This is a genomic window from Streptomyces sp. MH60, from assembly GCF_002939385.1.
Taxonomy (GTDB): Bacteria; Actinomycetota; Actinomycetes; order Streptomycetales; family Streptomycetaceae; genus Streptomyces.
In genome coordinates this window covers 1-85,554 of the sequence record NZ_MULI01000026.1, presented here as the reverse complement: position 1 = coordinate 85,554, position 85,554 = coordinate 1, and the positions used below count along the sequence as shown (strand labels likewise).

At 72.1% G+C, this 85,554-nt stretch carries 76 protein-coding genes and 2 riboswitches; of the genes, 26 read left to right on the top strand and 50 right to left on the bottom strand.

The genetic code is table 11. From position 1 onward, the window contains the following. Positions 1-367 precede the first annotated feature (367 nt). Entirely contained in the window at positions 368-1,309 is a 942-nt protein-coding gene (locus tag BZZ08_RS18505; protein WP_104633363.1) for a 2-hydroxyacid dehydrogenase, read from the bottom strand. A gap of 74 nt (positions 1,310-1,383) precedes the next feature. On the opposite strand from BZZ08_RS18505, the gene BZZ08_RS18500 reads away from it, so the two are divergent. Then, positions 1,384-2,382 carry an aldo/keto reductase gene (locus BZZ08_RS18500; RefSeq protein WP_104633362.1) on the top strand — a complete coding sequence of 333 codons (999 nt, stop codon included), beginning with the start codon at positions 1,384-1,386 and terminating at the stop codon, positions 2,380-2,382. A 100-nt stretch (positions 2,383-2,482) separates the two neighbouring features. Next, positions 2,483-3,691 (top strand): PQQ-dependent sugar dehydrogenase, encoded by a 1,209-nt coding sequence (locus BZZ08_RS18495; RefSeq protein WP_104633361.1) that lies wholly within the window; start codon positions 2,483-2,485, stop codon positions 3,689-3,691. A gap of 8 nt (positions 3,692-3,699) precedes the next feature. On the opposite strand, the gene BZZ08_RS18490 is transcribed toward BZZ08_RS18495, so the two are convergent. From BZZ08_RS18490 to BZZ08_RS18435, 12 genes are all read right to left on the bottom strand, one after another. Continuing rightward, a complete protein-coding gene (locus tag BZZ08_RS18490; RefSeq protein WP_104633360.1) occupies positions 3,700-3,909 on the bottom strand; it encodes a DUF6191 domain-containing protein in 210 nt (69 codons plus the stop codon). A gap of 37 nt (positions 3,910-3,946) precedes the next feature. Next, positions 3,947-7,048, bottom strand: a complete 3,102-nt coding sequence (locus BZZ08_RS18485; protein WP_198601559.1) for a helix-turn-helix transcriptional regulator — start codon at positions 7,046-7,048, stop codon at positions 3,947-3,949. Between the two features lie 104 nt (positions 7,049-7,152). Beyond that, positions 7,153-7,338, bottom strand: coding sequence for a hypothetical protein (locus BZZ08_RS18480; RefSeq protein ID WP_104633358.1), 186 nt, complete (start codon positions 7,336-7,338; stop codon positions 7,153-7,155). A 196-nt stretch (positions 7,339-7,534) separates the two neighbouring features. Next, on the bottom strand, positions 7,535-8,134 hold the full coding sequence (locus tag BZZ08_RS18475) for a hypothetical protein (RefSeq protein WP_104633357.1): 600 nt from the start codon (positions 8,132-8,134) through the stop codon (positions 7,535-7,537). Positions 8,135-8,169: 35 nt separating this feature from the next. Next, positions 8,170-8,751 carry a GNAT family N-acetyltransferase gene (locus tag BZZ08_RS18470; protein WP_104633356.1) on the bottom strand — a complete coding sequence of 194 codons (582 nt, stop codon included), beginning with the start codon at positions 8,749-8,751 and terminating at the stop codon, positions 8,170-8,172. Next, positions 8,729-10,975: an MMPL family transporter gene (locus tag BZZ08_RS18465; protein WP_104633355.1), complete on the bottom strand. Its 2,247-nt coding sequence runs from the start codon at positions 10,973-10,975 to the stop codon at positions 8,729-8,731. Before BZZ08_RS18465 ends, BZZ08_RS18470 begins: the two co-directional genes overlap by 23 nt. 241 nt (positions 10,976-11,216) lie before the next feature. After that, on the bottom strand, positions 11,217-12,731 hold the full coding sequence (gene gatB, locus BZZ08_RS18460) for an Asp-tRNA(Asn)/Glu-tRNA(Gln) amidotransferase subunit GatB (RefSeq protein ID WP_104633354.1): 1,515 nt from the start codon (positions 12,729-12,731) through the stop codon (positions 11,217-11,219). 15 nt (positions 12,732-12,746) lie between these two features. Further along, positions 12,747-12,986 (bottom strand): hypothetical protein, encoded by a 240-nt coding sequence (locus BZZ08_RS18455; RefSeq protein ID WP_104633353.1) that lies wholly within the window; start codon positions 12,984-12,986, stop codon positions 12,747-12,749. Then, positions 12,983-14,476, bottom strand: a complete 1,494-nt coding sequence (gatA, locus tag BZZ08_RS18450; protein WP_104633352.1) for an Asp-tRNA(Asn)/Glu-tRNA(Gln) amidotransferase subunit GatA — start codon at positions 14,474-14,476, stop codon at positions 12,983-12,985. The genes BZZ08_RS18455 and gatA overlap by 4 nt, the downstream gene beginning before the upstream one ends. A gap of 3 nt (positions 14,477-14,479) precedes the next feature. Next, entirely contained in the window at positions 14,480-14,776 is a 297-nt protein-coding gene (gene gatC, locus BZZ08_RS18445; RefSeq protein ID WP_104633351.1) for an Asp-tRNA(Asn)/Glu-tRNA(Gln) amidotransferase subunit GatC, read from the bottom strand. Positions 14,777-14,893: 117 nt separating this feature from the next. After that, complete coding sequence (locus tag BZZ08_RS18440) at positions 14,894-15,412, bottom strand: cupin domain-containing protein (RefSeq protein WP_104633350.1); 519 nt, start codon at positions 15,410-15,412, stop codon at positions 14,894-14,896. 36 nt (positions 15,413-15,448) lie between these two features. After that, positions 15,449-15,820, bottom strand: coding sequence for a DUF4267 domain-containing protein (locus BZZ08_RS18435; RefSeq protein ID WP_104633349.1), 372 nt, complete (start codon positions 15,818-15,820; stop codon positions 15,449-15,451). An 85-nt stretch (positions 15,821-15,905) separates the two neighbouring features. Here BZZ08_RS18435 and BZZ08_RS18430 point away from each other — a divergent pair, with 85 nt between their 5' ends. Next, complete coding sequence (locus tag BZZ08_RS18430) at positions 15,906-16,499, top strand: TetR/AcrR family transcriptional regulator (RefSeq protein ID WP_104633348.1); 594 nt, start codon at positions 15,906-15,908, stop codon at positions 16,497-16,499. Positions 16,500-16,637: 138 nt separating this feature from the next. On the opposite strand, the gene rmdB is transcribed toward BZZ08_RS18430, so the two are convergent. The 5 genes from rmdB to BZZ08_RS18405 all read right to left on the bottom strand — a co-directional run bounded on the left by rmdB (position 16,638) and on the right by BZZ08_RS18405 (position 23,631). Continuing rightward, the gene (gene rmdB, locus BZZ08_RS18425; protein ID WP_104633347.1) at positions 16,638-18,866 is read right to left on the bottom strand and encodes a cyclic Di-GMP phosphodiesterase RmdB; all 2,229 of its coding nucleotides are present in this window, start codon (positions 18,864-18,866) and stop codon (positions 16,638-16,640) included. A gap of 257 nt (positions 18,867-19,123) precedes the next feature. Further along, entirely contained in the window at positions 19,124-21,331 is a 2,208-nt protein-coding gene (gene ligA / locus BZZ08_RS18420) for an NAD-dependent DNA ligase LigA (protein WP_104633346.1), read from the bottom strand. Between the two features lie 15 nt (positions 21,332-21,346). After that, on the bottom strand, positions 21,347-22,342 hold the full coding sequence (locus BZZ08_RS18415; RefSeq protein WP_104633345.1) for a methionine synthase: 996 nt from the start codon (positions 22,340-22,342) through the stop codon (positions 21,347-21,349). 32 nt (positions 22,343-22,374) lie between these two features. Then, positions 22,375-23,064, bottom strand: a complete 690-nt coding sequence (locus BZZ08_RS18410; protein WP_198601558.1) for an SDR family oxidoreductase — start codon at positions 23,062-23,064, stop codon at positions 22,375-22,377. Between the two features lie 27 nt (positions 23,065-23,091). Next, positions 23,092-23,631 carry an LOG family protein gene (locus tag BZZ08_RS18405; RefSeq protein ID WP_198601557.1) on the bottom strand — a complete coding sequence of 180 codons (540 nt, stop codon included), beginning with the start codon at positions 23,629-23,631 and terminating at the stop codon, positions 23,092-23,094. 96 nt (positions 23,632-23,727) lie between these two features. On the opposite strand from BZZ08_RS18405, the gene BZZ08_RS18400 reads away from it, so the two are divergent. Together BZZ08_RS18400 and BZZ08_RS18395 are read left to right on the top strand one after the other, a co-directional pair. Next, a complete protein-coding gene (locus BZZ08_RS18400; protein WP_104633342.1) occupies positions 23,728-24,060 on the top strand; it encodes a DUF427 domain-containing protein in 333 nt (110 codons plus the stop codon). 37 nt (positions 24,061-24,097) lie between these two features. Continuing rightward, positions 24,098-24,877 carry an alpha/beta fold hydrolase gene (locus tag BZZ08_RS18395; protein ID WP_104633341.1) on the top strand — a complete coding sequence of 260 codons (780 nt, stop codon included), beginning with the start codon at positions 24,098-24,100 and terminating at the stop codon, positions 24,875-24,877. Between the two features lie 43 nt (positions 24,878-24,920). On the opposite strand, the gene mnmA is transcribed toward BZZ08_RS18395, so the two are convergent. Then, positions 24,921-26,051 carry a tRNA 2-thiouridine(34) synthase MnmA gene (gene mnmA / locus BZZ08_RS18390; protein WP_104633340.1) on the bottom strand — a complete coding sequence of 377 codons (1,131 nt, stop codon included), beginning with the start codon at positions 26,049-26,051 and terminating at the stop codon, positions 24,921-24,923. 60 nt (positions 26,052-26,111) lie between these two features. Between mnmA and BZZ08_RS18385 the strand changes: the two genes are divergently transcribed. Then, positions 26,112-26,825 (top strand): N-acetylmuramoyl-L-alanine amidase, encoded by a 714-nt coding sequence (locus tag BZZ08_RS18385; protein ID WP_104633339.1) that lies wholly within the window; start codon positions 26,112-26,114, stop codon positions 26,823-26,825. A gap of 60 nt (positions 26,826-26,885) precedes the next feature. On the opposite strand, the gene BZZ08_RS18380 is transcribed toward BZZ08_RS18385, so the two are convergent. The 3 genes from BZZ08_RS18380 to BZZ08_RS18370 form a co-directional block, all read right to left on the bottom strand. Continuing rightward, positions 26,886-28,055 (bottom strand): cysteine desulfurase family protein, encoded by a 1,170-nt coding sequence (locus BZZ08_RS18380; RefSeq protein WP_104633338.1) that lies wholly within the window; start codon positions 28,053-28,055, stop codon positions 26,886-26,888. 90 nt (positions 28,056-28,145) lie between these two features. Then, on the bottom strand, positions 28,146-28,439 hold the full coding sequence (locus BZZ08_RS18375; RefSeq protein WP_104633337.1) for a DUF4190 domain-containing protein: 294 nt from the start codon (positions 28,437-28,439) through the stop codon (positions 28,146-28,148). A 49-nt stretch (positions 28,440-28,488) separates the two neighbouring features. Further along, positions 28,489-28,656 (bottom strand): hypothetical protein, encoded by a 168-nt coding sequence (locus tag BZZ08_RS18370; protein WP_087807106.1) that lies wholly within the window; start codon positions 28,654-28,656, stop codon positions 28,489-28,491. 115 nt (positions 28,657-28,771) lie between these two features. Between BZZ08_RS18370 and BZZ08_RS18365 the strand changes: the two genes are divergently transcribed. Beyond that, entirely contained in the window at positions 28,772-29,398 is a 627-nt protein-coding gene (locus BZZ08_RS18365) for a TetR family transcriptional regulator (protein ID WP_104633336.1), read from the top strand. Positions 29,399-29,410: 12 nt separating this feature from the next. Here BZZ08_RS18365 and BZZ08_RS18360 read toward each other — a convergent pair whose 3' ends face one another. Together BZZ08_RS18360 and BZZ08_RS18355 are read right to left on the bottom strand one after the other, a co-directional pair. Next, positions 29,411-30,271: a thioesterase family protein gene (locus tag BZZ08_RS18360; RefSeq protein WP_104633335.1), complete on the bottom strand. Its 861-nt coding sequence runs from the start codon at positions 30,269-30,271 to the stop codon at positions 29,411-29,413. A 25-nt stretch (positions 30,272-30,296) separates the two neighbouring features. Continuing rightward, on the bottom strand, positions 30,297-31,040 hold the full coding sequence (locus BZZ08_RS18355) for a TioE family transcriptional regulator (RefSeq protein WP_104633364.1): 744 nt from the start codon (positions 31,038-31,040) through the stop codon (positions 30,297-30,299). Positions 31,041-31,099: 59 nt separating this feature from the next. Between BZZ08_RS18355 and BZZ08_RS18350 the strand changes: the two genes are divergently transcribed. Next, the gene (locus BZZ08_RS18350) at positions 31,100-32,302 is read left to right on the top strand and encodes an erythromycin esterase family protein (protein ID WP_104633334.1); all 1,203 of its coding nucleotides are present in this window, start codon (positions 31,100-31,102) and stop codon (positions 32,300-32,302) included. A gap of 13 nt (positions 32,303-32,315) precedes the next feature. Here BZZ08_RS18350 and BZZ08_RS18345 read toward each other — a convergent pair whose 3' ends face one another. The 9 genes from BZZ08_RS18345 to BZZ08_RS18305 all read right to left on the bottom strand — a co-directional run bounded on the left by BZZ08_RS18345 (position 32,316) and on the right by BZZ08_RS18305 (position 42,313). Beyond that, positions 32,316-32,975 (bottom strand): trimeric intracellular cation channel family protein, encoded by a 660-nt coding sequence (locus tag BZZ08_RS18345; protein ID WP_104633333.1) that lies wholly within the window; start codon positions 32,973-32,975, stop codon positions 32,316-32,318. Between the two features lie 78 nt (positions 32,976-33,053). Beyond that, a complete protein-coding gene (locus BZZ08_RS18340) occupies positions 33,054-34,406 on the bottom strand; it encodes a dipeptide ABC transporter ATP-binding protein (RefSeq protein WP_241965506.1) in 1,353 nt (450 codons plus the stop codon). 23 nt (positions 34,407-34,429) lie between these two features. Next, positions 34,430-35,527 carry an ABC transporter ATP-binding protein gene (locus BZZ08_RS18335; RefSeq protein ID WP_104633331.1) on the bottom strand — a complete coding sequence of 366 codons (1,098 nt, stop codon included), beginning with the start codon at positions 35,525-35,527 and terminating at the stop codon, positions 34,430-34,432. Beyond that, positions 35,524-36,522, bottom strand: a complete 999-nt coding sequence (locus BZZ08_RS18330; protein ID WP_104633330.1) for an ABC transporter permease — start codon at positions 36,520-36,522, stop codon at positions 35,524-35,526. Before BZZ08_RS18330 ends, BZZ08_RS18335 begins: the two co-directional genes overlap by 4 nt. Positions 36,523-36,630: 108 nt before the next feature. Further along, a complete protein-coding gene (locus BZZ08_RS18325) occupies positions 36,631-38,430 on the bottom strand; it encodes an ABC transporter substrate-binding protein (protein WP_104633329.1) in 1,800 nt (599 codons plus the stop codon). Between the two features lie 70 nt (positions 38,431-38,500). Continuing rightward, entirely contained in the window at positions 38,501-39,508 is a 1,008-nt protein-coding gene (locus BZZ08_RS18320; RefSeq protein WP_104633328.1) for an ABC transporter permease, read from the bottom strand. A gap of 324 nt (positions 39,509-39,832) precedes the next feature. Beyond that, complete coding sequence (locus BZZ08_RS18315; RefSeq protein ID WP_104633327.1) at positions 39,833-40,630, bottom strand: enhanced serine sensitivity protein SseB C-terminal domain-containing protein; 798 nt, start codon at positions 40,628-40,630, stop codon at positions 39,833-39,835. A gap of 167 nt (positions 40,631-40,797) precedes the next feature. Then, a complete protein-coding gene (locus BZZ08_RS18310; RefSeq protein WP_104633326.1) occupies positions 40,798-41,565 on the bottom strand; it encodes an enhanced serine sensitivity protein SseB in 768 nt (255 codons plus the stop codon). Between the two features lie 79 nt (positions 41,566-41,644). After that, a complete protein-coding gene (locus tag BZZ08_RS18305) occupies positions 41,645-42,313 on the bottom strand; it encodes an AAA family ATPase (RefSeq protein WP_104633325.1) in 669 nt (222 codons plus the stop codon). Positions 42,314-42,490: 177 nt separating this feature from the next. Beyond that, a riboswitch (glycine riboswitch) is annotated at positions 42,491-42,584 on the top strand. Further along, positions 42,585-42,700: riboswitch (glycine riboswitch) on the top strand. Between the two features lie 39 nt (positions 42,701-42,739). Between BZZ08_RS18305 and gcvT the strand changes: the two genes are divergently transcribed. The 6 genes from gcvT (at position 42,740) to BZZ08_RS18275 (ending at position 49,582) form a co-directional block, all read left to right on the top strand. Next, on the top strand, positions 42,740-43,873 hold the full coding sequence (gene gcvT, locus BZZ08_RS18300; RefSeq protein WP_104633324.1) for a glycine cleavage system aminomethyltransferase GcvT: 1,134 nt from the start codon (positions 42,740-42,742) through the stop codon (positions 43,871-43,873). 111 nt (positions 43,874-43,984) lie between these two features. Continuing rightward, on the top strand, positions 43,985-44,362 hold the full coding sequence (gene gcvH / locus BZZ08_RS18295) for a glycine cleavage system protein GcvH (RefSeq protein WP_104633323.1): 378 nt from the start codon (positions 43,985-43,987) through the stop codon (positions 44,360-44,362). A 14-nt stretch (positions 44,363-44,376) separates the two neighbouring features. Next, entirely contained in the window at positions 44,377-45,639 is a 1,263-nt protein-coding gene (gene glyA, locus BZZ08_RS18290; RefSeq protein WP_104633322.1) for a serine hydroxymethyltransferase, read from the top strand. A 99-nt stretch (positions 45,640-45,738) separates the two neighbouring features. Further along, the gene (locus tag BZZ08_RS18285; RefSeq protein WP_104633321.1) at positions 45,739-47,106 is read left to right on the top strand and encodes an L-serine ammonia-lyase; all 1,368 of its coding nucleotides are present in this window, start codon (positions 45,739-45,741) and stop codon (positions 47,104-47,106) included. Between the two features lie 77 nt (positions 47,107-47,183). Further along, positions 47,184-48,845, top strand: a complete 1,662-nt coding sequence (locus BZZ08_RS18280; RefSeq protein WP_104633320.1) for a sensor histidine kinase — start codon at positions 47,184-47,186, stop codon at positions 48,843-48,845. A gap of 95 nt (positions 48,846-48,940) precedes the next feature. Next, a complete protein-coding gene (locus tag BZZ08_RS18275; RefSeq protein WP_104633319.1) occupies positions 48,941-49,582 on the top strand; it encodes a response regulator in 642 nt (213 codons plus the stop codon). A 48-nt stretch (positions 49,583-49,630) separates the two neighbouring features. On the opposite strand, the gene BZZ08_RS18270 is transcribed toward BZZ08_RS18275, so the two are convergent. From BZZ08_RS18270 to BZZ08_RS18260, 3 genes are read right to left on the bottom strand one after another with little or no spacing between them, the layout of a single operon-like run. Next, positions 49,631-50,428 carry an ABC transporter permease gene (locus BZZ08_RS18270; protein WP_107491003.1) on the bottom strand — a complete coding sequence of 266 codons (798 nt, stop codon included), beginning with the start codon at positions 50,426-50,428 and terminating at the stop codon, positions 49,631-49,633. Between the two features lie 19 nt (positions 50,429-50,447). After that, positions 50,448-51,131, bottom strand: a complete 684-nt coding sequence (locus tag BZZ08_RS18265) for a phosphatase PAP2 family protein (protein WP_157953350.1) — start codon at positions 51,129-51,131, stop codon at positions 50,448-50,450. Positions 51,132-51,139: 8 nt separating this feature from the next. Further along, entirely contained in the window at positions 51,140-52,084 is a 945-nt protein-coding gene (locus BZZ08_RS18260; RefSeq protein ID WP_104633316.1) for an ABC transporter ATP-binding protein, read from the bottom strand. A 716-nt stretch (positions 52,085-52,800) separates the two neighbouring features. Between BZZ08_RS18260 and BZZ08_RS18255 the strand changes: the two genes are divergently transcribed. After that, a complete protein-coding gene (locus tag BZZ08_RS18255) occupies positions 52,801-54,210 on the top strand; it encodes an MFS transporter (protein WP_104633315.1) in 1,410 nt (469 codons plus the stop codon). Positions 54,211-54,280: 70 nt separating this feature from the next. Here the strand turns inward: BZZ08_RS18255 and BZZ08_RS18250 are convergent, their stop codons facing one another. Next, positions 54,281-55,015, bottom strand: coding sequence for a D-Ala-D-Ala carboxypeptidase family metallohydrolase (locus BZZ08_RS18250; protein ID WP_104633314.1), 735 nt, complete (start codon positions 55,013-55,015; stop codon positions 54,281-54,283). Positions 55,016-55,194: 179 nt separating this feature from the next. Between BZZ08_RS18250 and BZZ08_RS18245 the strand changes: the two genes are divergently transcribed. Beyond that, positions 55,195-55,752, top strand: coding sequence for a glycoside hydrolase family 25 protein (locus BZZ08_RS18245; RefSeq protein ID WP_104633313.1), 558 nt, complete (start codon positions 55,195-55,197; stop codon positions 55,750-55,752). An 8-nt stretch (positions 55,753-55,760) separates the two neighbouring features. Here BZZ08_RS18245 and BZZ08_RS18240 read toward each other — a convergent pair whose 3' ends face one another. The 3 genes from BZZ08_RS18240 to BZZ08_RS18230 all read right to left on the bottom strand — a co-directional run bounded on the left by BZZ08_RS18240 (position 55,761) and on the right by BZZ08_RS18230 (position 57,770). Continuing rightward, complete coding sequence (locus tag BZZ08_RS18240) at positions 55,761-56,459, bottom strand: NADPH-dependent F420 reductase (RefSeq protein ID WP_274543275.1); 699 nt, start codon at positions 56,457-56,459, stop codon at positions 55,761-55,763. Positions 56,460-56,594: 135 nt separating this feature from the next. Beyond that, complete coding sequence (locus BZZ08_RS18235; protein WP_003973534.1) at positions 56,595-56,807, bottom strand: EF-hand domain-containing protein; 213 nt, start codon at positions 56,805-56,807, stop codon at positions 56,595-56,597. A 48-nt stretch (positions 56,808-56,855) separates the two neighbouring features. Beyond that, the gene (locus BZZ08_RS18230) at positions 56,856-57,770 is read right to left on the bottom strand and encodes a helix-turn-helix domain-containing protein (protein ID WP_104633311.1); all 915 of its coding nucleotides are present in this window, start codon (positions 57,768-57,770) and stop codon (positions 56,856-56,858) included. 48 nt (positions 57,771-57,818) lie between these two features. Between BZZ08_RS18230 and BZZ08_RS18225 the strand changes: the two genes are divergently transcribed. Further along, positions 57,819-58,457, top strand: coding sequence for a GNAT family N-acetyltransferase (locus BZZ08_RS18225; protein ID WP_104633310.1), 639 nt, complete (start codon positions 57,819-57,821; stop codon positions 58,455-58,457). Between the two features lie 16 nt (positions 58,458-58,473). Here BZZ08_RS18225 and BZZ08_RS18220 read toward each other — a convergent pair whose 3' ends face one another. The 5 genes from BZZ08_RS18220 to BZZ08_RS18200 all read right to left on the bottom strand — a co-directional run bounded on the left by BZZ08_RS18220 (position 58,474) and on the right by BZZ08_RS18200 (position 63,406). After that, positions 58,474-59,088, bottom strand: a complete 615-nt coding sequence (locus tag BZZ08_RS18220; RefSeq protein WP_104633309.1) for an ADP-ribosyltransferase — start codon at positions 59,086-59,088, stop codon at positions 58,474-58,476. 97 nt (positions 59,089-59,185) lie between these two features. Continuing rightward, positions 59,186-59,689: an ATP-binding protein gene (locus BZZ08_RS18215; protein ID WP_198601556.1), complete on the bottom strand. Its 504-nt coding sequence runs from the start codon at positions 59,687-59,689 to the stop codon at positions 59,186-59,188. 303 nt (positions 59,690-59,992) lie between these two features. Continuing rightward, on the bottom strand, positions 59,993-60,760 hold the full coding sequence (locus BZZ08_RS18210) for an enoyl-CoA hydratase/isomerase family protein (RefSeq protein ID WP_104633307.1): 768 nt from the start codon (positions 60,758-60,760) through the stop codon (positions 59,993-59,995). 44 nt (positions 60,761-60,804) lie between these two features. After that, positions 60,805-62,001, bottom strand: a complete 1,197-nt coding sequence (locus BZZ08_RS18205; protein ID WP_104633306.1) for a L,D-transpeptidase family protein — start codon at positions 61,999-62,001, stop codon at positions 60,805-60,807. A 154-nt stretch (positions 62,002-62,155) separates the two neighbouring features. Continuing rightward, positions 62,156-63,406, bottom strand: coding sequence for a L,D-transpeptidase (locus BZZ08_RS18200; RefSeq protein WP_104633305.1), 1,251 nt, complete (start codon positions 63,404-63,406; stop codon positions 62,156-62,158). Positions 63,407-63,561: 155 nt separating this feature from the next. Here BZZ08_RS18200 and glgX point away from each other — a divergent pair, with 155 nt between their 5' ends. After that, positions 63,562-65,820 carry a glycogen debranching protein GlgX gene (gene glgX / locus BZZ08_RS18195; RefSeq protein ID WP_104633304.1) on the top strand — a complete coding sequence of 753 codons (2,259 nt, stop codon included), beginning with the start codon at positions 63,562-63,564 and terminating at the stop codon, positions 65,818-65,820. 31 nt (positions 65,821-65,851) lie between these two features. Here glgX and BZZ08_RS18190 read toward each other — a convergent pair whose 3' ends face one another. Genes BZZ08_RS18190 through BZZ08_RS18175 form a run of 4 tightly spaced genes read right to left on the bottom strand, consistent with a single transcriptional unit; the run spans position 65,852 to position 69,473 of the window. Next, complete coding sequence (locus tag BZZ08_RS18190; RefSeq protein WP_104633303.1) at positions 65,852-66,526, bottom strand: response regulator; 675 nt, start codon at positions 66,524-66,526, stop codon at positions 65,852-65,854. Beyond that, a complete protein-coding gene (locus tag BZZ08_RS18185) occupies positions 66,516-67,769 on the bottom strand; it encodes a sensor histidine kinase (protein ID WP_198601555.1) in 1,254 nt (417 codons plus the stop codon). Before BZZ08_RS18185 ends, BZZ08_RS18190 begins: the two co-directional genes overlap by 11 nt. 55 nt (positions 67,770-67,824) lie before the next feature. Next, positions 67,825-68,574 (bottom strand): ABC transporter permease, encoded by a 750-nt coding sequence (locus BZZ08_RS18180; protein ID WP_104633301.1) that lies wholly within the window; start codon positions 68,572-68,574, stop codon positions 67,825-67,827. Beyond that, positions 68,571-69,473, bottom strand: coding sequence for an ABC transporter ATP-binding protein (locus tag BZZ08_RS18175; RefSeq protein ID WP_198601554.1), 903 nt, complete (start codon positions 69,471-69,473; stop codon positions 68,571-68,573). Before BZZ08_RS18175 ends, BZZ08_RS18180 begins: the two co-directional genes overlap by 4 nt. A 149-nt stretch (positions 69,474-69,622) precedes the next feature. On the opposite strand from BZZ08_RS18175, the gene BZZ08_RS18170 reads away from it, so the two are divergent. The 7 genes from BZZ08_RS18170 to BZZ08_RS18140 all read left to right on the top strand — a co-directional run bounded on the left by BZZ08_RS18170 (position 69,623) and on the right by BZZ08_RS18140 (position 81,942). Then, positions 69,623-71,575 carry an ABC transporter ATP-binding protein gene (locus tag BZZ08_RS18170; RefSeq protein ID WP_104633299.1) on the top strand — a complete coding sequence of 651 codons (1,953 nt, stop codon included), beginning with the start codon at positions 69,623-69,625 and terminating at the stop codon, positions 71,573-71,575. Next, positions 71,572-73,452 (top strand): ABC transporter ATP-binding protein, encoded by a 1,881-nt coding sequence (locus tag BZZ08_RS18165; RefSeq protein ID WP_104633298.1) that lies wholly within the window; start codon positions 71,572-71,574, stop codon positions 73,450-73,452. Before BZZ08_RS18170 ends, BZZ08_RS18165 begins: the two co-directional genes overlap by 4 nt. Continuing rightward, positions 73,449-75,269 (top strand): ABC transporter transmembrane domain-containing protein, encoded by a 1,821-nt coding sequence (locus BZZ08_RS18160; protein ID WP_104633297.1) that lies wholly within the window; start codon positions 73,449-73,451, stop codon positions 75,267-75,269. Before BZZ08_RS18165 ends, BZZ08_RS18160 begins: the two co-directional genes overlap by 4 nt. Next, positions 75,266-77,023 carry an ABC transporter ATP-binding protein gene (locus BZZ08_RS18155; protein ID WP_104633296.1) on the top strand — a complete coding sequence of 586 codons (1,758 nt, stop codon included), beginning with the start codon at positions 75,266-75,268 and terminating at the stop codon, positions 77,021-77,023. The genes BZZ08_RS18160 and BZZ08_RS18155 overlap by 4 nt, the downstream gene beginning before the upstream one ends. Positions 77,024-77,323: 300 nt before the next feature. Then, complete coding sequence (locus BZZ08_RS18150; protein ID WP_198601553.1) at positions 77,324-79,378, top strand: M4 family metallopeptidase; 2,055 nt, start codon at positions 77,324-77,326, stop codon at positions 79,376-79,378. Positions 79,379-79,702: 324 nt separating this feature from the next. Then, positions 79,703-81,352 (top strand): M4 family metallopeptidase, encoded by a 1,650-nt coding sequence (locus tag BZZ08_RS18145; RefSeq protein ID WP_104633294.1) that lies wholly within the window; start codon positions 79,703-79,705, stop codon positions 81,350-81,352. A gap of 80 nt (positions 81,353-81,432) precedes the next feature. After that, positions 81,433-81,942 carry a DUF1990 family protein gene (locus tag BZZ08_RS18140; protein WP_007444697.1) on the top strand — a complete coding sequence of 170 codons (510 nt, stop codon included), beginning with the start codon at positions 81,433-81,435 and terminating at the stop codon, positions 81,940-81,942. 37 nt (positions 81,943-81,979) lie between these two features. On the opposite strand, the gene BZZ08_RS18135 is transcribed toward BZZ08_RS18140, so the two are convergent. Beyond that, entirely contained in the window at positions 81,980-84,598 is a 2,619-nt protein-coding gene (locus BZZ08_RS18135) for a glycosyltransferase family 1 protein (protein WP_104633293.1), read from the bottom strand. 368 nt (positions 84,599-84,966) lie between these two features. On the opposite strand from BZZ08_RS18135, the gene BZZ08_RS18130 reads away from it, so the two are divergent. Next, positions 84,967-85,554: maltotransferase domain-containing protein (locus BZZ08_RS18130; RefSeq protein ID WP_133169210.1), on the top strand; the 588-nt coding region annotated here is incomplete at its 3' end.

Genomic DNA, 85,554 nt, shown 5'->3' with positions numbered 1-85,554 from the left:
GCGTACACCGGTGGGCCGGCCGGCCCTGCCTGCCACGGTCGCCCGGCCGCCGCGGGTGGGGGCAGCGCTGTGCGGGCCGACCGCCGTGGGGGCCGTGCCGTCCCCGTCGGTGCGCGGTCGTGCGCCAGGGTCGCCGGCGGCGGCTCCGCCGCGTCGGATCGTTGGTCCATAGGCCGTGCATCGCCCGTCGCCCCCCTCACAGTCTGAGATGTCCATCCCCGGCGCCGTACGGTGCGCGGCGCGTCCCCTGTCGGACGATACACCAGTCTCGTCACTCAGGGACATAGGTTCTCTACGCTCCGTGACGACCAGCGGATATGCGCGCACCCACCGCATCCGGGGGGTCGCGGAGGGTGCCCGAAACCGATTACGCGCCCGTCGTCAGGATCACGTTGCGCAGCGGCTCCCGGTTCACGAACCGGCTCAACTGGCCCACCAGCAGCCGCTTGGCGCGCGGCAGGAAGGCGGAGGTCGGACCGCCCGCGTGCGGGCTGACGACTATGCCGGGAGCATGCCACAGGGGGTGGCCCGGCGGCAGCGGTTCGGGGTCGGTCACGTCGAGGGCGGCGGTGAGGCGCCCGCTCTCCAGTTCGGCGAGCAACGCCTTCGTGTCCACGACCGGTCCGCGCGCCACGTTGACGAGCAGGGCACCGTCCTTCATCCGGGCCAGGAACTCGGCGTCGACCAGTCCCCGGGTGGCCTCGGTGAGCGGGGTGGACAGGATGACGACGTCCGCCCGCGGGAGCAGGGCGGGGAGTTCGGTGAGCGGGTGCACGGGGCCGCGCTCCGTGGTGCGGGCGGAGCGCGCGACGCGCACCACCGGCGCGACCTCGAACGGCACGAGCCGGTCCTCGATCGCGGCGCCGATCGACCCGTACCCGACGATGAGGACCGTCCGGTCCGCGAGCGCGGGCCGGAAGCCGCCGAGCCACTCGCCGCGGTCCTGCGCCCGCACGAAGTCCGGGATGCCGCGCAGCGACGCCAGGATCAGGGCCAGGGTCAGCTCCGCGGTGCTGGCCTCGTGCACGCCGCGCGCGTTGCACAGCCGTACGCCCGCGGGCAGGTGCTTCAGACCGGGCTCGACGTGGTCGATGCCCGCCGAGAGGGTCTGGACGACCTGGACGGAGCGCATCTCGGGCAGCGGGCGTACGCCGATCCCGCTGGGCTTCATGTAGGGGACGACGTAGAACGCACAGTCGGCCGGGTCGGCGGGATAGGTCTCCTGGCCGTCCCAGTGGCGGTAGGCGGGACCTTCGGGAAGGCCCTCGATCTCGTCCGGCGGGATGGGCAGCCACACGTCAGCAGTCATGGTCAGGAGGCTATGTCAGGGGGCGGAGAGGCAAAGGTTAGGTTGGGTGGTCCGACAAGGGAGGGTCACGACCGGTGGAGCGCAGGACGATCGGCGCGACGGCACTCGCGGTGGGGGCCGTCGGACTGGGGTGCATGCCGATGAACTGGGCGTACAGCGCCTCGCGGCAGCGCGGTGACGAGTCGCTCAGGGCGGTGCACCGGGCCCTCGATCTCGGGTCCTCCCTGCTGGACACGGCGGACATGTACGGCCCGTTCACCAACGAGCTGCTGCTGGGCCGGGTGTTGAAGGAGCGGCGGTCCGAGGCCTTCGTGTCGACCAAGGTCGGGCTGCTGGTGGGGGAACAGCACATCGTGGCCAACGGCCGCCCCGGCTATGTGAGACGTGCCTGCGACGCGTCGCTGCGGCGGCTGCAGACGGACGTCATCGACCTGTACCAACTGCACCGTGCGGACCCCGAGATACCCGTCGAGGAGACCTGGGGCGCGATGGCGGAGCTGGTGCGGGCCGGGAAGGTGCGGGCGCTCGGCCTGTGCGCGGTCGGGGCGCGCTCGGCCCGGCGGCCGGGGGCGCGGCTGCACGACGCGACGATCCGCCAACTGGAGCGGGTGCAGCAGGTCTTCCCGGTGAGCGCGGTCGAGGCCGAGCTGTCGGTGTGGTCGCCGGAGGCGCTGCGGACCCTGCTGCCGTGGTGCGTCTCGCGCGGCGTCGGCTTCCTGGCCGCGATGCCGCTGGGCAACGGCTATCTGACCGGCACGCTGACGCCCGGCCAGGGCTTCGAGCCGGAGGACCTGCGGGCCCGGCACCCGCGCTTCACCGCCGAGATGATGGCCGCCAACCAGCCGATCGTGGCCGCGCTGCGCCGGATCGCGGCCCGGCACGGCGACGGGGTCACCGCGGCGCAGGTGGCGCTGGCCTGGGTGCTGGCGCAGGGGCGGCACGTGGTGCCGGTGCCGGGCACCAAGCAGGAGCGCTGGGTGACGCAGAACGCGGGGGCGGCCCGGCTGCGGCTGACCGAGCGGGACCTGGCGGAGGTGCGGGCGCTGCCGCCGGCACAGGGTTCCTGGGAGTGACGCGGGCGGTCGCCCCGGCCGGCCGCCGCCGGACCCGGTCACGGCCCCGGTCCCGGGTTCGGGATGCGCCGATCGGGAACTCGGACGGCCCGTGCGGTGTATGACAAGGAGAACCCGCCGCGTCGAAGGGACCAAGATCGTGCAACGTCGAGCCGTGCCGGCCGTGCTGGCCGCCGCTCTCCTGCTGACGGCCGGCTGCTCCTCCGGCTCCTCCGGCGGCGCGGACCCGTCCGGAGCGGACGGCAGCTCCTCCCCGGCCAGTACGGCGGCGCCGTCCTCGTCCGCCGGGTCGCCGGCCGAGGAGACACCCCCCGCGAAGGGCTCGGTCAAGGTGCTCCGTACGGTCGCCACGGGGCTGGACAGCCCCTGGGGTCTGGCCCCGCTGCCGGGCGGCGACCTGCTGGTCTCCTCCCGCGACGAGGCCACGATCACGCGGGTCGACACCGAGTCGGGCAAGAAGACCGAGCTGGGCGAGGTGCCCGGGGTGTCCCCGTCCGGCGAGGGCGGTCTCCTGGGCATCGCGCTCTCCCCCGACTTCGCCTCCGACCACCTGGTCTACGCGTACTTCACCTCGGCCTCGGACAACCGCGTCGTACGCATGCTGTACGACGAGAAGAAGCCGGCCGGCCAGCAGCTGGGCGCCCCGGACACCGTCTTCCGGGGCATCCCGAAGGGCGTGATCCACAACGGCGGCCGGATCGCGTTCGGCCCCGACAAGATGCTCTACGCGGGCACGGGCGAGAGCGGTGACACGGGCCTGGCGCAGGACAAGAAGTCCCTCGGCGGCAAGATCCTGCGGATGACCCCGGACGGCGCACCGGCGCCCGGCAACCCCTTCCCCGACTCCCCCGTGTACTCGTACGGCCACCGGAACGTGCAGGGGCTGGCCTGGGACGGCAAGCAGCGGCTGTTCGCCTCGGAGTTCGGCCAGGACACCTGGGACGAGCTGAACGCGATCAAGCCGGGTGACAACTACGGCTGGCCCGAGGCCGAGGGCAAGGGCGGCGGCTCCGGGTTCCACGACCCCGTCGCGCAGTGGAGGACCGACGACGCCTCCCCCAGCGGCATCGCCTACGCCGAGGGCTCCGTGTGGATGGCGGGGCTGCGCGGTGAGCGGCTGTGGCGGATCCCGCTGAAGGGGACGGAGGCCGCGGCCGACCCGCAGTCCTTCCTGGAGGGCGAGTACGGCCGACTGCGCACGGTGGCCCCGGCGGGCGGCGACAAGCTGTGGCTGGTGACCAGCAACACGGACGGCCGCGGCGACCCGAAGGGCGACGACGACCGGATCCTGGAGCTGCAGGTGAGGTAGGCGACCGGCTACGCGTCCTCCGGGGACGGGGTCCCCGGGTCCTCCGCCTCCTCGTCGGAACGCGGCCGGTGGACGACGACCTTGCCCGACGTGAGGTCTATGGGGCCGTGACCGGGGTCGCCGTCCCCCACGTCCTCGCGGGTCAGTTCGAGGCGGTTCTGCTCGTCCTGGGTGTGTTTGCGGCCGGGGGAGAACAGTTCCTCGAATGCGTTGAACATCGTGCCTCCGTCGGTCGGCGTCCTTACAGCGTAAGCCTCACTCCGCCGAGCGGGACGTGAGCGGTTCGGCGGGGAACAGCGCCAGCCGGTGGGCCACCGCCGCCGCCTCGCCCCGGCCGGAGACGCCGAGCTTGGCCAGGATGTTGGAGACGTGGACGCTGGCCGTCTTGGGGGAGATGAAGAGTTCCTCCGCTATCTGCCGGTTGGTGCGGCCGTCGGAGACCAGCCGCAGGACGTCGCGCTCCCGGCCGGTCAGGCCGAGGGCCTCGACGGGGTCGGCGGGCGGGGACGCGGGGTCCGGTGCGGCGGCGCGGCCGAGGGTGAGGCGGGCGCGCCGGCCGAGTTCGGCCACGGCGTCGGCCAGCGGACGGGCGCCGAGGTGGTCGGCGACGGTGCCGGCCAGGCGCAGCAGCTCCGTGGCCCGGGCACGCTCGTCCTCGCCGCCGGTCGCCAGGAGGGCGCCGGCCAGCCGGTGCCGGACGCGGGCGAGGTCGTAGGGCCGCTCCAGGCATTCGAGGGCGGTGACCGCCTCCGACCAGAGCCGCGGGGTGTCGCGGCCCCGGGCGCGGTGGAGTTCGGCGCGGACCCACCGCTCGTGGGCGACCCAGACCGGGGCGCCCGTCGTCAGGTGCTTCGCGGCCCCGGCGAGGCGTTCGAGGATGTCGGCGCGTCCCGCTTCGGCCTCCGGCAGGGTGCGCGCGTCGGCCTCCGCCGCGGCGGCGGACAGCAGCAGCGGCCAGCCGTAGCGCTGGGTGCCGGGCGGGAAGCCCGTGTCCAGGACGCGGGCGAGTTCGGCGCGGGCGTCCTGGAGGCGGCCCTCGGCCGCGGCGACGCCGACGGTGAGGGCCGCCAGCGGCAGACGGTGCTGCGGCATGGGGTCGTGGGAGCCGTAGGCGGCGCGGGCCTCGGCGAGCAGCCGGGCGGCCTCGGCCCGCTCGCCGCGGGCGAGGGCGACGGCGGCGCGCTTGAGTGCGGCGCCACCGCGCGGTGCGGGGCTGCGGCCCGGTGCTCCGGCCCGGTCCGCCGCTTCCAGGGCCTCGTCCCAGCGGCCCAGGGAGATCAGCGACTCGGCGAGGTTGCCCCAGACCCAGGCCTCGGACTCCAGCAGGCCCGTCCGCCGGGTGAGTTCGATGCCCTCGCGCAGGATGCCGAGCGCGTCCCGCGAGCGGCCGACGCTCTCCAGGGCCGAGGGCAGGTTGACATGGCTGCGGGCCACCACGACGGACCGGTCCTTGGCCACCACCAGATCCCTGACCTGGAACATCTCGGCGAGCCCGGCGTCGATCTGCCCCGCGTCGACCATCAGGCCGCCCAGGGTGAGCCGGGCGTTGAGCTCGATCTCGTCGGCGCCCACCATGCGCGCGTACTCGACGGCCCGTTCGGCTGCCGTCATGGCGTCGGGGCCGGGGCAGTGGAGCATCGACCAGTTGGCGGACATGGCCAGCACCTCGGCGTGCACCTGGGAGGGTGGCAGGCCGCGCACCAGCTCCTGGGCGATGCCCAGTTCCCGCCAGCCGTCGCCGCGGCCCTGGGCCTGGACCAGCAGGGAGCGCTGGGTCCAGAACCAGGCGGCGCGCTGCGGGTCCCGGCCACCCGCGCCCGCGCCCGCGCCGGTGTCCTGTTCGTCCAGCAGGCGCAGCGCCCGCTTGGTGATCTTCATGGCGCGCTCGCGCTCGCCGCACAGCCGCCCGGCGACAGCCGCCTCGGCCATCAGGTCCAGGTAGCGCAGGGGTGTGGTGGCGGGGTCGCAGCCGCAGGGCGGGTAGACCTCGGTGTAGTCCACGGGGCGCAGGGTGGCCCGTACGTCGTCGGGCACGGAGTCCCACAGCTCCATCGCGCGCTCCAGCAGCCGCAGCTGCTCGGAGTAGGCGTGCCGGCGGCGGGCCTCGACGGAGGCGTCCAGGACGGCGGGCAGGGCCTTGGCCGGGGCGTGGGCGTGGTACCAGTAGCTGGCCAGGCGCATCACGCGCTCGGCGGCGGGCACCAGTGTGGGATCGGCGTCCAGCGCCTCCGCGTAGCGCCGGTTGAGGCGGGAGCGTTCGCCGGGCAGCAGGTCGTCGCCGACGGCCTCGCGGACCAGGGAGTGGCGGAAGCGGTAGCCGTCGCCGTCGGGCGCGGGGAGCAGGATGTTGGCGTTCACCGCGGAGCGCAGCGCCTCGATGAGGTCGTCCTCGGCGAGCCGGGCGACGGCGGCGAGCAGCCGGTACTCGACGGTGGAGCCGCCCTCGGCGACGATCCGGGCCACCCGCTGGGCGCTCTCGGGCAGGGCTTCGACGCGGACCAGGAGCAGGTCGCGCAGGGAGTCGGTGAGGCCGGTGCAGCTGCCTTCGTGGGCGGCGACGGCGAGTTCCTCGACGAAGAAGGCGTTGCCGTCGGAGCGTTCGAAGATCGCGTCGACCTGGAGCGGGTCGGGCTCGTGGGCGAGGATCCCGGCGATCTGGCGGCCCACCTCGTCGCGGGTGAAGCGGCCGAGTTCGAGGCGGCGGACGGTGCGCAGCCGGTCCAGCTCGGCGAGCAGGGGGCGCAGCGGGTGGCGGCGGTGGATGTCGTCGGAGCGGTAGGTGGCCAGGACGACGAGGCGGCCGGTGCGCAGGGTGCGGAAGAGGTAGGCGATCAGATGGCGGGTGGAGGCGTCGGCCCAGTGCAGGTCCTCCAGGACGAGGACGACGGTGTGGTGGGCGGCGACGCGCTCCAGCAGGCGGGCGGTGAGTTCGAAGAGCCGGGCCATGCTCTCCTCGTCGTGCCGGCCGGTGCCGGGTCCGGTGGCGGCGCCCTCGCCCAGTTCGGGCAGCAGCCGGGCCAGCTCCTCCTCCTGCCCGGCGGCCGCGGCGGCCAGTTCCTCGGGCAGTTGGCGGCGCAGGGCGCGCAGCGCGGTGGAGAAGGGCGCGAAGGGCAGCCCGTCGGCGCCGATCTCCACGCAGCCGCCCAGCGCGACGACGGCGCCACGCCGGTCCGCCGCGGCGGCGAACTCCTCGACGAGGCGGGTCTTGCCGACGCCGGCCTCGCCGCCGAGCAGCAGGGCCTGGGGCTCTCCCCCGGTGGCGGACGCGCGGGCGAGCGCCTCGTTCAACGTGTCCAGTTCGCCGGTGCGGCCGACGAACACGGGACTGACGGACCTGGTCTCCACGGACCCGAGCATCGCACGGGGGTACGACAGCGGGTCACCGGTTTTCGGCAGGTGGACGGCGACGGGAACGACGGCGGGGAGGGAGGCCGTGCGGCCTCCCTCCCCGGCTCCCCCGTTCACGCGGCCCGGGGGAACCGGTGCCGGTGCTGTCGCGGCGTATGGCTCTCCGCCTCGGCGGCGCCGTGGCGGGCCGCCCGGCGGGCGGCGCGCCGGGCCCGGACCGCCTCGCGGGCCAGCCGGGCCTCGTCGGCGCGGCGGATCAGCTCGGCGGAGCGATACCGCTGGATCTCGTACTCGTACATGGTGTGCCCCTCGGTTCCTCTTCGGTTTCGGCTTCGCTCGTTTGCGATGCCTCAACCTTCGTCTCCCAGGGGGGTGGGCCACATCGGGTAAGTTCCGCATCTTCGGCGCCGCGGGGGGCCTTAGACATCCGTGAGGGGTCTTAGGACGCGCGCCACAGGCGTGCGATGGCCCTAAGACCCCTCAGAAGGTGCCTGGTCAGCCGGCGGAGGGCAGCCCCAGCAGGACGTCCGTGTACTTCAGGACGGCCAGGAGCAGGCCGATGACGCCGAGGGCGACGCCCGCCCAGGCGACCGACTTGATCCACGGGGCCTGCGGGCGGCCCGGCGCGCCGAACGCGGGGCGGGCCAGCACGACGACGCCGACGATCAGCGCGACCAGGGCGAAGATGCCGCCCCACATCGCGGTGGCCTGCCAGGCGTTGCCGTAGCCCTTCTCGATCAGCGTGCCGACGTTCGACGACGAGGAGGTCTGCAGCTGGCCCATCAGCGACTCGCGCGCGGAGGCCACGGTGCCGACCCAGCTGCCGGTCAGGGAGACGATGCCGAGACCGGCGGAGACGACGGCGCCCGCGCCCTGCCCGACGCCGGTGGGGCCCGCCCCGGTCCCTTCGGTGCCGTCCGTGTCCTCGTCCGCCGCCGCGTCGGCGCCCTCCGGGGTGTCGGTCTCGGCCGCCTCGGGGGCCTCGGCCGCCTTGGTGACCTCGGTGGACCCGGCGGCGTCGGTCGCCTCGGTCGCCTCGTCCGTCTTGTGCTCGTCGGTCTTCACGCCGGTCTCGTCCACTGTCTTCGTTCCCATGCCTCGCACCGTACGGACGCTGTCTGAGAGGTCCCTTAATGATCCTTGTGAGCGGCACGCGCGCGTGCCTCGCGTGCCGCACGCCACTCGGGTGCGAGCACCGCCCACACCTCCATGTCCTGGCGCGTGCCCCGGTGGGGGAAGCTCTCGCGCAGCACGCCCTCTCGCATCATGCCGAGTCGCCGCGCGGCGTTGACACTCGGGGTGTTCGCCGAGGAGGCGTACCACTCCACGCGGTGCATGCCGCGCTCGTCGAAGGCCCAGTCGATCAGCACGCGGGCGCCGCGGGTGACCAGGCCGCGGCCCGTTGCCGCGGGCTCCAGCCAGCAGCCGATCTCGCAGACGCCGGTGGCGGCGTCGAAGACCCGGTAGAGCAGGCCGCCGACCAGCGTGCCGTCCAGCCACAGCCCGTGCAGGAAGCCGCTGTCGGCGGCGTGCCGGTCGGCGTAGGCCTGGAGCACCTCGCGCGCCGAGTCGACGTCGGTGGCCTTCGCCCCGAACGGGATGTGCTCGGTGATGAAGTCCCGGCCGCGGTCCAGGTGGGCCAGGAACTCCTCGGCGTGCCAGGTCTCCAGGGGGCGCAGCTCGGCTCCGTCACCCAGTGGTATCGCGTACATCCCGCTGTCGTTCCTCCTTTGCGAGGACGTCCGCCACCTCGGCGTCCGTCACCGCGGCCAGCCTTTCATGGGCGGCCCGGCACTCGGGCGGCTCGATGCTGATGCGGGGCAGGAGGGCGTCCAGGCGGCGCGGCAGCCACCAGTTGGCGCGGCCGAGCAGGTGCATCAGGGCGGGCACCAGGAGGGTGCGCAGCACGAAGGCGTCCAGGGCGACGGCGGCGGCGAGCGCGATGCCGAACATGGCGATCACCCGGTCGCCGCTGAGGACGAAGGCGAGGAAGACCGAGATCATGATGACGGCGGCGGAGTTGATCACGCGGCCGGTCTCGGCGAGTCCGACCCGGACGGCGCGGCGGTTGTCGCCGGTCTCCAGCCACTCCTCGTACATCCGGCTGACGAGGAAGACCTGGTAGTCCATGGAGAGCCCGAAGAGCACCGAGACCATGATCACGGGCAGGAAGGGTTCGATCGGCCCGGCGCTGCCGAGGCCGAGCAGTTCGCTCCCCCAGCCCCACTGGAAGATCGCCACCACCACGCCGAAGGCGGCGGCCACCGCGGCCACGTTCATGGCGGCGGCCTTGAGGGGGATGCCGACGGAGCGGAAGGCCAGCAGGAGCAGCAGGCAGCCGAGCCCGATGACGACGCCGACGAAGAGGGGCAGCTTGCCGATGATGACGTCGGCGAAGTCGTCGTAGCCGGCCGTCACGCCGCCCACGTGCACGTCGAGCGCCGTACCGGCCTCGGCGCGCGGCAGCACCTCGTCGCGCAGCCGTTCGACCAGGTCGCTGGTCTGCTGCGACTGCGGCGCCGACTCGGGTACGACGGTGAGGTACGCCGCGTCGCCGCCGGAGTTGTACATCACCGGTGTCACCGAGGAGACGCCCTCGGTGGTGCGCAGGGTGGCGTCGAGGTTGTCCAGGGCGAGGCGGTCCTCGGCGCCGCGGACCTCGGTGACCAGGGTGAGCGGACCGTTGACGCCGGGGCCGAAGCCGTCGGCGAGGAGGTCGTAGGCCTGGCGGGTGGTGGTGCCCTTGGGGTCGTTGCCCTGGTCGGAGGTGCCGAGGCGCAGGCCGAGGGTGGGCAGGGCGATGACGGTGATGACGACGAGGGCGAGCACGCCGAGCAGTTTCGGGTGACGCTCGACGAAGGCCGACCAGCGGGCGGCGAACCCGGTCGGCACCTCGGGCTCGGGACCGTGCTCGGCGAGCCGGCGCCGCTCGCGCCGGCTCAGGGCGCGCGGGCCGATGTACGCCAGCAGGGCCGGCAGCAGCGTCACGGAGGCCGCGACGGTGAGGAGCACGGTCAGCGAGGCGGCGAGGGCGACGCCGTTGAGGAAGCTGAGCCGGAGGATCAGCATCCCCAGCAGGGCGATGCACACGGTGGCACCCGCGAAGACGACGGCTCGTCCGGTGGTCGCCACGGCGTCGGCGGCGGCCTCCGCGACCGACAGCCCCCGTTTCAGTCCGCGCCGGTGTCGGGTGACGATGAACAGGGCGTAGTCGATGCCCACGCCGAGTCCGATGAGGGTGCCCAGCATGGGAGCGAAGTCGGCGACGGTCATGGCGTGGCCGAGGAGCGTGATGCCGGCGTAGGCGGTGCCGACGGAGACCAGCGCGGTGGCGATGGGCAGCAGCGCCGCGGCGACGGAGCCGAAGGCCAGGAACAGGACGACCGCGGCCACGGCCACGCCGACGGCCTCGGCGAGGTGGCTGCCGCCGGACTCGGTGAGCGCTATGGCGCTGCCGCCCAGTTCGATCCGGAGTCCGTCGGTCTCGGCCGACTCGGCGGTGTCGACCACGGCCCGCGCCTGGCCCGCGTCGATGTCCTGGGAGGCGGCCCCGAAGGTGACGGTGGCGTACGCGGTGTCGGCGTTCTCGCTGATGAGAGGCGAGTCGGGGTCGTGGTACGGGTTGGTGACCGCGGCCACCCCGGGCAGGTCCGCGATGCGGTCCAGGGTGCGGGTCATGGCCTGTTCGACGTCGGCGGCGCGGACGGTGCCGGTCGTGGTGTGCCAGACGATCGTGTCGCTGTCGCCGCCGAGGTCGGGGAAGCGGGATTCGAGCAGCCGGGAGGCGCGGTCGGAGCCGGTGCCGGGGATCCCGTAGTCGTTGGAGTACGCGGAGCCGGTGACCGTGGCGGCCGCGGCCACGCCGCCGAGGGCGAGCAGCCAGAGCAGGACGGCTACCAGGCGACGTCGAACACACCAGCGTGCGAGGGCTGCCACGAACGTGCTCCCGGGGGTGTCTGATTGTGGATCTTTGACCGGGAACACCCGGAAAGCCGGGAACACCGGGAACAGACGTCCACGGTGTGAATCGCCCGCAAAGAACGCATGAGCAATGCGGAATCACTCTTGCAGGCAGAAGTGATCCTTTGCGGACTTAGTGGCCTTATTCACAACAACGGCCCTGGGGGGACACGCCGCGGTCGGCGTGTCCCCCCAGGGCTCGTGGTGTGACCGGATGTCAGCCCTCGGTGACGCCCAGCTTCTCCAGGATCAGCTCCTTGACGCGGGCCGCGTCCGCCTGGCCCCGGGTCGCCTTCATGACCGCGCCGACCAGGGCGCCGGCCGCGGCCACCTTGCCGCCGCGGATCTTGTCCGCGACGCCCGGGTTGCCGGCGATGGCCTCGTCGACGGCGGCGGTCAGCGCGCCCTCGTCGGAGACGACCTTCAGACCGCGCCGGTCGACGACCTCGTCCGGCGTGCCCTCACCGGCGAGGACGCCCAGGATGACCTGGCGGGCCAGCTTGTCGTTCAGCTCGCCCTTCGTGACCAGTTCGGCGACGCGGGCGACCTGGACCGGCGTGATCGCCAGCTCGTCGAGCGTCTTGCCCGACTCGTTGGCGCTGCGGGCCAGCTCGCCCATCCACCACTTGCGGGCGGAGGCCGCGTCGGCACCGGCGTCGATCGTGGCGACGATCGGGTCCAGGGCTCCGGCGTTGAGGATGGACTGCATGTCGTTGCCGGAGATGCCCCACTCCTCGCGGAGCCGGTTGCGGCGCACCAGCGGCAGCTCGGGCAGGGCGGACCGGATCTCCTCGACCCACTCGCGGGACGGGGCGACGGGCACCAGGTCGGGCTCCGGGAAGTACCGGTAGTCCTCCGCCTCCTCCTTCACGCGGCCGGAGGTCGTGGACCCCGTGTCCTCGTGGAAGTGGCGGGTCTCCTGGATGATCGTGCCGCCGTCGTTGAGCACGGCGGCGTGCCGCTGGATCTCGAAGCGGGCGGCACGCTCGACGGAGCGCAGCGAGTTGACGTTCTTGGTCTCGCTGCGGGTGCCGAACTTCTCCCGGCCGTGCGGGCGCAGCGACAGGTTCACGTCGCAGCGCATCTGGCCCATCTCCATGCGGGCATCGGACACGCCGAGGGCACGGATGAGTTCGCGCAGCTCGCGGACGTAGGCCCGCGCGACCTCCGGCGCCCGCTCGCCCGCGCCCTCGATCGGCTTGGTGACGATCTCGATGAGCGGGATGCCGGCGCGGTTGTAGTCGAGGAGGGAGTGCGAGGCCCCGTGGATACGGCCCGTGGCGCCGCCGACGTGCAGCGACTTGCCGGTGTCCTCCTCCATGTGGGCGCGCTCGATCTGGACGCGGAAGGTCTCCCCGTCCTCCAGCTGCACGTCGAGGTAGCCGTCGAAGGCGATGGGCTCGTCGTACTGGGAGGTCTGGAAGTTCTTCGGCATGTCCGGATAGAAGTAGTTCTTCCGGGCGAAGCGGCACCACTCGGCGATCTCGCAGTTCAGCGCGAGACCGATCTTGATCGCCGACTCCACGCCGGTCGCGTTGACGACCGGGAGCGCGCCGGGCATGCCGAGGCAGACGGGGCAGGTCTGGGTGTTCGGGTCGGCACCCAGTGCGGTCGAACAGCCGCAGAACATCTTGGTGTGGGTGCCGAGTTCGACATGGACCTCAAGGCCCATGACGGGGTCGTACGACGCGAGTGCGTCCTCGTACGACACCAGGTCGGTCGTGGTGGTCACGGTGAAACTTCCCTCTCAGCCCAGCAGGACGTCGTCGTCGCCGAGACGCTTCAGCTCGCGGTACAGGATGGCGAGGTTGGTGACGACGGCGGCTCCGGTGACGACGGCGTCGAGCAGTCGCAGCGTGTCGCTCTCGCCACGGGCCTTCTTGATCTGCTTGTAGACCCCGACGGCGCCGAACGCCGACGTGGCCATCGAGACGTACAGACCGGACTTGGACTTCTTGAAGCCCTTGGCCTTGGACAGTGCGTTCACAGCGACGGTGCCTCCTCGATCAGCGGGTGGCCCCACTTTTCCACGAAGGCGGCCTCGACGGCGGCGCCGACCTTGTAGAGCCGGTCGTCCTTCATGGCGGGGGCGATGATCTGCAGACCCACCGGCAGGTTGTCCTCGGGCGCGAGGCCGCAGGGCAGCGACATGGCCGCGTTGCCCGCCAGGTTGGTGGGGATGGTGCACAGGTCGGCCAGGTACATCGCCATCGGGTCGTCGGCGCGCTCGCCGATCGCGAAGGCGGTGGTCGGGGTCGTCGGGGAGACGATCACGTCGACCTGCTCGAAGGCCCGCTCGAACTCCTGCTTGATGAGGGTGCGGACCTTCTGGGCGCTGCCGTAGTACGCGTCGTAGTACCCGCTCGACAGGGCGTACGTGCCGAGCATGATGCGGCGCTTGACCTCGGGGCCGAACCCGGCCTCGCGGGTCAGGGAGGTGACCTCCTCGGCCGAGTGCGTGCCGTCGTCGCCGACGCGCGCGCCGTAGCGCAGGCCGTCGAAGCGGGCGAGGTTGGAGGAGCACTCGGAGGGCGCGATCAGGTAGTACGCGGAGAGCGCGAGGTCGAAGGACGGGCAGTCCAGCTCGACGATCTCGGCACCCAGCGACTTCAGCAGCTCGACGGACTCGTCGAAGCGCTGGACGACACCGGCCTGGTAGCCCTCGCCGCGGAACTGCTTGACGACGCCGACGCGCATGCCGTCCACGCTGCCGTTGCGGGCCGCCTCGACGACGGCGGGGACCGGCGCGTCGATGGAGGTGGAGTCCATCGGGTCGTGCCCGGCGATCACCTCGTGCAGCAGGGCCGCGTCCAGGACCGTGCGGGCGCAGGGGCCGCCCTGGTCGAGGGAGGAGGAGAAGGCCACCATGCCGTAGCGGGAGACGCCGCCGTACGTCGGCTTGACGCCGACCGTGCCGGTGACGGACGCGGGCTGACGGATGGAGCCGCCGGTGTCGGTGCCGATGGCGAGCGGGGCCTGGAAGGCGGCGAGCGCGGCGGACGAACCGCCGCCGGAGCCGCCGGGGATCTTGGTGAGGTCCCAGGGGTTGCCGGTCGGGCCGTAGGCGCTGTTCTCGGTGGAGGACCCCATGGCGAACTCGTCCATGTTGGTCTTGCCGAGGATGACGACGTCGGCGGCCTTGAGGCGCTTGGTGACGGTCGCGTCGTACGGCGGGATCCAGCCCTCGAGGATCTTCGAGCCGACGGTGGTGGGGATGCCCTCGGTGGTGAAGATGTCCTTGAGCGCGAGCGGGACACCGGCCAGCGGGCCGAGCTTCTCGCCGCGCTCGCGCTTCTCGTCGACGGCGCGGGCCTGGGCCAGCGCGCCCTCGCGGTCCACGTGCAGGAAGGCGTGCACCTTCTCGTCGACGGCCTCGATGCGGGCCAGGTGGGCCTCGGTGACCTGGACGGCGGTCAGCTCGCCGGACGCGATCCTCGCGGCGATCTCGGCCGCGGTGAGCTTGATGATGTCGCTCATGGCTTACTCCTCCCCCAGGATCTGCGGCACCTTGAAACGCTGCTGCTCCTGGGCCGGGGCGCCGGAGAGCGCCTGCTCGGGCGTGAGCGACGGACGGACCTCGTCCAGCCGCATGACGTTCGTCAGCGGGAGCGGGTGCGAGGTCGGCGGTACGTCTTGGTCGGCGACCTCGCTGACGCGGGCGACCGCGCCGATGATGTCGTCCAGCTGTCCCGCGAAGTGCTCGAGCTCTTCGGGCTTCAGCTCCAGACGCGCCAGCCGGGCGAGGTGGGCGACCTCCTCGCGCGTGATGCCAGGCATGCAGCGTTCCTCTGGGTGAGTGTTGGTCGGGGCACACCGGCCGGGGCGAGCTGCTCGTCCCGGTCGATTCGGCCCAATGGGTTTGGCCCAATCCTATGGGGCGGGGCCCCGTGGCCGTTAAACGGTTTCCCCCGGGGCGGCCGCGCGGCGCCGCGCGTCCCAGGCGCTGCTGCGCAGGAAGTGGTTGTCGTAGAGCTCCTGGACCTCCAGCAGGCTCTCCCTGGTGGCCTCGCCGAGGGCGATGCGCTGGAGGTGGCGGAAGTACTCGAAGCGCTCGACGCCCGGGGTGAGGACGATGAGCAGGTCGGCGTCGGTGCCCGGCACGGCGGCGAAGGCGTGCGGCTTGCCGGGCGGGACGACGACGAGGTCGCCGGGGCCCGCGGTGAGGACCTCGTCGCCGGAGAGGATGTCGGCGGCGCCGTCGAGCAGGAAGAACATCTCGGCGGAGTTGTCGTGCCAGTGCGGCGCGGCGCCGTCGGCGCCCGCGGTGAGGGTGACGCGCTGGGTGGACAGGGCGCCGCCGGTGGCGCTGCTGTCGGCCAGCAGGCGCACGGTGGTGGGCGCGCGGCCGACCACTTCGGCCTCGGCCTCGCGGACGACCACGGACTCGTCGAACTTCGGAACGAACAGCGACATTCTCGAACCCCCTGAGACGGTACGGCGGACGGGCGCTCAGACCGCGAAGAGCAGTCCGGCACTGATCAGGACAACGACCGCGGTGGCGAAGTGGATCCCGAAGGCCACCGCTTTCGTACCCCCGTGGCGCAGCACTATGAGCGTGTCGGCAAGCGGCACGAGGGCGACGCAGAGCATGAACCACGCCTCGGGGCGGGCGCCGGCGAAGGACAGCAGCGCCAGTCCCACCACGCCCAGCGTGCCGTCCCTGACGCCCTTGATCGTCAGATAGGTGCCGGCGTCGCCGCCGGGGTCGGCCGGGACGCCGTAGCCCGTGGCGGCCGCGCCGGGCTGGAACAGGAAGCGGTATCCGAGGAAGAGGCAGAACAGGTTGAGCACGATGGCCAGGGTGTACGCGGTGACGGTCACGACGACTCCTTGCTAGCAGCGCTAGGGACAGGAGTGACGCTAGCAGAGCAGCGACAGCATGGCTAGCGCTGCTAGCATCGCGGTCATGACGATTCAGGCGCGCCGGGAGCGCGAACGAGCGGAACGCGAGCGGCTGATCGTGACGGCCGCGGGGGACCTGGCCGAGGCGGAGGGCTGGGACGCGGTCACCACCCGCCGGCTGGCCGCGGAGATCGAGTACAGCCAGCCGGTCCTGTACAGCCACTTCAAGGGCAAGGGCGCGATCATGGCGGCGGTCGCGGTACGGGGCTGCGAGGAGCTGACGGCCGACCTGCGGGCGTCCACCGCGGCGGCCGAGGGCGCGCACCGGAGGCTGGCGGCGGTCGGCCGGGCGTACACGGACTTCGGACGGCGGCGGCCCGCGCTCTATGACGCGATGTGCACGCACTTGGTGGACCTGCCGTTCGCCACGCCCGAGGCCCCGGCACCCCTCCAGGAGGCGTTCGGCGAGCTGCTGCGCGCCGTCGAGCCGGTCGCGCGCGAGGGTGACGACCTGGCACTGCTCACGGAGACGTTCTGGGCGGGACTGCACGGCCTGGTGACCCTGATGCGCAGCGGCCGACTCCCTCAGGAGTCCCACGACCACCGACTCGCCCTGTCGATCGAGCGGTTCGCCCCGCAGGACGACGGGACGCGCTGAACGCAACGACCCGAGCTGCGCCGAGCCGCCCGGCCCGCGTGAGACCGGCCGACCCGGGCGGGGCGGGGCCAGGTGCGCCGGGCAGACGGGCGGTGCGCCGACGGCAGGGGGCGCGTGCCGCGGTCGGCCGGGGTCAGGTCACTCGTCGGTCGCCGCCGCGGGCAGTGCGGCGGCGGCCCGGACCCAGCCGCGGGAGCCGCGGGCGAGCAGCCAGGCGGTGGTCTCCTCCGGGGGCATCGCGGCCGCGACCAGCCAGCCCTGTACGGCGTCGCAGCCGAGGTCCCGCAGGCGCTCCCAGGTCTCGTCGTCCTCCACGCCCTCGGCGACGACGAGCAGGCCGAGCGAGTGGGCGAGGTCGACGGTGCAGCGCACGATCTCGGCGTCCTCGGTGTCGATGGCCAGCCGGGCCACGAAGGAGCGGTCGATCTTCAGCTCGCTGACGGGGAGCCTGCGCAGGTGGACGAGGGAGGAGTAGCCGGTGCCGAAGTCGTCCAGGGACATCTTGACGCCGTGTCCGGTCAGCGCGTTGAGGGTGTCGGCCGCCCGCTGCGGGTCCTCCAGGAGGACGTGCTCGGTGATCTCGAGTTGGAGCGCTCCCGCGGGGACTCCGTGCCGGGCGAGCCGGGCGGCCACCGAGCCCGCGAAGCCGGGGGTGTGGACGTCGCGCGGGGAGACGTTGACCGCGACCGGCACGAACAGGCCCTGGGCGCGCCACCGGGCGACCTGGGCGAGCGCCGTCTCCAGGACGTACTCGGTGAGGTGGGGCATCAGCCCGGAGGACTCGGCGATGGCTATGAACTCGTCCGGCGGCACCTTGCCGCGCTCGGGGTGCACCCAGCGCACCAGGGCCTCCAGGCCCGCGACCTGACCGTCGAAGCGGACCTTGGGCTGGTAGTGCAGCTGGACCTCGTGGGCGTCCAGGGCCCGGCGCAGGTCGCCGAGGAGGCCGAGCCGGTCCGGGGTGTTGGAGTCCCGCTTGGACTCGTAGACCTCCACACCGGTGCGGTCCCGCTTCGCCTGGTACATCGCCACGTCGGCGCGGCGCAGCAGCCCCTCGGCGTCCAGCGCGTGGTCGGGGAAGACGGCGACGCCGGCGCTGGCCTCCAGGACGAGGGTGAGCCCGTCCAGGTCCATCGGGGAACTCAGTTCGGCCACCAGCCCCCGGGCGATCCGGGTCGCCGACGTGGTGGAGTCGGCGACGGGAAGTAAGACGGCGAACTCGTCACCGCCGAGCCGCGCGGCCTCCGCCCCGCGCGGCAGGGCCTGCCGCAGCCGGTCGGCGGTCTGCAGCAGCAGCCGGTCGCCGGCGAGGTGTCCGAGGGTGTCGTTGACCGACCGGAAACGGTCGAGGTCGATCAGCATCAGGGCGGCGCGGGCGCCGATGCGCTCGGCGTCGTCCAGCGCGGTCCAGGTGCGCTCCAGGAGCCACTGCCGGTTGGGCAGGCCGGTGAGCGGGTCGCGCAGCTGCTCCTCGGCGCGGGCGCGGGCGATCCACAGCGTGGAGTCGAGGGCGACGAGCGGGATGGCGAACAGCGGCAGCAGCAGCGGCTTGGCGACGGCGACGACGCAGATCAGCGGGGCGATGCCGAGCAGGGCCACCGCGACCAGGCCGTGCCTGACCAGGGCGGTGCGGGCGGCGGTGGGCAGACCGGGGCGCGGGGTCTGGATGTACCACAGCAGGGCGCGGGTGACGGCGAGGTAGGCGACGGCGACGAGCACCACCTTGGGCGCCGCGTACACCCCCCAGGTCTCGGGGTCCCAGGGGTGCTCCACGGACGGTACGGAGCCGCAGACGCCGAGGAGCACGGCGCCCGCGGCGATGCCGAGGATGTCCACCGCGCCGTGCAGGACGCCCTGCCGCCAGTGGCCCCGGCGGGCTATGCCGACCAGGACGACGACGGTGAGGCTGACCATGCCGGCCGGAATCCAGCCGTACAGCAGCAGGACGGCGAGGGTGAGGGCGGCGCCCGAACCGGTGCCGCCCCACCAGCGGGAGCGGCCGAGCATGACCAGGTGGCCGACGACGATGCCGGCCAGCACGGCCAGGGACCAGCCGACGGTGCCGGCCGGGAAGAGGGCGTGTCCGTCGCTGAACGCCCGGTAGAACCCGGCGCCCAGGACGAAGGCGGCCGTCGCCACGATCGCCGCGGGCAACGCGGGCCAGGACAGGTGCCGTTCGCCGTCCGGGTCGGCCGGCCCGTGGAGGTGTCCGGGGGCGCGGCCGGCGGCCGGCGGCAGCCGGGTGCCCGTCGCGGGATGCGGGACGCCACCATCGCGTTGCCCGAGCCACCGGCTCACGTGCCACGCGTCCACCATGCGACGCAGGCTCAGCCGTGAGCCCGCGGCGGCGCTCTCGGTCGGTTCCATTCCCGTCCCTCTCACAGCCGGCGGTGCCCACGCCACGCGGCCCCCGCCTCGACCACCTTCAACGGCTCCGCGTGGGAGACCCCTTCCCCTGTCACTCGGGGCAGGGGGGTGCCCCGACCGCAGCTGGGCACGGCGGGCGCACACCTCAACAGTAGGCCGCGGAAGGCTTCCAGGGGCACTGGTCGTCGACGGTTGCCCGAATGCCACCCGGCCACCCGTATGCATCTGATATGCGCCGATCGGGTGGCCTTCAACCGCTATTCCTCAGCCGAAAGCGCGACGTCCGCCGCCGCTTCGGGTCCTTGTTCGAGCAGAACGGCGAAACCGTCCTCGTTCAGAACCGGCACTTTCAGTTGCATCGCCTTGTCGTACTTCGAACCGGGGTTGTCACCGACCACGACGAACGATGTCTTCTTGGACACCGATCCGGTCACTTTGGCGCCCCGGCTCTGCAGGGCGTCCTTGGCGCCGTCCCGGGTGAAGTTCTCCAGGGTGCCGGTGACGACGACGGTGAGTCCTTCGAGCGGGCGCGGTCCTTCGTCCTCCCCCGTCGACCGGTCCTCCAGGGGAACCCCGGCCGCCCTCCACTTGCGGACGATCTCGCGGTGCCAGTCCACGGCGAACCACTCCTTGACGGCGGTGGCGATGGTGCCGCCGACGCCGTCCGTGCTCGCCAGCTCCTCCTCGGTGGCCTGCTCGATGCGGTCGATGGAGCGGAACTCCCGGGCGAGGGCCTGGGCGGCGACCGGTCCGACGTACCGGATGGAGAGGCCGTTGATGAAGCGGGCCAGCGGGCGGGTCTTGGCCTCCTCGATGTGCTGGAGCAGCGCGAGGGTGTTCTTCTTCGGCTCGCCCTCCTTGTTGGCGAAGACCGTGGCGATCTTCTCCTCGCCGGTCTTCGGGTCGCGCTTGGGCAGCCCGCTGTCCGGGTCGAGGACGTACGCCCTGATGGGCAGCAGCTTCTCGACGGTGAGGTCGAAGAGGTCGCCCTCGTCCACCAGCGGTGGCTCGGACGGCTCCAGGGGCCCGGTCAGCGCGGCCGCCACGACCCCGCCGAAGTGCTCGATGTCCAGGCACTCCCGGCCCGCGAGGTAGGCGACCCGCTCGCGCAACTGGGCCGGGCAGGCGCGGGCGTTGGGGCAGCGGAGGTCGATGTCGCCCTCCTTCAACGCCTTCAGCGGCGTCCCGCACTCGGGGCACTCGGCCGGCATCACGAACTCCCGCTCGCTGCCGTCCCTCAGGTCGGCCACCGGCCCGAGGATCTCCGGGATCACGTCACCGGCCTTGCGCAGCACCACGGTGTCGCCGATGAGCACGCCCTTGGCCTTGACGACCTCCTGGTTGTGCAGCGTGGCGAACTCCACCTCGCTGCCGGCCACCGTCACCGGCTCGACCTGCGCGTACGGCGTGACCCGGCCGGTGCGGCCGACGCCCACCTTGATGTCGACGAGCTTGGTGTTGACCTCCTCCGGCGCGTACTTGTAGGCGATGGCCCAGCGGGGCGCGCGGGCCGTGGAGCCGAGCCGGCCCTGGAGGCGGATCTCGTCGAGCTTGACGACGACTCCGTCGATCTCGTGCGCGACGGAGTGCCGGTTCTCGCCGTAGTACGCGATGAACTCCCGTACACCGTCCAGGCCGTCGACCACCCGGTTGTGCGGGGAGGTGGGCAGGCCCCAGGTCTTCAGCAGGTCGTACGCCTGGGAGAGGCGGGTCAGGCCCGAGTAGCCCTCCAGGGTGCCGATGCCGTGGACCACCATGTGCAGCGGGCGGGAGGCGGTGACGCGCGGGTCCTTCTGGCGCAGCGAACCGGCCGCGGCGTTGCGCGCGTTGGCGAAGGGCTTGTCCCCCGCCTCGTTCAACCGGGCGTTGAGTTCCTGGAACTTCTCCATCGGGAAGTAGACCTCGCCGCGGATCTCCACGAGGTCGGGGACCTTGTCGCCCGCCAGGCGCTCGGGGATCTCGGCGATGGTGCGGACGTTGGGCGTGATGTCCTCACCGGTGCGGCCGTCGCCGCGGGTGGCGGCACGGACGAGGCGGCCGCGCTCGTAGGTCAGGTTGACGGCGAGTCCGTCGACCTTCAGCTCGCACAGGAAGTGGTACTCCTGCTCGCCCAGCTCCCGGGCGATGCGCTCGAACCAGGCGGCCAGTTCGTCGTCGTTGAAGGTGTTGTCCAGGGAGAGCATCCGGGTGGGGTGCTCCACGGCCGTGAACTCGGTCGCGTAGGAACCGGCGACCTTCTGGGTCGGGGACTCGGGGGTGCGCAGCTCCGGATGCCGCTCCTCCAGCTCCTCCAGGGTGCGCAGCAGCCGGTCGAACTCCGCGTCGCTGACGACGGGCGCGTCGTTCACGTAGTACCGGAAGCGGTGCTCCTCGATCTGCTCGGCGAGCTGCGCGTGCTGCTCCCGTGCCTCGGCGGGCACGCTCGTCGTCTCCGCCTGCTTGTCGCCCTGCTTGTCGCCGGCCACCGTATGGTCCTCCCGTTACTCTGGGTTGTCCGCGAGAGATCTTGCCGCCCGGGCACAGTGGGCGAGCGCGCGCCGGGCGTAGTCCGGGGAGGCACCCGCGAGTCCGCACGCCGGAGTGACGGTGACCGCCTCCGCGAGCAGCTCCGGACGCAGCCCCAGCCTGCGCCACAGCGTTCTGACACCCATGACGCTACCGGCAGGGTCCGACAATGCCGTGTCCGTGCCCGGCACGACACCGGTGAAGAGCCGGGTGCCGCCCTCGACGGCCTCGCCGATCGCGTCGTCGTCACGCTCGGTGAGAAGCGAGAAGTCGAAGGAGACGCCCGCGACGCCCGCCCGCCGCAGCAGGGCGAACGGCACGTCCGGCGCGCAGGAGTGGACCACGACGGGCCCGCCGTCGTGCACCCCGGCGACCTCGCGGAGGGTCGCCTCCACGACCTGGCGGTCGACGGCGCGGTGGGTGCGGTAGCCGCTGGCGGTACGCACCTGGCCGCGCAGGACGGCGGTGAGGGAGGGTTCGTCGAGCTGGAGCACGGGCCGGGCGCCGGGCACCCGGCGGCGCAGCTCGGCCAGGTGCAGGCGCAGGCCCTCGGCGAGCGAGGCGGCGAGGTCGCGGCAGGCGCCGGGGTCGGACAGGACCGCCTCGCCGCCTCGCAGTTCCAGGGCGGCGGCGAGGGTCCACGGGCCGACGGCCTGGACCTTGAGCGGGCCCTCGTAGCCCTGGGTGAACTCCTCCAGGGCGTCGAGGTCCTGCCCGAGCCAGGCCCGGGCCCGTTTGGTGTCCCGCCCCGGCCGGTCGCCGAGCCGCCAGCCACTGGGCTCCACGCGCGCGTACAGCTCGACGAGCATGCCGGCGGTGCGGCCGATCATGTCGGCGCCGGGGCCGCGGGCGGGCAGCTCGGGGAGGAAGGGGAAGTCCTCGAAGCTGCCGGTGGCGGTCTTGGCGGCCTCGCGGGCGTCGTGGCCCGGGAGGCTGCCGACGCCGGTGGCGGGGGCGAAGTTGTCGTTCACGGGGCAAGCCTACGCAGGGGCGCGTGGCTGGATCACCGCCCCGGGCGCACCGTCAGGTCGTTGACCTCCGCGTCCCTCGGGAGGTCCAGGGCCATCAGGATCGTGGTGGCGACGGACTCGGGGTCGATCCACTGGGCGGGGTCGTACTCCTTGCCCTCCTGCTGGTGGACCTTGGCCTGCATGGGGCTGGCGGTGCGGCCGGGGTAGACCGAGGTGACGCGGACGCCGTTCGCGTGCTCCTCCTGGCGCAGGGCGTCGGCCAGGGCCTTCAGACCGTGCTTGGAGGCGCCGTACGCGGCCCAGCCGGCGTGGGCGCTGAGGCCGGAGCCGGAGTTGACGAAGAGCACCTGGCCCTGGGCGACGCGGAGCTGGGGCAGCAGCAGGCGGGTCAGCTCGGCGGGGGCGACCAGGTTGACGTTCAGCTGGTTGAGCCAGGTCTTCGGGGTGAGGTCGCCGACCGCACCGAGGTCGACGACCCCGGCGATGTGCAGCAGCGAGTCCACCCGGTCGGGCAGGCTCTGGTGGGAGAGGGCCCAGGACAGCTTGCCCGGGTCGGCGAGGTCCCCGACCAGGGTCTTCGCGCCGGGGAGCGCGGCGGCCAGTTCCTTGGCGCGGCCCGCGTTGCGCGCGTGCAGCACGATCTCGTCGCCGCGTTCGTGCAGGCGGCGGGCGACGGCCGCGCCGATGCCGGAGCCCGCTCCGGTGATCACATGTGTAGCCATGCCCGCCATGCTCGCACCACCGGTGTCCTACTCGATGCCCTGGCTCTCCTCCAGGTAGGCGAGCGCGCCGACCGGCTCCTCGGCGAAGAACACCAGCTCGGTCAGGGGGCGGGGCAGGAAGCCCTCGTCCTCCATGCGGCGGAACTGCTCCCTGAGGCCGTCGTAGAAGCCGGCGGTGTTGAGCAGGACGACCGGCTTGTCGGTGTGCCCGTGCTTCTTCAGCTCCAGGATCTCGGTGGCCTCGTCGAGCGTGCCGGTGCCGCCCACCATGATGACCACGGCGTCGGCCTTCTCCAGCAGCAGCCGCTTGCGCTCGGCCAGGTCCTTCGCGATCACCATCTCGTCGGCGCCCTCGCGCGCCCTGTCCGCCAGGAAGTCCACCGAGACCCCGAGCAGCCGTCCGCCGGCCTCCTGCACGCCGTCGGCGACCACCTTCATCAGGCCGACGTCGGAGCCGCCCCAGACGAGGGTGTGCCCGCCCTTCCCGAGCAGTTCGGCGAACTCCTTGGCGGGGCCCGTGTAGCGCTCGTCGAGGTCGGCGGCGGAGAGGAAGACGCAGATTCTCATGGCCTCCACCGTACGGCCCGGTCCGGAGGGGAAGAACCCGGCCGCCGGGGACGCTGTAGTGACGTGACGGAGACCACTGCCACCAGGAGGACGACCGTGACCAAGGGACTCAAGGGACACATCATCACCGTCGAACCAAGCGGCCGGCACGTGCGCGTGGTGCACGGCGGGCAGGTGCTGGCGGAGAGCGACGGGGCGTTGGTGCTGCACGAGACGGGCTTGCCGGACCGGTACTACATCCCGCCCCGGGACGTACGCCTCGACCTGCTGACGCCGTCCGACACGCAGACCCACTGCCCCTTCAAGGGCGACGCGTCCTACTGGTCGCTGCCGGACGCGGCGGACCTGGTCTGGGCGTACCCGGACCCGAAGCCGGAGGTCGCGGAGATCAAGGACCACCTCTGCTTCTACGACGTCGAGGTGTCCTGAGCGATGAATTCCGTGCCGTGGTGCAGTCTGCACAGGCATGGAGAAGACGACTGTTTCGCGTGACGGCACCCGCATCGCCCATGAACGCTCCGGACGGGGACCGGCGGTCGTGCTCGTCAGCGGCGCGATGTCGACGGGTGCCACGACGGCGCCGCTGGCCGCCGCGCTGTCGGGGCGTTTCGACGTCACCGTGTACGACCGCCGGGGGCGCGGCGAGAGCGGCGACACCGCGCCCTACGCGGTGGAACGCGAGATCGAGGACCTGGCGGCGCTGATCGAGGCGGTGGGCGGCGAGGCGTCGCTGTACGGCATGTCCTCGGGCGGCGCGCTGGTGCTCCGGGCGGCGGCGAGCGGCCTGCCGGTGCGCCGCGTCGCCGTGTACGAGGTGCCGTACGCCATGGACGACGCCGCCGCGCGGGCCGCGGCCGAGTACACCGAGCGGCTGACCGAGGTGCTGGGGCAGGGCCGGCGCGGGGACGCGGTGGAGCTGTTCCTGCGGCACACCGGGCTGGGCGAGGAGATGATCCGGGGTGCCCGGCAGTCCCCCATGTGGGCCGGGATGGAGTCGGTGGCGCCGAGTCTGGCGTACGACGACGCCGTGCTGGGCGACAGCCGGGTGCCCACGTCCGTGATCGCCTCGATCAGCGCTCCCCTGCTGGTCCTCGCGGGCGGCGCGAGCGACGCGTGGTGGCACGAGGCGGCCCGCGCGATCGCGGAGGCGGCCCCGGAGGGCACCTACGGCACCGTGCCCGGACAGACCCACATGGTGGAGCCGGGCGTACTGGCGCCGGTGCTGGCGGAGTTCCTCGCCGGGTGAGCCGACGCCTGGGCGGTCGCCGCCGTGCGCCCCGGCCGACGGCTCAGGCCGCGCCGGCCGTCGCGCGCGTGGTGGACGCGATCGTCGCCGAGCCCACCACGCGGGTGCCGTCGTACAGCACGATCGCCTGGCCGGGGGCGACGCCGCGCACCGGCTCGGTGAACGTCACCTCCAGGGTGCCGTCGACCAGTTCGGCCCGTACCCCGGTCTCGCCGCCGTGGGCGCGGAGCTGGGCGGTGTAGGTGCCGGGGCCGGTGGGGGCGGCGCCGCACCAGCGGGGCTTGATCGCGCGCAGGGCGTCGACGTCGAGCGCCTCGGCCGGGCCGACCGTCACGGTGTTGTCGACCGGGGAGATGTCCAGGACGTAGCGCGGCTTGCCGTCGGGGGCCGGGGTGCCGATCCTGAGGCCCTTGCGCTGGCCGATGGTGTAGCCGTACGCGCCCTCGTGGGAGCCGAGCCGGTTGCCCGCCTCGTCGACGATGTCGCCCTCCGCCTTGCCGAGACGGTCCGCCAGGAAGCCCTGGGTGTCGCCGTCGGCGATGAAGCAGATGTCGTGCGAGTCGGGCTTCTTGGCCACCGCGAGGCCCCTGCGCTCGGCCTCCGCGCGGATCTCGTCCTTGGTGGTGACCGTGTCGCCGAGCGGGAACATCGCGTGGGCGAGCTGCCGGTCGTCGAGGACCCCGAGGACGTAGCTCTGGTCCTTGGCCATGTCGGAGGCGCGGTGCAGCTCGCGGACGCCGTCCTCGCGCAGGATCACCTGCGCGTAGTGGCCGGTGCAGACGGCGTCGAAGCCGAGGGCCAGCGCCTTGTCCAGCAGCGCGGCGAACTTGATCTTCTCGTTGCAGCGCAGGCACGGGTTGGGGGTGCGGCCGGCCTCGTACTCGGCGACGAAGTCCTCGACCACGTCCTCCCGGAAGCGGTCGGCGAGGTCCCACACGTAGAACGGGATGCCGATGACGTCCGCGGCACGGCGGGCGTCGCGCGAGTCCTCGATGGTGCAACAGCCCCGGGCGCCCGTGCGGAAGGACTGGGGGTTCGCGGAGAGCGCGAGGTGGACGCCGGTCACGTCGTGCCCCGCCTCGGCCGCGCGGGCGGCGGCGACGGCGGAGTCGACTCCGCCCGACATGGCGGCGAGGACGCGGAGGGGACGGGTGCGCTGCGGAGTGTCAGTCATAGCCCCTCCAGAGTACGGGGAGGCGGGAACCGGAGCGCGCGCGTAGGCGTTGAAGATCGTATGGGGGCGAAGCAGGGATCCACGAGCGGGTCCACACCGGGCGGGTCCGGGGACGCGGACCGGCGCATCGGCCGCCGCGCGCTGATCGTCGGCGGTGCGGCGGCGGCCGTGGGCACCGGCGTGCTGGCCCGTGACGAGCTGTCCCGGCTGTGGTGGCGCGTGCCGGGCGTCGAGCGACCCCGCGAGGAGGGGGCGGTCGACTTCGCGGGCGCGCGCTGGGTGGCGGCGTCGGACGCGAACTGGCGGCGGGCGGACCGGCCGGACGACTTCGGCATCGACATGGTGATCGTCCATGTCACGCAGGGCAGTTTCGACAGTGCGGTGCGGGCCTTCCAGGACCCGGGGCACAAGGCGGCCGCGCACTACATCGTGGGGCAGGACGGGCGCGTCACCCAGATGATCCGCGAGCTGGACGTGGCGTACCACGCGGGCAACCGCGACTACAACGAACGCAGTGTCGGCATCGAGCACGAGGGCTTCGTGGACCGCCCGCGGGACTTCACCGCCGCGATGTACGCCGCCTCCGCGCGGCTGACGGCGGGGATCTGCGCGCGGTACGACATACCCGTGGACCGGAAGCACATCCTCGGCCACGTGGAGGTGCCGGGCACCGACCACACCGACCCGGGGCCGCACTGGGACTGGGACCGGTACCTGAAGCTGGTGCGGCGGGCGGCCACGAGCACCCCGTCGAAGCCGCCGACCAAGGCGTGACCCCGCCGATCGAGGTCTGACCCCGCCACCCGGGCCTGACGCCGACCAGGGCCTGCACCCTTACGACAGCCCCGCCGCCCGGGCGCGTTCCACCGCGGGGCCGATCGCCTTGGCGAGCGCCTCCACGTCGGCCTCGGTCGAGGTGTGGCCCAGGGAGAAGCGCAGGGTGCCGCGGGCCAGGTCGGGGTCGGTTCCGGCGGCCAGCAGGACGTGGCTGGGCTGGGCGACGCCCGCGGTGCAGGCGGAGCCGGTGGAGCACTCGATGCCCTGGGCGTCGAGCAGGAGGAGGAGCGAGTCGCCCTCGCAGCCCGGGAAGGTGAAGTGGGCGTTGGCCGGCAGGCGGCCCCCGGGCGACGGGTCGCCGCCGAGGATCGCGTCCGGGACGGCCGTACGGACGGCGTCGACCAGGTCGTCGCGCAGGGCGCCGATCTCGCGGGCGAACCACTCGTGCTGCTCGGCGGCGAGGCGGCCGGCGACCGCGAAGGAGGCGACGGCGGGGACGTCGAGGGTGCCGGAGCGCACGTGGCGTTCCTGGCCGCCGCCGTGCAGGACGGGGACCGGGGTGTACTCCCGGCCCAGCAGCAGCGCGCCGATGCCGTAGGGGCCGCCGATCTTGTGGCCGGAAACGGTCATGGCGGCGAGCCCGGAGGCGGCGAAGTCGACCGGGAGCTGGCCGACGGCCTGGACCGCGTCGGCGTGCAGCGGCACGTCGAACTCGGCGGCCACGTCGGCGAGTTCCCGCACCGGCATGATCGTGCCGATCTCGTTGTTGGCCCACATGACGGTGGCGAGCGCGACGTCGCCGGGGTCGCGGGCGATGGCCTCGCGCAGCGTCTCCGGGTGCACCCGGCCGTATGGGTCGACCGGCAGGTACTCGACGGTGGCGCCCTCGTGCTCGCCGAGCCAGTGGACGGCGTCGAGGACCGCGTGGTGCTCGACGGGGCTGGCCAGGACCCGGGTGCGGGCCGGGTCGGCGTCGTGGCGGGCCCAGTACAGGCCCTTGACGGCGAGGTTGTCGGCCTCGGTGCCGCCGGAGGTGAGGACCACCTCGCTGGGGCGGGCGCCGAGCGCCTCGGCGAGGGTCTCGCGGGCCTCCTCGACGGTGCGCCGCGCCCGGCGGCCGGACGCGTGGAGGGAAGAGGCGTTGCCGGTGACGCTCAGGTGCGCGGTGAGTGCCTCGACTGCCTCGGGAAGCATCGGGGTCGTCGCGGCGTGGTCGAGGTAAGCCATGGTGCGGCCGATTCTACGGGGCGGTTCCGCCCCGTCTCAGACCAAGGCCGGTCTCTTCGCCCGACGGCCGGGACCGAAGGGCGCGGTGGCTCACAGACTCCACGACATGGTGTTGTCGGCGGACATGAACGCCACCAGGACCAGCAGGTCGGCGATGCCCAGGCCGAGGCCGAGGAGGGCCCGGCCGCGGCGGGCGGTGCCGCGCCACAGGGCGATGCCCGCCAGGGCGATGGCGATCGGGCCGAGGAAGACGTTGAGGACGAGCAGGCCGAGCAGACCGAGGACGAACGAGGCGACGGCCATGCCGTCGGTGTCGTGGATACCGACCCGACGGGTGGTGCGGGTGGTGTCGGTGCCGCGGTGGGCCGGTGCGGTGAGCTGCATGGTGTTCTCCCTGCCGTGCGTCGGTGGACCGTGCGCCGGTGGGCGCGCGTCAGTGGGCGGAGGTGCTCCGTCGGCGGCCGTGCCGCTCGCGGACCGCGAAGATGCCGAGCCAGACGGCGATGACCAGACCGGCCGCGACGGAGAAGGTGAGCGGTGCGTGGGCGACGGCGCCCAGGACCACACCGAGGAGCAGGAGTGCGACGACGAGAAACAGCATGGAGCGGATCCCCCAATCTTCGGTGAACGGTTGTGGTTACAGTTGTTCACTGACTTTCTAGTCTAGCGCGCCGCACGGCTTTTCAATTCCGGAGAACAGTTGTTAACTGCATGGCATGAGTCACACTCCCGGCGTTCGGCAGGCGCAGAAGCAAAAGACCCGGCAGGCGCTCCTCGACGCGGCGCTCGGCCTGCTGGAGGAGCAGAGCCTGAGCAGCCTGGGACTGCGTGAGGTCACCCGCGCCGTGGGCGTCGCCCCGACCGCCTTCTACCGGCACTTCCACTCCACGGCGGATCTCGGTGTGGCGCTGGTCGAGGAGGCGCTGGGCAGCCTGCACCCGATGATCCGGACCACGATGTCACCGGGCGAGGACGACGACGAACGCATCGCCCGCGCGGTCGAGTTGATCGCCGGTCATGTGGCCGCGCACCCGGCCCACGTCCGCTTCGTCGCACGGGAGCGGCACGGCGGGGTGCAGCCGGTGCGCCGGGCCATACGGGAGCAGCTGGCGCGGTTCGCCGAGGAGGTGCGGGCCGAGCTGGCCACGGACGCGTCGGCGGCGGGCTGGAGCGAGACCGATCTGCGCATGCTGGCGGGCCTCTACGTCGACCAGATGCTGATCACGGCGTCCCTGTTCCTGGAGACCCTGGACGCCCCGGAAGACGAACGCCGCCGGGCCGTCGAGACGGCCCGGCGGCAACTGCGGCTGATCAGCGTCGGCCGCAGGCACTGGCTGGACTGAGGAACTCCCGGGTCAGCCGAGCCGGACCCGGGCCAGCTGGCGGGACTGGGCGACCAGGCGGTCGGCGCTGTCCCAGACCTCGGCGTCCTCCTCCAGGAAGCCGCCGGCGAGGTTGCGGGTGGTGATGGAGACCCGCAGCGGGCCCGGCGCCGGGCGGCACCGCACGTGCGCGGTCAGCTCGACCGTCGGCACCCAGCCCTTGAGCCCCAGCTCGAAGGCGGTCGGAGGCAGCGCGTCCACCGCGAGCAGCAGCGAGATCGGGTCCGCGTCGCGGCCGTCGGCGAGGCCGAACCAGGCCCGCATCTCGCCCCGGCCCGAGGGCTGCCCCAGCGCCCAGCCCAGCGTGGCCGGGTCGAGCTTGAGCATCAGCCGGTCGGCGATGGCCGAGCTGCCCTCGACGGGGGCGGGTCCGTCCTCCGGGCCGAAGCACTGGTCGAGCGGCGGGATCGCGGGCGGCTTCGCCGAGGTGCGGACGTCGTCGGGCAGCGTGCCGAGGTCGCCGTAGGACGCGAGGACCCGGATGCGCTCGACCTCGTCGCCCTCGTCGTCGTACTGGAAGAGGGAGGCCTGGCCCGTGGAGAGGGTGCGCCCGGTGCGGACGGTCTCGGTGCGCACGACCGCCGGGCCCGGCCGGGAGGCGGTGAGGTAGTGCGCCGAGATGGTGAAGGGGTCGGGGTGCGGGAGCGCGTCGCCGAGGGCCCGGCCCAGGACGGCCAGCAGATAGCCGCCGTTGACGGCGTTGATGATCGTCCAGCCGGCCGACAGGACGAGGTCGTAGACGCCGGGGGCGCGCGGGGTGACGGCGGTGTCGCGGTCGAACTCGCTGTCGCCGATGGTGGCCCGGGTGGCCGCTGCGGAGGCTGCTTCTGGCATGCCTGCACGGTACAACAGGAAACTACTAAGCGGTAGCTTTCTCTTCTCGCTCGCGCGTGCGCAGATACGTCTCCAGCTCCGCCGCCCCGGTCACCATCGCCCGGCCCCGGGCGGAGACCCGGTCGTGCCACTCGCGCAGGGCGGCCTCCAGCGGCTCCAGCCCTCCGGCCGACCGCACCCGGGCGAGCACGGACGCGATCCGCTCCAGCGGATAGCCGCCCCGCCTGAGCTGGTGGGCGAGGCGGGCGTCCCGGACGTCGGCCGCGTCGTAGCGGCGGTATCCGGTCGCCGGGTCGCGACGTGGGCGCACCAGGCCGGCGCGCTCCCACTTGCGCAGGGTCGCGGGCCGGATGCCCAGCTCCCCCGCGAGCGCCCCGATGAATCCGCCCGTCGGCCCCGGCGCACCCCCGTCGGACTCGGGCACCAGGTCCCGTAGCGCGCCCTCCACGGCCTCCAGTGTCCGCCGGTCGTCGAGCAACTGGGCGTGGCTCTCGTCGATCAGCCGAAACGCCTCGTCGAGCGCGCCCTCGTTCACGCCCCGCATCACCGCGGCCGCCGTCCCGTGGCCGTGGCCCGCCACCAGGGCGAGGAACGCGGCCAGGGCCCTGGCGTGCAGCGTGGTGTAGCGGCGGTATCCGTGGGCCGTGCGAGCGGCGGCCGGGAGGATGCCGGCCGCCTCGTAGTTCCTGACCGCCTGCGCCGACAGACCGTGCGCGCGGGCCAGATCGACGGGCCTGAGGCTTACCCCTGTTTGAAGGTTGGCGGCCACCAATCCCACGCTCCCAAGCACAAAGTCTCAACCGAAGGTTCAACGATACCGTTGAAGCCATGGCTGAACGCATCCAGGACATCGCCCGTCCCCTCGACGCCGCCGCCGTCATGCGGTTGCGGCCGGCCCCGCCCCGGCTGCTCGCCCTCGGCGAGCCCACCCACGGCGAGGACACCCTGCTCGACGTGCGCAACGACGTCTTCGGGCAACTCGTCGAGCGGCACGGCTACCGGACGATCGCGATCGAGAGCGACTGCCTGCGGGGGCTGGTCGTGGACGACTACGTCACCTGGGGCACCGGCACCCTCGACGAGGTCGTGGCGCACGGGTTCAGCCACCCCTGGGGCCCGAGCGCACCCAACCGGGAGCTGGTGCGCCGGATGCGCGCCTACAACGAGGACCGGCCCGCGCACGAGCGGCTCCGCTTCGCCGGTTTCGACGGCCCGCTGGAGATCACCGGCGCCGCGAGCCCCCGGCAGGCGCTCACCGCGCTGCACGGGTACCTCTCGGCACGGGTGGACGCGGACCTGCTCCCCTGCACCGGTCGGACACTGGACCGCCTGCTCGGGGCCGACGACCGGTGGACCGAGCCCGAGGCGATGACGGACCCGGCACGGTCCGTGGGGCGGTCGGCCGAGGCCGGGGAGCTGCGGACGCTCGCCGCCGACCTGGTGTCGCTGCTCGACGAGCAGACGCCGCACCTGCTCGCGACGGCCTCGCGCGACGCCTGGGACCGGGCGCGTCTGCACGGACGTACCGCCACCGGGCTGCTGACGTACCACTACTGGATGGCCGACACCTCCCCGGCCCGCATGGCCCGGCTGCTGGGCGTGCGGGACCGGATGATGGCCGACAACCTCCTCGCGCTCGCCGACCGGGGGCCGACGCTGGTCCACGCCCACAACGCCCACCTCCAGCGCGAGAAGAGTTCGATGCGGATGTGGCAGGGGCCGGTGGAATGGTGGAGCGCCGGTGCCCTCGTCGGCGCCCGGCTCGGCGGGGAGTACGCCTTCGTCGCCACGGCGCTCGGCACGATCCGGCACCAGGGGGTGGACACCCCGCCGCCGGACACCGTCGAGGGGCTCCTGTACGCGCTTCCGCGGGACCCTTGCGTCGTCGACGCCGGACGACTGGCCGAGGCCCTCGGCGACCCGCGGCCCGCACCCCGGGTGTCCCCCTGGTTCGGCTACGCCCCGCTCGATCCCGCCCACCTGGACTCGGTCGACGGCGTCGTCTTCGTCAAGGACATGCCGCGGCCCTGAAGCGAGCCGGGGGTCAGTCCCGCTCCACCACCGTCGACCGGCGGTTCCAGGCGCGCGGTGCCCGCCAGTGGAAGCGCAGCGCGAGCAGCCGCAGGACGAAGGCCGTGACGACCGCGAGCCCGCTGGTGAACGGGGTGAGCGCCTCGTAGCGGATGCACAGCGCGACCATCGCGGAGCCGACGATCGCCGGGACGGCGTACAGGTCGCGGTCCCAGCGCAGCAGTGAGGGCACCTCGTTGGCGAGCACGTCGCGCAGGACGCCGCCGCCGACCGCGGTGGTCAGGCCCAGGCAGGCGGAGGCGGTCAGGCCGAGGCCGTAGTCGTACGCCTTGGTGGTGCCGGCGACGCAGAACAGGCCGAGCCCGGCCGCGTCGAAGATGTTCACGCCGGTCTGGAGGCGCTCCACGTGGGGGTGGAGGAAGAAGACCAGCAGGGTGGCCAGCAACGGGGTGAGGAAGTACCCGAGGTCGGTGAAGGCGGCGGGCGGCACCGCGCCGATCACCAGGTCCCGGAACAGCCCGCCGCCGAGCGCGGTGACCTCGGCGAGGACGGCGATGCCGAAGACGTCGAAGTTCTTGCGTACGGCCAGCAGCGCGCCGGAGATGGCGAAGACGAAGATGCCGACCAGGTCGAGCGTGTGCTGGACGGTGGGGCTGAAGAGTTGCTCGTACACCCTTCTATTCTTACTCGACAGCGAGCCCCTGCCTTACAAACGAAGGCAGGGGCTCGCTGTCGGGCGAGGTGGACGAGGTCACTTCTCCTTGGCGGGAGGCTCCTCGGTGGGAGACCCCTCGGCGGCCGGCTCGTCACCGTCCGACACGGCGCCCTCGGACGCCTCGGCCCCGGACGCCTCGGTCTTCGCGGCCTCGGTCCCGGAAGCCTCGGTCTCCGACGCCTCAGTCTTCGCGGCCTCGGTCCCGGTCGCCTCGGTCTTCGCGGCCTCGGACGCCTCGACCTCCGCGGCCACCGCCGCCGAGGTCGCCGCCGACTCGGCCAGCGCCTCCTCGGACACCAGCTCTGCGGCCTCCTTGGCGGCGCTGAGGAGGACGACGTCCTGCGGGGCCTGGTCCTCGAAGTTCTCCGGGTGGTGGCAGGCCACCTGCTGGCCCGGCCGCAGTTCCTTGAGCGGCGGCTCGGTGGTCGTGCAGATCTGCGTCGCCTTCCAGCACCGGGTGTGGAAGCGGCAGCCGCTCGGCGGCGAGATCGGCGAGGGCACGTCGCCCTTGAGCAGGATGCGCTCGCTCTTGGCCGACTTGCGGGCCGGGTCCGGGATCGGGACGGCCGACATCAGCGCCTTGGTGTACGGGTGCATCGGCGCCTTGTAGAGCAGGTCGCGGTCGGCCAGCTCCATGATCTTGCCGAGGTACATCACCGCGATGCGGTCCGAGACGTGCCGCACGACGGACAGGTCGTGCGCGATGATCACGTACGTCAGACCCAGCTCGGTCTGGAGGTCGTCGAGCAGGTTGACGACCTGGGCCTGGATCGACACGTCGAGCGCCGAGACCGGCTCGTCGGCCACGACCAGCTTCGGGTTGAGCGCGAGCGCGCGGGCGATGCCGATGCGCTGGCGCTGGCCGCCGGAGAACTCGTGCGGGTAGCGGTTGTAGTGCTCGGGGTTGAGGCCGACCACCGACAGCAGCCGCTGCACCTCCTTCTTGACCCCGCCCTCGGGCTGGACGCCCTGGAGCTTGAAGGGGGCGCTGACGATCGTGCCGATGGTGTGGCGCGGGTTCAGCGAGGAGTACGGGTCCTGGAAGATCATCTGCACGTCGCGGCGCAGCGGACGCATGCCGCCGACCCCGAGGTGGGTGATGTCCTTGCCCTGGAACTCGACCTTGCCCGCGGTCGGCTCCAGCAGCCGGGTGATCAGCCGGCCCATGGTCGACTTGCCGCAGCCGGACTCGCCCACGACGCCCAGCGTCTCGCCGGCCTTGACCTCGAAGTCGATGCCGTCGACGGCGCGGACCGCGCCGACCTGGCGCTGCAGCAGGCCCTTCTTGATCGGGAAGTACTTCTGCAGCCCGGTCACCTTCAGCAGGGTCTCGCCGGGACCGGCGTCCTTGGTGAGGGTGGTGCCGCTGGTCTGTGCGGGGATGGTCACCGCTTTGTCCTCTGCCTGGTCGCTCACAGCTTCGGCGCAATCTCTTCGGTCCAGATACGCTCCCGCTGCTCCTGCGACATGTGGCAGGCGGCCCAGTGCTTGCTGCCGACCTCGGTCAGCTCGGGGCGGACCGTGCGGGTGACGTCGTCCTTGGGCACGTCGGCGTACGGGCAGCGCGGGTTGAAGGCGCAGCCGGACGGGAGGTTGATGAGGGAGGGCGGCGAGCCCTTGACCGGGATGAGGCGTTCCTGCTGGTCGCGGTCGAGCCGCGGCATCGAGCCGAGCAGGCCCCAGGTGTAGGGGTGCCGGGGCTCGTAGAACACCTTCTCCGCCGGACCGCGCTCCACGCACCGGCCGCCGTACATCACCAGGAGGTCGTCGGCCAGTTCGGCGACGACGCCCAGGTCGTGGGTGATGACGATGACCGCGGAGCCGAACTCCTTCTGCAGGTCCCGGATGAGGTCGAGGATCTGCGCCTGGACGGTCACGTCCAGGGCGGTGGTCGGCTCGTCCGCGATCAGCAGCTCGGGGTTGTTGACCAGCGACATCGCGATCATCGCGCGCTGGCGCATACCGCCGGAGAACTCGTGCGGGTAGCTGTCCACCCGCTTGTCCGGCTGCGGGATGCCGACGCGGTCGAGCATCTCCACGGCGCGGCGCTTGGCGGTCTTCTTGTCCACCTTGTGGTGAATGCGGTACGCCTCCACGATCTGCTGCCCGATCGTGAAGTACGGGTGCAGCGCGGACAGCGGGTCCTGGAAGATCATCGCCATCTCGCGACCGCGCAGCTTGCGCACGTGGTCGGGGTCGGCGGACAGCAGCTCGGTGCCGTCCAGCCAGATCTCGCCGGATATCCGCGCCTTGCGCTTGCCGTACTGGCCGGCGGTGTGCAGGCCCATGATGCCGAGCGAGGTCACCGACTTGCCGGAGCCGGACTCGCCCACGATGCCGAGGGTCTTGCCCTTCTCCAGCTGGAAGGAGAGCCCGTCGACGGACTTGACCAGGCCGTCGTCGGTCGGGAAGTGGACCTTGAGGTCGCGTACTTCCAGGAAGGCGGTCGGCGCGGGCGAGGCACCGGTGGGCTCGCCCACCGCTGCCCCGCTCTTGCTCAGTTCGGTCATGCGAGCCTCACTCGGGGGTCGATCACGGCGTACAGGACGTCCACCACGAGGTTGGCGATCAGCACCGCGAGAGAAGTGATCAGGACGACGCCCAGGATAAAGGGCAGGTCGTGGTTCTGGATCGCGTCCAGCACCTTCTGGCCGAGGCCGGGGAGGCTGAACGTGGTCTCGGTCAGGATCGCGCCGCCCATCAGGGCGCCGAGGTCCATGCCGAGCATGGTGAGCAGGGGCGTCAGGGTCGAGCGCATCGCGTGCTTGCTGATGACGACCTGTTCCTTGAGGCCCTTGGCCCGCGCGGTGCGGATGTAGTCCTCGCCGAGGATCTCCAGCATGGTGGCGCGGGTGATCCGGGCGTACATCGCGGCGTACAGGAAGGCCAGCGTGATCCAGGGCAGGATCATGCCGCCGATCCAGCCGCCGAAGCTCTCCTCGAGCGGCACGAACTCACCGTCGATCCAGCCCAGTCCGTAGGAGAAGATCGCCAGGCTGAGCAGGCCGGTGAAGTAGATGGGGAGGGAGACACCCGCCAGGGCGACGACCATCGCGCCGCGGTCCCACAGCGTGCCGCGCTTGAGGGCGGAGAGCACACCGGCGGCCACACCGAAGATCAGCCACAGCACGGCAGCGCCGAGCGCGAGGGCCAGGGTCACCGGGAAGCGCTCGGTCAGGACCGGCCAGACGGACTGCTCGGTCTTGAAGGAGTAGCCGAAGCAGGGCGCGGCGCAGTGGGTCACGTCGCCGCCGGCCGCGTAGGTGCGACCCGCGAAGATGCCCTTGAAGAACTCCCAGGCCTGGACGAAGACCGGGTCGCCCAGACCCAGCTTCTCCCGCACACCCTCGACGGCGGCGGGGTCCGCCTGCTTGCCGACGAAGTTCAGGGCGATGTCGACCCCGGCCCACTTGGGGACGAGGAAGAAGATGCAGAAGACCACCAGGATGATGACCACGAGCATCACTGCGGCGGCGAACAGCCGCCTGATGAGGTAAGCGAGCACGGGTTGCGGCCCGCTGCGTCCCGCGGGCCGCCGGAGGTCTTCCGACGGCCCGCGGTCACGCCGCGCCGGCCTTCACCTGCCTTTCGTGCCGTACGGCGGGTGTACCGGTTACTTCTTGGGGTTCTTCAGGCCGATGTTCACGAAGTCGTACATACCGCTGTAGGCGTCGGTGGTGTACACGTTCGCGATGTTGCTGGAGCGCCAGTTGATGAACTTCTCGAAGACGAAGGGGAGGTAGTACCCGCCCTCCATCACCTTGTGGTTGATCTCCGTGGCGATCTTCTCCTTGCCCGCGTCGTCCTTCGCGGTCAGGTAGTCGGCGAAGAGACCGTCGATCTTCGGGTCGTCGATCATCGCGAAGTTGTTGTTCGCGCTGTCGAGGATGTAGTCGCTGTGCCACAGCGGCAGACCGTAGCCCTGCACGGACGGGAAGTCCGGGCCCCAGCCCATGATGATGATGCCGTAGCCCTTCTTCTTCACGTTCGTGGGGCTACCGATGACGCTGGCGTACTGCGAGCCGTCGTACTGGTCGATCTCGACGTTGATGCCGACCTTCTTCAGCGAGGCCTGGAGGGACTCGGCGGTGGCGACCTCGACCGGCTTGTTGTTGCGGACCGCGATGGTGGTCTTGAAGCCGTTCGGCTGGCCGCAGGCCTTCAGCTCTTCCTTGGCCTTCTCGATGTTGCCCTTCTTGTTGGCACCGGCCATCTCGTACGGGTCGTACTTCTGGCCCTCGGAGCCCGGGACGGCGGGCGGCAGCATGTTGGTGCCGATGTCGCCGCCGGCGACCGGGCCACCGCGCGCGGTCTGCAGGGAGACGTGGTCGGCCCCGTAGAGCACGGCCTTGCGGCAGTGGATGTTGTCGAACGGCTTCACGTTCTGCGGGAAGGCCGCGTACCGGATGTAACCCGAGACCGGGTTGTCCAGGTTCTCCTTGTGCTCGTTCAGCGCCGTGGTGCGACCCTGCGGGGACAGACCGGTCTGGGCCAGGTCGATGTCGTAGTCACCGGCGATCAGACGGGCGTCCAGGTCGTTGGCGTTGGTGAAGAACTTGATCGTGACCTTGTCCGGGTACGCCTTGCGGACCGGGTCCGAGCTCTGCTTCCACTCGGCGTTGCGGACCAGGGTCAGGTCCTTGCCCGGGTTGTAGGACTCGAACTTGTACGGGCCCGAGGAGAACGGGTGCAGGCCGTACTTGGACTTGGTGTCCTTGTCCTGGCGGACCGGGGACGCCGAGGTCAGCGCGAGCATCTCCTCGAAGTCCGAGTTGGCCTGCGGCAGGTGGAAGACGATCGTCTTGTCGTCCGGCGTCTCGATCGCCTTCAGACCCAGCTTGTCCTTGGACTTGTCCTTGTACGGGCCCTGGTACTCGTCCTTGGGGTCGAGCACCTCCTTGAGGTACGTCGGACCGCCGGACAGCACGTCCTGCGCCCACACGCGCTCGATGCCGTACTTGACGTCCTTGGAGGTGATCGGCTTGCCGTCCTCCCAGGTGATGCCGTCACGCAGGGTGTACGTGTAGGTCTTGCCGTCTGCCGAGACCTTGGCGACGTCGGTGGCGAGGTCGGGGGTGACCTCGGCGCCGGTCTTGCCCGGCTCCGTCTTGTTCGTGACGAGCTGGCGGCTGTAGTAGCGGGAGAAGTTCCACATGAAGCCGTAGTAGCCGCGCGTGGTGTCCCACGAGTCGGCGTCCTGCGTGCTGGCGTACTTCAGCGTGCCGCCCTTCTTGGCCTCGGAGGCCTGGGCGACCTTGTTGTTGGCTGCGTCGAAGCCGGCCGCGCCGTTCTTCGAACCGCTGCCGCCGTCGTCGCCGCCGCCGCCGCACGCCGCCGTGGTCAGCAGCGCGGCGACCACTGCGGCAGCGGCCAAAGCCTGCTTGCGCCGCCCTGAGGTGCGTTGGGTAGTCACGATCTCGGATCCTCCGGATTAGATGAGAGACCCCGTGCAGGTGCCACGGGTCGCTTTGCGGTACGGCAGGTCAGCGGGAACCCTTCGGGTCCAACGCGTCGCGCACGCCGTCACCGAAGAGGTTGAAGGCAAGAACGGTGATGAAGATCGCCACACCGGGGACCACCATGTACATGGGGTCCGACTTGTAGTAGTCGATCGCGCTCGAGAGCATCTGCCCCCAGGACGACGTGGGCGGCTTGACGCCTACGCCCAGGAAGCTGAGCGCCGCCTCGGTGAGGATGTTGGTCGGGATCATCATCGTGGTGTAGACGATGATCGGCGCCACCAGGTTGGGCAGCAGTTCCTTGAACAGGATGTAGAACCGTCCGGCCCCCAGCGACCTGGCCGCCTCGACGTACTCCCGTTCACGCATCGAGAGGGTCTGACCGCGGACCACGCGACCGATGTAGGGCCAGCCGAAGAAGCCGATGACCACGATCATCATCAGCAGACGCACGCCCGTGCCGCTCAGCCCCAGCATGGAGTCCGGCATCACGGAGACCAGGGCGATGATGAACAGGAGCTGCGGGAAGGCCAGCAGGCCGTCCATGATCCGGCTGATGAGGGAGTCGACCCAGCCGCCGAAGAAGCCGGCGAGGACACCCAGAACGGTGCCGATGACCACGGCGACCATGGCGGACAGGAAGCCGACGAGCAGCGAGATCCGGGCGCCGTGGACGATACGGGCGAAGATGTCACGGCCGTTGACCGGCTCCACGCCGAGCCAGTGGTCGCCGCCGACACCGCCCAGGGAGCCCCTGGGCGTGCCGAACAGCGGGTCGATCATGTCCTCGTTGTACGCGTTGGGCTCCTGCCCGTACAGGGAGGTGATCAGGGGCGCGAAGACGGCGACCAGGATGAGGAGCAGTACCACGATGCCGCCGGCGAGGGCCAGCCTGTCCTTCTTCAGGCGCTCCCAGGCGATCCGGCCCAGGGAGCGCCCTTGTACCGACTTGGCTTCGGCGCCGGCGACCGCCGCTTCCTCTGCCGCACTCGGGGCCGCTTCCGCGGTCGGCTCGTGCAATGGTGCCGTCATCTGGCAGGGACCCCTCTCAACCGGCGGTAGCCGGCCCGCACTTGCCGCTGTAGCGGCGTGATCAGTCCGTCGTACAAAGAGGCGAGCATCCACCCCTTGTTGCGGGAGTCTTCAACGCTTTGGCGATCTGTAGCCAGACTTGACGGGGAATGGATGCGCAACCGTGATGCTGTTTGAGGTGTTCCGTTATCCGGACAGTGGGTAACGGGGGCCGGACAGGGGCGAGTTGGGACATCGGGGACAAGCAGGCGCTTTACGCCCTCATCTACGCGCGAAGATCGCCTCTTCCGGCGGTATCCATCGGGCCTGCGGATCCCGCGGCCGTCAGTACCGGCTACCGGCCGGAGGGTATCCGTACCCGCCCGCCGGCGCCTGGGCGGGGGCCGCCGCGTGGGCCTCGCGGTCGTAGAACGGGCGCGCGTTGGCGCGCAGCCACAGGGCGACCGGGTCGTGGGCGTCGGTCATCGCCACCGTCGACACCGGCAGCCCGTCCGGCACCGCGCCGACGGACTGCTGCATCATCGCGCGCACCGCGTCGACGGCGGGCGGGGAGGTGTCGTACACGTCCAGGCCGATGGCGAGGTACGGCGCCCCCAGCGCCGGCTGCACCCAGGCGCGGCGCAGCGCGCGGACCGCCGGGGTGCGGTGGGCGTTCTGCGCGAGCAGGGCGTAGAACTGGGGGATCTCGATGGCCGGTTCGGACAGCCGCAGGGGCCCGGCGGGCTGCCGGTCCAGGCCGGAGGCGATGCGGCGCAGGTCGAGCCAGGGGATGCCGACACCGCCGCCGGGGGCGTGCGGGTTGAGCCACAGGCCGTAGTGGTCCGGGTAGAGGGCGCGGGCGACCTCCAGGCCGTCGACCACTTCGTACGACCGGTTCCAGCCACTGGCCGAGAGCTCCTGGGCGGAGGTCACGCAGGGGGCGTAGCCGTAGCCCTCGACCTCCATGTTCCCGTACTGGGCGTCCGGGGAGCCGGCCTGGCCGTGCCACAGCAGCATCCAGACCTGACCGGAGGTGGGGCTGGCGAGGGCGCGCAGCAGGGCCTCGTAGGCGTCGTAGCGCCCGGGCGTCACCTGGCGCAGCATGTGCTCGACCTGTCCGGTCGTGGTGCCGCTGGCGCTCACGCGTATCGCCCCTTCGAGAAGTTCCCCCGGTGTTGGAACCAGCTTAAGGCTCCGCCGGGTGCGGGGGGCCTTCCAGCTCGGGGTGTGCTGTCGTCTTGCGGGTGCGGGTGCGTCGTGGCCTGTCGCGCAGTTCCCGGCGCCCCTGGGCAGGTGTTCCCACCCGGTGTTTACAAGTCACCGTTGTAGAAGGGGCGGACCTTTTCCCGCATCCAGTCGCAGACCGGGTCCTGGGCCGCTTCCAGGAGGATCAGGTTGACCTGCCACTTCAGGGGGGACGTGGCGAGGGCGCGGCCGAGGGCGTCCAGGGGGAGGGCGCGGGCGTCGCCCTCCCAGTGGGTGAGTTCGACGCCGACGAACAGGACCGGGTCGGCGGTCTCGACGGCGGCCAGGCAGCGGCGCGCGCTGCGGACGACGCCGATGGCGGCGAACTCGGCGGAGGCCGCGGCCAGGAAGTCCACCGGGTCGTCCTGCCAGTCCGGCTCGAAGAGGCGGACCCGGCCGCCGGAGGAGGGCCCGTCCAGCGGGGTGTGTCCGGCCCGGCACAGCTCGGCCACGGCGGGCGGCGGCAGCGGGATGCCGACCACGCCCTCCGGGTTCACCGCGATGCCGACCTGCGGGGGCAGGCCGCGGGCGAACTCCGCGGCGGGGGCGATGGTGTACGCCATGTGCGCCCCGGCGACCTGGCGGAGCTGCTCCTCCGAGCTGAACACCGGCACATAGGCCTGCCCGTCGATCTCCAGCGAGGGCAGGTCGAGGGGGCCGCTGTGCGGGCCGCCGCCGTTCGGCAGGGGTATCCACAGGAAGCTGCGGCCGAGGACCTCCACGATCCGGCCACCGGCCGACGGGATGCCGAGGGAGGCGGACAGCACCTCCTCCAGCTCGTTGCCTGGCCATCCGCCGTGCGGGTGGGGGTGCGTCTGTGCCGGGAAGTCCATCTGCCTACCTACCGCCTGCCTGGTACCGCCGTTCGTGGCTGAAAGGCTAACCCGTTCGATCCCGGGGCCCTACCCTGCGTCACCCCGTGAAGGCGATGCGGCGGAGGGTGTCGGCCGCCGCCCGGTCGAGGACCACCGCGGAGGCGCAGCCGGCGGGCAGGGTGCCCTCGGTCACCGCGCGCAGCAGGCGGGAGTTGGCCGTGCGGTGCCGCAGGAACGCGTACCGCGAGACGCCCCGGCCGCGCTCGCGCTGGCCGGCCAGGGCTTCGCCGGGAGCGACGTCGAGGAGCAGCAGGTGCAGGGTGCCGTCCCGGCGGCGGGCCTCGCGGGCCAGCCAGCCGCGCACCCAGGCCTGGGTGCCGCAGTCGTGCACGACGACGCCCTCGCCGGAGCGCAGCGCGCGGCGCAGCCCCGCGTAGTGGGCAAGCCGGACGAGGGGGCGGTAGAGCGCGTACGGCAGGAGGCGCGGCATGCGGCGCTCCCAGCGGTCGCGGGTGTCCTGGGAGTCGATGCGGCCGCCGCGCACGGTGCGCCGCATCAGCGTGGACTTGCCGCTGCCGGGCAGGCCGGTGATCACCACCAGGTCCCGGGGTCCGAAGAGCAGGGCGTGCGGGCTGCGGCCGTCGCGGTCCCTCAGGTCGCGGACGACGGGTGCGGTCAGTGGGGCACATGCCTCGGGGGCCGGAGCGGCGGGCTGCTTGGGCAGCGCGAGTCCGGAGGTCGTGGCGTACGCCGTGGTCCTGTTCACCGTGATCGTCCTCCCCTGGGGCGGTACACGAGTACCTCCCCGTCGAGTGTAAAGAGAAGGTAATGCGCGGGTCTCGCGTTTTCGTTCGCTTACTGCCACAAGCCGGTTACAGATCACGGTCTGCCACGGATGGGCCAGGCGTGCAATGATGGCGGCGCCAACTGCATACCGGCCGTTTGAATCCGCGCGGGAGAGTCCCCGGCCGCGCCGGGGCGCCGAAGGAGCAAGTCCCTCCCTTGAATCTCTCAGGCCCCGTTACCGCGCGGGCGAGGCACATCTGAAAAGCGGACCGCCCCCGACGGCGGTCCCACCCAAGGTGCAAGCCCTGATCGCCGTACTCCGGTGGCCGTGGCGAACCTCTCAGGTTCCGATGACAGATGGGGAGGACCGACCTCGCCACGTCCTGTCCTGGGAGACGACCGACCGATGAGCAGTACCGAACCGCGCCGTACCGCGCTCGATGCCACGCATCGCGCCCTGGGCGCGACGATGACCGACTTCGCCGGCTGGGACATGCCCCTGCGCTACGGCTCCGAGCGCGAGGAGCACGTCGCGGTGCGCACCCGCGCCGGTCTCTTCGACCTCTCGCACATGGGTGAGATCACCGTCACCGGGCCGCAGGCGGCCGAGCTGCTGAACTACGCGCTGGTCGGCAACATCGGCAGCGTGAAGCCGGGCCGGGCCCGCTACACCATGATCTGCCGCGAGGACGGCGGCATCCTGGACGACCTGATCGTCTACCGCCTCGGTGAGACCGAGGCCGGGTCTTCTCACTACATGGTCGTCGCCAACGCCTCCAACGCCCAGGTCGTGCTGGACGCGCTGACCGAGCGGGCGGCGGGCTTCGACGCCGAGGTGCGCGACGACCGCGACGCCTACGCGCTGCTCGCCGTGCAGGGCCCGGAGTCCCCCGGGATCCTGGGCAGCCTCACCGACGCCGACCTGGACGGCCTGAAGTACTACGCCGGGCTGCCCGGCACGGTCGCCGGGGTCCCGGCGCTGATCGCGCGCACCGGCTACACCGGCGAGGACGGCTTCGAGCTGTTCGTGAAGCCGGAGCACGCCGTCGAGCTGTGGCAGGCGCTGACCCGGGCGGGCGAGGGCGCCGGACTGGTCCCCTGCGGTCTGTCCTGCCGGGACACGCTGCGCCTGGAGGCCGGCATGCCGCTGTACGGCAACGAGCTGTCCACCGCGCTGACGCCCTTCGACGCCGGTCTGGGCCGGGTGGTGAAGTTCGAGAAGGAGGGCGACTTCGTCGGGCGCGCGGCGCTGACCGGGGCCGCCGAGCGCGCCGCCTCCGAGCCGCCCCGCGTCCTGGTCGGCCTGGTCGCCGAGGGCCGCCGGGTCCCGCGCGCCGGGTACCCGGTCGTCGCCGGCGGCGAGGTGATCGGCGAGGTCACCTCCGGCGCCCCGTCGCCGACGCTGGGCAAGCCGATCGCCATGGCGTACGTCGACGCCGCGCACGCGGCCCCGGGCACGGAGGGTGTCGGTGTGGACATCCGGGGCAGCCACGAGCCGTACGAGGTCGTGGCGCTGCCGTTCTACAAGCGCCAGAAGTAGACACTGGGCGGCACCGGCCCCCTGTGTCCCGGGCGCCGTCGCCCCCGTGTGACGTACCGCCCCACCACCCCCTTCACCAGCCACTTCCTCGCGTACAGGAGAATTCAGGCCATGAGCAACCCCCAGCAGCTGCGCTACAGCAAGGAGCACGAGTGGCTGTCGGGCGCCGAGGACGGCGCCTCGACGGTCGGCATCACGGAGCACGCGGCCAACGCGCTCGGTGACGTCGTCTTCGTCCAGCTCCCCGAGGTCGGCGACTCGGTGACCGCGGGCGAGACCTGCGGCGAACTGGAGTCGACCAAGTCCGTCTCCGACCTGTACTCCCCCGTCTCCGGTGAGGTCACCGAGGTCAACGAGGACGTCGTCAACGACCCGTCGCTGGTGAACAGCGCGCCCTTCGAGGGCGGCTGGCTGTTCAAGGTGCGGATCACGGACGAGCCGGCCGACCTGCTCTCCGCCGACGAGTACACCGCCTTCACCGCCGGCTGAGGAGTCCCGACCGCATGTCGCTTCTGAACACACCCCTGCACGAGCTGGACCCCGACGTCGCCGCCGCCGTCGACGCCGAGCTGGACCGCCAGCAGTCCACCCTCGAGATGATCGCCTCGGAGAACTTCGCCCCGGTCGCGGTCATGGAGGCCCAGGGCTCGGTCCTCACCAACAAGTACGCCGAGGGCTACCCCGGCCGCCGCTACTACGGCGGCTGCGAGCACGTCGACGTGGTCGAGCAGATCGCCATCGACCGGGTCAAGGCGCTGTTCGGCGCCGAGCACGCCAACGTGCAGCCGCACTCGGGCGCCCAGGCCAACGCGGCCGCGATGTTCGCGCTGCTCAAGCCCGGCGACACGATCATGGGTCTGAACCTCGCCCACGGCGGGCACCTGACCCACGGCATGAAGATCAACTTCTCCGGCAAGCTCTACAACGTCGTCCCCTACCACGTCGGCGACGACGGCCAGGTCGACATGGCCGAGGTGGAGCGCCTCGCCAAGGAGAGCAAGCCGAAGCTGATCGTGGCCGGCTGGTCGGCCTACCCGCGTCAGCTGGACTTCGCCGCGTTCCGCAAGGTCGCGGACGAGGTCGGCGCGTACCTGATGGTCGACATGGCGCACTTCGCCGGTCTGGTCGCGGCGGGCCTGCACCCGAACCCGGTGCCGCACGCCCACGTGGTCACCACCACCACGCACAAGACCCTGGGCGGCCCGCGCGGCGGTGTGATCCTCTCCACGGCCGAGCTGGCCAAGAAGATCAACTCCGCCGTCTTCCCCGGTCAGCAGGGTGGCCCGCTGGAGCACGTGGTGGCCGCCAAGGCTGTCGCCTTCAAGGTCGCCGCGAGCGAGGACTTCAAGGAGCGCCAGGGCCGTACGCTGGAGGGTGCCCGCATCCTGGCCGAGCGCCTGGTGCGGGACGACGCGAAGGCGGCGGGCGTCTCCGTCCTGACCGGCGGCACGGACGTCCACCTGGTCCTGGTGGACCTGCGCGACTCCGAGCTGGACGGGCAGCAGGCCGAGGACCGCCTCCACGAGGTCGGCATCACGGTCAACCGCAACGCCGTCCCGAACGACCCGCGTCCGCCGATGGTGACCTCCGGTCTGCGCATCGGTACGCCGGCCCTGGCGACCCGCGGCTTCACCGCCGAGGACTTCGCCGAGGTCGCGGACGTGATCGCCGAGGCGCTGAAGGCGTCCTACGACGCTGAGGCCCTCAAGGCCCGGGTGAAGGCCCTGGCCGACAAGCACCCGCTGTACCCGGGTCTGAACAAGTAGACACCGCGCCCGAGGGGTGGGGCGCCGCATCCGCCACAAGCGGCCGGGCGCACCACCCCTCGGCACCCCTCCGCACCACCCCCGTTCTGAGGAGTCCCCGTGGCCATCTCGGTCTTCGACCTGTTCTCGATCGGCATCGGCCCGTCGAGCTCGCACACGGTCGGCCCGATGCGCGCGGCCCGCATGTTCGCCCGCCGCCTGCGCAACGAGGAGCTGCTGGACTCCGTCGCCTCGGTCCGCGCCGAGCTGTACGGCTCGCTCGGCGCCACCGGCCACGGCCACGGCACCCCCAAGGCGGTGCTGCTCGGCCTGGAGGGCGACTCACCGCGCACGGTCGACGTGGAGACGGCCGACGACCGCGTCGAGACGATCAAAACGTCCGGCCGCCTCAGTCTCCTCGGCGACCACGAGATCGCCTTCTCCTACGACGACGACCTGGTCCTGCACCGCCGCAAGGCACTCCCCTACCACGCCAACGGCATGACCCTGTGGGCGTACGACGCGCAGGGTGCCGAGGTGCTGACCAAGACCTACTACTCGGTCGGCGGCGGTTTCGTCGTCGACGAGGACGCGGTGGGCGCGGACCGCATCGTGCTCGACGACACGGTGCTCAAGTACCCCTTCCGCACCGGCGACGAGCTGCTGCGGCTGGCCCGGGAGACGGGCCTGTCCATCTCCGCCCTGATGCTGGAGAACGAGCGGGCCTGGCGCGACGAGGACGAGATCCGCGAGGGCCTCCTGGAGATCTGGCGGGTGATGCAGGCGTGCGTGGAGCGCGGCATGACCCGCGAGGGCATCCTGCCGGGCGGCCTGAAGGTCCGCCGCCGCGCCGCGAACACCGCGCGCAAGCTGCGCTCCGAGGGCGACCCGCAGGCCCTGGCGATGGAGTGGATCACCCTCTACGCGATGGCCGTGAACGAGGAGAACGCGGCCGGCGGCCGGGTCGTCACCGCCCCGACCAACGGCGCGGCCGGCATCATCCCGGCGGTCCTGCACTACTACATGAACTTCGTGCCCGGCGCGGACGAGGAGGGCGTGGTCCGCTTCCTGCTCGCCGCGGGCGCCATCGGCATGCTCTTCAAGGAGAACGCCTCCATCTCCGGCGCCGAGGTCGGCTGCCAGGGCGAGGTCGGCTCCGCCTGCTCGATGGCGGCCGGCGCCCTCGCCGAGGTCCTCGGCGGCTCCCCGGAGCAGGTGGAGAACGCCGCCGAGATCGGCATGGAGCACAACCTCGGCCTCACCTGCGACCCGGTCGGCGGCCTGGTCCAGATCCCCTGCATCGAGCGCAACGGCATGGCCGCGGTGAAGGCGGTCACGGCGGCCCGGATGGCGATGCGCGGCGACGGCTCCCACAAGGTGTCCCTCGACAAGGTCATCAAGACCATGAAGGACACCGGCGCCGACATGTCGGTCAAGTACAAGGAGACGGCGCGGGGCGGGCTCGCGGTGAACATCATCGAGTGCTAGAGAAATAGGCCGCAGCGTCGGCGCCTCCTGACCTTCGTCAGTACCAACGGCTTCCGGAAATAACTAGCCTTGCCGTCGTGAAAGGCTCAGCCAGCGCTCCCTCTCCGGACCGGCCCGGTGTTCCCGCCGCCGAGCCGCGGCGGCACGCGAGACGCCCGCTGGTCACCTCACTGCTCGTCTGGGCCGCCCTCAACGTACCGGCGACGCTGCTGGTCTCGGGTTTCCCGGAGGGCCTGAGCCCGTGGTGGCAGATCCTGATCGGCGCCGTCGTCACGGGTGCCGCCGTCGTTGTGCTCCGGTCGCGGCCCCTGGTCTCGTTCGTGCTGTGCCTGGCCCTGTGGTGGACCGTCGGCACGCTGGACAACGACCTCGGGTCCACGGTGCTCTCCCCGTACCTGCCTGCCGTCTTCATCATGAGCTTCGCGGTGGGACGGCTCCCGGTGGCTGCCCCACCGGTGCTGCTGGCCATCGGCGGCACGATGGTCGTCGGCTCCGCGCTCGCCGTCGCGGTCCACCTGTCCCTGCCGATGTGGTTCCTGCTGCTGACCGTCCTGATCTTCGCCTGTCTGCTGCCGTGGCTGACGGGCCGCTACTGGCAGCAGCGGCACGAATTGCAGCTCGCGGGCTGGGAGCACGCCCGCCAGACGCAACTGCAGCAGCGCATCCTGATCGACCAGGCCAGGTTGCGGGAGCGGACCCGGATCGCCGAGGACATGCACGACTCCCTGGGCCACGAGCTGAGCCTGATCGCGCTGCGCGCCGGGGCGCTCCAGGTGGCTCCCGGCGTGGACGAGAGCTTCCGGAAGGCGGCCGGTGAGCTGCGGGAGAACACCGGAAGGGCGATGGGACACCTGCGGGAGATCATCGGCGTCCTGCGCGAGGACGACACGGAGACACCGCTGGATCCCTCGCAGTCGGGCATCGGCACGCTGATCGACCGTACGCGGGTGTCCGGCGTGCAGGTGAGTCTGGAGCACGTGGGCGAGCCGGAGATCCTGCCCGCGATGACCGACAAGGCGTTGTACCGCGTGGTGCAGGAGTCGCTGACCAACGCGATCAAGCATGCCCCCGGTGCGGCCGTGACCGTGCGTCTGGAGTACCGGCCGAGCGAGGTCGTGGTGTCGGTCCGCAACGCTCCGCCGCGGGAGGAGCCGGCGGCCGACCGGCCGAGCGGGCGGCGCGGGCTGATCGGGCTCCAGGAGCGGGCCCGTCTCGCGGGCGGACGGCTGCACGCCGCCGCGCTGCCGGACGGCGGTTTCCAGGTGACGGCCCGGCTGCCCCGGGTGCCCGAGGCGATCAGGGCCGACGAGGATCCCGCGTGGCCGGCACCGGACGGCGGGGCGACGGAGGGAGGCCTCGCCGACGCGACCACGCACGTGCGTCGGCGCTTCATCACCGCGGTGGCGCTGCCCTTCGGCCTGTTCGTCCTGCTCGTCGTCGGGATGATCGGCTATTACGCGTATCTGTCGGCGTCCACCACATTGTCCCCCGGGGATTTCGACGGGCTCCGGGTCGGCCAGCGCACGGCCGAGGTCGACCGCGTCCTTCCGGACAACGACATGAACGACCCGCCCTCCGAGGAGTTGCCGGTCCCGTCGGGCGCGTCCTGCAGCTACTACCGTTCCAGCGATGCGCTGTTCGTCCAGGTCGACGTGTACCGGCTCTGTTTCGCCCAGGGCCGTCTGCTGACCAAGGACGTCATCACCGCCGAGTCCCGGGCTCCCGTGGACCACGGCTGACCGCCTCACCACCCGCACAGTGCCGTGAAGACTGGCAAGAGCACGAGGAGACGACCATCACTCCCATCAACCTTGTCCTGGCCGACGACGAAGCGATGATTCGTGCCGGGGTGAAGGCCATCCTGGCCAGCGATCCCGAGATCAACGTGGTCGCGGAGGCGGCCAACGGGCGAGAGGCGATCGCCTTGACGCTGGAGCACCGGCCCGACGTGGTGCTCATGGACATCCGTATGCCCGTCATGGACGGACTCGCCGCCACGGCCGAGATCAAGCGGCAGGTGCCCCAGACCTCGGTGCTCGTGCTGACCACCTTCTCCGAGGACGCCTACGTGGCTCGTGCGCTGGGCGACGGCGCCAGCGGCTTCATGCTCAAGTCCGGCGACCCGCGGGAACTGCTGACCGGCGTGCACGCCGCGGCGGCCGGCGCCTCCTACCTGTCGGCCAAGGTCGCCGAGGGGGTCATCGCCGAGCTGAACCGCGGTTCGGGCCGGCAGGCCGAGTCGCGCGGCGTCGCGGCGCAGAAGCGGGTGACCGCGCTCACCGAGCGGGAACAGGAGGTTCTCGCGCTGGTGGGCAGGGGTCTGTCCAACGCGGACATCGGCAAGCGGCTCCATGTGGTCGAGGGCACGGTCAAGAGCTATGTCAGCGCCATCTTCACCGCGCTGGGCGTGCGCAACCGGGTGCAGGCCGCGATCATCGCGTACGAGGCCGGGCTCGTGACCGACCGGGAGGCATGACACACGTCCGGGCCGGCCGGGGGAAACACAGGCGGGGATGCCGCGAGGTCATGCGTCGCGCTTGCGGAAGGCCAGGAAGCCGAGGGCCAGCGCGCCGAAGGCCCACAGCACGAGCAGCAGGAACCCGGTTCCGGCTCCGTACGGCGTGGTGTCCGCGTTCATGAAGACGGTGCCCGCCGAGTTCGGCATCCGCTCGGCGAGCTTCACCAGCGGATCGATGTCGGAAGCCTGGAGGACCACCGGCAGGACGGTGAGCCCGACGAAGACGATGGTGAGCGTGCCGGCGGCGCTGCGCACGGCCACGGCGACGGCGATCGTGAGCACCGAGACCAGCGCGAGGTAGACCCCGATCCGCAGGGCGCTGCCCAGCGCGTCGCCGCCGGCCGCTTCCGCCTTGTCGCCCAGGGACATCGCGGAGACCCCGACGCCGATCAGGCCGAACACGATGCCGGCGAGCAGGCTCACCGTGCCGGCCACCGCGGTCTTGGCCGCCAGAAGCCGGCCACGCCTCGGCACGGACTGCAGCGTCGTGTGCATGCTGCCGGAGGCGTACTCGGCCGTGATCATCAGCATCGCCAGGGCGATCAGGGCGAACTGGGCGACGTACACGGTCGACACGGCGACGTCGCCGACCGGGGCCGTGGTGCCCTTCTCCTTGTTGTTCGCCATGGTGGCGCCGATGATCGGGGTGGTGACCAGCATCAGTCCCGCGCCGCCGAGCAGGCACCACCAGGTGGACTTGACGGACCAGAGCTTGATCCATTCCGCTACCACGTCGCCGGGCAGTCCGCCGCCGGAAGCACGCACCGGCTGACCGGCAGTCGGCGAGGGCATTGAAGTCGTCATGACCAAATCCTTGTGCTTGTCAACGGTTCGACGCGGACGCGTGGGCTTCTTCCGCCACGAAGCGGGGTTCTGACGGGGGCGCGGTGCCGAGCGCCGCGGTGAGCGGCCGGTGCTGCCTCAGCCGTGTGACGGCCGCGGTGCCCGGCACCCTCATGATCAGCAGGAGCAGCGGGGCCAGGAGCACGCCGAGCAGGGCGCCGGCGGCGACGTCGTGCAGGTAGTGCACGCCGACGTAGACACGCGACAGCGCGACGAGCACGGCGAGCGGGAGGGCGAAGGCGGCCACGAGACGCCAGGTGATGAGGAACGTGGCCGCGGACGCGGCGGCGATCACGGAGTGGTTGCTCGGGAAAGCCCAGTCTCCCGACGCCGGGCATTCGGCGATGGTCCGGACGTCCGGGATGGCGCGGCAGGGACGTTCCTCGTGCAGCCACACCTTGGTGATCTCGCTCAGCACGTACACCGCCGCGACGGCCACCGGAGCGAGCAGCGCCAGCGCCATCGACCTGTCGTCACGGCCGCGCGCTCGCCACCACTGGACGACGAAGAGGGCGACGAAGACGAGGATGCCGAGTTCCGTTCCGACGTCGCCCGCGGTCTGCATCCATCCCGGCGTCGTGGCCGCCCATTGCGTGATCTCCCGGTAGACCCCGACGCCGTACTCGGGTCCGGCCTTCGCGAGCTGCACGGCGGGGCTCGTCATGTCCGACATCACGCCCCCGCACCCGGCTGCCGCTGGTGCCCGGAGGCGGCGCCGAACTCGACGCTGTCCGCGGTGAGTTCCATGTAGGCCTGCTCGAGAGAGGCCTCGATGCTGCGGACCTCGTGCAGCCGGACGCCCATCTCGAAGGCGAGGTCCGACACCCGGTCGACGGTGAGCCCCGTGATGTACAGCTCGTTGTGGCTCTCCCAGCGGGCGGGCACCGCCCACTCGTGCAGCTGGTCCATGAGCTTCTGGAGCCCGGCCTGTTCGGGGCCGCGTACGCGCACCGCGTTGAGCGAGCTGCTCTCGATGAGCTGCTGGACGGACGTCTCGGTGATCAGCTGCCCCTTGCCGATGATCACCAGATGGTCGGCGGTGAGCTGCATCTCGCTCATCAGGTGACTGGAGACGAAGATGGTGCGGCCCTCTGCGGCGAGCCCGCGGATCAGGCCGCGGATCCAGCGCACGCCGTCGGGGTCGAGCCCGTTGACCGGTTCGTCGAACATGACGACGCCCGGATTGCCCAACAGCGCGCCCGCGATGCCCAGGCGCTGGCCCATGCCGAGCGAGAACGAGCCGGCCCGCCGGTCGGCCACCTTGGTCAGACCCACGGTCTCCAGGACCTCGTCGACCCTGCGGACGGAGATGCCGTTGCTGCGGGCCAGCGAACGAAGGTGGGCGCGCGCGCTGCGGCCGGGGTGCACGGCCTTGGCGTCCAGCAGCGCGCCGATCTCCCGCAGGGGGTAGGCGAGTTCGGCGTAGGAACGACCGCCGATGAGCGCCTGGCCGGCCGTGGGGTGGTCAAGCCCCATGATCATCCGCATCGTGGTGGACTTGCCCGCGCCGTTGGGTCCGAGGAATCCGGTGACCTTGCCCGCCCCGATGGTGAGGGACAGGTTGTCCACGGCGGTCTGGCTGCCGTATCTCTTCGTCAGACCCTGAAGGGTGATCATGGATGCCTACTCCCAGCCGTTCCAGCTTCTCCGTCTCACTCCGAACGTAGGCTCCGGCCAGGCACGATCGCATCAGTCCATAGGAAGGCATCGACCCTTACTTTAGTCAGGCACAAAGGCGGTTCCAGCGAGCAGGAAACAGCCACCCTCGGCTCACTTCTCCGTCTCTCATCGAAAGGTCTTCCGCGCCGCCCGGAAACGTCTTGCACACCACCTGCGGGGCTCAGCGGTCGCGCGAAGCTGGAGCGCTTCTGTCGCGGGGAGCGCGTCATCACCGACGGAACGCACCGCCTGTCCAAAATCGCGAGTCAGGGCCGCGAGGTCGCGGTACACGGCACCTGCGAAGGGCTTCTGCGCGACGGGACGAATACTTCCGTGCGATGCGCCGATTTCTTCCGTGTGCATTCTGCGGGCGCCTTCTCCTTGCGCGAGACGTTTTTCTACGCACCGCTCTTCCGAGCCGGGCCCGAAAGAAACCCAAGGGATTTCTTCCGCCATGCGTGAATGCGATGCAACCGACGCCGAGCCCGACCGAACACCCTTCCCGTGAAGGTCTGGGTCAGCCGCGACTGCACGGCCCGGGCGGCACCGGCGGCGTGAGGTTCGCCGGGGAGGCGGGGACGTCTGGGCGTCTCACATCGTGACATCCGCTTTCCGAAAAACAAGACGGCTGAGATCGTTGCAGGGCCCATGTTTCGCGCGTGAAAGACCGAGCCATGCCCGCACCGGCCTCCGGCCCAGCACCTCAGACACCCGTCAACCCCCGGTCGCGAGTCCTCATCGCCAGCCTCATGGGCACGACGATCGAGTTCTACGACTTCTACATCTACGCGACCGCCGCCGTCCTCGTCTTCCCGAAGCTCTTCTTCCCGAGCAGCGACCCCACCACGGCACTGCTGTCGTCGTTCGCGGTCTTCGGCGCCGCGATGGTCGCCCGGCCGATCGGCGCCGTCTTCTTCGGGCACCTCGGTGACCGGCTCGGCCGCAAGAAGACGCTGGTCGTCTCGCTCCTCACCATGGGCATCGCCACCTTCCTCATCGGCGCGCTGCCGACCTACGCGCAGGCCGGCTGGGTCGCCACCGCGCTGCTCGTGCTGATGCGGCTCGCGCAGGGCTTCGCGCTCGGCGGCGAGTGGAGCGGGGCCGCGCTGGTCGCGACGGAGAACGCGCCCCGGGGCAAACGCGCCCTGTACGGGACCTTCCCGCAACTGGGCGCCCCGCTCGGCTTCATCATCGGCAACGGCCTGTTCCTGCTCATCGGGGCGCTGCTGCCCTCCACCGCCGGCGCCGACCCCACGCAGCCGTCCGCGGCCTTCGCGAGCTGGGGCTGGCGCATCCCGTTCCTGTTCTCCGCCGTGATGGTCGCGATCGGCCTGTGGGTGCGCTCGCGGCTCGTGGAGTCGACGGTGTTCGCCAGGACCCGCGAGGCCGGGAAGGTGCGAAAGCTGCCGCTGGCCACGGTCGTCCAGGGCCACTGGAGGCAGCTGGTCCTCGGCACCTTCATCATGCTGGCCACGTACGTGCTCTTCTACCTGATGACCACGTTCTCGCTGAGCTACGGCCGCGCCGCGAAGGACGCCGACGTGCCGGGGCTCGGCTACAGCTACACCACGTTCGTCCTGATGATGATCTTCGGCGTGCTGTTCTTCGCCGTCTTCACCCTGGTCTCCGGCCCGCTCGCCGACAAGTACGGGCGCCGCACCACCCTGGTCTGGGTCACCGCCGCCATCGTGGTCTTCGGCCTGGTCTGGGTGCCGTTGATCGGCCTGGGCACGCTCGGCGTGGTGCTGTGGCTGGTGCTCGGCTTCACGCTGATGGGCATGACATTCGGCCCGATGGGCGCGCTGCTGCCGGAGCTGTTCCCGACGAGTGTGCGCTACACCGGGTCCGGCATCGCGTACAACGTCAGCTCGATCCTCGGCGCGGCCGTCGCCCCGTTCATAGCGGTGGCGCTGTGGGAGGCCGGGGACGGATCGCCGTGGCTGGTCGGCGTCTACCTCTCCGCGATGGCCGTGCTGACCCTGACCGCCCTGCTGCTCGGCAAGGAGACCAAGGACGTCTCCCTGGACGAGGGCGGGCCCGACTCCGCCGAGGAGAGCCCACGGGCGGCCGCGGTCGCCTCCTGAGCCCCCTCGATCGGCGTTCACCATCGCCGTACGCCGAGCGCGTCCTGCCCGGCGTACGGTCACCGGTGGCTCAGAAGCCGCAGTTCGGGGCCGACCAGTAGGGCGACGGGTCGAGGGCCACGTGGGTGTGGTCGTTGTGGTCGGGGTAGCCCGGGCCGAGGATCTCCGAGAAGCCGTGGGTCCTGGCCTGCTGGGCGAGCCGGCAGAAGCTGGGCGAGCCGGTGAGGTCCGCGGCGTCGCCGTAGAGGTGGCGGCTGGTGGACGAGCCGCCCACCGCACTGTTGCAGGCCCGGGAGCGGAAGCCGCTGGAGATGGTGAGCGGCACGTCGCCGAGGGCGTGCCGCATCGCCTCCAGCTTCCACATGGTCTTCAGCGCGTTCGACTTGGCGGTGGCGGCGGAGACCGCGCCGCCGGACCAGTCCGAGTTGCACTTGTTGAGCTCCGCGTAGGTGAAGTGGACGGGCGTGCAGTCCGCGTCCTGGAGTGCGTAGATCTTGCTGAAGGTCGCGGGGCCCGCGACGCCGTCCGCGCCGAGGCCGTAGGCGGCCTGGAACTTCTTGACGGCGGCGGCGGTCCGGGCGCCGTACTGGCCGTCGTAGGAGAGCCGTTCGCCGGAGGTGACCCAGCCGGCGACGCGGATCTGGAGCTGCGTCACGTCGCTGCCGGAGGAGCCCTGGGAGAGGGTGCGGTTCCAGGTGTAGCAGGAGTCGGCGTGGGCGGCGCCGGCGGTGGCGCCCACCCCGACCGCCGCTCCAGCCATGAGCATGACAAATGAGAGAAGGAGACGTGACACGCGTCTGAACATCCCGGCCTCCCGACCGTCGAGTCGTCCGTGCACCGGAGCCCAGCGTGCGGTACCGCGCTACGCGCGTCAATGGCGCCCGGGCGAAGCCAAGTCGACGTTTCGGTCTCCGGCGGGGATCGCCCGTGCCATCGTGGGGAATAACCAACTCCCGTCCCCCCACTGCTCCTCAGGGAGGCTCCATGCTGCGTGGCATCGATGTCAGCGCCTACCAGTCCTCCAGCTACGGCACGGACGGCCTCTCCTTCGTCTTCGTGAAGGCGACGGAGGGCCGTTCGTACGTCAACCCCAAGCTCTCGGCCCAGACGAAGCGGGCCCGTGACGCCGGACTCGTCGTCGGCTTCTACCACTTCCTCTGGCCGGGCAACCTCACCGCCCAGGCCGAGTACTTCGTCTCCAAGGCCCCGGACCGCAAGGGCGACATCCTCGCCGTCGACTGGGAGACGAACGGCGAGGGCACCCATCCGAGCAACGCGGAGAAGGACAGCTTCATCCGGAAGCTGAAGGCGCTGCGGCCGGACAACAGGATCGTCCTCTACTGCAACCGGCACTTCTGGCTGAACGTCGACACCACCTCGTACGCCGGTGACGGCCTCTGGATCGCCGACTACGTCTCGGCGGGCAAGCCGCGCATCCAGGCCAAGTGGCGCTTCCACCAGTACACCGACGACCCGGTCGACACCAACGTGGCCGACTTCGCGAGCAAGGCCGCGCTGAAGGAGTGGGCCCAGAGCGCCTGAGGGCGGGGTCAGCCCCGGAAGGCCGCGGGCCGCTCCGGGGACGCCTGTGCCAGTGCCTGCGTGACGCCGTCGACGCCCTCACGCAGGCCGTAGACCGGGGTGTCCGGCTGCTGGCGCCAGGAGTCGTCGATGCCGCCGGCGTCGACGGTGTCGAAGCCCAGCCCGTCGATGAGGGCGCGTACCTTCGCCTTGGCCGCCTCGTCGTCGCCGGCCACCGGCAGCGCCATGCGGTCGGGGGCGCCGGCCGGACGGGGGCGGTCGAGGATGTCCTGGGCGTAGGTGCCGTTGAAGGCCTTGACCACCGGGTGGCCGAGGTGGCGTTCGGTCCAGCGGCTCTCGGTGAGGCCCTCGTCCTCGATGCCCGCGATCCTGCCGTCCCGCTGCTGCGGGTAGTAGTTGCCGGTGTCGATGACCGCGACGCCGTCGGCCGCCCCGTCCAGGACGCCGGACGGCAGGTCCGGGACCCGCTTCAGCGGGACCGTGACGACGACGATCTCGGCGCCGCGCGCGGCCTCCTCCACCGGTACCGGGGTGGCGCCGGTCTCCTCGGCCAGCGCGGTGAGCGTGTGCGGCCCGCGCGAGTTGGCGACGGAGACGTCGTGTCCGAGGGCGGTGAGCCGGCGGGTGAGGTTGCCGCCGATGTTGCCCGCGCCGATGATGCCGATCTTCATGATGCTGACTCGCCTGGCCCTTCGGAGGTCGTGTATTGCCGGTGAGCACCAGCAACCTCCGAGCCGGGCGGCCTATTCCGCCGCCGTCCGGCTTTCACTCCCCCGCAGCAACGTGCCCGGACGTCGAAGGGGCGCCCGCCGGGTGACCGCCGGGCGCCCCTCACCGTGTCGTCACTTGTTCAGGTGGGCCCAGAACTCGTCGAACGACAGCTGCTTGTCGCCGTCGAGGTCGCGGCCGGCGATGATCGCCTCGGCCACCGACTCGGTGACGTTCCAGTCGCCGCCCTGGGCGAGCGCGGTCTTGAACTCGGCCGCGGTGATGAGGCCGTCACCGTCCGTGTCGATCCGCTCGAACTGCTTGCGTGCTTCCTCGATGTCGGCCACCGGTCCGCCCCTCGTTCCGTGCATTGGGTCCATCTGACGCAGGTCAGATTAACCGGCCACCCGGGCACCCAGTGCGGCGACCACCCACCTGAACTGCTCCTCGTGGGCGGACGGCGGCTCCAGGCCGTTCACGATCGCCGACAGTTCCCGGTAGCGGGCGAGCCGGACGTTGGTCACCGCGGTGAGGCGTTCGAGTACGACGGCCGGGTCGGCGTCGCCGATCAGCGCGCGCACGATGTCGGCGGCCCGCGGCGAGTCCGGTGCGACGCCCTCGCGCAGCGCGTCGCCCGCGAGCCGCACCAGGCGGCTCATGAACCAGAGCGAGGAGCCCGCGGGGACGTCCGAACCCCGGTCCGCCGCGTTGAACTCGATCATCCGGCGCATCGTCGCCCGGAACTCCGGGTCCTGGATCAGTTCGGCCAGTTCCACCCAGGCGTCCACCTGCTCCGGCGTGGGGTCGTCGGGCAGGTCGGCCGCGGCGAAGCGCAGGCGGGTGCGGATGTCGGGGTCCGCGGTGTCGATGCCCGCGAAGACCTCCGCCATGAAGTCCTCGATGATGCGGCGCCGTTCGGCGGTGGACAGTCGGGCCAGCTTGTTCATCAGCGTCATCTCCTCGGCGGTCGAGCCGCGTCGCGCCACGGTGGACAGCACCGCGCGGGTCACCCTCAGCGAGCTGATCTGCGCGTCGAGCGCGCTCACGTGTGCCTCCGCGACCTCCGCGACCGTGGTCTCGCCGGCCAGGACGCGGCGTACGGCGTCCAGGCCGAGGCCCAGTTCGCGCAGGGTGCGGATCAGCTCGAGGCGGGCGACGGACTCGGCGTCGTAGAGCCGGTAGCCGCCCGCGGAACGGGTGACCGGGGGCAGGGCGCCCTCGTCGGACCAGTAGCGGATGGTGCGCACCGTGAGTCCGGTGGTGCGGGCCAGTTCGCCGATGGTCATGAGGTCGGTGCCGTCGTCGGTCATGTCTGGGAGTGTGTGCCTTCCAGTAGGTGGAGACTCAAGGAGCGCGGTGTGGCGGAGAGCCTGCGGGAGATTCTGGACGCGGCGGCGCGGGGCGTGTTCCCCGCGGCGGACGGCGGCACGAGCGTCGTGCCGCAGCTCGGCGGCCGGGACGCGGGGGTCGTCGCCTTCACGGCGCACTCGGTGGTCTTCACCGACGAGGACGAGGGGTGGGTGCGCAAGACGCTGGCGTCGCTGGGCTGCGACGCCCTGGCCGCGACGATGAACGCCCGGTTCCTGGCGGCCTTCGCGGAGCGCACGGGACGGACGACGGACACGATCGACGTGCTGCTGACCGGTGCGCCGCTGCCCGGGCACCCGGAAGTGGCGCTGAAGGAGGTCGCCGATCCCGGGCATCCCCGCGTGGTCGCGGCCCGGCGGCGGCGCGACGACGTGCGGGTGTGGGCGGCGGACGGCGGGGTGCTGGTGCTGGGCCACGGGGTGGCCGGGCGGCTGGAGGTGGCCGTGGAGGTGGCGGAGGGCGCGCGGCACGTGGGGCTCGGGCGGCGGCTGGTGACGGCGGCACGGCAGCTGGCCGGGGGTGAGGTGGTCTGGGCGCAGGTTTCGGCGGGGAACGCCCGCAGTCTGCGGGCGTTCCAGGCGGCGGGTTACCGGCCGGTGGGCTCGGAGGCGCTGTTCCTGCGTCCCTGAGCCAGGGCGGTCGGTGTCAGTGCCAGGGCTGGTAGTGCGGGTTGCTCTCGCAGTCGCTCATGATCTCGGTCTTGGTCTGCCGGTCGACCGGGCAGACACCGATGATGTACTTCCGCTGGACGCCGCCGGGGAAGGCGACCTCGACCTGGTCGGCCCACTTGTGGGTGTCGCCGATGGTCTTGTTGACGTCGATGCCGCCGGGGGCGTCGATGTAGTAGTTGTAGCCGGACTTGTACCAGGTCTTGTAGAGGTCGTGGTCGTAGCTGGTCGAGACGTACGGCGAGGGCTGGTTGACCAGGACGTACTTCTCGACGTCGTACTGACCGTTCACGACGTCCTTGGCGTGGAAGCCCTCTTCGAAGACGACCTGCGGGCCGCGGCTGTCGCTGCGGTAGAGGGTGCCGCAGGTGGTGCGCCAGACCGGCTCGGGGGTGATGCGGTCGACGTCGACGCCGCGGTCGGCGGCGGCCTTGGTCCTGTCGTCGAACTGGGGGCAGGCCGGGGCGGCCTTGGCGGGGGCGGCCGACGGGGCCGGGGCGGCCGTGGGGGCGGTGGCGGCGGTGGTGGCGAGGACCGCGGAGAGCGACAGGACGGCGGCGGCGGTCCGTCGGCGCAGGCGAGTGGTGATCATGCGGATACGATCCCGGCCCCGGAGGGGTGCGTTCCGGATTCTCACCCGTAGGTGGCGTGTCCGGCGAACCGGCTTGCCTTCGGCGGCAGATGGACTCTCAGCGGTCCACGACCCGCATCTCGAACCAGGTGGTCTTCCCGCGCGGCAGCAGGTCCACGCCCCAGCGGTCGGAGAGCTTGTCGACGAGGAAGAGGCCGCGCCCGCTGATGTCCGTCTCCTGCACCGGCATCAGACAGGGCAGTCCCCGGGAGGGATCACGGACCTCGACGCGGATCCAGCCGGGGCGGCGGCGCATGTGCAGGCCGAAGATCCGGGCGCCGGTGTGGCGTACGGCGTTGCCGACCAGCTCGGAGACGAGCAGGACGGCGTCCTCCGTGACCTTGGGGCCGAGCTGCCACTGGCGCAGGGCGACGACCTGGGCCAGCCGGCGGGCGGTGGCGGCGGACTCGGGGCGGGAGGGCAACGGAACCTCGCGCTCCGTCGGGTTGCCGAACAGTTCCAGCACCTTGAGCGCGCGTTCGTCCTCGACCGCCGGCGACCAGCGCGCCGCGGTCGCACGTCCGGCTCCCCGCGGCAGTTCCGTACCATCCAGCCCCGCCATGCCCCCATCATGGCCGCCCACGGCGGGCTCCGGGGCCGTTCCCGGGGAATACGCCCCTGCGGGAGCCGGGCCGGGCGACGGTCGGTCGGCATATGCCGCAGGCAGTTCGGGGCTGGAAACGGCCCCACTGACCTGCGTGAACGGCTCGGCCGGAGACAAGCGACGGACTCCCTCGACAAGGCGCGCTTAATGGTGCGTTAAGGCTGCCATAAACCGCCCCATCGAGGGAGCCGGATCAGACACCGCGTCAATTGCAAGGGTTACGAGGCGACTTCGGACGAGGCGACCTCGTCCGAGACACCGTCAGAGGAACTTGGCCTTGCCGGGCCCCTCCTCCACGAAGCTGCGCATCCCGCGCTCGCGGTCCTCCGTGGCGAACAGGCCCGCGAACCAGTTGCGCTCGACGGCGAGGCCGGTCTCGATGTCCGTCTCCAGACCCGTGTCGATCGCCTCCTTCGCCGCGCGCAGCGCGATGGCGGGGCCCTTGGCGAGCCGCGCGGCCCAGGCGTGCGCCTGCTCGTAGACCTCGGCGGCCGGGACCACCCGGTCCACCAGGCCGAGCGCCAGCGCCTCGTCGGCCTTCACCTGGCGGCCGGTGAAGATGAGGTCCTTGGCCTTGGAGGGGCCGATCAGCCGGGACAGCCGCTGGGTGCCGCCCGCGCCCGGGATCAGGCCGAGCAGGATCTCGGGCTGGCCCAGCTTGGCGTTCTCCCCCGCGATGCGGAAGTCGGCGCAGAGGGCGAGTTCACAGCCGCCGCCCAGCGCGTAGCCGGTCACGGCGGCGACCACCGGCTTGGGGATGCGGGCCACCGCCGTGAAGGAGTCCTGGAGGGCGCGGGACCGCGCGATCATCGCCGCGTGGTCCATCACCTGCATCTCCTTGATGTCCGCACCCGCCGCGAACACCTTCTCGCCGCCGTGGATCACCACGGCGCGTACGTCCTCGCGCCGGGTGACCTCCTCGGCCAGCTCCTTCAGCCGGTCCTGGGTGGCGACGTCCAGTGCGTTCATGGGCGGGCGGTCCAGGCGCAGCGTTCCGACGCCGTCCGCGACTTCGAGATGTACGGTCATGCTCCGCAGGTTAGCGGGCGTTCACGGGCGGTGGCAGTCGCCCCTTACGCCTTCCACTTCTCCCAGGACATGTTCCAGCCGTTGAGGCCGTTGTCGGGGGCGATGGTGGCGTCCTCGGAGTTCTTGACCACGACCACGTCGCCGACGATCGAGTTCTCGAAGAACCAGCGGGCCGGCGCCTTCTCGTCCCAGCCGCCGCGCACGTCGCGCAGGCCGATGCAGCCGTGGCTGGCGTTGCTGTTGCCGAAGACGTCGCCGCCCCAGTAGTTGCCGTGGATGAAGGTGCCGGAGGTGGACAGGCGCATGGCGTGCGGGACGTCCTTGATGTCGTACTCGCCGCCGTAGCCGACGGTCTCGCCGTTCATCCGGGTCACCGCGAGCCGCTCGGTGATGACCATCTGGCCGTTCCAGGTCTCGTAGCCGGGCGCTCCGGTGGTGACGGGGATCGTCTTGACGGTCTTGCCGTCCCGCACGACCTTCATCGTGTGCTTCTTGGCGTCCACGACGGAGACCTGGCTGCGGCCCACGGTGAAGGAGACGGTCTTGGCCTGCTCGCCGTAGACGTCCTCGCGGCCCTCGACGCCGTCGAGGTTCAGGTCGACGGTGACCTTCGTGCCGGCCTTCCAGTACTTCTCGGGGCGGAAGTCGAGGCGGTCGTTGCCGAACCAGTGGCCCTCGACCTCGACGGCCGGCTCGGTCTTGACGGTGATGGCCTTCTCGACGTCCTCCGGGTTGGTGATGCCCCGGGTGAAGCGGATCGAGAACGGCATGCCGACGCCGACCTTCGAGCCGTCCTCCGGCGTGAAGGCGCCGACGAAGGTGTTCTTCGGCGTCAGGGTGGTGAAGCGGGAGTCCTCGGCGGCGGTGCGGCCCTCGGAGTCCTTGGCCACCGCGTGCACGCTGTACGTGGTGGCGGCGGCCAGGTGGGTGGACGGCGTCCAGGCGGCGCCGTCCCCGGATATCTTCCCGTCGACCTTCGTGCCCTTGCCGTCCTTGACGACGACCTCGGTGAGCCTGCCCTTCGCGGCGCCGACCTTCAGGGCACCGCTGGTGTCGACGGCCTTGGCCCCGTTCGCGGGAGCGACGGTGACGACGGCCTCGGACTGCTTGCTCTGTGCCGCGGTGGAGTCCTTGCCCTTCTCCCCCTTGCCGTCCCCGGCCCCCGAGCCGCTCCCACCGCACGCGGTGGCGGTCAGCATCAGCAGCCCGAGTACCGCCCCCGCTATCGGACGCACGTTCACCTTGATCTCCCCTCGCCGGGCCTGGTCGGGCCCGCACCCCAGTGCGCCCGCGCGCACCGGCGCATCGTAACCGCAGGCCAGGGGGTCGAGGGACAGGGCAATTGTCACTGTTCCGTACCGAGTTGCGGGAGGGTGCCGCGCGGCGCGGCCGGTGTCAGTTCACCGCGCTGCCCGCCTTCCACTGCTTCCACTTCATGTTCCAGCCACCCAGCCCGTTGTCGGGGGCCACGGTTGTGTCCTTGCTGTGGACGACCTCGACGACGTCGCCGATGAGGCTGCGGTCGAAGAACCAGCCCGCCGGGGTGTCGGAACCGCCGCCCCTGTCGTCGCGCAGCCCGACGCAGCCGTGGCTGACGTTGGCCCGGCCGAAGGTGTCGGCGGGCGCCCAGTAGTTGCCGTGCAGGAAGGTGCCCGAGCTGGTCAGGCGGATGGCGTGCGGGACGTCGGGGATGTCGTACTCGCCGCCGAAGCCGACCGTGCGGCTGTTCATGCGGGTGACCTCCAGCATCTCGGTGATCACCATCCGGCCGTTGTAGGTGGGCGTCGTCGGGGCTCCCGCGGTGATCGGCACGGTGGCCAGCAGGGTGCCGTCCCGGCGCACCTCCATGGTCCGCTCGACCGCGTCGACCCGGGAGACCTGGCTGCGGCCGACGGTGAAGGAGACCTCCTTGTGCTGGAGCCCGTAGACGCCCTTGGCGCCCTCGACGTCCCGCAGGTCCAGGTCGACGGTGACCTCGGTGCCGGGCTTCCAGTACTCCTTGGGGCGGAAGTCGAGGCGGTCCTTGCCGAACCAGTGGGGGCGGACCTCGGTGGCGGGTTTCGCGGTGACCGTGACGGCGCGTTCGACGGCGGCGCGGTCGGTGATCTCCCGGTTGAACTCCAGGGAGACGATCATGCCGGTGCCGACGACCGAGCGGTTCTCGGGGGCGACGTAGGCGATGAAGCGTTCCTCGGGGACCTCGGTGGTGAACGTGGTGTGCCGGGCCGAGCGGTGTCCGCCGCCGTCCAGGGCGACGGCGTCGACCGTGTACTTGGCGGCGAGGGCGAGCCGGTCGTCGTCGGGCCGCCAGCTGAGGCCGTCCTCGGAGATCCGGCCGGGCACCGGGGTCTCCTGCGCGTCCTGCGACCGGACGACCTTCACCGACTCCAGGCGCCCGTCGGGCACCCGCACCGACAGCTTCTTCTCCGGCCGCACGGCCTTGCTCCCGTCGTCCGGGGTGACGCGGATGACGTCCTCGGCGGCGGGTTGTTTGCCGAACATCTCGCCGATGCCCGAGCCGATCCCGGACCCGGCGCCGCCGCCGTCCGAGGTGCATCCGGCGGCCCCGGCCAGCAGTCCTGCCCATGTCAGTAGGGCGGCCAGAGCGGCGCCCGCGCGCCGTGCGCGCCCGTGTACGTTCCTCACATCCACCCGTAACGACCGGTCGGCCCTGGGGAAACGTGAGTGCGAGCCACCCGGTGGGCAGAACTGTGGGGAGGACGACGCGACGGGGAGCAGCGGCCGGGACGCCGCACGCCCTCCTGCCGGACGTCGTTCCACGAGCCGTGGGAGGCTGACAGGTGTCCAGCGCAGCCGAGCAGGAGGCGGTGCCCGGGAAGCGGGCCGCCGCGGACGGCCACCCCGCCGTCGTGGTCAATGGCGCGCGGCGCGCCGTGCCGCCGCCCGCCGTGCCGGCCCGGCCGGGCACCCCGGTGCCGCTGGGCGCCCGGTTCCGGACCGGGCCCGACCAGGTGGCGGGGACCAACTTCGCCCTGTGGGCGGGCGGGGCGGAGGCCGTGGAGCTGTGCCTGTTCGACGGGCCGGGCCCCGGTGCCAGGGAGAGCCGGGTGCGGCTGACCGAGCTGACCCACGAGATCTGGCACGGCTTCGTGCCGGGCGTGCGGCCCGGGCAGCGCTACGGCTACCGGGTGCACGGCCGCTGGGACCCGTGGACCGGCGCCCGCTGGAACCCGGCGAAGCTGCTCCTCGACCCGTACGCCCGCGCCGTGGACGGCGACTTCGGCCTGCCGCCCGAGGTGTACGGCCATGTGCGGGACTGGCCCGAGCAGCGGGTGGCGGACACCGTGCGCGACGACCGGGACTCGGCGCCGTACGTCCCCAAGGGCGTCGTGGTGCACGACGACGACGACTGGTCGGACGACCGCAGGCCCAAGACGCCGTGGGCGGACTCGGTCATCTACGAGCTGCACGTGCGCGGTTTCACCAAGCTCCACCCCGGCATCCCGCCCGAGGAGCGCGGCACGTACGCGGGCCTCGCGCACCCCGCGGCGATCGAGCACCTGACGCGGCTGGGCGTGACGGCGGTGGAGCTGCTGCCGGTGCACCAGTTCGCGCACGAGAGCCACCTGCTGGACCGCGGCCTGAAGAACTACTGGGGCTACAACTCGGTCGGCTACTTCGCCCCGCACGCCGCCTACGCCGCCTCCGGCACCACCGGTGAGCAGGTCGGCGAGTTCAAGCGGATGGTGCGCGCGCTGCACGCGGCCGGCATCGAGGTGATCCTGGACGTGGTCTACAACCACACGGCGGAGGCGGGCGAGCTGGGCCCGACGCTCTCGCTGAAGGGCATCGACAACCGCGGCTACTACCGCCTCCAGCCCGACGCCCGCCGGTACGCCGACTACACCGGCTGCGGCAACACCCTGCACGTCGTCCAGCCGCACGTGCTGCGCCTGATCACCGACTCGCTGCGCTACTGGGTCACCGAGATGGGCGTGGACGGCTTCCGCTTCGACCTGGCGGCGGCGCTGGCCCGCTCGATGCACGACGTCGACATGCTCTCCCCGTTCCTCGCGGTGATCGCGCAGGACCCGGTGCTGCGCCGGGTGAAGCTGATCGCCGAGCCGTGGGACGTCGGCTCGGGCGGCTACCAGGTGGGGGCCTTCCCGCCGCTGTGGACGGAGTGGAACGACCGCTACCGCAACGCGGTGCGGGACTTCTGGCGGCACGCGCTGCCGGACGTGCGGGAGATGGGGTACCGCCTGTCGGGCTCCAGCGACCTGTACGCGTGGGGCGGCCGGCGGCCGTACGCCTCGGTCAACTTCGTCACCGCGCACGACGGTTTCACGCTGCGGGACCTCGTGTCGTACGAGCGCAAGCACAACGAGGCCAACGGTGAGGGCAACCGGGACGGCACCGACGACAACCGGTCCTGGAACTGCGGCGCGGAGGGCGAGACGGACGACGCGGAGGTGCGTGCGCTGCGCCGCCGCCAGCTGCGCAACCTGCTGACCACGCTGCTGCTGTCGACCGGGGTGCCGATGCTGGTCGCGGGCGACGAGATGGGCCGCACCCAGCGCGGGAGCAACAACGCCTACTGCCAGGACAACGAGACCGGCTGGGTGGACTGGAGCCTGCTGGACGACCCGGAGTGGCGCCCCCTGTTCGCGCTGGTCTCGCGGCTGATCGCCCTGCGCCACCGGCACCCGGTGCTGCGCCGCCGGGCCTTCTTCTCCGGCCGCGCGCACTCCGCGGACGGCCTGCGCGACCTGGCCTGGTTCACCGCGGGCGGCACGGAGATGACGGAGCGGGACTGGTACGCCCCCGCCGCCACCCTCGGCATGTACCTGTCCGGGCGGGACATCCCGGGCCGGGATGAGCACGGCGACCCGATCACCGACGACAGCTTCCTGGCCGTCCTGCACGCGGGCGAGGAGCCGGCCGGCCTCGTCCTGCCGGGCGCCCCGTGGGCGGAGCGGTACGAGGTGGTCGTCGACACCGGCCGGGAGGAGCAGGGCGAGGCGCCGGGCACCGTGCATCCGGCGGGCGCGGAGATCACGGTGCCGGGGCGGACGGTGCTGCTGCTGCGGGCAGGGTGAGGGCCTTCCCCGGGGGAGCGGCGCGGTCCGGTCAGCCGAGGATGCCCCGGTCGTACGCCGTCGCGACGGCCGCAGCGCGGTCGTTCACGCCGAGCTTGGCGTACAGGTGGGTGAGGTGGGTCTTCACGGTCGCCTCGCTGATGAACAGCTCCCGGGCGATCTCCTTGTTGGAGGTGCCGCGCGCCACCAGGGCGAGCACCTCGCGCTCGCGGGCGGAGAGGGGCTCGCCGCCGGGGGCCTTAGGGGCGCGGACGGCGGAGACCAGCCGGGAGGCGACCGCCGGGGAGAGGACCGTACGCCCCTGGGCCGCCGCGCGGACCGCGGTGAACAGCTCGTCGCGGGGCGCGTCCTTGAGGAGGTAACCGGTCGCTCCGGCCTCGATCGCGGGCAGGGTGTCGGAGTCGGTGTCGTACGTGGTGAGCACGAGCACCCTCGCGCGGGCGCCGCGCCGGGCCAGCTCCCGGATGGCGTCCACGCCCGAACCGCCCGGCATCCGCAGGTCCATGAGGATCACGTCGGGGTCGAGCACCGCCGCGTGTTCCAGCGCCTCCGTGCCGCCCGCCGCCTCGCCGAGGACACGGAAGCCGGGCGCGGACTCGAACATGCCGCGCAGGCCGTCGCGGACCACGGGGTGGTCGTCGACGATGAGGAGGGAGATCGCGGCGTGGGCGGTCGCGGTGTCGTGGGGCGGGGCGTCATCGGTCATGGCGGACCAACGGTACGCGAGCGGAGACGGCCGTGCCGTGCCCCGGTTCCGCCTCCACGGTGAGCGAACCGGCGATGCGCTCGGCGCGGGCCCGCATGCCGTCGAGGCCGAAGCCGCCACCGGGGGTGCGCTCCCGCGCGGTCAGCGGGTCGAAGCCCCGGCCGTCGTCGCGGACGTCGAGGGTGACCTCGTCGCCCATGTAGGAGAGGGTGACGCCGACCCGGTCGGCGGCGGCGTGCCGGGCCGTGTTGGACAGGGCCTCCTGGGCGATGCGCAGGAGCGTGGCGGCGACCTCGTCGTGGAGGTGCTCGGCGGTGCCGGTGACGGTGAACCGGGCCTGGACGCCGGTGCGTGCGCCCCACTCCGTCACCGTCTTCTTCAGCGCGTCCGGCAGTCCGTCCTCGGCCAGCGCGACCGGCGAGAGGTTGTGCACGGAGCGGCGGGCCTCGCCGAGGCTATGCCGGGCCAGGGCGACGGCCCGGTCCAGGTGTTCCCGGCCGAGCGCGGGGTCCGGGGCGGCCGCCACGACCTGGAGCTGGGCGATGATGCCGGTCAGGCCCTGGGCGAGGGTGTCGTGGATCTCGGCGGCCAGCCGCCTGCGCTCGTCGGCGACCCCCGCCTCCCGCGCCTGGACGAGGAGCTGTGCGTGGAGGGCGGCGTTCTCGTCGAGCGCCTGCTGCAGGGCGTTGTTGGTGCGCTCCAGTTCGGCGATGGTCTCGACGCGGGCGCGGCTGCGGGCCTCCTCCAGCGCGGCGAAGTGCGCGAAGAGGGCCACCAGCATGCTGTTGACGGTGAGGATCGCGCCGAAGAGCACCCAGCCCATGACCCCGTTCGGCGGCAGCCCGCCGGACTGCGAGCCCGCGAGGGTGACGGCGGTGGCGAACAGTCCGGCCCGGCACAGCCTGCGGGGCAGCAGGTACTGGGCGCCGAAGTAGCCGACGACCGCGTAGAAGGCGAACAGCGGGTTCAGCCAGGTGAGGGCGAAGCCGATGGCCCAGCGGACGGCGTAGTAGCAGGTGCCGGCCGGGGACGGTCCGGGGCGGGTGCGCGCCGCCCGGTTCCAGCACAGCTGCAGCGCGACGGCCGCGCCGATCAGTGCGCCGCTCGCCCGGCGTTCGCCGGTCGTCATGCCGATGGCGTCGGCGGCCGACCAGGCGACCAGGGTCCCGACGGCCAGCAGCGCGTACGGGCCCCAGCGGTGGAACGCCGCCCACCGCTCGTCGACCGCCGTCGTCTGCGTCATGGCGTCATTGTCGGACACGCCGCCGCCCCTCCCGTTCGCTCCCGGTCACCCCCGGTCACTCCCAGCGGAACCAGCGTGCGGCCGCCGCCGTGAGCAGCACCGTCCAGCCCACCAGCACCGCCAGGTGGGACCAGCCCGGCCAGTCGCCCGCCGCCGCCTCGTTGAGGGCCTGCGCGGCCGCGCCGAACGGGGTCCAGCCGACGATCCGGGCCAGCAGGTCCGGCATGGCCTGCACCGGCAGCCACACGCCCGCGCAGAACATCGCCGGGAAGAGCGCGGCCGACCCGATCGCACCGGCGATCTTCGTGGTGCGGGAGAGCGCGGAGAGCACGGCGCCCAGCGAGAGCGCGGCGAGCACGGCAAGGAGCAGTGCCAGGAGGTAGCCGAGGGGCTGCTCGGGCAGGCCCACGTCGAAGGCGAGCCGCCCGGCCGCGAGCGCGAGCAGCGCCGAGACCAGGGCGGCCGCGCCGCACACCACCATCTGCGCGGACAGCAGCGCCGCCGGGCGCACCGGCGTGGCGGACATCCGGCGCAGGATGCCCCGCTCGCGGTAGCCGGTGAGCACCTGCGGCATGCCCTGAAGGCCGCCGACGGTCAGGCCGAGCAGGACCGCCACCGGCACGTAGGCGTCGACCGGGCGCAGTCCGCCGAAGGAGGGGTCGGCCTCGCGGAAGGACGGGATGGACCCGAGGATCGCCAGCAGCAGGGTCGGGAACACCAGCATCCAGAACAGGGCGCCGGGTTCCCGGCGGAACAGCCGCAGCTCGGTCCTCAGTACGGCGGTGTCGAAGACGTCGGTGGTCATGCGGTGGCCTCCGTCAGGTCCAGGAAGGCGTCGTCCAGCGTGGTGTCGGTGACCCGGAGCTGGTGGGCGGTGACGCGGGTGCGGGCGAGCAGGGTGATGACGGCGTTGACCGTCTCGTCCGTGCCGGACAGGGTGACGCGGCCGTCCTTGAACTCGGCGGAGGCGAGTTCGGGCAGTGCGCGCAGGTCCGCCTCGTCCAGCGGCGCGGACGGGGTGAAGCTGATGACGGTGGCGCCCGCCGAGCGCCGGATCAGTCCGGCCGGGGTGTCCAGCGCGGCGACGCGGCCCCGGTCGATCACCGCGATCCGGTCGCACAGCCGCTGGGCCTCCTCCATGAAATGGGTGACCAGCAGGACGGTGACCCCGCCCGCGCGGATGTCCTCGATCAGCTGCCAGGTCTCCCGGCGGGCGCGCGGGTCGAGGCCGGTGGTCAGCTCGTCCAGGACGACGACGCGGGGGTCGCCGACCAGCGCGAGCGCGATGAACAGGCGCTGCTTCTGACCGCCGGAGAGCTTGCCGAACCGGGTGTCCAGCATCGGGGCGAGATCGAGCCGTTCGGCGAGCGGGCGCCAGTCGGCCGGCTTCGGGTAGAAGGCCGCGTACAGCTCCAGGGCCTCGCGGACGGTGAGCTTGGGCTGGAGTTCGCTCTGCTGGAGCTGGGCGCCGAGGACCTCGGCGACCCGCCGGTGCTCGGCGACGGGGTCGAGCCCGGTGACCCGGACCCGGCCGGCGTCGGGGACGCGCAGTCCCTCGACGCACTCGACGGTGGTGGTCTTGCCGGCGCCGTTGGGGCCGAGGACGCCGAAGATCTCACCCTCCTCGACGGCGAAGGACACACCGTCGACGACGGGGCGGCCGCCGTAGGACTTGCGCAGGTCGGTGACTTCGATGACGGGCATGGCACCAGCGTCCCGCCGGGCGGGCGTCCGGCACATCGGCCGACGCGCTCGAAGGCGCATCAGCCGATCGGTCGATGCGCCCGTACGACCCCGGTGGGCCCCCGAAACTCGGTGGGCAGTGTCAGTGGTGAACCGTAGGCTCGCTCCTGATGCCCACGAAACCTGCCCCCGCCACGGATCTCGCCCCCGACGCCGCTCCGGACGCCGCTCCGGACCCCGCTCCGGACGTCGAGGAGAAGCGTTCCACCGTACGTGCCCTGCTGCGGCTGTGGCCCTATGTACGGCCGGTGCGCGTGCGGTTGGGGACGGCCGCGGTGACAGCGATCCTCGCCTCCTGCGTGGGGCTGGTGATCCCGCTCGTCCTGAAGTGGATGGTGGACGGCCCGGTCGCCGACCGCGATCCGGCGGGCGTGTGGCTCGGGGCGCTGTATCTGCTGCTCCTCGGGCTGGCGGAGGCGCTGCTGTTCGGGTTGCGGCGGTGGCTGGTGGCCCGGCCGCTGGCGGGGGTCGAGGCGGGCATGCGCGCGGATCTGTACCGGCACCTGCAGCGTCTGCCGGTGGCCTTCCACGACCGCTGGGCCTCGGGGCAGTTGCTCTCGCGCGGGACGACGGATCTGATGCTGCTCCGCATGTTCCTCGCCTTCCCGCTGACGTTCCTGCTGGTCAACGGCGTGACGATTCTGGTCGGCGTGGGCATCATGCTGGTCCAGGACTGGACGCTGGGGCTGGTCATCCTCGTCCCCGCCATCCCGGTGATGATCACCTGCGGGATCTTCGAGAAGAAGTACTCGGCGGTGGCGCGGCGCGCGCAGGACCAGGTCGGGGACCTGACGACCGTGGTCGAGGAGAGCGTGCTCGGCATCCGCATCATCAAGGGGTTCGGACGGCACCGCAGCCAGGCCCGTGCCTTCCACGAGCTGTCGCACACACTGCGGGGCACGGAGCTGCGCAAGGCGCGGCTGCTGGCGGCCATCTGGGCGGTCATCGTGACGCTGCCCGAGGTGGCGATCGGGGCGGCACTGGTGGTCGGGGCGGTGCAGGTGGCGGACGGGGCGCTGTCGGCGGGGACGCTGGTGGCGTTCCTGTCGACGGCGCTGGCGCTGCGGTGGCCGGTGGAGTCCATCGGCTTCCTGCTGGCGATGAGCCAGGAGGCGGCGACCGCCACGGACCGGTATTTCGAGGTGATGGACGCGGAGGTCGAGTCGCCGGGGGGTGCTGGTGCGCCTTCGTCGGTGCCGGGGGGTGGAGAGCGCGGCCCGGCGTCGCGGGGTGCCGCCGCGCCCACCCGTGCCGCCCCAGCGGCCCGACTGCCCGCGGCGGCGGGGGCCGACGGCCTGCGGTTCGAGCACGTGCGGTTCCGTTACCCCGACGCCGCCCCCGACTCCACGCCGCTCCTGACGGACGTCGACCTGCACATCCGCTCCGGCGAGTCCATGGCCCTGGTCGGTGCCACCGGCAGTGGGAAGACGACGCTGACCGCGCTCGTGCCGCGCCTGCACGAGGTGACCGAGGGCCGGATCACGCTGGACGGGGAGGACATCACCGCCCTGTCCCGCGAGGAACTGCGCTCGATGGTCGCCGTGGCCTTCGAGGAGCCGACCCTCTTCTCGGCCACCGTCGGCCAGAACGTGCTGATGGGGGCCGCCGAGGGCGCCGGCGACGCGGAGCTGGGGCGTGCACTCGCCGTCGCCCAGGCCGACTTCGCGCACGCGCTCCCCCAGGGCACCGGCACCCAGGTCGGCGAGCAGGGCCTCAGCCTCTCCGGCGGCCAGCGCCAGCGCCTCGCGCTCGCGCGGGCGGTGGTGGGCAGACCGAGGTTCCTGGTCCTGGACGACCCGCTGTCCGCGCTGGACGTGCACACGGAGGCCGCGGTGGAGGCCGCCCTGCGGCAGGTCCTCGCGGACACCACCGCGCTGATCGTGGCCCACCGCCCCTCCACCGTCCTGCTCGCCGACCGCGTCGCGCTGCTCTCCGGGGGCCGTATCACCGCCGTCGGCACCCATCACGAACTGCTGCGCACCAGCGCCGAGTACGCCCATCTGATGTCCGGGCTCGACGGGCACGAGAACGACGAGGGATCCCAGGGAGGGGACGGCCGATGACCGCGCCCACGGCCACCGCGCCGAAGAAGGAGCAGCCGCAGGACCCGCGGCACGGGGATCCGGCCGAGGCGGCGGACCACGCCGCCGACGGCGGCTTCGACCAGGACGTCCTGCCCAGCCCGCCGGGCGCGACCGGTGCCCTGTTGCGCTCCCTGCTGGCGCCCATGAGGGCCCGGGTCGCCCTCACCGTCCTCCTTCTGCTGCTCCAGCAGGCAGCCGTGCAGGCGGGCCCGCTGCTGGTGGCGTACGCCATCGACCACGCCGTGCCGGCCCTGCGGGACGACGACCACGGTCCGCTGGTCGCGGTGGGCGCCGGCTATCTGCTGTGCTCGCTGACGGCGGGCGGACTCCAGTACGCCTTCATCGCCGCCGCGGCCCGGGTCAGCCAGGACGTGCTGCTCGACCTGCGCGGCCGCATCTTCCGGCACGCGCAGGCGCTGAGCGTCGACTTCCACGAGCGCTACACCTCGGGCCGTCTGATCTCCCGTTCCACCACGGACGTGGAGTCCCTGCGCGAGCTGCTCGACGAGGGGTTGCAGGAGCTGGTGACGGTCATCCTGTCCTTCGTCTACATCGCCGCGCTGCTGCTCTGGCTGGACTGGGGTCTGGGCGCCGTGGCGGTGGCGTCGTTCGTGCCGCTGTACGCGCTGGTGCGGCTCTACCAGCGGCGCGCGGGGCGGGTGTACCGGCAGCGGTCCACGGCGATCGCGGCGGTGATCGTGAAGTTCGTGGAGACGATGAACGGCATCCGGCCGGTGCGCGCCTTCCGCCGGGAGGCCGCCAACGACGCCGACTTCGCGGTGCTGAACCGCCGGCACGAGCGGACCAACGGCAACGCGCTGCTGGAGATGGCCCGTTACGTGGTCGGCTCCCGCCTGATCGCCAACACGGCCGTCGCGGGCATCGTGCTGTGGGGCGCCTACCGGGTCGCGGACGGCACGCTGGCGCTCGGTGTGCTGGCGGCGGCGGTGCTGTACCTGCGCCGGCTGTACGACCCGATCGACCGGCTGGGCATGTTCCTGAACTCGTACCAGTCGGCGGCGGCCTCGCTGGAGAAGATCGCCGGACTGCTGGCCCAGACGCCGTCGGTGCCCGAGCCGACCGCGCCGAAGGAGCTGCCGCCGCTGGAGTCGGAGCACCCCGGCCGCGAGGTCGTCTTCGACGCGGTGAGCTTCGGCTACCGCACCGGCGGCGAGGTGCTGCCGCGCTTCGAACTGACGCTCCCGGCCGGGCAGACGGTGGCCGTCGTGGGCTCGACCGGCGCGGGCAAGTCGACGCTGGCCAAGCTGCTCGCCCGGTTCTACGACCCCTCCGCCGGGCGGGTCCTGCTGGACGGCACCGACCTGCGCGACCTGGCCGTGCCCGAACTGCGGCGCGGGGTGGTGATGGTGACGCAGGAGGCGTTCCTGTTCTCCGGCACGGTCGCCGACAACATCGCCATCGGCCGTCCGGAGGCGACGCGGGAGGAGATCGAGCGGGCGGCGAAGGCGATCGGCGCCCATGACTTCATCGCCGCGCTGCCGGACGGCTACGACACCGACGTACGCAAGCGGGGCGGCCGTATCTCCGCCGGTCAGCGGCAGCTCGTGGCGTTCGCGCGGGCCCTGCTCGCGGACCCGGCGGTGCTGATCCTGGACGAGGCGACCAGTTCGCTGGACATCCCCGGCGAGCGGGCGGTGCAGCGGGCGATGACGACGGTGCTGAAGGGCCGTACGGCGGTCGTCATCGCGCACCGGCTGTCCACCGTGGAGATCGCCGACCGGGTGCTGGTGATGGAGCACGGCCGGATCGTCGAGGACGGCACCCCGGACGAACTGATCGCCGGTACGGGCCGGTTCGCGGATCTGCACCGGGCGTGGCGGGACAGTCTGGCGTGAGGATCGACGCGTACGAGGACCCCGGCACACCGGACCACCGGGGCGGCTGGCGGTACCTGGCCTGGCTGGTCCGGCGGCAGTGGCCCCGGTGTCTGGCGGGGGCGGTCCTCGCCAGCGCCTGGATGGTGCTGCTGGCGGCGACGCCGTACCTGATGGCCCGGGCGGTCGACCACGGCCTGGCGCCCGGCGACCTGGGCGCGCTGACGGGCTGGACGGGCGCCATGGTGGCCGTGGGCGGGGTCAACGCCTGGCTGGGTATGTTGCGGCACCGCACGATGACGAAGGTGCGCATGGACGCCAACTTCCGCACGGTGAAGGTGGTCGTCGGGCACGCCACCCGGCTCGGGGCGGCGCTGCGCGGGCAGGTGGGGGCCGGTGAGGTCGTCACCATCGGGGTGGGCGACGTGCAGACCATCAGCACGTCCCTGACGGCCGTGGGGCCGGGCGTCGGCGCGGTCGTCGCCTACGCGGCGGTCGGCGGGCTGATGCTGTCCGTGTCGCCCCGGCTCGCGCTGGTGGTGCTGCTCGGGGTGCCGGTGCTCGGGGTGCTGCTCGGCCCGCTCATGGGACGGTTGCAGGGCCGGGAGGCCGAGTACCGCGAGCGGCAGTCCGTGCTGACCGCGCGGATCGGCGACCTCGCGGGCGGACTGCGGGTGCTGAACGGGCTGGGCGGCAAGGGCCTGGTCGCGGACGCCTTCCGCCGGGACTCGGGCCTGCTGCGCGAGCAGGGCTACCGGGTCGGCGCGGTGACCAGCTGGATCCAGGCCCTCGGGGTGGGGCTGCCGGTGCTGTTCCTGGCCCTGGTGACCTGGCTGGGCGCCCGGCTGGCGGCGCAGGGGCACATCAGCGTGGGCGAGCTGGTGTCGGTGTACGGCTATGTCGTCGCGCTGGGCTGGCCGGTGGCGTTCCTCATCGAGATGGGCCACCAGCTCAGCCGCGGCGTGGTGGCCGCCCGCCGTGTCGTCGCCTTCCTGCGCCTGGAACCGGAGCCGGACACGGGCACCCGGAACGCCCCGGCGGAACCCTCGGTGCTCTACGACCCCGCCTCGGGCGTACGGATCACCCCCGGCCGCCTGACCGCCCTGGTCACCTCCCGCCCGTCCGACGCCAGCGACATCCTGGACCGCCTGGGCCGCTACACCCCGTCGGACGCGACCTGGGGTGACATCCCCCTGACCGACATCCCGCTGACACAGGTACGGGCGCGCATCCTGGTCGCGCACCCGGAAGCCGACCTCTTCGCAGGCTCCCTGAGCGAGGTAGTAGGCGCTCCGGACACTGACCTCGGGGGCGCGGGCAGTGTCGATGCGCGGCTCCGCCGCGTGGGCGCTGCCGGCCCCAACGCGCCCGCGGACGCACGACAACAGCTCGGGGCAGACGAGAAGGCGCACCTCACCGCAGCCCTCCACACCGCCGCCGCCGAAGACATCGTCCGCGCCCTCCCGGACGGCCTGAGAACCCGGGTCGCGGCGCAAGGCCGTGACCTGTCCGGCGGGCAACGCCAACGCATCCGCCTCGCAAGGGCCCTCCTGACCGACCCCGAGATCCTCCTCGCCGCCGAGCCCACCTCCGCCCTGGACGCCCACACGGAGGCCACCGTGGCCGACCGCCTCACACACGCCCGCCGGGGCCGCACCACCGTGCTGGCCGCCACCTCACCGCTCCTCCTCGACCGCGCGGACGTCGTACACCACCTGGTCGACGGCAAGGTCGCCGCCACCGGCACACACCGCGAACTCCTGGACACCGAACCGGGGTACCGCGCCCTGGTCGCGCGGGACGACGAGGACGCCGAAGAAGGGGAACCGGCCCGATGACGCAGTTGCCCGTCGCCGAGCGCACCGACGTCCGCCGCGCGGCGGCCGGCCTCGTGCGGGCCGACCGGAGGTCCTTCGCGGTCGTCCTGGGTCTCAACGGGCTGGCCGCGCTGGCCGGTCTCGCGGGTCCTTGGCTGCTGGGGCGGATCGTCGACGAGGTGCGCGGCGGGGGCGGGGTGGCCGCCGTGGACCGGATGGCCCTCGCCATCCTGCTGTGCTCGCTGGCGCAGTTGCTGCTGGCCCGCTGGGCGCGGTACGTGGGGCACCGGTTCGGGGAACGGACGCTCGCGCGGGTGCGGGAGCGGTACGTGGAGCGGGCGCTCGCGCTGCCCGCGTCCGTGGTGGAGCGGGCGGGGACCGGGGACCTGACGACGCGCGGCACCGCCGACGTGACCACCGTCGGCACGACACTGCGCGACGCCGGTCCCGAGCTGCTGGTCAACGCGGTGCAGGCGCTGTTCCTCATGGCCGCGGTGTGCGTGCTGGACCCGCTGCTCGGTCTGGTCGGGATGCTCGGGCTGACGCCGGCCTGGCTGGCGCTGCGCTGGTACCTGCGCCGGGCGCGGGCGGCCTACCTCGCCGAGGGCGCGGCCGGCTCGGAGGTCGCGGAGAGCCTGGCGGCCACGGTGGCGGGGGCCCGCACGGTCGAGGCGTTCGGGCTGGCGGAGCGGCGCGTGACGTCGAACCACGAGGCGCTGGAGGTCTCGCGGCGCACCCGGTTCCGGACACTGTTCCTGCGCAGTGTGTTCTTCCCGGCGGTGGACATCTCCTACGTGCTTCCCGTGGCGGGCGTGCTGCTCCTCGGCGGGGTCCTGCACGCCCACGGGGCGGCGAGCCTGGGGACGGTGGTGTCCTGTGCCGTGTACCTCCAGCAGCTGGCCGGACCGCTGGACGAGGTGCTGATGCGGGTCGAGCAACTGCAGGCCGGCAGCGCCTCCTTCGCCCGGGTGGAGGGGCTGGCGCGGGCCCCGCGGGCGGCGGCCGACGAGTCGGCGGTGCCCGCGGACGACCGCATCGACGTGTCCGGTGTGCGGTACGCCTACGAGCGGGGCGGGGAGGTGCTGCGCGGGGTGGACCTGACCGTGCGGCCGGGCGAGCGGCTGGCGGTCGTCGGTCCTTCGGGGGCCGGCAAGACCACGCTGAGCCGGCTGCTGGCGGGCGTCGACGCGCCGACACGGGGCTCGGTGACGGTGGGCGGGGTGCCCGTGGTCGCCCTGGGTCCGGAGCGGCTGCGCCGCCAGGTGGTGCTGGTCACCCAGGAGCACCATGTGTTCCTGGGGACGGTCCGCGACAATCTGCTGATCGCCGAACCGGGGGCCACGGACGAGGAGTTGTGGGCGGCGCTCGCCGCGGTGGGCGCCGAGGGGTGGGTGCGGGAGCTGCCCGGGGGCCTCGGCGCCGAGCTGGGTGCGAAGGGGCACTCCACGGACGGCTCGCAGGCCCAGCAGCTCGCCCTGGCCCGGGTGGTGCTGGCCGACCCGCACACCCTGATCCTGGACGAGGCCACGGCCCTGCTGGACCCGACGACGGCCCGGCACACGGAGCAGGCGCTGGCCGCCGTACTGAAGGGCCGTACGGTCATCGCCATCGCGCACCGCCTGCACACCGCGCACGACGCCGACCGGGTGGCAGTGATGGAGGACGGCCTGCTGACCGAGCTGGGCACGCACGAAGCACTGGTGGCGGCGGGCGGGGCGTACGCGGCCCTGTGGGGTTCCTGGCACGGGGCGCCGGTCGACCGGGCTACTGACTGAGCGGGCAGTCAGTAGCCCGCCGAGAGCACCGGCAAGCAAAGATTCCGTTTATCGAACGTGAACTCCCGGTCAACGGACCAATTCCAGCCAACTTGCTGACGCGCCCCTGACAAGTAGCGCTTTCTCCTGCCACTCTTCCGTCGGCCCTCCACAGTGCCCCCACAGCTTCCCCACGAGTGCTGTGCAGCGGCCGGCTCGTAGCACGTGGTTTCTGCGTACCGCACAGTTCCGCCCGGTCGGCCACCCGCCGGCCGGTCTCCCCTGGCCGCGTGACCCGCGGCCACGCAGAAGGAGTCAGTGTTGAGCAGCAGCACTCCCCACAGACGCACCTCCCACACCACCGCTTCCGCCTCCTCCCGCCATGTCACGCACCGGCGTGCCGCGGCCGTCGCGCTGGCCGGTGTCGCGGCGCTGATCGCCACGGCGGTCCAGTCCGGCACCGCCACCGCGGCCCCCGACCCGTCACCCGCGAAGGGCAACGAGCTGGTCGTACTCAGCCCGTCCCAGCGCGCCGAGCTGATCCGCGACGCCAACGCCACCAAGGCGGAGACCGCCGACGACCTGGGCCTGGGCGCCCAGGAGAAGCTGGTCGTCCGGGACGTGCTCAAGGACCGCGACGGCACCCTGCACACCCGCTACGAGCGCACCTACGACGGTCTGCCCGTCCTCGGCGGCGACCTCGTGGTGGCCAGTGAGGCGGGGAAGACGGAGCAGGTCGTGAAGGCCACGGCCAAGGCGATCAAGCCGGCCACCGTGACGCCGAAGATCTCCGCCGCGAAGGCCGAGTCGCAGGCGGTGTCGGCCGCGAAGGCCGCCGGAGCCGAGCAGCCGGACGCCGACCGCGCCCCGCGCAAGGTGATCTGGGCGGCGAACGGCACTCCGGTCCTCGCGTACGAGACGGTCGTGGGCGGCCTCCAGGAGGACGGCACCCCGAACGAGCTGCACGTGATCACGGACGCCGCCACGGGCGCCAAGCTGTACGAGTACCAGGCCATCGAGAACGGCACCGGCAACACGATGTACAGCGGCACGGTGACGCTGGGCACCGCGCAGTCGGGGTCGTCGTACACGCTGACCGACACGGCGCGCGGCAACCACAAGACGTACAACCTCAACCGCGGCACCTCCGGCACCGGGACGCTCTTCACGGGGTCCGACGACGTGTGGGGCAACGGAACCGCGTCCAACGCGGAGACCGCCGCCGCCGACGCCCATTACGGGGCGGCGCTGACCTGGGACTACTACAAGAACGTGCACGGCCGGTCCGGCATCCGCGGTGACGGCGTGGGCGCGTACTCCCGGGTCCACTACGGCAACAACTACGTCAACGCCTTCTGGTCGGACGACTGCTTCTGCATGACGTACGGCGACGGGTCGGGCAACACCAACCCGCTCACCGCCATCGACGTGGCCGGGCACGAGATGACCCACGGCGTCACGTCCAACACCGCGGGACTCAACTACAGCGGCGAGTCCGGCGGGCTGAACGAGGCCACGTCCGACATCTTCGGCACGTCGGTCGAGTTCTACGCCAACAACTCCTCGGACGTCGGTGACTACCTCATCGGCGAGGAGATCGACATCAACGGCGACGGCACCCCGTTGCGCTACATGGACAAGCCCAGCAAGGACGGCGCGTCCAAGGACTCCTGGTACTCGGGGATCGGCGGGGTGGACGTCCACTACTCGTCGGGCCCGGCCAACCACTTCTTCTACCTGCTGAGCGAGGGCAGCGGCACCAAGACCATCAACGGTGTCACCTACAACTCGCCCACCTCGGACGGCCTCCCGGTCACCGGCATCGGCCGCGCCAAGGCGGAGAAGATCTGGTTCCGCGCGCTGACCACCAAGTTCACCTCGACCACCAACTACGCGGGCGCCCGCACCGGCACCCTCGCGGCGGCCGGTGAGCTGTACGGCACGAGCAGCGCCGAGTACACCGCGGTGGCGAACGCGTGGGCGGGCATCAACGTCGGCTCCCGGCCCGGTGGCGGCGACCCCGGTGACGGCACCACGTTCGAGAGCACCACGAACGTGAACATCCCCGACTACGGGTCCGCGGTGACCTCGTCCCTCACGGTCTCCGGCCGCACCGGCAAGGCGCCGAGCAACCTCAAGGTGGGCGTGGACATCGTGCACACCTGGCGCGGTGACCTGCAGATCGACCTGGTCGCGCCGGACGGTTCGACGTACCGCCTGAAGAACAGCGGCAACGACCCGGCGGCGGACGTGCACGAGACCTACACGGTCAACGCCTCCTCCGAGACGGCCAACGGCACCTGGAAGCTGCGCGTCCAGGACCAGGGCCCGGCGGACACCGGCTACATCGACGCCTGGCGGCTCACCTTCCCGTAGGCGGACCGGCCCACGGGTGCACCATCCCAAGTCGGGGCGCCGCTCCGGAGGTTCGATTCCTCCGGGGCGGCGCCCTCTCCATGTCCGCCCCCACCCGCCCCTTTTTGCCCAGCACTTACCGCCGCCTTGTTGTCGCTTGACCGAGGTCACACGGCCTTCACATTCCCGCACCACCCACCCTGCCGACGATTTTCGGCCAACATCATCACGCCCTCCTGACATGTACGCGCCTTCGGTGTCAGTCTTCCGTCACCCACAGCACCACTTCGCAGTAACCGGCCGGACACCCCACGCCGTCCGGATCCCCCCACCGAAGGAGCTTGTGTGTCTTCCGTCTTCGCGCGCCACAAGCGCACCACCCTGGCCCTCGCCACCGCGGTCGCCGCCGGAGCGATGCTCACCACCGGCCTGACCGCGGGCAACGCCGCCGCCGACAGCACCGCGCCGTCGGCCCTCCCGGGCGCCCCCGTGCTGCTGTCCGGCACCGCCCGCAGCGCGCTCGTCCAGGAGCAGCAGGCCGGCGCGGCCGGCACCGCCCGGGAGATAGGTCTCGGCGCCAAGGAGAAGCTGGTCGTCAAGGACGTGGTCAAGGACCGCGACGGCACCGTGCACACCCGCTACGAGCGCACCTACGACGGCCTGCCCGTCCTCGGCGGCGACCTCGTCGTGCACACGTCGGAGTCCGGCGCCACCAGAGGCGTCACCAAGGCGACCAAGGCCGCCGTCAAGGTCGCCACCGTCACCCCGAAGGTGAAGGCGGCCAAGGCCGAGCAGCAGGCGCTGTCCGCCGCCGCGGACGCCGGGTCGTCGAAGACCGCGGCCGACTCCGCGCCCCGCAAGGTGATCTGGGCCGCCGAGGGCAAGCCCGTCCTCGCCTACGAGACCGTGGTCGGCGGCCTCCAGGACGACGGCACCCCGAGCGAACTGCACGTGATCACCGACGCCGCCACCGGCGCCGAGCTGTACGAGTACCAGGGCATCGAGACCGGCTCCGGCAAGAGCCTCTACTCGGGCACGGTCGAACTCGGCACCACCAAGTCGGGTTCGTCGTACCAGCTCAACGACGCCGGGCGGGGCGGCCACAAGACGTACAACCTGGCCCGCAAGACCTCCGGCACCGGCACCCTGTTCACCGACGCCGACGACACCTGGGGCACCGGCGCCGCCTCCAGCGACCCCCAGGACCAGACCGCCGCCGTCGACGCCGCCTACGGCGCCCAGGTCACCTGGGACTTCTACAAGGAGAGTTTCGGCCGCAGCGGCATCAAGAACGACGGCAAGGCCGCCTACTCCCGCGTCCACTACGGCAGCAACTACGTCAACGCCTTCTGGTCGGACAGCTGCTTCTGCATGACCTACGGCGACGGCACGGGCAACACCAACCCGCTGACCTCGCTGGACGTGGCCGGCCACGAGATGAGCCACGGCGTCACCTCCAACACCGCCGGCCTCGAGTACAGCGGCGAGTCCGGCGGCCTCAACGAGGCGACGTCCGACATCTTCGGCACCGGCGTGGAGTACTTCGCGAACAGCTCCGCCGACAAGGGCGACTACCTCATCGGCGAGCGGATCGACATCAACGGCGACGGCACCCCGCTGCGCTACATGGACAAGCCCAGCAAGGACGGCGCGTCCAAGGACTACTGGTCCTCCGGCCTCGGCGGCGTCGACGTCCACTACTCCTCGGGCCCGGCCAACCACTTCTTCTTCCTGCTCGCCGAGGGCAGCGGGGCGCGGACGGTGGACGGGGTGGCCTACGACTCCCCCACCTCGGACGGCTCCACCGTCACCGGCATCGGCCGCGCCAAGGCGCTGCAGATCTGGTACAAGGCGCTGACCGCGTACATGACCTCGACGACCGACTACGCCGACGCCCGCGCGGCGACCCTGAGCGCGGCGTCCGACCTGTACGGCGCCGACAGCACCGAGTACAAGACGGTGGGCGCGGCCTGGACCGCGATCAACGTGAACTGACCCGGAGCGACAGCGGCACCAACACGGCGGGCGGCACCCGGAACCAGCGGTTCCCGGGTGCCGCCCTACTCTTGGTGCCCATGTCCTTCACGTACGACGACGTCGGCGCCACCCGCGAGCAGGGCGCCTGCCCGCCCGGCTTCCGCCCCATGCACGTACGCACCCGCCTCGGGGAGGGCGAACCGGTGTTCCGGCGGGCGGTCGAGGCCGTGCTCACCTGGGAGATGCACCGGGAGATGGGCGTCGGCATCGACGCGAGCGCGGAGCGTGCCGCGCCCGGCGTCGATGTCACCGTCACCCTCGCCGGCATGATCAAGGCGCCCTGCCGGGTGGTGTGGACCCTGGAGGAGCCGCGCCGGGCCGGCTGGGCCTACGGCACCCTGCCCGGCCACCCCGAGTCCGGCGAGGAGGCCTTCGTGGTGGACCGCACGGGTGACGGCACCGTGTGGCTCACCGTGTCCGCCTTCAGCCGCCCCGCCAAGTGGTACGCCAAGGCCGGCGGACCGGCCGCCCGCGCCTTCCAGCACGCCTACGCCCGCCGGTGCGGCACCGTCCTGCGGCGGCTGAGCGGCGGCGACGAGGAGGACTGAGCCCACCCCGTCGGCCACCGCCCGGCCGCCGCGGTGCTCACCGCATCAGCAGACCCGCCGCCTCCACCAGGTCGCCGGAGGGCACCGCGACGAGACCGGTCTCCACGCCGGAGGCCAGCAGCCGGTGCGCGGGCAGGACCCGGACCGTGTAGCCGAAGGGTCCGGTGCGGTCCAGGGCGAGCGGGCCCTCGTACACCCAGCGGCCCTCCAGATCGGGGCCGCCGACCGGCTTCAGCGGCACCTTCGCCGCGTCGGTGATCCGGTCCTCGGAGTCGACCCGGCCGGAGACCGCCTGCACCTCCACGTCCTCCGGCGCGAGGTCGCCGAGTCTCACCCGGACCCGCAGCCCGAGGGTGGCGCCGAGTTCGGCGCTCGCGGTGGCGGCGGACGTCTCCACGTGGTCGACGCTCACCCCGGACCAGGCCGCCCGCACCCGCGCCTTCCACTCGGCGAGCCCGCGCGCGGAGTCCGGGTCCATCGCGCGGTGGGCCTCGGCGGCCGGGGCGTAGAGCCGCTCGACGTACTCGCGGACCATGCGGCCGGCCAGCACCTTCGGGCCGAGCAGGCTGAGGGTCCTGCGCACCATCTCCAGCCACCGGTCGGGCAGCCCGCTCGCGCCCCGCTCGTAGAAGCGCGGGGTGATCCGCTGCTCCAGCAGGTCGTAGAGGGCGTTGGCCTCTATGGCGTCGCGCCGGTCGGGGTCGGTGCCGGCGCCGTCGGCGGTGGGGATCGCCCAGCCGAAGTCGGGCTGGTACCACTCGTCCCACCAGCCGTCGAGGACCGACAGGTTGAGGCAGCCGTTGAGCGCCGCCTTCATGCCGGAGGTGCCGCAGGCCTCCAGCGGCCGCAGCGGGTTGTTCAGCCAGATGTCGCAGCCGGGGTAGAGCTTCTGCGCCATCGCCATGCCGTAGTCCGGCAGGAACACGATGCGGTGCCGCACCCGCGGGTCGTCCGCGAACCGCACCAGCTCCTGCACCAGGCGCTTGCCGCCGTCGTCCGCCGGGTGCGCCTTGCCCGCGACGACGATCTGGATCGGCCGCTCGGGATGCAGCAGCAGGTCCATCAGCCGGTCCCGGTCGCGCAGCATCAGCGTGAGCCGCTTGTACGACGGGACGCGCCGCGCGAAGCCGATGGTGAGCACGTCCGGGTCGAGGACGTCGTCGATCCAGCCCAGCTCGGCCGTCCCGGCACCCCGCTGCCGCCAGGAAGCGCGCAGCCGCTCGCGCACCTCCTCCACGAGCTGGGCGCGCAGGGTGCGGCGCAGCTCCCAGATGTCCTGGTCGGGGATGTCGGCGACCGAGTCCCAGCGGTCCGAGCCGCCGACGGCCAGCGCGTCCTCGGCCCGCTGCGCGCCGATCTGCCGGGCACCGAGCCGGAACACCTCGGGGGCCACCCAGGTCGGCGCGTGCACGCCGTTGGTGACGGAGGTGATCGGCACCTCGTCGGCGTCGAAGCCGGGCCACAGTCCGGCGAACATCCCCCGGCTGACCCCGCCGTGCAGCAGGGAGACGCCGTTGGCGCGCTGGGCCAGGCGCAGGCCCATCACGGCCATGTTGAAGAGGTTGGGCTCGCCGCCGGGGTAGGTCTCCATGCCGAGCCTGAGGACGCGATCGACGTCGATGCGCGGGAGTTCGGCGTCGGGGCCGAAGTGGCGGGCGACCAGCTCCCGGTCGAAACGGTCGATTCCGGCCGGGACCGGGGTGTGGGTGGTGAACACCGTGCCGGCCCGCACCGCCTCCAGGGCGGCACCGAACTCCAGGCCCTCGTCGCACAGTTCGGCGATGCGTTCCAGGCCGAGGAAGCCGGCGTGGCCCTCGTTGGTGTGGAACACCTCCGGCGCGGCGTGGCCGGTGAGCCGGCAGTAGGTGCGCACCGCCCGGACACCTCCTATGCCGAGCAGCATCTCCTGGAGCAGCCGGTGCTCGCTGCCGCCGCCGTAGAGCCGGTCGGTGACGCCGCGTTCGCCGCCCTCGTTCTCCTCGACGTCCGAGTCGAGGAGCAGCAGCGGCACCCGGCCGACCTGGGCCAGCCAGATCCGGGCCCGCAGCTCCCGGCCGCCGGGCAGCGCCAGGGCGACGTGCGCGGGGGTGCCGTCGCTCTCCTTGAGCGGGACCAGGGGCAGTTCGTGGGGGTCGAGGACGGGGTAGTGCTCCTGCTGCCAGCCGTCCCGGGAGAGGGACTGCCGGAAGTAGCCGTGGCGGTAGAGCAGACCCACGCCGACGAGCGGCACCCCCAGGTCGCTGGCCGCCTTGAGGTGGTCGCCGGCCAGGATGCCGAGGCCGCCGGAGTACTGGGGCAGCGCGGCGGTGATGCCGAACTCGGGCGAGAAGTAGGCCACGGCGGCCGGGAGTCGGCCCGGCTGGGCCTGGTACCAGCGGTCGCCGGTCATGTAGTGGTCGAGGTCGTCGGCCACCGCGGTCAGCCGGCGCAGGAAGCGCCGGTCGTCGGCCAGCTCCGCGAGGCGCGCGGGCGGCACGGTGCCGAGCAGCCGTACCGGGTCACGGCCGGACGCGGTCCAGCACTCGGGGTCGACGGACTGGAACAGGTCGCGCGTCTCCGGGTGCCAGGACCAGCGCAGATTGCGGGCCAGATCACTGAGCGGCCGGAGGGGGTCGGGGAGAACGGGACGGACGGTCAGTCGACGGATCGCCTTCACCCGGACGACGTTACCGCGCGATGTGTCCCTCGCTGGGGCCTTCGCCCTGATGCGCCGGACAGATCTGACGCGCACGGCGTGTCGATATGGCCGGATCTTTCCCCGTCGGCCTTCTTGTGGCAGTTCGGCCCGGACGGAAAGCTGCACATGTCGCGACGAACGCTGATTGCGCCAGCGGCATCCGGGAAAGCGACGGTCAGGTCGACGCGTGTGTCGCGTTGTCGACATACGCGCGAGTAGTTAACAAAGTGCCGGATTGCCCACCGGAAGGGTGTGGGAAGGCTCCTGCGGTACACCCCGCACGCACCACGCAGGACCCACCTCCCCAGAGTCATCCGCCCACCCAGTTGACGCGGACAGGAGCGGTCATGCCCGCCACGCACCACTCGTCAGCAGTCCCCGCGGAGCGCACCACCGTCGTCGGGCGCATCCCCGTCCTGGACGTCCGCCCGGTCGTCCAACGGGGACGCAGACCGGCCAAGGCCGTCACCGGCGAGACGTTCCAGATCTCCGCCACCGTGTTCCGCGAGGGACACGACGCGGTCGCCGCCAATGTCGTCCTGAGGGATCCACGGGGCCGGCCGGGCCCCTGGACACCGATGCGGGAGCTGGCACCCGGCACCGACCGCTGGGGCGCGGAGGTGACCGCGGGCGCACCCGGGCTGTGGTCGTACACCGTGGAGGCGTGGGGCGATCCGGTCACCACCTGGCGGCACACCGCGCGGATCAAGATCCCGGCGGGGATGGACACGGACCTGGTCCTGGAGGAGGGCGCCCGGCTGTACGAGCGGGCCGCCGCCGACGTCCCCGGCAGCGGGGACCGGCGCGAGCTGCTGGCCGCCGTCGACGCCCTGCGGGACGAGAGCCGGCCGCCCGCGTCCCGGCTGGCGGCGGCGTTGACGCCCCGGGTGGACGCGGTCCTGGCCCGCCACCCCCTGCGGGACCTGGTCACCTCC

Bases quoted from the DNA above. Each gene is read 5' to 3' on its own strand.
- BZZ08_RS18505 (WP_104633363.1), bottom strand. From the start codon at position 1,309: ATGACTGCTGACGTGTGGCTGCCCATCCCGCCGGACGAGATCGAGGGC.
- BZZ08_RS18495 (WP_104633361.1), top strand. From the start codon at position 2,483: ATGACAAGGAGAACCCGCCGCGTCGAAGGGACCAAGATCGTGCAACGT.
- BZZ08_RS18490 (WP_104633360.1), bottom strand. From the start codon at position 3,909: ATGTTCAACGCATTCGAGGAACTGTTCTCCCCCGGCCGCAAACACACC.
- BZZ08_RS18485 (WP_198601559.1), bottom strand. From the start codon at position 7,048: ATGCTCGGGTCCGTGGAGACCAGGTCCGTCAGTCCCGTGTTCGTCGGC.
- BZZ08_RS18480 (WP_104633358.1), bottom strand. From the start codon at position 7,338: ATGTACGAGTACGAGATCCAGCGGTATCGCTCCGCCGAGCTGATCCGC.
- BZZ08_RS18475 (WP_104633357.1), bottom strand. From the start codon at position 8,134: ATGGGAACGAAGACAGTGGACGAGACCGGCGTGAAGACCGACGAGCAC.
- BZZ08_RS18470 (WP_104633356.1), bottom strand. From the start codon at position 8,751: ATGTACGCGATACCACTGGGTGACGGAGCCGAGCTGCGCCCCCTGGAG.
- gatA (WP_104633352.1), bottom strand. From the start codon at position 14,476: ATGAGCGACATCATCAAGCTCACCGCGGCCGAGATCGCCGCGAGGATC.
- gatC (WP_104633351.1), bottom strand. From the start codon at position 14,776: ATGCCTGGCATCACGCGCGAGGAGGTCGCCCACCTCGCCCGGCTGGCG.
- BZZ08_RS18440 (WP_104633350.1), bottom strand. From the start codon at position 15,412: ATGTCGCTGTTCGTTCCGAAGTTCGACGAGTCCGTGGTCGTCCGCGAG.
- BZZ08_RS18430 (WP_104633348.1), top strand. From the start codon at position 15,906: ATGACGATTCAGGCGCGCCGGGAGCGCGAACGAGCGGAACGCGAGCGG.
- rmdB (WP_104633347.1), bottom strand. From the start codon at position 18,866: ATGGAACCGACCGAGAGCGCCGCCGCGGGCTCACGGCTGAGCCTGCGT.
- BZZ08_RS18410 (WP_198601558.1), bottom strand. From the start codon at position 23,064: ATGGCTACACATGTGATCACCGGAGCGGGCTCCGGCATCGGCGCGGCC.
- BZZ08_RS18405 (WP_198601557.1), bottom strand. From the start codon at position 23,631: ATGAGAATCTGCGTCTTCCTCTCCGCCGCCGACCTCGACGAGCGCTAC.
- BZZ08_RS18395 (WP_104633341.1), top strand. From the start codon at position 24,098: ATGGAGAAGACGACTGTTTCGCGTGACGGCACCCGCATCGCCCATGAA.
- mnmA (WP_104633340.1), bottom strand. From the start codon at position 26,051: ATGACTGACACTCCGCAGCGCACCCGTCCCCTCCGCGTCCTCGCCGCC.
- BZZ08_RS18385 (WP_104633339.1), top strand. From the start codon at position 26,112: ATGGGGGCGAAGCAGGGATCCACGAGCGGGTCCACACCGGGCGGGTCC.
- BZZ08_RS18380 (WP_104633338.1), bottom strand. From the start codon at position 28,055: ATGGCTTACCTCGACCACGCCGCGACGACCCCGATGCTTCCCGAGGCA.
- BZZ08_RS18375 (WP_104633337.1), bottom strand. From the start codon at position 28,439: ATGCAGCTCACCGCACCGGCCCACCGCGGCACCGACACCACCCGCACC.
- BZZ08_RS18370 (WP_087807106.1), bottom strand. From the start codon at position 28,656: ATGCTGTTTCTCGTCGTCGCACTCCTGCTCCTCGGTGTGGTCCTGGGC.
- BZZ08_RS18365 (WP_104633336.1), top strand. From the start codon at position 28,772: ATGAGTCACACTCCCGGCGTTCGGCAGGCGCAGAAGCAAAAGACCCGG.
- BZZ08_RS18360 (WP_104633335.1), bottom strand. From the start codon at position 30,271: ATGCCAGAAGCAGCCTCCGCAGCGGCCACCCGGGCCACCATCGGCGAC.
- BZZ08_RS18350 (WP_104633334.1), top strand. From the start codon at position 31,100: ATGGCTGAACGCATCCAGGACATCGCCCGTCCCCTCGACGCCGCCGCC.
- BZZ08_RS18335 (WP_104633331.1), bottom strand. From the start codon at position 35,527: ATGACCGAACTGAGCAAGAGCGGGGCAGCGGTGGGCGAGCCCACCGGT.
- BZZ08_RS18320 (WP_104633328.1), bottom strand. From the start codon at position 39,508: ATGACGGCACCATTGCACGAGCCGACCGCGGAAGCGGCCCCGAGTGCG.
- BZZ08_RS18310 (WP_104633326.1), bottom strand. From the start codon at position 41,565: ATGGACTTCCCGGCACAGACGCACCCCCACCCGCACGGCGGATGGCCA.
- gcvT (WP_104633324.1), top strand. From the start codon at position 42,740: ATGAGCAGTACCGAACCGCGCCGTACCGCGCTCGATGCCACGCATCGC.
- gcvH (WP_104633323.1), top strand. From the start codon at position 43,985: ATGAGCAACCCCCAGCAGCTGCGCTACAGCAAGGAGCACGAGTGGCTG.
- glyA (WP_104633322.1), top strand. From the start codon at position 44,377: ATGTCGCTTCTGAACACACCCCTGCACGAGCTGGACCCCGACGTCGCC.
- BZZ08_RS18275 (WP_104633319.1), top strand. From the start codon at position 48,941: ATGATTCGTGCCGGGGTGAAGGCCATCCTGGCCAGCGATCCCGAGATC.
- BZZ08_RS18270 (WP_107491003.1), bottom strand. From the start codon at position 50,428: ATGACGACTTCAATGCCCTCGCCGACTGCCGGTCAGCCGGTGCGTGCT.
- BZZ08_RS18265 (WP_157953350.1), bottom strand. From the start codon at position 51,131: ATGACGAGCCCCGCCGTGCAGCTCGCGAAGGCCGGACCCGAGTACGGC.
- BZZ08_RS18260 (WP_104633316.1), bottom strand. From the start codon at position 52,084: ATGATCACCCTTCAGGGTCTGACGAAGAGATACGGCAGCCAGACCGCC.
- BZZ08_RS18255 (WP_104633315.1), top strand. From the start codon at position 52,801: ATGCCCGCACCGGCCTCCGGCCCAGCACCTCAGACACCCGTCAACCCC.
- BZZ08_RS18250 (WP_104633314.1), bottom strand. From the start codon at position 55,015: ATGTTCAGACGCGTGTCACGTCTCCTTCTCTCATTTGTCATGCTCATG.
- BZZ08_RS18245 (WP_104633313.1), top strand. From the start codon at position 55,195: ATGCTGCGTGGCATCGATGTCAGCGCCTACCAGTCCTCCAGCTACGGC.
- BZZ08_RS18230 (WP_104633311.1), bottom strand. From the start codon at position 57,770: ATGACCGACGACGGCACCGACCTCATGACCATCGGCGAACTGGCCCGC.
- BZZ08_RS18220 (WP_104633309.1), bottom strand. From the start codon at position 59,088: ATGATCACCACTCGCCTGCGCCGACGGACCGCCGCCGCCGTCCTGTCG.
- BZZ08_RS18215 (WP_198601556.1), bottom strand. From the start codon at position 59,689: ATGGCGGGGCTGGATGGTACGGAACTGCCGCGGGGAGCCGGACGTGCG.
- BZZ08_RS18210 (WP_104633307.1), bottom strand. From the start codon at position 60,760: ATGACCGTACATCTCGAAGTCGCGGACGGCGTCGGAACGCTGCGCCTG.
- BZZ08_RS18190 (WP_104633303.1), bottom strand. From the start codon at position 66,526: ATGACCGATGACGCCCCGCCCCACGACACCGCGACCGCCCACGCCGCG.
- BZZ08_RS18185 (WP_198601555.1), bottom strand. From the start codon at position 67,769: ATGACGCAGACGACGGCGGTCGACGAGCGGTGGGCGGCGTTCCACCGC.
- BZZ08_RS18180 (WP_104633301.1), bottom strand. From the start codon at position 68,574: ATGACCACCGACGTCTTCGACACCGCCGTACTGAGGACCGAGCTGCGG.
- BZZ08_RS18175 (WP_198601554.1), bottom strand. From the start codon at position 69,473: ATGCCCGTCATCGAAGTCACCGACCTGCGCAAGTCCTACGGCGGCCGC.
- BZZ08_RS18170 (WP_104633299.1), top strand. From the start codon at position 69,623: ATGCCCACGAAACCTGCCCCCGCCACGGATCTCGCCCCCGACGCCGCT.
- BZZ08_RS18165 (WP_104633298.1), top strand. From the start codon at position 71,572: ATGACCGCGCCCACGGCCACCGCGCCGAAGAAGGAGCAGCCGCAGGAC.
- BZZ08_RS18155 (WP_104633296.1), top strand. From the start codon at position 75,266: ATGACGCAGTTGCCCGTCGCCGAGCGCACCGACGTCCGCCGCGCGGCG.
- BZZ08_RS18140 (WP_007444697.1), top strand. From the start codon at position 81,433: ATGTCCTTCACGTACGACGACGTCGGCGCCACCCGCGAGCAGGGCGCC.